Source organism: Aliiroseovarius sp. B-4, from assembly GCF_056857795.1.
Genome location: NZ_JBSXNV010000041.1, coordinates 1 through 113,450, shown reverse-complemented (window position 1 = coordinate 113,450; position 113,450 = coordinate 1). Strand labels below are relative to the sequence as shown.

Here is a 113,450-nt window from a genome sequence, read left to right as displayed (position 1 = left end):
CGTCCGCGCCCTGTTTCAGCGTGACAAGATTTTCGTCGGCAATATGCCCAAGCGCGTGGCCTTGTGCTTGCAGATCGTTCATCACCGCGCCGCGATCTGCGCCTGACAGCTTGGCCAGCGTGTCTTTGTCGATTTCCCAGTTCAGATTGGTCAACCGCCCCGCGCCGTCCTTGACTGGTCCCGCGATGGCAACCGCTGCCCGTTTGCAGGGGGGGGTGCCTTGACCCTCCAGATAGGCGGCCAAAAGCTGCGAAAGCCCGGCATAGTCGGCGTTGCGGTGCTTGACGATGCTGTCGGTCAATAGTTCCGTGCCGCAGGCGAGGGCGACGCGGGTATTGGTGCCGCCAACATCGGCGACAAGCGAAAATGAGGTCATGGGCGCGACAAGGCCTTTCTGAGTGCATGATAGGACGCCTTTGGCGTGCGCTTGAGTGTTTCGAAATCGACATGGACCAGCCCGAAGCGCGGCGCATAGCCCAGGGCCCATTCATAATTGTCCAGAAGCGACCAGGTAAAGTAACCTTTTACCGGAATACCCTCTGTGATGGCGTCCTGCACGACGCCCATGTGAGCGGCCAGATAGGCAGTGCGGTCCGGGTCGTCGGTCGCATCACCCTTACGCTCGACCAGCCCGGCCATGCCGTTCTCGGTAACATAGATCGGCAGGTCGCCGGTGTATTCAGACGCGACCATGTTCAGGAAATGGGTGAGCCCTTCTGGGTAGACCTCCCACCCCATGGCGGTCTTGGGCAGGGGGCCGTCATGTTCGCGCGTTGCAGGCCACGGGGCGGACGGGTCTTCTGCCGGGCCGTAAATCTTGCGGGTGTAGTAGTTGACCCCGATCCAGTCGATGGGCGCGGTGATCGTCTGGAAGTCATGCGGCCATCCATCGGGCAGATGTGGCTCGATCCCTTCCAGCACCGCGTCGGGATAGGTGCCTTTGGTGATGCCCGACAGGAAGAACCGGTTATAGATCGCATCCTGCACCCGGGCGGCCTTTTGCGCGCCGGGGCTGTCATCTACGGGGGCGGCGTATTCCATATTGCAGACCGCCCCAAGGTTCGACATGCCCAAGCCACGCATCACCTCGATTGCGCGGCCATGGGCCAGAAGCACGTGGTGCATGGCGCGCGCCGTGGCGCGGATATCGCGCAGGCCGGGGGCGTGGTGGCCGTCAAAATGGCTGAGCCACGAGACACACCATGGCTCGTTTATCGGCGCGGCGGACCACACACGATCCCCGATACGGGACATGATGACCTCAGTAAAATCGGCAAACCAGTTCGCGATGTCGCGGTTGCGCCAGCCCCCCAGATCAGCCAAGGGCGATGGCAGTTCCCAATGATACAGCGTTGCGGCAGGCTTGATGCCGCGTTCCAGCATCCCATCGACCAGTCGCTCATAGAAATCCAATCCCGCCGCGTTGGGCGTGCCGCGCCCCTCTGGCAGCACCCGCGCCCAAGAGGTTGAGAAGCGGTAAACATCGAACCCGGCGTCTTGCACAAGATCCAGATCCTCGGCCCAGCGATCCAGATGCCCACAGGCCACGGCCCCGTTTTCCGCCCCTGCCACATTGCCGGGCGTGGCGGCAAAATCGTCCCAATGCGTGCGCCCGGCACCGCCTTTGGAATGGCCTTCGATCTGATAGGCGGATGTGGCGGTGCCAAACAGAAAACCATTCGGAAAATCAGTGCGATGTGGCAGCATCTTGATCTCTTTCTAGTGTGGGTTCTACAGGTGTGGGCCGGATCAGCCAGCCTCTGCGTGCATCGGGGCGGCAGGGCCGGTCGACAGGCCCAATGTCAGGTCTGCCTCAAGCAGTATTTCACGGGGTGTATCGCACCGCTGCATGATGTCGATCAACATCTGTGCCGCTTTGCGCCCGGCATCCCGAACCGACGAGCGTGTGGCGGTGTAAACGGGGATGTCAGCGCCGTTTCGGAAATAGCTCAGATCATCATCATGGGTGATCAGCGACACATCGCGCCCCATGCGCAGCCCCAGTTCCTCGATCCCACGCCGAACACCGATGGCGGTGATCATGGAACTGACCAGAATGGCCGTGGGCGGATTGGGCTGGGCCAGAAGGGTGCGGGTCAAATCGTGTCCCTGTGCCTCGGTCATTTCGCCTGCGAACATCAGGTCCGGGTCGGGGGTGATCCCGCGCGCCGTCAACGCCGCCTCGTAACCTGCGCGGCGGCGGATCGCGAAATCCATATGTTCAAGCCCGTTGACCAGGGCGATACGCCGATGCCCCAGATCCAGCAGAAACTCTGTTGCCCGCTGAAAGGCGCGCTTGTTGTTCACATCCACCCAGGCATAGGGCGCGTCCGTGTTGGAGCTGCGCCCATGCACGACATAGGGCAGCCCTAACGCGTTCAAAAGTGGTATGCGCGGGTCGTTCAGGGTGGGGGCGTGCAGGATGATGCCGTCCACATTCCGTTTGGTCAGGAAACTGCGATAGGCATCGTCTTCATCCGCATCCGGGACAACAGACAGCAACATGTCATATCCGTTGCGGGAATAGACCTCGCCCGCGCCGGCGATGAAGTCACCGAAGACGGGGTTTACCATTTCATGCTTCGAACTGATGGGGATCACATGACCAATTGCCATGGCGCGGCCAGTTGCAAGAGATCGGGCCCGCGTATTTGGCGCATAACCATGTTCGCGCGCCGCGGCTGCAACCCTTTTTCGCGTCGCTTCTGATACTTCCGGATACCCGTTCAACGCACGGCTGACGGTGGTGGGGGACAAGCCCAGAATATCCGAGAGTTCTTTCAGTGTCATCGTGGTCGCGCAGTGTTCCAAAGCGGTTTGAATATCGTCTACGTTACGCAGATGCGGCGACAGCGTCAAAGGAAGAATTACATTTAACATTGAAAATAAGGAATATCCGCCAAAATTGGTTTGCGCTAACAGCAATGTTGACAGGTGACGATTTCTGCGCGACTTTGAAGCATTCAAAGCGGTTTGGAGGAATGGCGAATCTGTTATCCAACGGTTTTGGTGAATTCATCAGGCGCAGCAGGCGCCGGGGTCGTTTGGACGGCTTCAAAACCTGGGAGGTCCATCTGGGCCATTGGGAGGAATAATGAAACACGTATTTTACGCAAGCGCGGCAGCGTTGGCGCTGACGGCTGGCATGGCGCATGCCGATGGTCATCTGAAATTCGCACCGGGCGAGGGCGCGTTCAGCTGGGACAGCTTCGAGGCCCTGAAATCCATGGATCTGTCGGGCGAGAAGATCTCGATCCTGGGTCCGTGGCTTGGCCCGGACAAAGAGCTGATTGAAAGCGTCATTTACTATTTCGAGGACGCGACTGGTGCGGATGTCGAATATTCGGGGTCAGACAGCTTCGAACAGCAGATCGTCATTGATACCGAGGCAGGCAGCCCGCCCAACATCGCCATTTTCCCGCAACCGGGTCTGGCGGCCGATCTGGCTTCGAAGGGCTTGTTGGCACCATTGCCTGCGGAAACCGCTGATTGGATACGTGACAACTATGCCGCTGGACAAAGCTGGGTTGATCTTGGCACCTATGCGGGCAGCGATGGGACCGAGGCGCTTTATGGCTTCTTCTACAAGGTCGATGTGAAGTCGCTGGTCTGGTATGTGCCGGAAAACTTCGAGGATGCGGGCTATGACGTGCCGCAGACGATGGAAGAACTGAAGGCGCTGACCGATCAGATCGTGGCCGATGGCGAAGTGCCATGGTGTATCGGTCTGGGGTCCGGCGGGGCGACGGGCTGGCCCGCGACCGACTGGGTCGAGGATATGATGCTGCGCATCAACACGCCCGAAGATTATGACGCCTGGACGACGAACGAGTTGCCCTTCGACGATCCCAAAGTGATCGCCGCGATCGAGGAATTCGGCGCGTTTGCGCGCAATGACGCCTATGTGTCCGGCGGGGCCGGTGCGGTTGCGACGACCGATTTCCGCGACAGCCCGCAGGGCCTGTTCGCCTCGCCGCCGCAATGTTACATGCACCGTCAGGCCAGCTTCATCCCGACCTTCTTCCCGGACGGCACCGAAGTGGGCGTTGATGCGGATTTCTTCTATTTTCCGGCCTATGCCGAAAAAGACCTTGGCAAACCCGTTCTGGGCGCAGGCACGGTCTGGGGTGTGACCAGCGATTCCAAAGGGGCGCAAGCCTTCATGGAATTCCTGAAATCTCCGATCGCGCATGAGATATGGATGGCCCAAAAAGGCTTCCTGACCCCGCATAAGGGCGTCAATACCGACGTCTATACCGATCCGACCGTGGCCAAGATGAACGATATCCTGCTGAATGCCGATACGTTCCGGTTTGATGGGTCGGACCTGATGCCTGGGGCCATCGGGACCGGTGTGTTCTGGACAGGCATGGTGGATTACGCGGGCGGCAAAGACGCCGCCGAAGTTGCTGCGTCCATCCAGGCCACCTGGGATTCGATCAAGTAATCATCTTCGATCGTCGCCCCGGCACCTGAACCGGTGCCGGGGCAACCACTTTACGCACCGCTGGGCGGTGGAAGGAGGGGGCTATGGACCAGTTGCTTTTCGCGGTTTCGACCATCATCGTGGGTGTCTTTGGCTGCGTCGCCTACTTCTATTTCTCGAATATTATTTTGGATCGGGTGTATCCGGCTTCAGGCCCGAACGCAGGGGCCAATATCAACAAGGCCAACGCGATCCGGCCATGGTTGTTCGTTTTTCCCGCACTGTTGGTTCTGGCGCTCTATCTGGTCTATCCGGTGTTCTCGACCTTCTTCCTGTCGATGCGTGACTCGCGCGGCGCATTTGTGGGGGCAGACAACTACACATGGCTGGCGGGGGATGACAAGTTCCGCGAAAGCCTTGGCAACAACCTGCTGTGGCTGGTCATCGTGCCGGCGGCGTCGACCTTTTTCGGATTGGTTGCGGCCGGGCTGACCGACCGCATCAGATGGGGATCAATCGCGCAGAGCCTGATTTTCATGCCGATGGCGATCAGCTTCGTGGGTGCCTCGGTCATCTGGAAATTCATCTATGACTATCGCGGTGACAATCAGGGCGAACAGATCGGTCTGCTGAACGCGATTGTCGAAGCGTTGGGCGGCACAGCGCAGACCTGGATCACGCTGCCGTTCTGGAACAATATCTTCCTGATGATCATCCTGATCTGGATCCAGACGGGTTTTGCCATGGTGATCCTGTCGGCGGCCCTGAAGGGCATCAGCGAAGAGACCATCGAAGCGGCCTATTTGGACGGCGCAACCGCGTTACAGATCTTTTTCAAGATCAAGATCCCGCAAATATGGGGCACGATTGCGGTGGTCTGGACCACGATCACCGTCACCGTCCTGAAAGTGTTCGACATCGTCTTTGCCATGACCAACGGCCAGTGGGGCACGCAGGTTCTGGCCAACCTCATGTATGACTGGATGTTCCGCGGAACCCCGGATTTCGGGCGCGGGTCTGCGATTGTCATGGTGATCATGCTGCTGGTGACGCCGGTCATGGTCTGGAACATATCAAACGCCCATAAGGAGACCCGCTGATGGAAATGGCTGGCACACGATCCCGCCTGACATGGGCGGTCAACCTTTCGGTTGGGTTTCTGGTCCTGCTGTGGATTATCCCGACCTTCGGCCTTCTGGTCAGTTCGTTTCGGGATCGAGATGCAATCTCGACCTCGGGTTGGTGGACGGCTTTGTCTGCTTCGGAGCAGAATGTCATCGTGCGCGCGGATGCGCCGGACAATGCGGTTCAGGAGGGCACCGTCTGGGTCGTGTCGGGCAATGTGTTCGACAGCGGTGCTGGTGATGTCACCGCTTTCGGCATCACCTCGCGCGAGCCCGAGGCCTTTGCCCCCGGCGAGGTCGCGACTCACGCAAGCGGCCAGCAGATAACGGTCGAGTCCAATGGCGACTATCGTATCACCTATGCCGAGCAACCGTCGGGCAATCGCGGACAGCGCCTGTTTGTGCGCGCCGAAAGCCCACCTGGCTTCACGCTGGACAATTACCGGGAGGTGTTGTTTGCCGAAGGCATGGGCAAGGCGCTTCTGAACACGCTGACGGTCACGATCCCCGCGACGATCATCCCGATCCTTGTCGCAGCCTTCGCCGCCTATGCGCTCGCGTGGATGGAAATGCCGGGACGCGCGCTGTTGATCGCAGGCATCGTGGGCTTGCTGGTTGTGCCCTTGCAGGTCGCGTTCATCCCGCTTCTCAAACTCCACAACACCGTCGGGATCGGAAAGGGATATATCGGCATCTGGTTGGCCCATACCGGGTTCGGATTGCCATTGGCGGTGTTCCTGCTTCGAAACTATATGGCCGGGCTGCCGGGCGAGATCATCGAAAGTGCGCGCGTAGATGGCGCCTCTGATTTTGCAATCTTCCGCAAGATCATCCTGCCGCTCAGCTTTCCGGCGTTGGCCTCGTTTGCGATCTTCCAATTCCTGTGGGTCTGGAATGACCTGCTGGTGGCCAAGGTGTTCTTGGGAACCGGCGAGGATCAGGTCGTGATGACCGGGCGCATCGTCGACCTTCTTGGATCGCGCGGCGGGGATTGGGAAATCCTTGCGGCCTCGGCCTTCGTTTCGATTGCGGTGCCAATTGCCGTCTTCTTCTCGCTGCAACGTTATCTTGTGCGCGGCCTGTTGGCCGGCTCGGTCAAAGGGGGCTGAGACATGAATGCTACTGTCGCGAAATGCGATTTGACCTATCTGGACAAACGGGCTGACTGGTGGCGCGGCGCGGTGATCTATCAGATCTATCCGCGCAGCTTTCAGGATGACAGCGGCGATGGGGTCGGGGATCTGCGTGGGATCACGCGCCGCTTGCCCTATATCGCCAGCCTGGGCGTCGATGCGATCTGGATCTCGCCCTTCTTCACCTCGCCGATGAAGGATTTCGGCTATGACGTGTCCGATTATCGCGACGTGGATCCGATGTTCGGCACGCTTTCTGATTTCGATACGCTGGTTCAAACCGCGCATGGGCTGGGTCTGAAAATTATGATCGACCTTGTGTTGAGCCACAGCTCGGACCAGCACCCGTGGTTTGTCGAAAGCCGTGCGGATCGCGACAATGATAAAGCCAACTGGTATGTCTGGTCCGACGCCAATCCGGACGGAACGCCGCCCACCAACTGGTTGTCGATCTTTGGCGGCTCGGCCTGGACGTGGGACGCGCGGCGCTGCCAGTATTACATGCACAACTTCCTTGTGTCACAGCCCGACCTGAATTTCCACGAACCCGCCGTGCAAGAGGCATTGCTGGACGTGGCGCGCTTCTGGCTGGAACGTGGTGTGGATGGCTTTCGGCTGGATACGATCAATTTCTATACCCATGATGCCAAGCTGCGCGACAACCCCCCGCTGCCACCTGAAAAACGCAACGCTTCGATCGCGCCTGCGGTGAACCCCTATAACCATCAGGAACACCTTTACGACAAAAACCGTCCCGAAACGCTGGACTTCCTGCGCAAGCTGCGCGCGGCGATGGACCCCTATGGTGCCGCCGCCGTGGGCGAAGTTGGCGATGCCCAACGCGGGCTGGAAATCATGGGCGAATACACTGCCGGGGACGATCTGGTGCAGATGTGCTACGCGTTCGAGCTGCTGTCGGGCGATCGTCCGGATGCGGCCAGCATTGCCGATCTGATGGATCATGTCGCGCGAGTGGCCAAGGATGGCTGGGCGTGCTGGGCCTATTCCAACCATGACGTGATGCGTCATGCAAGCCGCTGGAACCTGACCGAAGACGCACAAAAACTGTTTGCGACGCTTCTGATGTGCCTGCGCGGTTCGGCCTGTATCTATCAGGGTGAGGAACTGGGGCTGACCGAGGCAGAGCTGTCCTTTGATGATCTGCAAGACCCTTACGGGGTCGAGTTCTGGCCTGAGTTCAAGGGCCGCGATGGGTGCCGCACGCCCATGGTTTGGGAGGCGTCGAACAGTCAGGGCGGCTTTACAACAGCCGTCAAGCCGTGGCTTCCGGTCGCGCCCGAACATCTGCGCCATGCGGTGGCTGTGGCCGAGCAGGATGAGACATCTCTGCTGCATCATTACCGCCATGTCATCGCTTTGAGAAACGCCCATCCCGCGCTGGCACACGGGGTGATGGAGGCACTGCTGATCGACGGCAGTGCCCTGAGCTTTTTGCGCCGGACCGAAGATCAAACGCTGTGGTGTGCGTTCAACCTCAGTGACGAAGATCAGGCCGTCACGATGCCGGACGGCAATTGGTGCGTGGTGGATGGTGCGGAAACCGCCGTGACGGGTGGGGCGTCTTGCGTTCTGGGTGCGTGGCAGTCGTTGGTGATGAAACCCGAGGGGGACAAGTAAATGGCCGATCTGAAACTGACGGATGTCGTGAAGACCTACGGCAATGTAAACGTTCTGGGGGACATCAACCTCGACATCAAGACCGGCGAACTGGTCGTATTCGTCGGCCCCTCGGGCTGCGGCAAGTCCACGCTTCTGCGCATGATTGCAGGGCTTGAAAAGATCACCGATGGCACGCTGACCATCGACGGCCAGGTGGTCAATGACGTGCCGCCCAGCCAGCGGGGGATCGCGATGGTGTTTCAATCCTATGCGCTTTATCCGCACATGACTGTGCGCGATAACATGGCATTTGCCCTGAATATCGCCAAGAAACCGAAGGCCGAGATAAGCGCGGCTGTCGATAAAGCCGCCAAGGCCTTGCAGTTGGAACCCTATCTGGACCGTCTGCCCAAGGCATTGTCGGGTGGGCAACGTCAGCGGGTGGCCATCGGACGGGCGATCGTGCGCGACCCCAAGGTCTATCTGTTCGATGAACCGCTCTCGAACCTCGATGCAGCTTTGCGTGTCGCGACAAGGATCGAGATTTCGCAGCTGAAAGAGGCGATGCCCGACAGCACGATGATCTATGTGACCCATGATCAGGTCGAGGCGATGACGCTGGCCGACCGTATCGTGGTGCTGGCCAATAAAGGCATCGCGCAGGTCGGCAGCCCGCTGGAGCTTTACGAACGTCCCCGCACCGAGTTCGTGGCGCAGTTCATCGGCTCGCCCGCCATGAACCTGCTGCCCGGCAAGATCACCGCAACCGGCGCACAGACCGAGGTGACGCTGGACGCAGGCGGCGTGGCGCGCACCGATATTGCTACGACCGAGGCCGATATGGGCAAGCAGGTCAATCTTGGCATCCGGCCCGAGGATTTCGTGCAGACAGACGGTGACGCGATTTTCACCGGCAGGGTCGAGATTGTCGAGGCATTGGGCGAGGTCACATTGCTTTATATCCCTTCGGAAATGTCGGTGGGCGAGGGGGCGGATAGCGCCAATCAAACCCACCTGATCGCCAAGGTGCCCGGCATCCATGCTGATCTGAAGAACAAGACGGTGAAGCTGACCGCCGACCCGTCGAAGCTGCAAATTTTCCATGACGGCGTGACGATGCGGGGATAACCCTTTCGCCTGTCCGCACGCGGCCACGTCTTGCCCATCCGCGCCCCTGTTGATATTGCGGGGGCAGGTTTTCGGACAAGGGACGCACCGATGCGGGCAGAGGCTCAGAACAACGTTGACGCAATCGAAAAATCCCTGGCGCTGTTGCGTCAGCGGATCGGTTGGGACACGGCGGAACATCGGTTGGAGGAATTCAACGCGATGACCGAAGACCCGGATCTGTGGAACGACCCGGACCGCGCGCAAAAGCTGATGCGTGAGCGGCAGGGGCTTCTGGATTCTGTCAACAGTTACAAAGCTATGGCGCAGGATCTTCAGGACAATATCGACCTGATCGAACTGGGCGAAATGGAGGAGGATGCCGAGGTTGTCGCGGATGCCGAAGCCGCGCTGGCCAAGCTGACCAAGAAAGCCGCCGCCGCCGAGCTTGAGGCGCTGCTGGACGGCGAAGCGGATGCGAACGACACGTTTCTTGAGATCAATGCAGGTGCCGGCGGCACGGAAAGCTGCGACTGGGCGTCAATGCTGGCGCGCATGTATGTCCGCTGGGCGGAAAAGCAGGGCTATAAGGTCGAATTGCAATCCGAAACCTCGGGCGATGAAGCCGGCATTAAATCCGCCGCCTACAAGATTTCCGGGCACAACGCCTATGGTTGGCTGAAATCGGAAAGCGGTGTGCATCGTCTGGTGCGTATTTCGCCCTATGACTCGGCGGCCAAGCGGCACACCTCCTTCAGCTCGGTCTGGGTCTATCCGGTGGTGGACGACAATATCGAGATCGAGGTGAACCCATCCGACATCCGCATCGACACCTATCGGTCGTCCGGTGCGGGTGGGCAGCACGTGAACACGACCGATTCTGCGGTGCGGATCACCCACATCCCGACCGGCATTGTGACCACCAGTTCGGTAAAGTCTCAGCACCAGAACCGCGATATCGCCATGAAAGCCCTGAAGTCGCGATTGTACCAAATGGAGCTGGACAAGCGGAACGAAGCGATCAACGCCGCCCATGAAAACAAGGGCGACGCGGGGTGGGGCAACCAGATCCGGTCTTATGTGCTGCAGCCTTACCAGATGGTGAAGGACCTGCGCACCGGGCACGAAACCTCGGACACCAAGGGCGTGCTTGATGGTGATCTGGATGCGTTCATGGCCGCCGTTCTGGCGCAGGATGTGGCGGGCAAATCGCGGGCCGAGGCCAACGCGGACGAGTGATCAGCCGTCGATCCGCGCGGCCATGATCGCAATCGCCTGCTGATAAACGGTTGCCGCATTCCATTGCCGGATCACTTTGAAATTGGTCTGACCTTCCTGATAGCCTTTGCCCGGTTTCCAGCCCTTTTTGCGCAGGAAATTCGCGGTCGAGGCCAGCGCATCGGCAAGGTTGTAAAGATCGACCCGACCATCGCCGGAGGCATCCACGCCGTAATTATAGGCATTGCCTGGCAAGAACTGCGTGTGGCCCAATTCACCGTGTTTCGCGCCGCGTGTGTTGGCCGTGATCGTTCCCCGATCCACCAGTTTCAGCGCCCCAATGGCATGGGGGGTGAAAAACTGCGGGCGGCGGCAATCATAGGCCAGCGTGGTGATCGCGGACACCACCGGCGTATCACCCATAAAGCCGCCAAACCCGGTCTCCATCCCGTGGATGGCCAACAAGACACCGGCAGGCACGCCATAGGCTTTTTCAAGCGCCTGATAGAAACCCGGATTGCGCGCCTTGCGTTTGCGGCCTTGGGCCACAATCGTGTCGGCTCCACGCACCTGCATGAATTTTGACAGTGAGTATTTGAAAGATTTCTGATTGCGATCAGCGCGGATGGTCGAGCTTGAATATTGCGCGGCGGCCAGCGCCTGTAACCCACGCTGTCCAACCCCTGCCGCCTTGGCGTCCTTGGCAAATGCGGCCTTCCAGCTTTCGAACCCGCTGGCGTTATTGCCGCAGGTGGCACCAATGGCCATGCCAGTGCCCAATGTGAAGATAAATCCGGCTGAGGTAAGCGTTCTGAAAATAGACATGAAGAAAATCCTTCGTTCGGTTCTTTCAATAGTATGATTTTTACCTTGTTGGTAAAGGCTTTGCTTGCGTGATGCTGGTGCTGAACAGTGCGATGTGGGGGGAACCCGACGTTTAACACATTCAGAAACTTGACGGATCGTGCGCTAGTCGCAACACTCATTCCACGCGCGAAAGCAGAATAACCACAGGCGCATGGAGGTGATATGTCTGACTCAACTCATTTGGAGGCCTCTGCGCCGCCGAATATCGAAATCATCGGCTTCAAAGATGTCATTGCGGCGTTGAAAGCGGGGATGCGGGACTTTTCGCGCGCACCAGCCTTTGGACTGTTTTTCGCAGGTTTCTATGTGATCATGGGGATCGTGATATATCTTCAGCTGGACGTTCTGGACCAAAGCTACTGGATCATTCCGGTTGCCCTGGGGTTTCCACTGCTGGCCCCGTTCCTTGCGGTTGGTCTGTACGAGGTCAGCCGGCGCTTGGAGACCGGAGAACCACTGGACTGGGCACAGGTGCTGGGGGTCGTGTTCAATCAGAAAGATCGGCAGTTTCCGTCCATTGCCATGGTGATCATCATGATCTTCATGTTCTGGGTGTTCGTGGCCCATCTGGTGTTCGCGATCTTCATGGGGCTGGAGCCTCTGACCAATATCACCTCGAACTGGCAGGATGCGCTTTTGAACCGAAACGGCATCACGATGATGGTGGTGGGCACGGCGGTCGGAGCGGTGCTGGCGTTCTGTCTGTTTTCGTTGACCGTGACCAGCCTGCCGCTGCTTCTGGACCGCGAGTTGGATTTCATCACCGCGATGATCTTTTCTTTCCAGTCCGTGCTGCAAAATCTGGTGCCGATGGTGGGTTGGGGGCTTATGATTTCGGGTCTCATGCTGCTTGGGATGTTGCCGTTTTTCCTTGGCTTGTTCGTGGTGCTGCCGGTTCTGGGTCATGCCACGTGGCATCTTTATCGTCGCGTCATGAGCTTCGAGGATTAAGCGGATCGTCAAACGCCCTCGTTAGACAATGCGCACAAAATTGAAGGCCGCCCATTGGGCGGCCTTGTCGGGTCCACAGTAGGAACCAGATCAGCTGTTGCCTGATTTCGGCGTTGCCGGAGCTTGCGGTGCGGGTTTTGCGCCACCCAAAGGATCGTCCTGACGTTGCACGGAGCCTTCGAAATGTGCACCGCTTTCGATGGCGATGGTCTTGTGGATGATGTCGCCTTCCACACGGGCCGATGAGGTCAGGCGCACTTTCAAACCGCGCAGACGGCCAATGATGCGACCATTGATCACAACGTCATCGCCGATGACTTCACCCTTGACGGTGGCGGTTTCGCCAATGGTCAATTGATGGGCGCGAATGTCACCTTCGACGGTGCCTTCAACCAGAATGTCACCTGTCGACTTGATATCGCCCTTGATGACAAGGTCCGAGGACAGGGTGGATACCGGCGGCTTGACTTTTGCGGCTGCCGATGATGGTGCGGGTGGAACGGCCGGGGCAGAGGAAGTTGGCTTGTCAGCCTTTGCCTCGGTTTTGGTTTCCTTGTCACCGGTTTTGGGGCCGGGTTCATTGATCCTGCTTTTAGAGAACATCTTTTGCTGCCTTGATATAGACCATCGGGTTGATGGGCTTGCCACCGACGCGCACCTCATAGTGAAGATGCGGTCCGGTTGATCGCCCGGAGTTTCCAATATCACCAATTCTATCCCCGCGCGAGACCCTTTGTCCCTTTTGTACATTTAAGCGCGATTGATGGGCATAACGCGTCTCGATACCAAACTCGTGCTGGATCTTGACAAGCCGCCCGTAGCCTGAACTCCAGCCGGCGCTGATCACGACGCCGTCCGCAGGGGCATAGATCGGGGTGCCTATAGGGGCCGCGAAATCCGTGCCATTGTGCATACGGCCCCAACGCGATCCAAAGCCCGAGGTAAAACGGAACCCATCTTTCACCGGCATCCCAAATGGCATCTTCTGCGCGGCGATGCGATACAGGTTCATCTTGTCCAATTCGCTCAGGATATTGTTGGCGCGTTCTGCATCCGGGTCGGGGCCTTGACCACGTGTCGACAGGATCATCGGCGTCAGCGGACCACCCTGACCGGAATAGCCACGACGGACCTGATCAAGGATACGATCGACCGACATGCCTGACTTGGCGAACATTTTGTCCAGCGGTTCCAGTGAGATCGTCACGGCGTCCTCAAGCTGGCGGAAAATCTGATCGTTACGCTCGTCACGCAAGCGGGCCTCGTACAGCATGTTCTGAGCAAACTGTTCGGCTTCCACGGCATTCTGCGCGACAAGGTCACGCTCGGCGGCGGTGCGCGACAGCTCGGATGTCAGAAAGGCAAGCGTCGTATCGGCTTGAACGGGGGCTGCACCAGGCCGACCTGTGGCCTGATCCTCCTTGGCCTCGGCCAGCATAGTTTCAAGGCTATCTTTGGCGTCATCACGCTCACCCATCGTGCGACGCAATGTGGATTGGATCACCCCGATGCCCGTCTCGAACTCCTTGCGGCGCTCTTCCGATGCCAACAATTCGCTTTGCATCTCGGAAATCTCGCCAAGCGCGAGGTTGAACCGTTCCTGCGCGGCGGCGGCTTCGGCGGCGCGGGCGTCGCGTTCTTCGGACAGGGTTTGCAGACGTTGCTCATACAGTCGTTTATCGCGCTGCGCCTGATCGCGCATGTTGCCGGAACCGATGGAATCCATCAGCAATACAGCGGTGGCAATAATTGACCAGGCAATGAACGCGGCTGAGCCAGTCCAGCCAAGTGCCTGCGTCAACGGAGACAACCGGATAAACCGCGTGCCCGTTTCGGACCGCAGGAACAACCGCTGTTCCGGGAATACGCGTTCTAGTAGGTGGTTAACCTTATACATCAAGCTGATATGCAAGTCTGAAGCCCCGAATTCATCCCTTTGATCCCTTGTCTGCGGGCAGTCCAGCTTCTCGTGGCGACCCCCCTCAGACCCGAGGTGATTAACGCGGGTGATACTTTCACGCAAGGAATTTTGAAATTCCTCAACAATTGTCGTGGTTTCGAGCGAGATTTTGCCGACGGGTGCCGGATCAGCGATGCGGATCAGTCTGGCGTGCCGCGTGATTGGGTTGCGGTTCTTTCGGCCAGAGGCCAGTAAAAATCAGGTGGCAATCCTGCTTCGGCGCGCTTTTCTTCGTTAAAGGGCGGCTTCAGTGCACCGCGGAAATAGGTGCGCACAAGGCCGTGAAATGTCTCTTTCGGGTCCAGCTCGTGACGCCCGCAGAGAAAGTGGAACCATTTCGATCCATAGGCGACATGACCAACCTCTTCGGCATAGATCACCTTGAGGGCGGCCACCATGTCGTCCAGTTTGGCGCTGCGAAAAACCTCGATCATGCCCGGTGTGACATCCAGCCCGCGTGCCTCAAGCACCATGGGGACGACGGCGAGCCGCCCCAGAAGATCGCCCGCTGTATCCTCGGCGGCGCGCCACATGCCAGCATGGGCGGCCAGCGCGCCATAGTGACTTCCCAATGCTTCAAGACAATCGCTTACAAGATTGAAATGTTTTGCTTCTTCGTCCGCTGCGTTCACCCAATCGTCATAGTAACCCAGCGGCATCGGCGTGTCGGTGAACCGCGCGATGATGTCCCAATGCAGATCGACCGCGTTCAGTTCGATATGCGCGACAGCGTGCAAAAGCGCGATCTGACCCTCGCGGCTGCCGGGGCGGCGGCGGGGCACGTCGCGCGGGTCTTTCAACTCGGGCCTGTCAGGGCGGGCGGGGAAATCAGGCGGTGTGGCCGCCCCAATGATCTGATCGCGGTTGGTCAGCGGTGCGATGATCGCACCGGCTTGGCGCGCCGCGAACCATTCGGCTGCGTGTTTGCGCGCCAGCGCGGTCTTTTCGCGTCCGTCTGCCGTACGCAACACCGCATCTGCCATTTCGGCCAATGGGCGGGACAGGCCCGTCATTGATTGACCAATGCCCGCGTGGCCGCCAGAACCTCGTCCGCATGGCCTTTTACCTTTACCTTGTCCCAGACCTGCACAATCTTGCGGTCAGGCCCGATCAAAAACGTGGCGCGGGTGATGCCCATATACGTGCGACCATAGTTCTTTTTCTCACCCCAGGTGCCGTAGCGTTCACAGACATCACTGTCGGCATCCGACAGAAGCGGCACGCTGAGCTCCTGCTTGGTGCGAAAGTTCTCGTGCTTTTTCAGGCTGTCTTTCGAAACACCGAAAACCTTCGTGCCAAGCGCCCGAAATTCGGGCAGAAGGGCCGAGAAATCAAGCGCCTCGGTGGTGCAGCCGGGCGTGTTGTCCTTTGGATAGAAATACAGCACCACCGGCGCCGGGGCGAGTTGTGACAATGCCACGGGCGCTCCGCCATCCTGTGGCAGCGTGAAATCCGGCGCAATATCGCCTGCCTTCAGCATGTTATCCGTCATTCTCTTGGCATTCCCTGTGCTGTGTCACTAGTGTTTCCTGAACTTTCCTTCTATGCCGTTTCGCATCAGGATGAAAGGCACGAGGCCGCGCGGCCAAAGGGCATCTGGGCGATCTGCATGGACAAAGACGACAAGCCAACGGGACAAGAGGACGCCGACGAGGTGCGCCCCGTCCGTGATGGTGACATGTCGTCCAAGCATGTTGACCCGGTCGAACCGGATGCCGAGGATGAATTGTCGGTTGATCGGGCCGGTGAAAGCGTGACAGACGGCGGTGCCTCGAATGACCGCGAGACGGATGAGAGCGACCAGGACGACGCCCCGGAAAATGCCCCCCCGGCGCAGGACGAGTTGGCTGCCCCCGATGAGACAGAGGCGGATTCAGCAGCCTTGGTCGCCACCGCCCGGTTCCCGCGTCGGCGCAAGGCCAAAGGGTTGGAGAAACACGAGGTTCCCCCTGAATTGAGGGCGCGTCGTCGCAAACGGCTGAAATGGCATTTCGGCATCTGGTCTTTCGTGATGATTGCCATGGCGGCGCTGTTTCTGGCGCTCTTGTCAATGTCGGTGACGGGGCATGTCTTTGTCCTGCCGAAATGGGCAACCGAACGGATTGAACAGAAGATCAACAGTCAGACAAATCGTGTGAAACTATCCCTGTCTCAGGTCGAACTGGGCGTGACACGGTTGGGTCTGCCACGATTGCGGCTGGTCGATCTTGGTGTGCGGGATGAAACCGGGTTGGAGATCGGGCGGTTGAACGCGGTCGAAGGGTCGCTGTTGTTGCGGCCTGTCCTGTCTGGCCGGGTCGAGCCTGCCAGCCTGTCCTTGCGCGGCGCACAGATCACCATTCGGCGCAGTCGGGACGGTTCATTTGACCTGAGCCTGGGTCAGGGGATCGGAGCGAGCGGCGATCTGGCATCGGTTCTCGATCGCATCGACACCGTGTTCACAACCGGCATATTGGCCAAGTCCGAACGCATAACAGCTTCGAACCTGACCATCACGCTCGAGGACGCGCGGACGGGGCGTTTGTGGCAAGTGACCGATGGAGCCCTGACCATCAGCCAAACCGCGCAAGAAGTTGATATGACGCTGTCTTTCGACGTGTTCAACCAAACCGAGGAGCTGGCCGAAACGGTGCTTGGCTTCCGCTCGGTCAAGGGCAGTTCCGCGGCGCGTCTGACCGCGACGTTCAAGAATGCGCGTGCGCGTGACATTGCGGCGCAGACCCCGTTGCTGACATTTCTGGGACTGGTCGACGCCCCGATTTCCGGGGCGCTGCGAACCGTGATTGACGAAACCGGGCAGGTGTCAGGGCTGGCGGGCACCCTGGAATTTGGCGCGGGCAGCCTGTCGCCGGATCCAGCGGCCAAGCCCGTGGAGTTCACCGGCGGCAAAGTCTATCTGGATTATGACCCGGAGCGCGAGCGCATGAATTTCGCGCAAGCCTCGCTGCAATCTGACTGGGGCGAGATACAAGCCGACGGGCATTCCTATTTGCGCGGATGGTCCGGGGGCTGGCCGACTGAATTGCTGGGGCAGTTGAATGTCACCCATGCACGGATCAGCCCGCCGGATGTGTTTGAAAGCCCGCTGACGCTCGGGCAGGGGTCGGCTGATTTCCGGCTGAGCCTCAATCCGTTCCGGGTTGATGTGGGGCAGTTTGCGATTACCCATGATGGCGCGCTGGCGACGGGCACTGCGCGGATCGGCATCGGCTCTGAAGGTTGGTCGGTGGCGATCGACGCTGCCGCCGATCAGATCAGCCCCGAACAGGTCACGGCCTTCTGGCCGTTGACCAACGGCCAGCGCACTCGCGTCTGGGCGCGGGACAACGTGACCAAGGGGCGGTTTACCGATGTATCCGTTGCCTGGCGGAAAGAGCAGGGCATCCCGGCGCACACGGCGCTGAGCGCGGCCTTTGACGGCGTGACCGTGCGGGCGGTCAAGGAAATGGTGCCCATCGAGAACGCGTCGGGCCAGTTTACCATTGATGGGCGGCGCCTTGTGGTCACGGCAGATCATGGTGTGCTGCGCCCGCTGGATCGGTCGGGAAAGGTTGTCGGTGTGTTGGATGCTGCTGGCACCAGTTTTGTGATCCCGCAGATGGCGCGGCGACCCGAAGACCCCTCGGCGCCCCGTCCGCCAGTGCCTGCCTGGGTGGATCTGTCTGTCACCGGCCCGCTGAAAGCTGCGCTGCATTTGCTGGATGACAAACCGTTTCGCATTTTCCGTCAGAACCCTGAAGGAGCAATTGGACCGGATATGGCCAGCGGACGCGTTGCGCTTGGCGGGCGGATCGACATTGCGATGCAGCCCAAGGTGCCCCGCAGCGCCATCGACTATCGCCTGGCAGGCACACTGAGCACCGTCAAAAGCGACACCATCGTAAGCGGGCGGCTGCTGGAGTTGCCCCATGCCGATCTGGCCGTCAGCACGGAAGGCGTCAGTATCAGCGGGAAGGGCCGGTTGTCAGGTGTGCCTGTTACCGGAACGTGGGCGCAAACCTTCGAAGCGGGAGCGTCATCGGGCCGTTCGACCGTTACTGGCGAGATGACGTTGGATCAGGCCTTTCTTGATGCGTTCTCGATCGGGCTGCCAAAGGGCAGCGTGACCGGATCGACGACAGGGAATTACGAGATTGTCCTTGCGCGCGGTGAAGCCCCACGCATTTCGCTAGAGGCATCTCTGGGCGGTGTTGGTCTCAGCATTTCGGCACTTGGTTGGTCGAAGTCGCAAGGGAGCAAAGGATCGCTGAGCCTGTCTGGCAAGCTGGGGTCGGCCCCTTTGATCGAAGAGCTCAAGTTGCGCGCGCCGGGACTTGACGCCAATGGCAGCGTCATCATGGCCGAAGGCGGTGGGCTGGTCGCCGCGCAGTTCGACCGGGTGACGTTGGGCGGATGGTTGGATGCACCCGTGACCTTGACCGGGCGTGGCGCGGGGCAGCCGGTGTCAGTCACGGTCAAAGGCGGGACCGTGGACATGCGCAAGGCCACATTGGGGTCCGGCAAAGGCGGCGGTGCCGGCGGGCCGCCTGTGCCCATTTCGCTTCTGCTGGACAGGCTCATCATATCGAAAGGGATTACAATCACCGGGTTCGATGGCGATTTCACCCAGACAGGCGGTGGGTTGAACGGCACGTTTCGCGGCCAGATTGACGGTGGACCAACGATCAGTGGCACCGCCGCACCCCAACCCAAAGGCACGGCGTTTCGGCTGACCAGCAAGAATGCAGGGGGTGTTCTGCGGGCCGCGGGAGTCCTGAAATCTGCCCGAAACGGCGATATGGAGTTGATCCTGGCCCCCGGCGGCAGCAAGGGCGTTTATGACGGCAATCTGAAGATCAAGAACATTGATGTGCATGATGCGCCCGCAATGGCCGAACTGTTGTCGGCGATTTCCGTGGTTGGCCTGTTACAGCAGTTGGGAGGGCAAGGCATTCCCTTCACCGACGTGGATGCGCGGTTCCGGTTGGACCCCGACAAGGTCACGGTTTACGAAGGGTCTGCGACAGGCCATTCCATGGGCATTTCGATGGACGGGTATTACTTCCTTGGGTCGGGGCAAATGGACATGCAGGGCGTGATCTCGCCGTTCTATCTGGTGAACTCGGCCGGGCGCATTTTCGCGCGCAAGGGCGAAGGGCTGGTGGGGTTCAACTATACCCTCAAAGGCACCGCGTCTGACCCCAAGGTGGGGGTCAATCCGCTGTCCTTGTTCACACCGGGCTTTTTCCGCGACATTTTCCGCCGCAACCCGCCACCGCGACCGCAAGCAGAATGATCGGCCGCGATCCGTAGGAACCCGTTGACGCGGACGGACAAGCCGCCTACACGCGCCGCCATGAAGCTGAGTGATTTCGATTTCAATCTTCCAGACGCGTTGATCGCGACGCGCCCTGTGCGGCCGCGCACGGCCAGCCGTTTGCTGGTGGCAACGCCGGATCAGATCACCGATGCCCATGTCAGCGATCTGACCCGTTGGCTGAGCCCCGGCGACCGGCTGGTTCTGAACGACACGAAGGTCATTCCCGGTCGGCTGTTCGGCACCCGCACACGGGCCGGGCAAGCCCCGGGTGAAGGGGTCGCCAAGATCGAGGTGACGTTGTTGTCGCCAGACAGCGCCGGACAATGGCACGTGATGGCGAAACCTCTGCGCAAGCTGCGCGACGGGGATGTCATCATCTTTTCGGATGATCTGTGCGCCCAATTCGTCGGGCGGGACGGCGAACAGGCGGTGATCTGCTTCAACCTTGAAGGCGCGGCGTTCGACGCCGCGCTCGCCGCCGCGGGGAACATGCCGCTGCCGCCCTATATCGCCGCGAAACGCGCGGCGGATGCGCAGGACAACGAAGACTATCAGACGGTGTTTGCCCGCCACTCGGGTGCGGTGGCTGCGCCGACCGCGTCGCTTCATTTCGACGATGGATTGCTTGACCGAATTGCTGCGATGGGCGTCGGGCTGACCCATGTCACGCTGCATGTGGGGGCGGGGACGTTTCTGCCCGTGAAAGTTGATGACATTGCACAGCACAAGATGCACGCGGAATGGGGCCGGGTCAGTACGGTCGCCGCGCATGAGATCGAGGCGACCGTCGCAGCCGGGGGCCGGATCATTCCGGTCGGCACCACCGCGCTGCGCCTGATCGAAAGTGCAGCGACAGCACCGGGCAAGATCCGCCCCTGGCAGGGGGACACGGACATCTTCATCACGCCCGGCTTTCGGTTCAACATCACCGATGGGCTGATGACCAATTTCCACCTGCCGAAATCAACCTTGATGATGCTGGTGTCGGCGCTGATGGGAACAGACAGGATGCGTGCGGTCTATGATCACGCCATCGCGCACCGCTATCGCTTCTTTTCTTACGGCGACAGTTCACTGCTTCTGCCCAGTCAGCCATAAAGGCAAAGTCGGGCCGGTGCCGGACGCTCACATGTCGCGAAATGTCGGTGGTCTGACACAACGGCTTGCTAAACTGACCATAACGCAAACAGGAGATCTCCATGCTACAAGTCTTGTCGAGCTCTTGGGCGCTGCTTCTTGGTATGATGCTGCTTATGGTGGGCAACGGTGTGCAGGGCACGCTGTTGGGGATTCGGGGCGGGCTTGAGGGGTTTTCGACATTCGAGCTATCGCTCGTAATGTCGGGTTACTTCGCGGGCTTCCTGTTTGGGTCGCGCATGGCACCGATCATGATCCGCAGGGTGGGCCATGTGCGCGTCTTTGCGGCGCTTGGTTCGTTTATCTCGGCGGTGTTGATCCTGTATCCCACCTTTACCGACCCATGGGCCTGGACCGCTTTGCGCGTGATCGTCGGCTTCTGTTTCTCGGGCGTGTATGTCACGGCGGAAAGCTGGCTGAACAACGCGGCTGACAATGAAAACCGTGGCAAGGCGCTGTCGCTTTACATGTTCGTGCAGATGGTGGGCATTATCGCCGCGCAGGGCCTTCTGGTGATCGGCGATCCCGGCGGGTTCATCCTGTTCATCCTGCCCTCGGTGCTTGTTTCGATCGCCTTTGCGCCCATTCTTTTGTCGGTGAACCCAACCCCGGCCTTTGAAACGACAAAGGGGCTGAGCCTGCGGGAACTCTTCCATATCTCGCCCATGGGCTGCGTGGGATTCATGCTATTGGGGGGCGTGTTTGCCGCCCAATTCGGCATGGCGTCGGTCTTTGGTCAGCAGGTTGGCCTGACGGTGGGACAAATTTCGGCCTTCGTGTCGGCGCTCTATATCGGCGGGTTGGTGCTGCAATATCCCATCGGCTGGATTTCAGACCGGATGGACCGGCGTGTGCTGATCCTGATTGTCACTGCAATCGCCGCCGCGGCGGCTATGTTGCCGGTTGTGTTTGGCACCCGATACGAGCTTCTTCTGCTGGCTGCGTTCTTCCTTGGTGGGATGACGAACCCGCTTTATGCGCTTCTGCTGGCCTATGTGAATGACTTCCTTGAACCTGACGACATGCCTGCCGCCTCGGCTGGTCTGATCTTTATCAACGGGATGGGTGCGATTGCCGGTCCTGTGGTCACAGGTTGGGTCATGGGGGTGATGGGACCGCTTGGGTTCTTCGGCTATATGGCGCTTTTGTTGGTGGGTTTCCTGATCTATGGCCTGTGGCGCATGACCCAACGGTCCGGTCCGGCACCCAAAGACACGGGTGCCTACATGACCATGTCGCCAGCCGCCTCGCCGGTCGCTGTGGATATGGCACAAGAGGTCTGGGCCGATGAGGCGGAAGAGGACGAGTAGCCTTCCACCTGCGTCCAGCCTTGAACTGCTTCCCACACCCGTTAGGGTAAAGAAAACGGGAGGCGCAACCATGAGTGAACCGCACGAGATCATCACGTTCTGGATCGACGAGGTTGGACCGAAGGGCTGGTATGAAGCGTCGGACAAGCTGGACAACACGATCCGTAAACGGTTCATGGCAGATTACGAGGCTGCGCGGGATGGCACATTGGATGGCTGGCGCGATACCCCGCAGGGGGCATTGGCGTTCCTGATCCTGACGGATCAGTTCCCGCGCAACATGTTTCGTGGCGATGCGCGATCTTTTGCGACCGATCCGGCGGCACGGACCTGCGCGGATCATGCAATCGCTCGCGGGTTGGACATGCAGATACAAATACCCGACCGGCAGTTCTTTTACCTTCCCTTCATGCACAGCGAAGCAATGGAAGACCAGGACCGCTGCATCGCGCTGATGGCCGAACGGATGGCTGACACGCCGGGGCAGGGCGACACGCTGCACGCGCGTGTCCATCGAGCGATCATTGAACGCTTTGGACGCTTTCCTTACCGCAACGACGTGTTGGGGCGCGACACAACGGACGAAGAACGCGTATTTATCGAAGACGGCGGATACACCGCGCTTCGCAAGAAGTTCGAAGCTAGGGAAGGAAAAGCATAAGCGTCGTGGGGGCGTTCATACGACCATCCCCTGAAGGTCCCAACTGTGCTGGGTTTCGCCCAGCGACTAGCGGGTCTTCCCTGGCGTCATTGATCCGTTGAACTAAATAGTTTAGTGCCAAACTATCTTGAAGATGAGGAGGAGTCCCTATGGCGGGAAAGGCTTTTGATACGGTTGTGGTTGGCGCTGGACCCGGTGGTTACGTGGCGGCAATTCGCGCGGCCCAGCTGGGCCAGAATGTTGCCATTGTCGAACGCGAGCATCTGGGCGGCATCTGCCTGAACTGGGGCTGTATCCCGACCAAGGCGCTGTTGCGCTCGGCCGAGGTGTTTCATTTGATGCACCGTGCCAAGGAGTTTGGTCTGTCTGCGGGCAAGATCGACTATGACCTGCCCGCCATTGTAAAGCGTTCGCGCGGTGTGGCCGCGCAACTGTCTGGCGGCATTGGTCATCTGATGAAGAAAAACAAGGTGACGGTCTTCATGGGTGAGGCCTCGATCCCCGCCAAGGGCAAGGTCTCGGTCAAGACCGATAAAGGCACCGAGGAACTGACCGCCAAGAACATCGTTCTGGCCACGGGCGCGCGCGCCCGCGAATTGCCGGGGCTGGAAGCTGACGGCGATCTGGTCTGGACCTATAAGCACGCGTTGAACCCGCCGCGTATGCCGAAAAAGCTGCTGGTGATCGGATCGGGTGCCATTGGCATCGAATTTGCCAGTTTCTTCAACACTCTGGGCGCGGATACGACTGTGGTCGAGGTGATGGACCGCGTGCTGCCCGTCGAAGACGCCGAGATTTCCGCCTTCGCCAAGAAGTCCTTCGTCAAGCAAGGCATGAAGATCATGGAGAAAGCCATGGTCAAACAACTGGACCGCGCGCCTTCCAAATCCGGGGGCGGCAAGGTCACGGCCCATATCGAGGTCGGCGGCAAGGTTGAGAAACATGATTTCGACACCGTCATTTCCGCCGTCGGCATCGTCGGCAACGTGGAAGGGCTGGGGCTGGAAGCGTTGGGCGTCAAGATCGACCGCACCCATGTAGTTACGGACGCGCATTGCCGCACGGGTGTGGACGGCCTCTATGCGATCGGCGATATCGCCGGGGCGCCGTGGCTTGCCCACAAGGCCAGCCACGAAGGTGTGATGGTGGCCGAACTGATCGCGGGCTTGCACGCCCACCCGGTGAAACCAGAAAGCATCCCCGGCTGCACCTATTGCCACCCGCAGGTCGCCAGCGTCGGTCTGTCGGAAGCGAAGGCGAAAGAGCAGGGGTATGAGGTCAAGGTTGGCCGCTTCCCCTTCATCGGCAACGGCAAGGCCATCGCCATGGGCGACCCCGAAGGCATGGTCAAAACCATCTTCGACGCCAAAACCGGCGAGCTTCTGGGCGCTCATATGGTTGGCCCGGAAGTGACCGAGATGATCCAGGGCTACGCGGTCGGCAAAACGCTGGAAACCACTGAAGAAGAGTTGATGCACACGGTCTTCCCGCACCCGACAATCTCGGAAAGCATGCACGAGGCGGTGCTGGACGCCTATGACCGCGTCATTCACATGTAAGGCAGAAAGGCCGGGTCATTGCCCGGCCTTTTTGCATCGTGCTTGGGTGGTCTGGCAGGCCTGACTGCCTGTTAGCCCAGCACCTCATCCAGTTTGGCAAGGATCGCGGACCAACCGCCATTGTGGTTGTCGCGGCTTTCTTCGGACGGGAAACGGATGTGATGCAGGCGCAGGTCGGTGCCTCCGTCTTTCGGTGTAAGATCCAGCGTGACGATCGATTCTTCGGCGGTGCTAGCAGGCGATTCCCAAGTGAATTGCAGCCGCTTGGCGCGATCAATGATCCTGTATTCACCTTCATGTGGCAAATCGCCTGCTTCCGGCACCCGCATGATGATGCTGAAACGCCCCCCGACCGTGGCATTGACGCTTGCGTCAGGCACTGTGACGCCCGCGCCGGGGATCATGAATTTCACAAGCATTTTCGGGTCCAGCCACGCATCGAACACGCGTTCGGGCGGGTAGGGGATGTGGCGGGTGATTTCGAGGGATAGATCAGTCATTGTCGTCCTCCTTCAAGGCAGCTTCGAGGGCATCCAGCCGCAGCGCCCAGATCGAACGCAATTCGGCAAACCAGTGATCGATGGCGGAAAGCGGCCCCATCTGCACTTCGATCAAGTGCTCGCGCCATTCGGTGCGCCGGGTCGCCAGTCCACAGGCTTCAAGCACTTTGATGTGCTTTGAGACCGAGTTCAGGCTGATGTCAAAATGACGCGCGATGTCTGTGACACGCATTGGACCTTCTTGTGCCAGCAAAGTCAGGATCGCACGGCGATTGACGTCCGATGCTGCCTTGAGAACGGCGCTGATGTGGTCCATGTCATTTCGTTCAACCATATGGGTGAATAACATCTGCGACGGTATCAGTCAACCATAAGGGTGAATGACAGGGCGCAACTGGCAAACGATAACCTCGGGCGACAGCATTGCACGGCCCATTTTTCTCGAGCCCATCATGGTTCCAAAATGTCTTGCTGCTATCCCGATGGGCAATTGATCTGGGATATTGATATCGCCGTATTCAGATCAACGGCTGAGTCGAATGATAATTCAATAAACAGAATCTGTGACGACAGCGGATGAGCGGTGATTGCAGATGTTCCGCAAATGTTCTAACTTTCCGATTGTCCCGCCGCGCGGTTTGGCCTAACCGTTAAGCAATTGTGAACTGGGGGTCAGAATGGCCGAGTTGAAAGAAATTCAGGTTCGTGGCGCGCGCGAGCACAACTTGAAATCCATCGACGTGGATATTCCGCGTGATCGGCTCGTGGTGATCACGGGGCTGTCCGGCTCGGGCAAGTCGTCGCTGGCGTTTGACACGATCTATGCGGAGGGGCAGCGGCGCTATGTCGAAAGCCTGTCCGCCTATGCGCGCCAATTCCTTGATATGATGCAGAAACCGGATGTGGATCACATTGCGGGTCTGTCGCCTGCCATCTCGATTGAACAAAAGACGACGTCCAAGAACCCGCGTTCGACCGTCGGCACCGTGACCGAGATTTACGACTATCTGCGCCTTCTGTTTGCCCGCGCGGGCACGCCGTATTCGCCTGCCACCGGCCTGCCCATTGAGGCCCAGCAGGTGCAGGATATGGTTGACCGAGTCATGCAGATGGAGGAGGGCACGCGCGCCTATCTGCTTGCCCCCATCGTGCGCGACCGAAAAGGCGAATATCGCAAGGAATTTCAAGACCTTCAGAAGAAGGGTTTTCAGCGCGTCAAGGTGAACGGAGAGCTGCACGAGCTTGATAATCCCCCCACGTTGGACAAGAAGTTCCGCCACAATATCGACGTGGTCGTGGACCGCGTGGTGGTGCGCGAAGGGATGGAGCAACGGCTGGCCGACAGTTTCCGCACCGCGCTGGATCTGGCCGATGGCATTGCCCTGCTGGAAACGGCGCCGAAAGAGGGCGAGCCGGAGATTTTCACCTTCTCGGAAAACTTCGCCTGTCCGGTGTCGGGGTTTACCATCCCGGAAATTGAACCGCGCCTGTTCTCGTTCAACGCGCCGTTCGGGGCGTGTCCGGTATGTGACGGGTTGGGCAAAGAACTGTTCTTTGACGAACGCCTTGTCGTCCCCGATGCGACACTGCAAATCTATGACGGTGCGCTTGCGCCTTGGCGTAAGGGCAAGTCGCCCTATTTCCTGCAAACCATAGAATCGATTGCCCGCCATTACGAATTTGACAAGAACACGCCGTGGAAAGACCTGCCCAAGCATGTGCAGCAGGTGTTCCTCTATGGTTCGGGCGAGGAAGAGATCAAGTTTCGTTTCGACGAAGGCGGGCGGGTCTATGAGGTCACGCGCCCCTTCGAAGGCGTCATTCCCAACATGGAACGCCGCTATCGCGAGACGGATTCGAACTGGATTCGCGAGGAATTTGAACGCTATCAGAACAACCGGCCTTGTGGTGCATGTGGCGGATATCGCCTCCGCGACGAGGCGCTTGCGGTCAAGATCGGTCCAGCCAAAGGCACGCCCGAGCAGCGCCTGCATGTGGGGCAGGTGGTCCAGATGTCGATCCGCGAGGCATTGGCTTGGGTCGAGGACGCGCCAAATCATCTGAGCGAACAGAAGAAAGAAATCGCCCGCGCCATCCTGAAAGAAATCCGTGAACGTCTGGGTTTTCTGAACAATGTCGGTCTGGAATACCTCACGCTCAGCCGCAACTCCGGCACGTTGTCGGGCGGGGAAAGCCAGCGGATCCGGCTGGCCAGTCAGATTGGCTCCGGCCTGACGGGGGTTCTTTACGTGTTGGACGAGCCATCCATCGGGTTGCATCAGCGCGACAACGGGCGGCTTCTGACCACGCTGAAAAACCTGCGCGATCAGGGCAATACGGTAATTGTTGTCGAACATGATGAAGAAGCCATTCGCGAAGCGGACTATGTCTTCGATATCGGTCCCGGTGCGGGTGTGCATGGGGGTGAAGTGATTGCGCACGGCACACCTGACGATATCGCCGCCTGTGCTGACTCGATCACCGGGGAATACCTGACCGGCGCGCGCGAAATCGCCGTGCCGAGCCAGCGGCGCAAGGGCAATGGCAAGTCGGTGAAGGTGGTGAAGGCCACCGGTAATAACCTGCAAGGTGTCACTGCCGATTTTCCGTTGGGCCAGTTTGTCTGTGTGACCGGCGTGTCGGGCGGGGGTAAATCGACACTGACGATCGAAACGTTATTCAAGACCGCGTCGATGCGGTTGAACGGTGCGCGCCAGACGCCCGCGCCCTGTGAAACCATCAAGGGGCTGGAGCATCTGGACAAGGTCATCGACATCGACCAGCGTCCTATCGGGCGCACGCCACGGTCAAACCCCGCGACCTATACCGGGGCCTTCACGCCCATTCGCGAATGGTTCGCCGGTCTGCCCGAAGCCAAGACCCGCGGCTACAAGCCCGGCCGGTTCAGCTTCAACGTCAAAGGCGGACGATGCGAAGCCTGTCAGGGCGATGGTGTCATCAAGATCGAAATGCACTTCCTGCCCGACGTCTACGTCACTTGCGAAACCTGCAAGGGCAAACGCTACAACCGTGAAACGCTTGAGGTGCAGTTCAAGGGCAAGTCGATTGCCGATATTCTGGACATGACCGTCGAGGACGCGCAGAGTTTCTTTCAGGCGGTGCCGTCGATCCGCGACAAGATGGATGCGTTGATGCGCGTCGGTTTGGGCTATATCAAGGTGGGCCAGCAAGCGACGACCTTGTCCGGGGGCGAGGCACAGCGGGTGAAGCTGTCGAAAGAGCTGTCCAAACGTTCGACCGGGCGCACGCTTTACATTCTGGATGAACCGACAACGGGTCTGCACTTCGAAGATGTGCGCAAGCTCTTGGAAGTGCTTCATGAATTGGTCGATCAGGGCAACACTGTTATCGTGATCGAACACAATCTGGATGTGATCAAGACGGCAGATCACCTGATCGACATTGGCCCGGAAGGTGGCGATGGGGGCGGTCGCATCGTGGCGACCGGCACGCCCGAGGACGTGGCGCAAGTCGCCGAGAGCTATACCGGGCATTATCTGGCGCAGATGCTCCTGCCGATGCGCAAAGCGGGCGAGTGATCCACGAAAAAGCCCGGCGGTGACGCCGGGCTTTGCTGTCTTGATTGGTAAGACCGATCAACCGTCGAAATCGGCTTCCTGCATCAGTTTCAACGCATCGTCACGATAGCCGGCCACTTCCATCAGGTTTACGCCGTCCGGTGTAAAGCTGCCCCAGCCTTTCACCATGTCGTCGGCTTCGACGTCAGGCGAAATCGGGTATTCGAAGTTTTGCGCGGCATAGATTTGTTGCGCTTTGGGCGAGGCAAGGAACTCCATCAGTTTGATGGCCGTTTCCTTGTTCGGGGCGTATTTGGCCAGCGCCATGCCCGACACGTTCACATGGGTGCCTGATCCTTCAAAGACCGGGAAGACAACATTGACACTGTCAGCCCATTCCTTTTGCTCGGGATCGCTGAGCATTTTACCCATGTAATAGGTGTTGCCGATCGCGATGTCGCATTCCCCGGCCCAGATCGCCTTGACCTGCGCGCGGTCGTTGCCTTGCGGTTTGCGGGCCAGGTTGGCCTTCACGCCATCAATCCAGGCCCGGGTGGCTTCTTCGCCGTTGTGGGTCAGGTAGGCAGCGACCAGCCCCAGTGTGTATGGGTGGGTGCCGGAACGGGTGCAGATGCGGCCTTTCCACTTCGGGTCGGCCAGATCTTCATATGTGGTCACTTCGCCCTCGGCCACACGCTCTTTCGAGGCATAGACAATCCGTGCACGAGAGGTAAGGCCGAACCATTCATTGCCGGGATCGCGATAGGCGGCAGGAATATTGGCGGCCAGAACCTCGTTTTCGACCGGTTGGGTCAGATCGGCTTCGACCACGGCGGCCAGCCGGGCGAAATCGACCGTCATGATCAGGTCGGCCGGGCTGCGTTTGTCTTCGGCTTTCAGACGTTCGATCACGCCGTCCTTCAGGAAGGCCACGTTGACCGGAATGCCGGTTTCTTCGGTGAAGGCATCCATCAGCGGCTGGATCAGCTCGGGCTGACGATAGGAATAGACGTTGACTTCTTCCGCGCTGGCGGCAGCCGGGATAAGGGTTGCGGCCAGAATTGAGGCGGTGGCGAAAGTGCGAACTGTGTTCATCACGTGGGTCTCCTTGTTTCGTTGTCGCGCTTAAACCTGAGTCTTTTGCTTTGGTCAATACCCGATTAAAACAATCAGAAATTATTTGCCACCTGATCGTTCCGCTGTCTTCTCTGCTTCCCAATGGGCGTCCATCTCGGCCAGGGACGCGTCAGTGGGTGCGCGCCCTACGGCGGCCAATCGCCGCTCGATGCCCTGAAACCGACGCTCGAATTTGGCGTTGGCATGGCGCAGCGCCTCTTCGGGGTCGACCTTCAGATGGCGCGCCAGATTGGCCACCACAAACAGCAAATCTCCGATTTCCTCGCGCAGTTCGTCCGGACCCAGCGTGTCCCGGGCTTCGGCAACCTCGCGGGCCTCTTCGGTGATCTTATCCAGCACAGGGCCGATATCGGGCCAATCGAACCCCACGCGGGCGGCCCGTTTTTGCAGCTTGACCGCCCGCAGCAGGGCCGGCAAACCGATGGCGACACCATCCAGCACGCCTTGCTGGGCCTTGTCCGCGCGTTCGGCGGCCTTGATGGTCTCCCAGTCACGGGTCTGCTGTTCGGCGGATTTGTCACGTGATTCGTCGCCGAACACATGCGGATGGCGCGCGACCATCTTGTCGGACATGGTGTCGGCCACCTCGTCGAAGCTGAACAGCCCGGCCTCCTCTGCCATCTGGGCGTGAAAGACGGACTGAAACAGCAGATCACCCAATTCGCCCTTCAATTCGTCCCACGCCCGACGCTCGATTGCGTCCGCCACCTCATAGGCTTCCTCGATCGTGTAAGGCGCGATGGTGGAAAAACTTTGTTCGATGTCCCACGGGCACCCGTTTTGCGGATCGCGCAGGCGGCGCATGATCTCGCGCAGGCGATCCATCCCCCCTTGCGGGTCGTGAACCAGATTGTCTGAGGGGGAACGATCGTGGGTTTTGCTCATTGCATCATGGTCCAAATCAGGATTGTTTCGTCTCACCCTTGATAGGAGGAAGTCATGGCAATCATCAACCGCATTGGCGAATTTGCAGGCGACATGAAGACATGGCGGCGCCATTTGCATGCCCACCCTGAACTGGGGTTGGCGTGTCACGACACTGCGGCCTATGTGGTGGATCACTTGCGCGACTTTGGGGTGGACGAGATTCACGAGAAGATCGGCGTGTCAGGTGTTGTGGGCATCATCAACGGTCAGGGCGACGGGCCGACCATCGGCTTGCGCGCCGATATGGATGCGTTGCCGATGCAGGAAATGACAGGACTTGACCATGCCTCGACCGTGCCCGGACGGATGCATGCCTGCGGCCATGACGGGCACACCACCATGTTGCTGGGGGCTGCGCGTTATCTGGCGGAAACGCGGAATTTCCGGGGCCGCGTCGCGCTGATCTTTCAACCGGCCGAAGAAATAGACGGCGGCGCGAAATACATGTGCGACGAGGGCATGATGGACCGGTTTGGTATCGCCGAGGTCTATGCCCTGCACAACATGCCCGGGCACGATGTGGGCACGTTTTATACCACGCCCGGCCCGATCATGGCGGCGGTCGACACCTTGCGCGTCAAAGTGACGGGCCGTGGTGGCCACGCGGCTTATCCACAGGATACGGTCGATCCGATCATGGCCGTGGTGTCGATGGTGCAGGCGGTGCAATCCATCGTCAGCCGAAACCTGTCACCGATGGACAATCTGGTGGTCTCGGTCACGATGATTGGCGGCGGCACGGCGGACAATATCATCCCCGAGGACGCGTGGTTTGCCGCGACTGTCCGATCCTTCACCCCAGAGGTGCGCGAGATGGTGCAACGTCGTCTGCGCGAGGTCATTGAGGGGCAGGCGGCCAGTTTCGGCGTTACGGCCGATATTGATTATGAGCTGGGCTACCCGCCCACCGTGAACGACCCGGACGCCGTCAAGAAAGCCGCCGCAGTAGCGCAAGAGATCAGCGGTGCAAACCGTGTGCTGGCCAATGAAGGGCGTGAGATGGGCGCCGAGGATTTTGCCTACATGCTGGAAGAACGCCCCGGCGCATACTTGTTTCTGGGGCAGGGTAAAGATGGTGCAGGTGTTCATCACGCGGCCTATGATTTCAACGACGAAGTCGCCCCCTATGGAGCAAGTTTCTTCGCACGTCTGATCGAGCGGTTGAACCCGGTTTGAGGTCACGCCTCGAATTTGATCAAATTATCTGGCCAGACCGCGCAACCTGTGCTAACCGATCAGAAACAGGGGAGGCTCCTATGGCACTGGAAGACGCAAAAACACAGGTCGACATCGCATTTACGCGCGATGGGTTCAAGGGCTTGGCCTTTGAAAACACGTTTGGGGGGGCCTTGTCGTTTCTGCGCCGAACCTATTCCAAAGATCTGCGCGGCGTCGATATTGCGGTCACTGGCATCCCTTTCGACCAGGCTGTCACCAACCGCCCCGGCACCCGGCTTGGCCCGCGCGCCATCCGCGAAGCGTCGTGCCTGCAATCGCCCGATCAGGCCTATGGCTGGGATTTCGATGTGATGAGCGAGTTTGCCATCGCCGATTATGGCGATATGCCGTTCGATTACGCCCATATCGATCAGTTCCCCGCCGCGCTTGAGGCGCATATCACCAGCATTCTGGATCAGGGCGCGGCCTGCCTGACGCTGGGCGGCGATCACTATATCACCTTCCCGATCCTGCGTGCGCATGTGAAGAAGCACGGCCCCCTGAGCCTGTTGCAGTTTGATGCCCATACGGACACATGGCCCGACGATGACATGACCCGCGTGGATCACGGCACGATGTTCTACAAGGCGGTGAAAGAGGGTCTGATCGACCCCGCGCGCTCGGTCCAAGTGGGCATCCGCACTCATAACGACGACACGTTGGGCGTGAATATCATCGACGCGCGCGAGGTGCATGAAACCGGCCCCGTCGCGGTGGTTGACAAGATCAAGTCGATCCTGGGCGACCACAAGACCTATCTGACCTTCGATATCGACGCGCTGGACCCGGCATTTGCTCCGGGCACCGGGACGCCGGTCTGGGCTGGCCTGACCTCGGCGCAGGTGTCGATGATCTTGCGCGACCTGGCCGGGATCAACATTGTCGGCGGCGACGTTGTTGAGGTGTCACCGCCCTATGACACAACCGGAGCGACCGCCATTGCAGGAGCGCATGTGGCCATGGAAATCCTGAATCTATGGGCAGTTACGCGGCGCAGTTGATTTTTGAAACGGTTGCACTGTGAAACAACAGCATCGGTTGAACCGTGCTGCACGTCTCTGTGCGATGGCATTCGCGCGTCGCAGACCCTTGCAGGATTAGGCTTGCAGCGTTTGGCCGGCTCATCTATCGCTACCAATAGTTGATGGGTCACGATCCGCGGGGGCGGAGGGTGAGGGGGCGTGTGTGAATTATTTTGTCACTGCATTTCTGGGTATCCTTTTTCTGGCCGTTCTCGCGCTTGGCTGGGTGCGACTGGCCCCCTTGCCGACCGAGAGGTTCTCGGCCCGACCGGGACCGAACAATCCCGGGACGCACCGGCTGCCGGGTGGGGTGAAATACGTGATTCCATTGCGCATTCTGCCTGAGGGTGCGTTGGACCATCTGGCATGGATCGCGTTGGAAGCGCCGCGCACGCATCTGCGCTATCAGGAAGACGATTTGTTCGCGGTGGTCACCCGCTCGCGCCGGATCGGCTTTCCCGACATCACGGTGGCCTGGGTGGCCGATGACGCGCTGCATATCCACGCCCATCTTGTCTATGGCAAGAATGATCTGGGTGTGAACGAACAACGGGTCGACGCCTGGCTCGAGAAGCTCAGACATCTTGATGATGACATGGACGACGAGTTCTGATTAAAGCGCAGGCGGTTCGGCGGGGGCCTCGCTGCTGGGCAGTGTCTTTGGGCTGCCAGCTTGTGCCGAAACGCAGCCTTCGCCCGTGTCACGCCACATCGGCACGTTCAGGCTCATCTCGCAGCGGGCCATGAAGGCGCGCCCCCCCACGAACAGGCAAATGCGTTCGCCTAGTTCGACCCGGCTGCCGGACGTGTCGGTGCAATAGCAGTCAATGACCTTGCCACCCGGCGTGGTGACATCGGCCAGCGTCGGTTCCGCGAACAGTCCGCCCGCGACGAAGAAAAGGGGCAACATCCTGAACATGCCTTAGTTTAGCACAATCGCGCCTCTTGACCAAACCCCTGTGATAAGGGACACCGCCACAATGGTTCCTATGGAAAAACTCTCTGCGATCACGGAACGGTTCGAGTTCCTGGAAGCCCGTATGGGCCAGGGCCTGTCGGGTGATGAAATCGCGCAGGTCGGGCGCGAATACGCCGAACTGAAACCGGTGGTCGAGGAGATTGCCGCCTATCGACGCCTGCTGGATGACATTGCCGAGGCCGAGGCGATGCTGGACGACCCGGACATGCGCGAACTGGCCGAAGAAGAACTGCCCGCGCTGAAAGAACGGCTGCCCGCGGTCGAACAGGCGATACGGCTGGTTCTGCTGCCCAAGGACGCCGCCGACGCCCGCCCCGCGATGATCGAAATCCGCCCTGGCACCGGCGGGGATGAGGCGTCGCTGTTCGCCGCCGATCTTCTGCGCATGTATCAACGCTATGCCGAAGCGCGGGGCTGGAAATTCGAGATCATGGAGCAGAGCCTGACCGAGCTGGGCGGCATCAAGGAAGTCGTGGCTCATGTGAAAGGCGAAGGCGTCTTTGCGCGCCTGAAATATGAAAGCGGTGTGCATCGGGTGCAACGCGTGCCGGAAACCGAAAGCGGCGGGCGCATTCATACCTCGGCGGCGACGGTCGCGGTGTTGCCCGAGGCCGAGGACGTGGATATTCAGATCGACCCCGGTGACATCCGCATCGACACGATGCGCGCCTCCGGGTCGGGCGGGCAGCACGTGAACACCACCGACAGCGCGGTGCGCATCACCCACCTGCCCACGGGCATCATGGTGACGAGTTCCGAGAAAAGCCAGCACCGCAACCGCGAGATTGCGATGCAGGTTCTGAAAACACGGCTTTTCGATCTGGAACGCCAGCGGGTGGACGACGCGCGCGCCGCCGACCGTAAGGCGCAGGTGGGGTCGGGCGATCGGTCTGAACGCATCCGCACGTATAATTTTCCGCAAGGCAGGATGACGGATCACCGGATCAACCTGACGCTTTACAAGCTGGATCAGATCATTGCGGGTGATCTGGACGAGGTGATCGACGCGCTCGTTTCCGAAGATCAAGCCGCACAGCTGGCCGCTTTGGACGGATGACGAGCGGCGCGCAGCTTTTAGGCGCGGCCACGCGGACGCTGCGGGACGCGGGTGTGGATGATCCGGTCCGCGATGCGCGGGTGTTGCTGGCCCATGTTCTGGGTGTTGATCGCAGCCGTTTGACTGTGGTTCTGCCAGACAAGATCGCAGATCACGAAGCCGCCACCTATGAACGGGCCATTGCGGCGCGGGCCAAGCGCCAACCTGTCGCCCAGATCATCGGCACACGCGCGTTTTATGGCCGGGACTTCATCGTGACCGGCGACGTCTTGGACCCGCGCCCGGACACCGAGCTTCTGATCGACACCGCGCTGTCAGCTTCGTTTGATACCATGCTGGACCTCGGAACGGGAACGGGCTGCATCCTGTTGACATTGTTGGCCGAACGGCCCGAGGCGCAGGGGCAGGGGGTGGACCTGTCCGCCGATGCACTGTCGATTGCCCGATCCAATGCGCAAGTTTTGCAGGTCGCGGATCGCGCTGAGTTTACGGAAGGGTCCTGGTTCGAGATGGTCGACGCCGAAAAGCGGTTTGACCTGATTGTCTGCAACCCGCCCTATATATCGGAGGATGAGATGGCGACCTTGGCTCCCGAGGTGCGGGACTGGGAGCCGCATCTGGCGCTGACCCCCGGCGGTGACGGACTTGCAGCTTATCGCCAGATCATTTCCGAAGCGCCGCAACATCTGGTGCCCGGTGGACGCTTGATTGTGGAGATTGGCGCCGGGCAGGGCGCGGCGGTCAGGAACTTGTTTCAAAGGGCCGGATTCGTTGCAATCCAGTTGCTGAAAGACCTGTCCCAGCACGACCGCGTCGTCATCGGCAACTGGACGTCCACGCGGAATTTGTCCAGCTAACTGGTGTAAAACAGCCGTTAAATAGTCCGAAACCCGGCAAATTTCCCCGTTTCCATCAGTTTTTGCCAGATAAGGCTTGTGTTTCGGCAATCCACGTGACAATCAGGCTTTAGCAGTGTCGCAGTCCTTGTGACAGCCGCTGTTGGTAAGCCCTACAATTCGAGCGATGTGGCACAGATTGGTGTCTTGTTCGAAAACACAGCGCGGCAATTAAACCGCGCGTTGGAAGCTAAAAGCTGGAAAAACAAGCTTATGAGATCGCCGAAATCACGTTCGCGGAATAACAAGTCGAACCGAAACCGGAACAATCCCGGTAACATCATAAACCGCGTCTATGACAGCTCGGGCCCCGAAGGCAAAGTGCGCGGGACGCCCCAGCAGATCATCGACAAATATACCCAGTTGGCGCGCGATGCGTTCTTGTCGAATGACCGGGTTGCGGGCGAGAACTTCCAGCAACACGCGGAACATTACACCCGACTTCTCGGTGAAGCCCAGCGTGAGATGGAAGCCAGGCGGTTGCAGTCGGAACAGCAAAACCGCGAACGTCAACAACGCGAAAAAGAAGAGCGTGAGGCGCGAGCCGAGCGCAAATCGCCGCAAGGTGCCGCAGGTGAGGGCGATCAGCCCGACATCACGCCGCAGCCTGACACGATGGATGAGGGCGCGGAAAGCGGTCTGGTCGAAACGCCGGAAAGCAAGCCGAAGAAAGCGCCCGCACGGGCCCGCAAGCCCCGCAAACCGGCGAAATCAGATGCCCCGACCTCTGATGATGATGCGACAAGCGGCGCTCCGGATGCGCCCGAAGCAGCCGAGTAAGCTGCTCGCTCAGGTTATGTTGAACCCGGCCTGCGAAAGCTGTGCCGGGTTTTTTCACGCCGATTGGTCGTCACGGATACGAAAAAGCCCCACCACAAGGGGCAGGGCTTTCAGTTTTGTTTCCGAGGGACTGGCTCAGTCCGTACCGCGATACGGCTCGACATATTGCAAAGCCATGTCCCATGGGAAGAAAATCCACGTGTCCTGACTGACCTCGGTGATGAATGTGTCCACCAGCGGGCGTCCTTTGGGTTTGGCATAAACCGTGGCGAAATGTGCTTTGGGATACATGTTGCGCACCAGTTCCAACGTTTTGCCGGTGTCGACAAGGTCGTCAATGACCAGGATCCCCTCACCATCGCCCATCATGGCCGCATCCGGGGCTTTCAGAAGCTCGGCTTCGCCCTGCGACTGGTGGTGATAGGATTTGACCGAAACGGTATCAACGGTGCGAATGTCCAGCTCGCGCGCGACGATCATGGCCGGTGCCAGCCCGCCACGGGTGATCGCAACCACTGCGCGCCAGCCAGTGTCTTTTGGGCCCTGGCCATCCAGCCGCCACGCCAAAGCACGACTGTCGCGGTGGATCTGATCCCAGCTGATGTGGAAACCTTTTTCGTGGGGCAGACGGTCGCTCATGTGGAATGCTCCTTATTTGCGTCCAGTGGCCACGTCGATGTCGGGGGCGTCAACCGCCTTCATGCCGACAACGTGATAGCCGCTGTCCACATGATGGGTCTCGCCCGTGACGCCCGACCCAAGATCGGACAGCAGATACAGGGCGGAGTTGCCGACATCCTGAATGGTGACATTGCGGCGCAGCGGTGAATTCAGTTCGTTCCATTTCAGAATGTAACGGAAATCACCGATGCCCGAGGCCGCCAGCGTCTTGATCGGCCCGGCAGAGATCGAATTCACGCGAATGCCATCCTTGCCCAGATCCTCGGCCATGTAGCGCACAGATGCTTCAAGCGCCGCCTTGGCCACGCCCATCACGTTGTAATGGGGCATGACTTGCTCGGCACCATAATAGGTCAGCGTCAGAAGCGATCCACCATCCGGCATCATATCCGCAGCGCGTCGTGCGACGGCGGTGAAGGAATAGACCGAGATGTCCATCGTCACCCGGAAGTTTTCCGGGCTGGTGTCAACATAGCGACCCCGAAGTTCGTTTTTATCAGAAAAACCAATGGCATGGACGACGAAGTCCAACTTTCCCCATCTCTGCTGAAGTGTGCTGAACAATGCGTCAATCGACTCTTGATCCGCCACATCGCATTCAATGATGACATCCGAACCCAACTGGGCGGCCAGCGGATCAACGCGTTTTTTCAGCGCTTCGCCCTGATAGGAAAAAGCCAGTTCGGCTCCAGCGTCGGCACAGGCTTTCGCGATCCCCCATGCGATGGACTTGTCATTGGCAAGTCCCATAATCAGGCCGCGTTTGCCCTTCATCAATTCGCTCGACATTCTGGTTCCCCGTCCCGAGATACTCCGTTAAGTCCGTTTAGGCGATTGGCCCTGTCTCTTCAAGTCTGTGGGTCATGTCCTGTTAAGGTATTGTAACAGAGTTGGCACGGAACCGCGCAGGCCATATGTTTGGAAAGTAACGAAAAGGAGGCCGGGATGTCAGAACGTGGCGGGATATTTGCAGGCGACGATCCGTTTGTCATCGCGCGAAACTGGCTGGCCGAGGCCGAGAAAACGGAGCCCAATGATCCCAATGCCATCGCGCTATCGACAGTCGATGCAGACGGGCTTCCAAATGCGCGGATGGTGTTGTTGAAGGACATCGAAGATGATGCCTTCGTGTTCTATACGAATTACGGGTCGGCCAAGGCGCAAGAGCTGGACCAATCCGGCAAGGCGGCATTTGTCATGCATTGGAAAAGCCTGCGCCGCCAGATCCGGGTGCGTGGCATGATCGAGCGCGAGGAGGGACCTCAGGCGGATGCCTATTACGCATCGCGATCGCTGAAAAGCCGACTGGGCGCCTGGGCGTCGCATCAGAGCCAACCCTTGGCGTCACGCGCAGCGTTGATGGCCGAGGTGGCGAAGGTGACGGCAACGCATGGCACCAACCCGTCGCGCCCGCCATTTTGGGGTGGATACCGCATTTGGCCGACTGAAATCGAGTTCTGGGCCGATGGCGCGTTCCGCCTTCATGACCGGTTTCGTTGGAGCAAGGGGGAAAAAAATGACTCGTGGTCAGTTACTCGACTAAACCCTTAAAAAAACTGAATTTTCGTGCTATACCTGCCTAAAAGTATATGTGTTTAAGGCTTGCACCCGGATTTCAAACACCCCAATAGTATGGTGGGGATGCGAATTTTTTGAGGACAGAAATGGCGCAAGAAACAGACGCGCATGAGCCAATCGTGCTGCGTGGCCAGGTCAAATGGTTTGACCCGAGCAAGGGGTTTGGTTTCGTGATCGCAGATGAAGGCGGGGCGGATATTCTGCTTCATGCCAACGTGCTGCGCAATTTCGGCCAAAGCTCAGTTGCCGATGGGTCCATCATCGAAATTTCCGTTCAATCGACCGAACGGGGACGTCAGGCTGTCAACGTCTTGTCGATTCAGCCGCCCGCGGCTGATTCCGAACACCAACTTGAAGAATTCGTTGAAGGTGTCGTTGATCCCGACAGTGTTGGTCCGTTGGAGCCTGCGCGGGTCAAATGGTTCGACAAGGCCAAGGGATTTGGCTTTGCCAATGTGTTTGGACGGTCGGAAGACGTGTTTATCCATGTCGAGGTTCTGCGCCGGTCAGGTCTTGCCGATTTGCAACCGGGCGAAGCGATCGGCCTGCGAACAGCAGCGGGCAAACGCGGCTGCATGGCAGTCAGCGTGTCGTCGTGGGATGCGGCCACCGATCATAAGGATTGATATGCATAGCCAATTCAACAAGGTTCTGAGACTTGGGGCGTCCGTCATCTGCGCCTTTTTACTGTCTGGTCCTGCATTTGCCGGGACATGTGGTCCTGATCATGTTGACCTTCGTGGCGACTGGGGAAAAGCGCGGTTCACGGTCGAGATCGCCGACGATCCCGGCGAACGTGCGCAAGGTTTGATGAACCGCGAAAGCTTGCCGATGTCTCATGGCATGTTGTTTCTGTTTGATAAGCCGCAACCGGTCAGTTTCTGGATGAAAAACACGCTGATCCCATTGGATATGCTGTTTCTGACCGCCGATGGAACGGTGGCGCGGGTGCACGAGAACGCCATACCGCTTGATCTGTCGCCCATCCCCGGAGGGTCGGATATCCTTGCGGTGCTTGAGGTGAACGGCGGCATCGCCGAGCGGTTTGGCATAACCGAAGGCACCGAACTACGCCATCCTTTGCTGGATCAGAGCATCGCGTCATGGCCCTGCGCGGCAGCAGAATAGACAAGGTAGATCATGAAGATCGGGCAGGTCGTCAATTTGCCCTTTTCTTCGTCCATCACCCCCGTTAAGGAGAGGGCGTTCGGGGCGTAGCGCAGCCTGGTAGCGCGACGGTTTTGGGTACCGTAGGTCGCAAGTTCGAATCTTGCCGTCCCGACCACCACCATTCCACCATGAACCAGATCGACGCGGGTCGCCTTATCCCGACGACGCATGACCGCCATATCCGGTGATCCGGCACCCATCGCGACCGGTCAGCGCCAAACCATGTGCGTCCCGGGTCTCTCTCGGTTCCGGCCACTAAGGCAGGGGTGGTGACGAACCACCTAAGAGATATGTTCAACGAGAAATGTGATTCTTTTCCGACGTCATTTTTACGCGATGATGACACTTTGCCTGACGTATCAATGCCACACCTGACCGTCCTAACAGCTTGTTTGTCTGAAGATGGTGAGATTTCTCTGTTTTGCCGAGAGATCTTTTGAATTGCGTTCTCGCCCGAACGATCTGCCGTGGTGCGCCCCATGTGCTTGATGGTTCTGAATTGAGGTATCACTTTCCCTTTTTGGCATAAGTCCGGTGATCAAATAGCAAAATCAGAAACCATCCACAGACACCCTCTGATGAGGAATCAATTGGTTAATTCGGGACTTGCCCAAACCACGATTGAGGTCAACGCAAAAGAGTTGTGGATAGACCAGAAGTTTTTGTTGACCTGCTAGGGGTCGATACGTCACCTTGTGCGTGCTGGTCATCAAGCCACAACATATAGTGGCGGCAGGTTACAGCGGGACAGTGAAATATATATGGCGCGACCTGATGGGTCGAAACCAAACCGGGTCCGCGTAGGGCGTGTTTCGGGGCGGAATTCCTGTGTCAATTTCGGTCCTTGCGATCAGCTAAATTTTGAAGGGTGAAGGCGTGCCCAGACACGCAACACCACAGCGCACGAAGGATCGACGGGGCACTATGAAAATCGAACGCAAATTCACCAAAGCCGGAGCAGACGCTTATTCCGAGCTGGATTTCATCACCACTACATCTGAAATCCGTAACCCGGATGGCACAATTGTCTTCAAATTGGACGCTTGCGAAGTCCCGGCGGATTGGAGCCAGGTTGCCTCGGACGTGATTGCGCAGAAGTATTTTCGCAAAGCGGGCGTGCCGGCGGCCTTGAAGCGCGTGAAAGAAAAAGGTGTTCCTGAGTTTCTCTGGCGCTCGGTCCCGGACGACAAAGCACTGGCAGAGCTGCCGAAAGAAGAGCGTTACGGTGGCGAGACCTCGGCCAAGCAAGTGTTTGACCGTCTGGCAGGGGCGTGGACCTATTGGGGTTGGAAAGGTGGTTACTTCACCACCGAGGCTGACGCGAAAGCCTATTTCGACGAAATGCGCCACATGTTGGCCAGCCAGCGCGCGGCCCCGAACTCGCCGCAGTGGTTTAACACCGGCCTGCATTGGGCCTATGGCATCGACGGTCCGGCGCAAGGCCATTACTACGTCGATCACAAGACCCGCAAGCTGACCAAATCCAAATCGAGCTATGAGCATCCGCAGCCCCATGCCTGTTTCATCCAGTCGATCGGTGACGATCTGGTGGGCGACGGCGGCATCATGGACTTGTGGGTGCGTGAAGCGCGCCTTTTCAAATACGGCTCAGGCACCGGCACCAACTTCTCGTCCCTGCGTGCGGCGAATGAGCCGCTGTCGGGTGGTGGTAAATCATCTGGTTTGATGGGTTTCCTGAAAATCGGCGACCGCGCGGCGGGCGCAATCAAGTCGGGCGGCACCACACGCCGCGCGGCCAAGATGGTGATCGTGGACAGCGACCATCCGGATATCGAGGAATACATCAACTGGAAGGTCAAGGAAGAGCAGAAAGTGGCCTCGCTGGTTGCAGGTTCGAAGATGCACGAAGAGCATCTGAACCACATCTTCGCCGCGATCCGCACTTGGGATGGCGCCGAAGAAGACGCTTACGATCCGAAGGTCAACGAGTCCCTGAAAGACGTCATTCGTGCCGCGAAAAAGGTCGCGATCCCAGAGGTTTATGTAAAACGCGTGCTGGATTATGCCAAGCAGGGTTATGGCGCGATCGAGTTCCCGACCTATGACACCGACTGGGATTCGGAAGCATACGCGACCGTATCGGGCCAGAACTCGAACAACTCGGTGCGTGTGACGGATGCGTATCTGAAAGCCGTTGAAGCAGATGCCGATTGGGAACTGATCCGCCGCACCGATGGCTCGGTCGCCAAGACCATCAAGGCGCGCGATTTGTGGGACCAGATCGGCCACGCCGCCTGGGCCTGCGCCGATCCGGGCATCCAGTATCACGACACGGTCAACGCCTGGCACACCTGCCCGGAAGACGGCGAAATCCGCGGCTCGAACCCGTGTTCGGAGTATATGTTCCTGGATGACACGGCCTGCAACCTGGCCTCGATGAACCTGCTGACCTTCCTGGAAGGCGGTGTGTTCCAGGCCGAAGATTACATGCACGCCACCCGCCTGTGGACGATCACGCTGGAGATTTCAGTGATGATGGCGCAATTCCCGTCGAAAGAGATTGCCGAGCGCAGCTATGTCTTCCGCACGCTGGGGCTGGGTTATGCCAATATCGGCGGGCTGCTGATGAATATGGGCTTTGGCTACGACTCGCCCGAGGGCCGGGCGATGTGCGGCGCGCTGACGGCGATCCTGTCGGGTGTATCTTACGCGACCTCCGCCGAAATGGCGGGCGAGCTTGGGGCGTTCGAAGGGTTCGAGCGTAACAGGAATCACATGCTGCGGGTGATCCGCAACCACCGCACCGCTGCCTATGGCGCGACCGAAGGGTATGAGGGTCTGTCGATCAAGCCACTGGCGCTGGATCACGCAAACTGCCCCGATGCCAAGCTGGTCGATCTGGCCATGGGCGCGTGGGACGAGGCGCTGGCGCTGGGGGAAAAGCACGGCTATCGCAACGCGCAGGTGTCCGTGATTGCACCTACCGGTACCATTGGTCTGGTGATGGATTGTGACACCACCGGGATCGAGCCTGACTTCGCGCTGGTGAAGTTCAAGAAACTGGCCGGCGGCGGATACTTCAAGATCATCAACCGCTCGGTTCCGGCGGCGCTTGAGAAGTTGGGCTATGCGTCGTCAGAAATTGAAGAGATCATCAGCTATGCCGTGGGTCACGGCACAATTGGTAATGCGCCGGGGATCAACCACACGACGCTGATCGGTCACGGTTTTGGGCAAAACGAGATCGACAAGATCGAGGCAGCGCTGCCGTCCGCGTTCGACATCCGCTTCGTGTTCAACCAATGGACGCTGGGTGAAGAGTTCTGCACCAACGTGCTGGGCATCCCGGCCGAGAAGCTGAACAACCCCGATTTCAGCCTGCTCAGCCACTTGGGCTTCACCCGCCGCGACATCGAAGCTGCCAATGACCACGTCTGCGGCACGATGACCCTGGAAGGGGCGCCGCATCTGAAAGAAGAGCATTACAACGTCTTTGACTGCGCCAACCCGTGCGGCAAAAAAGGCAAGCGTTTCCTGAATGTTGACAGCCATATCTATATGATGGCCGCGGCGCAGAGCTTCATTTCCGGCGCGATCTCGAAAACCATCAACATGGCGAATGACGCCACGATCGAGGATTGCCAGAAAGCTTATGAACTGTCGTGGAGCCTCGGGATCAAAGCGAACGCGCTCTACCGCGATGGCTCGAAACTCAGCCAACCGCTGGCCGCGGCACTGGTCGAAGATGACGAGGAAGCCGAAGAAATCCTTGCCGCGGGTTCGCCCCACGACAAAGCGGTGACATTGGCCGAGAAGATCATCGAAAAAATCGTCGTCAAAGAAGTTGCGCGTGGCCGTGAGAAACTGCCTGAGCGTCGCAAAGGCTACACCCAAAAAGCCATCGTTGGCGGACACAAGGTTTACCTGCGCACCGGCGAATACGAAGATGGCAATCTGGGTGAGATCTTCATCGACATGCACAAGGAAGGCGCTGGCTTCCGGGCGATGATGAACAACTTCGCCATTGCCGTGTCCGTGGGCTTGCAATACGGCGTGCCGCTTGAGGAGTTCGTGGACGCTTTCACCTTCACCAAATTCGAACCTGCCGGGATGGTGCAGGGCAACGATTCAATCAAGAACGCAACCTCGATCCTTGACTATATCTTCCGCGAACTGGCTGTCAGCTATCTGGATCGCACTGATCTGGCGCATGTGAAACCAGAAGGGGCCAGTTTCGACGATCTGGGTCGCGGCGAGGAAGAAGGCGTGTCGAACGTTCAGGAAATGACTGAAACTGCGGCCTCCAAGTCATTGGAAGTGTTGAAGCAAATCAGTTCGACCGGATACTTGCGCAAGCGGATGCCGCAAGAGCTGATGGTGCTGCAAGGCGGCGCCGACGCAGGGGGAACGGTTCTGACCGGAACCGATCCGGTGGGCGTGCTTAACGCGTTGGTGCCGGAAACGGCAGGGATGAAAACCACCGTGACGGAAACACTGGTGAGCGAAACCGCGGTATCGACGGGCACGATCAACAAGATCGACGCGCGCACCAAAGCCAAGATGCAGGGCTACGAGGGCGACCCCTGCGGCGAATGCGGCAACTACACGCTGGTCCGCAATGGCACCTGTATGAAATGCAACACCTGTGGGTCGACCACGGGCTGTAGCTAAGAGACCGCCGGGCCCGTCCACGTCCCAAGGGATGTGCCCGGCTGACATGGGAGGGAGCGTGCGCAAGTGCCGCCTTCCATCTTGACACGGGGCGGGTGCGCTCGCCCCCTGACGTGGATAAGGCCGCAGGCAAAAACAACCGGGCGGTATCAAGGATGAGCCTTATCAGCGAAACTGGGGTGCCTTCGGGCGCCCCATTCTTTTTTGCAGGTTTGGCAGGTGCGATTTCATCCTTCTGCTGCAAGTGATTCTGTGCCGCAGAATGTTCTGGTTGACGTCACGGCATCAATACGCTCTGAGGACTGCGATTGAAGCGGAAAAACAACCGGACACCTGTAATAAGTTAAGGCTTTCTTGCCATGGGCGAACATTTGCCCTGTTCCTGCCATATCCAGCCGATAAAATATCCACCAGAAGTGGAGAAAGAACATGTTGGGGATAATCCTATGGTACAACGCCGATAAGAGCGTTGGCTTGGTCTGGTGTGAAGATCAGGGGCCGCTGGCGTTCATCGGTCCCGAGGTCGTCGCGCCGGAAGGTGTGGGCAGATTGCAGCGCGGATCGCAGATTTGGTTTGACTATGACGAGGCCAATGGCTTTCGCACGGTCTGCCGTATCGAAGAGGTTGGCGTGGTCATGGGAGGCGTGGACCCGGCCGAGGTTCTAAGCAACTATGACAAGCCGGACACACGGTCGGTTCTGCGGGTTGTGGCTTGACCCGTGTCAAGATCGGCAGACACGCCTAACCCGTTGCACGTGCAGAAATAAGCGCCCGCAAATGGCATTGACGGGCGCGGCTTTCGTCGTGATGTCGGGCCTATTCTGTCGCGCCCCGCGATAGAGCGGCAACTCCGGTACGCGCCACTTCGATCAAGCCCAGCGGACGCATAAGTTCCGAAAATGCAGAGATTTTTTCTGTGGTGCCGGTGATTTCGAACACGAAACTGTCCAACGTGGAATCGACCACATTGGCCCGGAAAATATCGGCAAGCCTGAGCGCCTCGACCCGTTTGTCGCCAGAGCCTTCCACCTTGAACAGCGCCAGTTCTCGTTCCACGGCGGGCCCTTCGACCGTCAGGTCGTGCACATCATGCACCGGAACGATCCGGCCCAGTTGCGCTTTGATCTGTTCAATCACGGCAGGCGTGCCGGTGGTGACGATGGTGATCCGCGACAGGTGGCCCAGATGGTCCACCTCGGCCACGGTCAGGCTTTCGATGTTATAACCACGGCCCGCGAAAAGCCCGATCACACGGGCCAGAACACCGGCTTCGTTGTCGACGATGATCGCCAGTGTGTGCCGCTCGATCACGTCCGAATTGGGGTCGCGCAGGTCATAGGCCGATTTGCGCGACGAGCCTTTTTTGATCTTCAGTGCAGACATATCCAGACCCTCCTTAAACCAGCGTCGCGCCCGAGGAACCGATAACGCCCTGCGTTTCGGCTTCGCCCAGAAGCATCTTGTTATGTGGCTCGCCCGACGGGATCATCGGGAAGCAGTTGGCGTGTTTTTCGACCAGAACGTCCAGAATAAACGGGCCGTCATAGTCCAGCATTTCCTGAATGGCGTCGTCCAAATCGGCCGGGTCAGACACCTGTCGGCCTTTGCAGCCGAACGCTTCAGCCAATTTCACGAAGTCAGGCAGGCTTTCCGACCAGCTGTGTGAATAGCGTTCACCGTGCAATAGCTCCTGCCACTGGCGCACCATGCCCAGACGTTCATTGTTCAGGATGAACTGCTTGATCGGGGCGCGGAACTGAACGGCAGTGCCCATTTCCTGCATGTTCATCAACCAGCTGGCATCACCGGCCACGTTGATCACACAGGCGTCCGGATGCGCGATCTGCGCGCCAAGCGAGGCGGGCAGGCCATAGCCCATCGTCCCCAACCCGCCCGAGGTAAGCCAGCGGTTGGGATCGTTGAAGCCCAGGAATTGTGCCGCCCACATCTGGTGCTGGCCCACTTCCGTGGCGACATAGCGATCCTTGTCCTTGGTCAACGCTTCCAGCCGTTCCATCGCGTATTGCGGTTGGATGACCTTGTCGTCCGGTTGATAGGACAGGCAGTCGCGCCCGCGCCATTCGTCGATCTTGGCGACCCAGGTGGCCAACGCCGCTCCATTCGTCTTGCGCCCGCGCGCTTTCCAGATTTTCAGCATGTCTTCAAGCACATGGCCCACATCGCCAATGATCGGAATCTCGACATGGATGACCTTGTTGATCGAGCTGGGATCAATGTCGATATGCGCTTTTTTCGATCCGGGGCTGAACGCGTCGATCCGTCCGGTGATGCGGTCGTCAAACCGCGCGCCGACACAGATCATCAGATCGCAATCATGCATCGCCATGTTGGCTTCATACAGCCCGTGCATCCCCAGCATCCCCAGCCAGTGCTCGCCATTGGCCGGGTAGGCTCCCAACCCCATCAGGGTCGATGTGATCGGGAAGCCGGTGGCATCCACCAGCTCGCGCAGCAACTGGCAGGCGTCGGGACCGGAGTTGATTACGCCGCCGCCGGTGTAAAAGATCGGTCGCCTGGCCGTTTCCATCGCCGCGACCAGTTCGGTGATCGCCTCGATATCGCCTCGCACCTGCGGGGTATAGTGGCTGGTTTCCGCCTTTGCGGGCGGGGTATAGTCGCCGGTCGCGAACTGCACATCCTTGGGAATGTCCACCAATGTCGGACCCGGGCGCCCTGCGGTGGCCACGTGAAACGCCTGATGGATCACATCGGACAGTTTGTCGGTCTCTTTCACCAGCCAGTTGTGTTTGGTGCAGGGGCGGGTGATGCCCACTGTGTCGGCTTCCTGAAACCCGTCCGTGCCGATCATGAAGGTCGGCACCTGACCGGTCAGCACCACGATGGGGATCGAATCCAGCAACGCATCGGTCAGACCCGTCACCGCATTGGTCGCGCCGGGGCCGGAGGTGACAAGAACAACGCCGGGTTTGCCGGTCGAGCGGGCATAGCCTTCGGCCGCGTGCACCGCGCCTTGTTCATGGCGTACCAGAATGTGCCGGATGTCATTTTGTTGAAAAATCTCGTCATAGATCGGTAGGACAGCGCCCCCCGGATAGCCGAATACTGTGTCGACACCCTGATCCTTCAGGGCTTGCACCACCATTTTCGCTCCGGTCATTTGACGTGTCATCACTCTCTCCGTTCCACGTGCGTTATTCACAAAAAAGCCCCCGATTTTCGGGGGCGCATGGGGATCCAATATGGTTCCGTTACCGGCCCATGCGCCATTTCCTTACAAGTACGAGGACGCTGCTCATCGCAACATATTCCTTAACCTTGCCCACTTGGTTCGCTGGTGGGGCTTTTGACAATAATGGCGCGACATTATGAGGGGGGCAGAAGGGCGTCAACCGGGAAATGGGCGAATAAAGTGTCGCAGTCGACGTTTTTTTGAAATTTTCAGAATATTATGGGGTGGTGTGGCGCAATTAATGACAAAGCAGAGGTCAGATTTCGGGGTTGCCGCCTGATTTGGCTGTCCCTAGCCGCCACGGGAGCGCACCGTATCGGGCAGCGTTATGCTGGCGACCTGCTCGGCGATCGGGTCAGTGGAAAGCGGGTGAAGCTCGGACGCGTAATCCTCGTCCCCCTTCAACGATGTCCATTCCCCCTGACGATATATCTCCAGCGCCGAGAACTTGGCCTTGTAGTCCATCTTCGGACTGCCCGGCACCCAATAGCCAAGATAGACGTAAGGCAGACCGGCTTCGCGCGCGATCTGGATGTGATCCAGGATCATATGCGTGCCAAGCGAAGTTTTGGTGCGGGCCGGGTCATAGAAGGAATAGACCATCGACAAGCCGTCATCCAACACATCGGTCAGGCACACCGCGCGCAAAGGGCCGGTGGGTTCGTCGCCCGGTTCCTGACCCTTGCCGCGTTCGGAATACTCGATTACGCGGCTTTTGATCGGGGTCTCTTCAATCATCGCGGCAAATTCGAACACATCCATATCGGCCATACCGCCATCAGCGTGGCGGGTGTCAAGATAGCGGCGGAACAGTTCATACTGATCCTCGCTGGCCCACGGGGCGCGGGCGCGGCGTTCCAGATCGTCATTGCGCTTCATCGTGCGGCGCTGGCCTTTGGTCGGCACAAAGTCCGCCACGCGGATGCGGGCGGACAGGCAGGCCGAACATTCGGCGCAGGACGGACGATAGAGCACGTTCTGGGATCGGCGGAACCCTTGCTTTGACAGCGTGTCATTCAGCGTGCTTGCGTGTTCGCCTTGCAGCGCAGTGAACAGTTTGCGTTCCATCCGGCCGTTCAGGTAAGGACACTCCTGCGGCGCGGTCACATAGAACTGGGGTGCAAGCGGTAATGTATGGCGCATGACACTTTCAAGATTGCTCAAGTGATCAAAAGTTAGCCCGGACTGCCAGATCGGGCAAGTCCCCGTCAGTCATAAGGTAAACTTGGCGCGTAGCGGCACCACAAAGCTTGCAAAAGGGATGGCTCAGCGGCCAGCGGCACGGTTTAGCGCAGCAGTGCCCAGCATCATGTCAACCAAACCTTGCCCGCGCGGCGTGGTGAACATCATCACGATCGAGATCAGTTGCACGACAAAGGTCGACATCGACACGAAATACCCCAGCGTGTGCAGGGCGGCGGTGGTGCGGTCGAACCGTTCACCGCGGTGATTGCGAAGCTCGATCGCGGTCAGACGCATCCCCAATGTTGCAGACGCGTTCGACAGGGTGGTCACGCGATAGACAAAGCTGACTGCCAGATAGATCAGTCCCCACAGGAAAAAGCCTATGCCGAAGGTCAAAAGGCTGATCAGTACGCAGATTGCAGCGATCAGCACCACATCAATGAACCAGGCAAACAGGCGCTTCAGGGTGACGTCGGTGTAGAACTCGGCCTGTGTGTCAGGGTCAGGAAGACCCCAATAGGCGCGTCGGCCGTCTTCTTCGCGATGATGCGCATGTGGGAAATCAGACATGGTCGGTCCTGTGTGCTTGTGCAGGTTGGCAGAGAACCCGGCCCAATAATTCGGGCCGGGTGGGGCTGTCACTTATGTATGTGTCAGCGGTCGGATTACGACTTTTTCTTTTTCTTCTCGCGGGCGGGTTCGTCCAGAACCTCGACATCGTCCACATCGTCGTCGGCATAGTCATCTTCATATGCTTCGTCGCGAGTGGACTGGGCGGCATTGGCGCGTTCATCCATGAACTGGTCGAACTCGGACTTGTCCTTGGCGGCGCGCAGGCGTTCAAGAAAGGCTTCGAACGCTTCCTGTTCGCTCATCAACCGGCGCAGGGTTTCCGCCTTATAGGCGTCGAACGCAGTGTTGCCCGAGGTCGAGAAGCCGTGGCGGCGCGCGTAACGTGCATCTTTCCATGCGGTGGTTTCGGTCGAACGGCGATGGCTGCAAGATTTCGAGAACATGCGTTTGCTCCAGATCATATAGGCAAGAAGGGCCAGCCCGATGGGCCAGAAAAAGATGAAGCTGATGACCATGGCGGCGATCCACGCGCCTTTGCCGCGCTCGTCAAGCCATGCTTCGCTTCGCGAAAACCAGCCACGCGGGGTGGCGGGGAAGTCGGTTTGAGCGGCGGTGTTCATGGTAGGTCTCCGTAGTTGGCGTTCAATGTGAATGTCTTTCACATGATTAGGATGTGGGAATTTTTGGTCTGCCATCAAGAGTTAATGTAAAACTTTTTTACATTGTTTGAACAAAGCGTTGATTCTAATTATAAAAAATTGCCGATAATTGATGATTTTTCGGCGCGGTCTCGTGGTGATTCAGGCGCGCGGACCGAACCACATGCGCCGGATCAGACCGTCTTTCAGCACATATTGGTGATACAGCCACCCTGCGATATGTGCGACGATCGTCAGCGCGAGAAGGGTTGCGGTGATCCCGTGCAGCACGCGCGGGGTCAAATCATCGAAAGTTTCGGGCAGGGGGGTGCCAGACCCACCGAATACGATTGCTGGCAGGCCTGCGGTGATCGAAATTCCGATACCGCTGGCCACCATCAACAGCACCAGCACGTAAAGCCCCCAATGTGCGGCGCGCGCGCCGATGTTCAGAAGGCCATTTCCCGCATCGGCTTTGGGCGGGTGCGGGGTCCTGAGCCGTGTGACCAGCCGCAGCAGCATCAAAGTGCCAATCACCAGACCGACCGTCATGTGGGCCCATAGGCTGAACATTTTGTCCGGGCTGTCATTGGGCAGGGGGGCCAAAACCTGGCTTCCCATGACCAGCGCGCCGATGATCAGTCCGGCTAGGATCCAGTGCAGGGCAACCAGAAGGGGGTGATAGCGGGTCATGGCGGTCTCCAGTTCGGGAATGCCTGGTTCATATTAGTTGCATTTGCAAGATTGGCAAGAGAGGGCTTGCAAATGCAAGCTATTGTGGCAGGCTTTGGCAAGACGCGCTGTGTCAGGCTGGGCCTGTCACAAAATCGCCCTCCTCCGCCGATGCCGCCCTGATCAATGCAGATGGTGGGGCAGGAAACACATGACGCGGAGTGCCCGCCGCCGCCCAGACCGTATCGAAGGCCAACAGGCGCGGGTCATAATAGGCGCGCACGGACTGGATCAGACCAACCGGAGAGACGCCCCCGATGGCAAAACCAGTTTCGGCACGGATCAGCTTGGCATCCGCCTTGCCCAACGGTTCGCCCGCCAGCGCCGAGGCTTTTTCCGCGTCCACCTGATTGCCGCCTGCGGTCAGGAACAGCACGACATGTCCGCTGTCCTCGCCGCGAAAGATGATCGACTTGGCGATCTGATCCAACGCACAGCCCACCGCGCAAGCCGCATCTGCGGCGGTGCGGGTGCCATCTGACATCTCACGGATTTCCGTGTCGATCCCAAGGTCCATCAGGGCGGTCCGCACCCGCTTCAGGCTTTTCGACATATGTCCGTCCTTGTCGTGCTCGTATTGCAGCCACGTTATCCCATTCCCTGCACAGCACAAGGCGCGCGACTTAATTGCCGCAGGTGTAACTCGCCAGTTGACCCGCTCAGACCCGCAGCGCAATTTGCCCGCATGATCCAGGAACCCTTTGCTGCCCGCATCACCCGCTGCCCGATCCCCTTTGAGGCCGAACCGGCAGATGAGGTCGTCACGCTGTTTGCCGACCAACCGCCCGAACTGCGCGAGGTGCTGAAAGGCACTGCTGGTTGTGCGCCCTATCTGAAAGGCCTGATGGAGAAGCAGGCAGATTGGTTGCGAGCGGCGTTGGTCGGGGCACCGGAAGATGCGATTGCCACGGTTCTTTCCGATATATCGCCACAAGCGGATAGCGACAGCGCCCTGCGCGCCACGTTGCGCATAGCAAAGCAGCGGGTCGCCTTGTTGGCGGGGCTGGCCGATCTGGCCGGTGTCTATACTCTGGAACAAGTGACCGGCGCGCTGACCGATCTGGCCGATCATGCCACAAACACGGCGATGCAGTTTCAGGTCGCGCAGGAAATCCGGCGGGGCAAATTACCCGGAATGACCGAAGATGACATTGCGACGGCAGGCGGCATGGTGGCCATGGCGATGGGCAAGATGGGCGCGCATGAGCTGAATTTTAGCTCGGACATTGACCTGATCATGCTGTTTGATGACAGCAAGTTCGAAGGGACCGATTTCCATGACGCCCGCGCCAGTCACATCCGTGCCACCCGCAAGATGAGCGCGATGCTGTCCGAGTTGACCGCCGACGGCTATGTGTTCCGCACCGATCTGCGCCTGCGCCCCGATCCGGCGGTGACGCCCGTCTGCGTGTCGATGGAAGCCGCCGAGCGCTATTACGAAAGCCTCGGCCGCACGTGGGAGCGCGCGGCCCATATCAAAGCCCGGCCTTGTGGCGGGGACATCGCGGCAGGCGATGCCTATCTGACCCGGCTGCGCCCGTTCATCTGGCGCAAACATCTGGACTTCGCCGCCATTCAGGACGCTCATGACATGCGCCTGCGTATCCGCGAACACAAAGGCCTGCATGGCGATATTACCTTGCCCAGCCACGACATGAAACTGGGGCGCGGTGGCATTCGCGAGATCGAGTTTTTCACCCAGACCCGCCAGATCATCGCGGGGGGAAGAGACGAATCCCTGCGGTTGCGCGGCACCGTCGACGGGTTGGCGGCGCTGGCGGGCAAGGGGTGGATCCCCGGCGACGTGGCCCGGACGCTGACCGATCATTACCGTTTCCACCGCGAGGTCGAACACCGTGTCCAGATGATGCGCGACGCGCAAACGCATAAACTACCATCGACCGACGAAGGGTTTGACCGTCTGGCGCGGATGATGGGGGAAGGGGACACGGATGGCCTGAAAATGCGTCTCCACGACGCTTTGTCCGAGGTGCATACAGTCACCGAGAGTTTCTTTGCCCCCGATGGCTCGGCCGCCGGCACCCGCGAACTGGATCAGACCGAGGCCGAGATTGTCCACCGCTGGGAAAGCTATCCCTGCCTGCGCTCGACCCGTGCGGTCGAGATTTTCAACCGGTTGAAACCGGACCTGCTGGCGCGTTTGGCCGAAGCCCCGCGCCCGCATCAGGCCTTGATCCATTTCGACGGTTTCCTGTCGCGTCTGCCTGCCGGTGTGCAGCTCTTCTCGCTGTTCGAAGCCAACCCGACGCTTGTTGATCTGATCGTTGACATCGCCGCCACGGCACCGGCACTGGCTGCGTATCTGGGCCACAACGCGCAGGTGCTGGATGCGGTGATCGGCGGTGGGTTTTTCGAAGATTGGCCGGGTGCAAAGGCGCTTCAGTCGCAACTTGAACACCGCTTGCAGATTCTGCCGGATTACGAGGCGCGGCTGGATGGAACGCGCCGCTGGATGAAGGAATGGCATTTCCGTATCGGCGTGCACCTTTTGCGCGGGTTGATCACGGCACGCGAGGCGGGCACGCAATACAGCGACCTTGCCGATGCCGTGATCCGCGCGATCTGGCCGGTGGTGGTCGAGAACTTCTCGGCCAAACACGGCAACCCACCTGGGGCGGGGGCGGCGATCATCGGAATGGGCTCGCTGGGTGCACGCAGCCTGACGGCAACGTCCGATCTTGATCTCATCATGATCTACGACCCCGAGGGCAAAGAAATCTCGGATGGCCGTCGCCCGTTGGCGACCCGCACCTATTACGCCCGGCTCACACAAGCCTTCCTGACCGCTCTATCCGCCCCGATGGCCGAAGGGCGTCTATACGAGGTTGACATGCGTCTGCGTCCCTCAGGTCGCCAGGGGCCGGTGGCAACTTCGATCGACAGTTTCCGTGCTTATCAGAAAGATGAAGCCTGGACGTGGGAGCATCTGGCCCTGACCCGCGCGCGCGTCGTGACCGGTCCAGCGAGTGTGACCACCGCTTATAACGACGCCCGCGCCGAGGTGATGGGGTTTGATCGCGACCCGGCCAAGGTGGTGGCGGACGTGATCGACATGCGTAGCCGGATCGCCGAGGCGAAATCCGGCGGCGGCGCACTGGATGCCAAGCTGGGTGTCGGGCATTTGCAAGACGTGGAACTGGTCGCGCAGGCCGCTGCGCTTCTGTCCCACAACACTGCACGCGATCCGGCTGCGCAGATCGAGCAAGGCGTGGCGCTTGGCTGGTTTTCACCCGCACAGGGGCAGGCGATGGCCGACAGCCACGACCTGATGTGGCGGCTCCAGGCGGTCTCAAAACTTCTGTCAGAAGGGCCGTTGGACCTTGACGCGCTGGGGAAGGGCGGTCAGGACTTGCTCTTGCGTGAAACCGGTGCCGAAAGCGAGGCGGCGCTGGTCAAGGATTTAGAGACCAAGGCAAGGGCCGCCGCCCACGCCATAGACAAGGTGCTGGCGTCACCCCCGGTTTAACCCACCCGGACCGCCACACCGTGGAGGCATCATGACAGACCTCATCAAAGCCATCGACCCGCGCGGCCTGATCCGCGAAAGCTACCGCATCGAAGGGATCCGGATCGAGGAATGCCGATCCATCTTTTTGGACTGGGCGCTGTTTGACGATCACGAGATGGCGCAGGCCGAGCGAATTACGACGTTGCTGGACCACTATGGCGCGGACGCGCCGGACCACCCGATGACACAGGTGATGCGGCTGGCACTGGACGAGGCCGCAACCCCGAAGCGGCGCGGGGGGCGAAAGGGCAGAATGGGGTAAACGGTATGCAAGGTGTGACTTCGGCACCTGGGTTGGCAATGATGAAGTTCATTCTCAATAGTCGACATAGTGGCTTTGAATGACCTGTTTCGGGTCATCATCACGCTTTTTCTTTTGAACGACATAGAAAATAAACTGCGGCTGGTCGTAGCGGTGCACGCCGCCTCGCGGATTTCCGGTCGGATCTTCAATCGGGCGTGGCGGGTGTTGTCCCTTTCTTGAGAACGTCCAGCATCCCAACATATCGTAGCCCAGACTTGCCACCCAATATCGCCAGGGAATATCCGGTCCGATCTGATAGAACCCGTGGCCGAACCAACCATCCGCGCCGACGCATGAAATAAAAATTCCGTTTTCGGAAAGCATGGCGTCCACGTTGCGGAAAGCCTGCGCAATATCGAAGACATGTTCGGTCGTGCCACCGTCATAGATCAGGTCGAACCTGGACCTCAACTCGTCCGTTATCGGTTCGCCCAGGTCATGAACATACTCGGCCCCCTCGATGTCGGAAAAATCAAGACTTTCCAGTGAAGGCCAGCCAATCGTCTTAAGGAAGGTTTCACAAAAATCATCATCCTGGAAGATGTCATCGGGCGTGGCCTCGATGCCCATCTCCTTGAGGGAATTTATCAGGCGGGGCGTCCACCCGGACGGCTTGAAGTGCATTTTCTGCCGCCCCAGCATGATACCATTCCTGCACCCGGTCAGCAGAGGCGCAACGCGTGCAAGATGTGTCGCGATATTGATACTAATTCCCATGCCGCTTCAAACCTCGCCGCGATAAATCTATCCGACTTGTGACCGAAACGCGGACCATATTCAACGTCGGCGCGATCGTTTGTTGTCAACGGGCGTTCGTGATCCGCGGGTGATCTTTCGACCGGATCAACACGGCAATTGCTTGCGGCCAAGGTCTGCCTTAGACCACTTTGTCCTGTGGTCGCAGTATCAGCCAGATCAGCGACGCACCCGCAAGAACCAGGAACGGCACCATCGCGATGTTGACAGCGTTCCAGCCTTCGATCGTCGAACCGCCGGAACAGTTCATCAAGCCGCCCGAGGCAAGCGATGCGATGGTGACACAGCCGAAGACGATCATGTCGTTCATGCCCTGCACGCGGCCGCGCTCTTCCGGGGCGTGGGCACCGGCCAGCATGGTGGTGGCGCCGATGAAGCCGAAGTTCCAGCCAACGCCCAGAAGGACGAGGGCGAGGAAGAAGTTCTCAAGCGCGACACCTTGCAGGGCGACAATGCCTGCCAGCCCAAGGATTGCCAAACCGGTCGCGATCACCTTGCGGGTTCCGAAGCGCGCGATCAGGTGGCCGGTGAAAAAGCTGGGCACGAACATCGCCAGCACGTGCGCGGTGACGACATTGCCGGCCATATCCGTCTCAAACCCGCAGCCAACGACCGCGAGCGGGGTCGAGGTCATCACAAGGTTCATCAGCGCATAGGACACCATGCCGCAAATGATCGCCACCGCTATCACCGGGTCGCGCAAAAGCTCGCGGCGGGTGCGGCCTTTGGGGTCGTCAACCTGTGGCTTCGGTGGCTTGGGAATGTCCAGCCCGAAGAACAGAAACGCGCCCAGCACGTTGATCGCGATGATCGTCAGGTAGGCCCCAAGAAACGGTACGACAAGCGCGTCATTGGTGGCATTGAACAATTGCGGGCCGATAACGGCCGAGGCCAAGCCACCTGCCATAACATAAGAAATCGCCTTGGGCCGAAAGGCCGGTGACGCCGTATCAGCGGCAGCGAAGCGATAGAACCCCTGCGCGGATTGATACAATCCCATCAGGAAAGACCCCATCAGGAAGACCCCGAAATCTGCCTGAGTCAGGGCATAGGCGCTGATCGCGGCGCCCAAAGTGCCGCCCAGCGTGCCCAGCCAGAACCCGACCCGGCGGCCATAGGTTTGCATGATCCATGACACAGGGTTGGCAAAGACCATCGAGCCGCCCACCATCAGCGAGATCGGCAGCGTTGCCCAGCATGGGTTGGACGCAAGCGATTGTCCCGCCAGACCCGCCATCGTGAAGATCATGGGCATCTGCGCACCCAGAAGCGCCTGCGCCAGAACAAGGATGGTCACGTTGCGCTTGGCGCGGCCGTCATCGGCTGGGTGCAGGATCGCATCACTCATGCGCATATGCGTATCTGTAGGGGGCAGATTTGACCAGAAGGAAAAACCGGTCGGGACGCGGGATTCGATAGCCGGACGTCAGGCCCGGTCGATCAGGTGGGCAAAACTGCCCGACACATGCCCGTTCACCAGCCCCATGGGCGGCAGGGCGTTGCCCTCGGCGTCGGTGGCGTCAAAAAGCGCGGTTCCCTCGGTCCGCACGGTGGTGGCATAATGGAACTCATGCGCCGCCCATGTGCCGGGAAAGGGGCCTTGCGTCGCAGTGAGCGACCGGTAGCCCAGATGCAGTTTCCGGGTGGCAAAGCTGGTTTCCAGATCCAGCAGCCCCAGCATTTCATGCCGCGTGCCGTCCTTGTCGGTGATTGCGTGGCCCAGGGTCATATAACCTCCGCACTCTCCATAAATCGGGCAGGTCGAGGCGCGCATTTCGGCTTTGAAGGTCTGCGCGGCGGCGAGTGTTTCGGCGTGCAATTCCGGATAGCCGCCAGGCAGGAAGATGAAATCAGCGTCGCGGGCCGGGGCTTGGTTGGCCAGCGGCGAGAAGGGCAGGACGGTCGCGCCGTCGGCCTGCCAATCGGCCAGAATATGCGGATAGGCAAAGGCAAAGGCGCGGTCCGAGGCGATCGCGATCCGCTTGCCCGGTGCTGCCAGACGCGGACTGCTGGTTATTTGCGTCCTGATCGGTTCCGCCAGTGCCGCCAGCGCCGCAAGATCAAGGGCGGCTTCAACCGCATCGGCGACCCGGCCCAGATAGGTCTGCAAGTCCGGGTGTTCACCCGCCTGAACCAGCCCCAGATGTCGCGAGGGATGCTCCATACCCGGCTGTCGGTGGACGGCCCCCAGCACCGTGACCCGGCTGCCCCGCAAGGCGGCGCGAAGCATCATTTCGTGGCGCGGGCTGCCAACATTGTTCAGGATGACCCCCGCGACGCGAACTCTGGGGTCATGCGATGCAAACCCCTTGACCAATGGGGCTACGGAATGGGCCAGCCGCGCGCAGTCCACCACCAGCACCACGGGCAGACCAAGTTGTCGGGCAAGATCGGCCGTCGCGCCTCGTCCGTCTGGCGGTGCGCCATCGAACAGCCCCATCGCGCCTTCGATCAACAATAGGTCCGCACCCGATGTGGCGAGGGCTTCTATCCGTGCGGGGTGCATCGCCCATGCGTCCAGATTGGGACAGTCCCGCCCACAGGCGGCGGCGTGAAATCGCGGGTCAATATAGTCCGGGCCGGACTTTGCGCCGCTGACATCTGCGCCCCGGCGGGACAACGCGTGCAAAATGCCCAAGGTCAGCGTGGTCTTGCCGCTGCCCGAGGATGGTGCGGAAAGGATCAGACCTCTCTGTCCCGGGCGGGGCATCAACGATCCTCGGCCGGTCGTCCGCGCCCCAGCGGATCGGTGTTTCTTGGCTGCATCCCCGCCGCCAACGCCTGCCAATCCAGCGCCTGCCGCATCAGAACGGCGCGGCCCACGCAGATAATCGCCGGGGCGTCGATGCTGTCGCGGGCGGCGTCCTCGACGCAGGTTCCAAGGGTCGTTTCCAGAACCCGCTGGTCGGGCGTCGTCGCGTTGGATGTGATGGCGACGGGTTCATCCTTTGGGCGACCGGCATCCATCAGGGCGGTTCGAATCCGGTCCAGATGCTTCATGCCCATGTAGATCACGATCACCTGCGACCCGCGCGCAATGGCGTCCCAGTTCAGCGATCCGGGGGTATCACCCGACTGATCATGGCCGGTCACAAATGTCACGGACTGGTTCACGTCGCGGTGGGTGACGGGGATGCCCGCATATGCCAGCCCACCGATCCCCGCCGAGATACCGGGAATGATACGGATCGGCACACCGTGCTGCACCAGCGTCTGGCCTTCTTCGCCCCCGCGCCCGAACACAAAGGGATCGCCACCTTTCAGGCGCAGCACTTTCTTACCCATGCGTGCCAGATCGACGAGCTGCAACGAGATATCGCGCTGCTTGGCCGACGGCTTGCCGCCCCGCTTGCCGGCATAGATCACCTCGGCCTCGGGCCGCGCCCAGGACAGGATGTCCGGCGCAACCAACGCATCATGCACGATCACGTCGGCTTGCGACAGTGCATTGACCGCGTGGATGGTCAACAGGCCCGGATCGCCGGGGCCAGCACCGACCAGCCAGACCCAGCCCGGCAGCATCTGCGGCCAGTCATTGCCCGGCAGTTTGGGGGTGGTAAATGTCTGCGAGTCGCTCATGCGCTCCTTATGCACTGGCACGCGGGCGACGAAAAGCGCCGATACGACCTCACAGGGTGGATTGGCGGCGCGCAATGTGCAGCCTATAGTCAGCGCGATGAACAGTGATTTGCCCCCCAAACTGAGACGCGGATGGACCACAGGCGCCTGCGCCACTGCTGCGGTGAAAGCCGCGCTGGAGGGGTTGTGGGGTGCGGGCGTGCCGTCACAGGTCACGATCACTTTGCCCAAAGGCGAAACGCCAACATTCGAGATTGAAGCGGCGGCGCGGGATGACGGCTGGGCCGAAGCCGCGATCATCAAGGATGCGGGCGACGATCCCGACGTGACCCACGGCGCACTGATCCGCGCGCGTGTTGCAACGGGCCAGACCGGGCAGGGCATCCGCTTTCTTGCAGGTGACGGCGTAGGTATCGTCACCAAACCAGGTCTTCCGATTCCACCGGGCGAACCCGCGATCAACCCCGTGCCGCGCCAGATGATGAAATGGGTCATCCATGAAGCAGCGGATATATTTGGAAAAAGCGCGGATCTGGACGTCACGGTATCGGTTAAAAACGGCGCGGAACTGGCTGAAAAGACGTGGAATCCGCGACTTGGGATCAAGGGAGGCCTGTCGATCCTTGGCACCACTGGCATCGTGCGCCCGTTTTCCTGCGCGGCATGGATTGCATCGATCCACCGGGGCATCGACGTGGCGCGCGCCGAGGGCTTGACCCATGTGGCGGGCTGCACCGGGGCGACCTCGGAACGTGTTGTGCAGGCGCTTTATGGCCTACCGGATGGCGCCATGCTTGATATGGGGGATTTTGTTGGGGGAATGTTGAAATACCTAGCGCGCCACCCGATCCAGCGCGCAACCATTGGTGGAGGCATTGGCAAGTTGACGAAACTGGCCCAAGGCGCGCGCGACTTGCATTCGGGGCGCAGTCAAGTGGATTTTGAACTGCTGGCCGAATGGCTGGACGACAACAATGTAAAAGACATGAATACTGCTTTGGAAGCATATGAAAAACATGGAAAAAAATTGGCTGAGATAATCGTTGAAAAAGCCCGGATAGAGGCCGCGATGATGCTGCGGGGTGCCGACGTGACCCTTGATGTCGTGATGATTGACCGACAAGGCGCAGTGATCGGACGGGCGTCGTGAAGACGCTGTTGATGGCCGGCACGCGGGAGGCGCGTGCAATCGCAGACCAGTTGGCCGCCGACGGGATTGACGCCGTGGCATCACTGGCTGGTGTCACGGACGAGCCGGGATTGTATCCGATCCAGACCCGTAGGGGGGGATTTGGCGGTGAAGAATCGCAAGAACGCTTTGTGAAAATGGGCAAATTTGAAGCCGTGATTGATGCAACCCATCCGTTTGCAACGCAGATCTCCAGTCGGACACTGACCATCGCGCGTCGGCTTGGGCTGCGGCATCTTCGTGTGTTGCGTCCCGCGTGGCAGGCCCAGGACGGCGATCGGTGGCACAACGTTACGACGCAAGACGATGTTGACAAGCTGGTCCCCAAAGGGGCGCGCGTTTTTCTGGCAACGGGCGCACAATCCATCGACGAATGGTCCAAATTTGCCGAAGGCAGAACGCTGTTTTGCAGGCGTGTGGATCGAACCAATGATCCGTTTCCTTATGACGGCAGTTGGATCATCGGCCAGCCGCCCTTCGTGTTCGCATATGAGATGAGGTTGCTGAAAACCTATGCAGTTGATTGGGTTGTGGCGCGAAATTCAGGTGGCCCAACCCGCGCAAAACTTGATGCAGCCCGCGCTTTGGGGCGTCCCGTTGCCTTGCTGGAACGGCCTGCCATGCTGGAGTGCGACCACGTGCAGTCTGCGCAGGAGGCGCTGGCGTGGCTGACCAAGCAGAACGCCTGATCCATGGGTCAGACTGCCTGCGCGAAGGGGCAGACTGGCTATGTGTGGTAGAGCCAGCCTTCCAACATGTGCGAGATCAAATCGACGACATCCCTTTGCGCCTGCGCGACGACGGGTTCGGGGCGTTAATGTTTGCCATTGTGGGCCAGCAGGTTTCAACCGCATCCGCCGCTGCAATCTGGGCGCGGGTCGAGGCGGCTGGGATGGTGCTGCCCAAAACGGTCGCCGCCGCAAGTCACGAGGAGCTGGCCGCTCTGGGCCTGTCGCGACCCAAGATCCGCTATGCCCAGGCGCTGGCCGGGGCAGGGATCGACTATCCAGGTTTGCGCGCCATGCCGTCGGATCAGGTGATCGCCACGCTGACCGCCGTGCCGGGCATCGGGCTGTGGACCGCCGAGATTTACGCCCTGTTTGCCTTGGCGCGCGCAGATGTCTTTCCGGCAGGCGATCTGGCCCTGCAAGAAGCAACAAAGCTGCTCTTTGACCTGCCCGCGCGCCCGAAGGAAAAAGGGATGCGATCGCTTGCGCTGTCGTGGTCTCCGTGGAGAGGCGTTGCGGCGCGGCTGCTCTGGGCCTATTACCGTGTGCAAAAGCAACGCGAAGGGATCCGCTGATGAACCGAATACTGGATGTGAAACGCCGCGCAGCGACTTCGGGCACGACCAAATCGGTTGTCGTGTTTCTGCACGGTTACGGGGCGGATGGGGCGGACCTGCTGGGTCTGGCTGACCCGTTGTCGGAGCACCTGCCCGACACCACATTCATCGCCCCGGACGCGCCGGAAAAATGCGCGGGCAACCCGTTTGGCTTCCAGTGGTTTCCCATTCCATGGCTGGACGGATCCTCGGAAGAGGACAGCATGAATGGTGCCAATCAGGCCGCGCAGGATATCGACGCGTTTCTGGATCGGGTGCTAGAGGATGAGGGAATACGTCCCGAACAACTTATCGTTTTCGGGTTTTCGCAAGGCACGATGATGGCGCTGCGCGTGCTGCCCCGCCGCGACGACCCCATCGCCGGGATCGTCGCGTTTTCGGGCCGAATGTTGGAACCCGACCAGTTCGCGGATCACATCAGGTCGAAACCGCCGCTGCTGTTGGTGCATGGTGATCAGGACGACATGGTGCCGCCGGGCCATTTCTCGGAAAGTGGTGAAATCCTTCAGGCGAACGGGTTTGAAACCTATGGCTTCATCATGAAAGGCACCGGGCATGGCATTGCTATGGACGGGTTATCGGTGGCGCTGAGCTTCATTCAGGACAAGCTGGGGATCACACCTACGGCACAGAAATAGACAATCCTGTCATAAGCCTGACACAGACGACCCTCATACCTGCGTTACCCCAACATCATGGGGCTTGTCAGGTTGATCTGCCTATATATAGTCAACCTATGAGCATGGGGCGGGCGTCCCCGCCCCGATGGCCCGAACAAGGGCGTATACGGTCGAGGTTTGACGCGTGATGGATGGCAATTTCAGGACAGAGTTTGTGCGCGAAGGCGGCGGGGTCAAGACCCATGCCGCGCTTGTGCTCAATGCAGATTATCGGCCTTTGTCATATTACCCCCTTTCCCTGTGGCCATGGCAGGAGGCGGTGAAAGCTGCCGTGCTGGATCGGGTCAACATACTCGCCGAGTATGATGAGGTGGTCCGAAGCCCTTCGCTTGAGATACGGATCCCCTCGGTCGTTGTCCTGAAAGATTATGTGAAACCTCAAAAGCGCGTGGCCTTCACGCGCTTTAATCTTTTCTTAAGGGACGAGTTCTGCTGCCAGTATTGCGGGGCCAAGGGCGATTTGACCTTTGATCACGTGGTGCCGCGTGCCGCAGGCGGCGTGACCAGCTGGGAAAATGTCGTTGCGGCGTGTCAGCGGTGCAATCTGCGCAAAGGGTCCAAACCCTTGCGGTATTCGGGGCTGAACCTGCGCAAACCGCCGCGCCAACCCGCTGCGGAAGAGTTGCGAAATGTTGGGCGAAAGTTCCCTCCGGGCCACCTGCATGAAAGCTGGGTGGACTTTCTGTATTGGGATGCAGAACTGGACGCGTGACGGACACCGCGCAAGGCGATAGCCTGCCCCAACGAAAAGGAAGCTTCGCCATGTCTGATCCGTTCTTCACCCCCATTTCCGGTTTCGACCTGCCGCGCTTTGCGGGGGTTCCGACCTTCATGCGCCTTCCTCATGTGGAATTCGATCACCCCCGATTTTCCGATGTCCAGATCGGCTTGATCGGCGCACCGTGGGACGGGGGCACCACGAACCGTCCGGGGCCACGCCATGGCCCGCGCCAGGTGCGCGACATGTCCACCATGATCCGCGCGCAGAACGGCGCGACCGGTGTGCGGCCCTTCGAGGCCGCGAACTGCGCCGATCTTGGCGATGTGGCCCCGAACCCAGCCGACCTGATGGACAGTTTGCAGCGGATGGAGCGATTCTATGCGCGGGTGAAGGCGGCAGGTATCAGGCCGCTGACCGCAGGTGGCGATCATCTGTGCACCTTGCCGATTTTGCGGGCGCTGGCCAGGGATGCTGCCTTGGGTATGGTTCATTTCGACAGCCATACGGATCTTTATCACTCCTATTTCGGCGGCACGATGTATACCCACGGCACCCCTTTCCGCCGCGCGGTAGAGGAGGGGCTGTTGGACCCCTTGCGCGTGGTGATGATCGGCATTCGCGGCACCGCCTATGACAACGAAGACCGGGATTTTGCCGAAAGCGTCGGGATCCGCGTCATACCGATCGAGGAATTCCATCAGCGCGGTGTGGCCGACGTGATGGCCGAGGCACGCGAAATTGCAGGATCAGGCGACACCTATGTCAGCTATGACATCGACTTTGTTGACCCGGCCTTTGCGCCTGGCACCGGCACCCCAGAAGTTGGCGGTCCGAACTCGTTTCAGGCGATCGACGTGGTGCGCCACCTGAAAGGCGTGAATATTGTCGGCGCGGATCTGGTCGAAGTATCGCCACCATTTGATGCCTCGGGCGCGACGGCCTATCTGGGGGCGTCGATCATGTTCGAGCTTCTGTGCATGATGACCGCCTAATTCCGCATTGGCCCCACTTTAGCTTGAGATAGGGATGATGAATGCTAGACTTTGCATTGCGGGACAGGTAGAAGCCATGTCAAAACCCGTTAGCGCTAACAGAATTTGGAGTAGCCCATGGTCTCGCGCGTCATTCCCGTCGATCCGTTCGATCTTGTGATTTTTGGGGGCACCGGCGACCTTGCCCGCAGGAAAATTTTGCCCGGCTTGTATCGGCGCCATCTGGACGGCCAGATGCCCGACGATGCGCGGATTATTGGGGCTGCGCGTGGAGATATGGATACGGATGGTTATCGCACTTTCGTCGAATCCGCTGTGCGCGAGTTTGTGTCAAAAAAGAAATGCAATCCGAAGGTCCTGAAGAGCTTTCTTGAGCGTCTGAGGTTCGTTCAACTGGATGCGACAGGAAAGCAGGGGTGGACGGATCTGAAAGACGTGGTGCGGCAGGATATTGTTCAAGCCTTTTATTTCTCGGTCGGGCCAAGCCTGTTTGGACCCATTGCCGAACGGTTGCACACGCATGGGATCGCTGGTCCAACTGCGCGCATCGTGGTCGAAAAGCCGTTCGGACATGACGAAGCGAGTGCGCGGGCGCTGAACGCCTCGCTGGCCAAGCATTTCGATGAGTATCAGATTTACCGGATCGACCACTATCTGGGTAAAGAGACGGTGCAAAATCTGATGGCGCTGCGGTTTGGTAATATGCTGTTCGAACCATTGTGGAACGCGCAATACGTGGATCACATCCAGATCACCGTCGCGGAAACTGTTGGCGTCGAAGGGCGTGGCAGCTATTACGACAAATCCGGCGCGATGCGGGATATGGTGCAGAACCACCTGATGCAGCTTTTGTGTCTGACCGCGATGGAGCCACCCTCGAAATTCGAACCCAACGCGGTGCGCGATGAAAAGCTCAAGATCATCCGCGCGCTTGATCCGGTGGCCACCGACGACATCGTGCGCGGTCAGTATCGTGGCAATGATGATGTGGCGTCCTATCTTGAGGATGCGGAAACCGGTGCCAGCACCACCGAAAGCTTTGTGGCAATGAAGCTGCAAATCTCGAACTGGCGCTGGAATGGCACGCCGTTCTATCTGCGCACCGGCAAGCGGATGCGTGGACGGATGTCCGAGATTGTGGTGCGTTTCAAGGAGCCGCCTCACTCCATTTTTGACGAGGATACCGGCCAATCCGCCAACGAATTGTCCATCCGTCTGCAACCGAATGAAGGCATGGATCTGAAGGTCACGATCAAGGAACCGGGTCTGGGTGGGATGCGCCTGATTGACGTGCCGCTGGACATGACCTTTGCCGACGCCTTGGGGGAAGAAGCGGCCGACGCCCCCGATGCCTATGAACGGCTGATCATGGACGTGATCCGGGGCAACCAAACCCTGTTCATGCGCGGCGACGAGGTCGAAGCGGCCTGGGCCTGGACCGATCCGATTATTGCCGGGTGGCAGGATCGTGGCGACAAGCCCAAACTTTATGACCCGTTCTCGACTGGGCCGGAAGAGGCGCTTATGCTCTTGCACAAAGACGGTCGCCGATGGAGGGAGATCCGCGAATGAAACTGGTCGAATATGCCGATCGCGACATGATGATGCTGGACTTGGCCGACAAGATCGCGTCAGAACTGGCGATGGCACTTGATCGCGAAGACCGTGCCGCGCTGGCGGTGCCCGGTGGCACAACGCCAAGCCCGGTCTTTGACGCTTTGTCCGCTGTCGATCTGGACTGGGCGCGGGTGGACGTGATGCTGACCGACGAACGTTGGGTGCCCGAAGACAACCCGCGTTCGAACACCGCATTGTTGAAGAAAAGACTGTTGACTGACAAAGCCGCCGCCGCCCGTCTGATCCCGCTTTATGGCGGAACAGCGGCGCCCGAGGATTGTCTGGACACATTGTCTGAAGGCATTCGGGGCGCGCTGCCGCTCTCGGTGGTGTTGCTGGGCATGGGCGAGGATATGCACACGGCCAGCCTGTTTCCGGGGGCGGACCGCTTGTCGGATGGGCTGTCCCCGAAGGCCCCGGCTCTGCTGCCGATGCGTGCGCCGGGGGCGGATGAACCGCGTGTTACGTTGACCGCGCCGGTTTTGAATGGCGCCATGTCGAAACATCTGCTGATAATGGGGGAAGGTAAACGCGCCGCACTTGCATCCGCAATTGATGCCGCTGACGCGTTCGACGCTCCGGTCAAGGCGGTTTTGACGGATATGACAGTTCATTGGGCCGCGTGACGCAGGCCGGAGATATTTGAGGAAGATCATGAGTTTCAGCGAGTTGAAAGCCTATTGCGCGGCAAATGATGCAAGCCGAATATCAGACCTGTTTGCCGACGACACCCGCGCCGGTTCGTTCTCGACACAGGCGTTGGGGCTGGTGTTTGACTGGTCCAAAGTCGCCCTTGATGACGACGGTGTCGACCTTCTGCTCGCGCTGGCGGACGACGCGCAGGTGGCCGCACGCCGCGCGGATATGTTCGCGGGCAAGAAGATCAACCTGACCGAGGATCGCGCGGTGCTGCACGTGGCCCTGCGCGCCGGTGGCGACACGCGGATCGAGGTGGACGGCACTGACGTCATCCCCCAGGTGCATGAAACATTGGCCCGAATGCGCGACTTTGCCTCGCGACTGCGGTCAGGCCAGATCCGTGCACCGGGCGGTGGGCGGTTCCGCGATGTGGTGAACATAGGGATCGGCGGGTCTGACCTTGGCCCCGCGATGGCGACGCTTGCCTTGTCTCCGTATCATGATGGACCGCGTGTGCATTTCGTCTCGAACGTCGATGGGGCGCAGATTGCGGACGTGCTGGCGGGACTGAATCCGGCGGAAACACTGGTGATCGTGGCGTCCAAGACCTTCACCACCATTGAAACCATGACCAACGCCGCCACGGCCCGCGATTGGCTGGCGCGCGAAGTGGGGCTGGGGTCTGTGGGGCTTCATTTCGCGGCCCTGTCATCAAATCTGAAAAAAACGGCCGAATGGGGCATCGCGGATGAACGCGTCTTCGGGTTCGAGGACTGGGTTGGTGGGCGCTATTCGATGTGGGGTCCGATTGGCCTGTCCCTGATGATCGCCATCGGCCCGGATCGGTTTGACCAGATGCTTGAAGGCGCCCGGTCGATGGACGAACATTTCTGTCATGCCCAAGGTCGGGACAACATGCCCCTGATGTTGGCGCTTGTGGGGATCTGGCACCGCCAGATCTGTGGCTATCCGACCCGCGCGGTCTTGCCCTATGAGCAGCGTCTGGCCCGCCTTCCGGCCTATCTTCAGCAGTTGGAGATGGAGAGCAACGGCAAGCGCGTCGCCTTGGATGGCAGCCTGTTGGACGAGGTGTCCGGCCCGGTGGTCTGGGGCGAACCCGGCACCAATGGGCAGCACGCGTTTTATCAGTTGATCCATCAGGGAACAGATATCATTCCGTGTGAATTCATGGTCGGCGCGTCGGGGCACGAGCCAGAACTCGACCATCAGCACAGATTGTTGATGGCCAATTGTCTGGCGCAATCACAAGCCTTGATGCAGGGCCGGTCGCTCGAGGTGGCGCGCCAGATGATGCAGGCACAGGATTTCGAAGGCGAAGAACTTGAACGCCAGGCCGCGCACCGCGTGTTTCCGGGCAATCGTCCGTCGACCACCTTGCTCTATCCCAAACTGACACCCGAAGTGCTGGGCCAGATCATCGCGCTTTACGAGCACCGCGTGTTTGTGGAAGGCGTGATCCTTGGCATCAACTCGTTTGACCAATGGGGTGTCGAGCTTGGCAAGGAACTGGCCGTGGCGTTGGAGCCGGTGGTATCTGGTGCTGCGGATGGGGCCGGGCTTGACGGATCAACCCGCGCTTTGGTGGCGCATCTGCAAGCGATGAAGAAGAGCCGAACTGTAACTTAGCTCGACTGATCGCCAACAGATTGGCGTCGGGGTCAGGCCGCCGATGTGGTCTTGCGCCCTTGGGCCAGGTCTTTGATCGAGGTGTAAACCCGACTGCGCACTTCTGGCGCTTCCATAATCACTTCGTGCTGAAACCCTTGCAGGATTTCAAGCCGCCCGTTCGGCCAGCGGGCCATCAGCGCGTGGATGGGCGCGGGTTCGACAATGCGCTCATTCGTGCCCAACCATGTCACAGCGGGCACATTTGGTGCAGCCATGCTGGCAAGCTCTCTCATCTCGGTCAGCGCGGCAAAAAGCCAGCCCGCCGTCGGGCCGCCAAGCGTCAATTCAGGGTGGGCTTTCGCCTGATCGCGCATCATGTCCCACATCTGGGCATTTGTCGTCAGCATGTTGTCATCAAACGGTTCCGCCAGCACATAGGTCTGGCGCGCGGTTCCGGGTGACAAGGCCAGCTTCCATGGCGACCGGTGCAAAGCCCAGGAAAAGCCCCAGGCCAGTGGGCGGACGGGTTTGGACAAGATGATGCCCCACATTGGTGCGCTGAAACAGGCTCCGGCAACCTCCAGCCCGTTGTGCAGCGCACGCAATCCGATACAGCCTCCCATTGAATGGGCGAGCATTGTAAAGGGGCGGGGCAGATCAAGCTCGGTTGCCAAGGCCATCATCTGGGCCAGATCGAGCTGGTATTCGTCGAAATGGTCGACATGACCCAGCGCACGTTCGTTGTCCGGCCGGTCGGCCAAACCTTGTCCGCGCCAGTCGATGGTCAGCGTGTCAAATCCACGCTCGGCCAGTTCGGCGGCGATCAGCCCGTATTTCTCGATATACTCCGTGCGGCCGGGAAACAGCAGAACGGTGCCGCGCCTGGGCGATCCGTCCTGCCGTGGCCAATGGGCCAGACGCACCCGCACACCGTCCGACGCCATGCGCCAAAAGGCGCGCCCACCGGGCGGACCATTCGCGATGTCGTTGAACAGGGGTGCGTCTGACATGCCGTGTCCTTCGTATGGCCTTAGCCCAGAGCAGCGCCAAGCTGCATTGCCAACCCCATGTCACCATCCACCGACAGCTTGCCGCTCATGAAGGCCGTGGTTGGGTTCATCTCGCCTGACAGCATGTCCTGAAACACATCGGAATCGGCGGTCAGAGTGACGTCAGCCTCTTCGTCGCCCACCCGTGCGCCATTGCCATCGACCATGATGGACCCGGCTCCGTTCAGCACAAATTTCGCCGTGCCGCCGTCAAAGCCGCCTTCCATTTTTTCATTCAGGGCGGCCACTGCCGCATTGATCACGTCACTCACGTGCTATCCTCCGTTTTCTGCCCATCCAGGCGTCAATATCGCGGGAATGCTAACGCAGTGCTGACGCAGGCGTAAATCGCTTTTCGCGGAAGTGACGCGCGGGAAGGTCGCATTGCTGCGATAATCCGCCGGTTGCACGGGAATGTGTCTGTTGTGACGCCTCGCTTCTGATAAAGTTTCGACATGGTTCGCACAAGTATCTTTGCCGCGTCGATTCTTGCGCTGATGACTGGTCTGCCCATTTCCGGCGCAGCCCAGACCTCCGAGCCGTCATCAAGCGCGCCCGCAACCACCACCGCCCCCGTGCCCATGACGGACAAGCTTGACCAGCTTTTCGTCCAATTGGCCCAGGCTGATGACAGCAATTGGAAAGCGCTTGAGGATGAGATCTGGGAGCTTTGGTCGCGGTCCGGGTCAGACGCGTTCGACCTGCTTCTGGACCGGGGTCGCAACGCGATGGACGCAGGCGATTTCGAAGTCGCGATCGAGCATCTGACCGCGCTGACCGACCATGCCCCTGATTTTGCCGAAGGCTGGAACGCACGCGCCACGGCCTTTTATCTGTCCGGGCGGCTGGGTTTGTCGCTGGATGACATCGCGCGAGTCCTGACGTTGGAGCCGCGCCATTTCGCTGCCTTGTCCGGGCTGGGGATTATTCTCGAGGAGTTGGGCGACAATCGCGGCGCGCTTGAGGCCTATCGCCTGTCGCTTGCTATACATCCCCGAAATCCACGCGTAAAAGAGGCCGTCCAACGGCTTGAATCTGCCGAAGGACGGGATATCTGAACGGAACGGGCGCAGGCAATTGCGCCCACCGACACGGACGGAAGGGCAGAACATGGTCTCGGACAGCGCGCGGGGTGGCCCGCGGATCACCGCCGTGCTGGGTCCGACCAACACAGGCAAAACTCATTATGCTCTGGACCGGATGCTGGGCTATCGCAGCGGCGTCATCGGTCTGCCGCTGCGCCTTTTGGCGCGCGAGGTCTATGACAAGCTGGTCGGTTTGCGTGGCCCCAATGCGGTCGCGCTGGTCACGGGCGAAGAGCGGATCGTGCCCGAACGCGCGCAATACTGGGTCGCCACGGTCGAGGCGATGCCGCTGGGTCTTGGCGCCGATTTTGTCGCCATTGACGAAATCCAGCTTTGCGCCGACCCCGAGCGCGGCCATGTGTTCACCGACCGTCTGCTGCATATGCGCGGCACTCAGGAAACGCTGTTCCTGGGGTCCGACACCATGCGCAGCGCGATTGCGGGATTGGTGCCCGAGGTGCAGTTTCTTTATCGCGAACGATTTTCCGAGCTTGTCCATGCTGGATCCAAGAAACTCAGCCGGATGCCGGGGCGATCTGCGATTGTCGGATTTTCCGTTGATAACCTCTATGCCATCGCCGAACTGATGCGGCGCCAGAAAGGGGGTGCGGCGGTGGTGATGGGCGCGCTGTCCCCGCGCACCCGCAACGCTCAGGTCGAGATGTACCAGAATGGCGAGGTCGAGTATCTGATCGCCACGGATGCCATCGGCATGGGGCTGAACCTTGATATCGACCATGTCGCCTTCTCGGCCCTGTCTAAGTTTGACGGGAACCGGATGCGACAGCTTGCGCCCAATGAGTTGGCACAGATCGCTGGCCGGGCCGGGCGGTATATGAAACATGGCTCGTTCGGTGTGACGGGTGAGGCCGCACCGTTGTCGGACGAGGTGGCGGAGGCGATCACCTCGCATTCCTTCACACCGATCCGAAAATTGTGTTGGCGGAATGCCGACTTGACGTTTGGCAATCTGCAGGCGCTTATCCGCTCACTCGAACTGCCCACCACCAACAACTGGCTGACACGCGCGCGCGATGCCGATGACGTGGTGGCCCTGAAGATGCTGTCCGAGGACGCTGAGGTCGTCGCCCGCGCCACCGACGGGCGCTCTGTCGGGCTTCTGTGGGACATATGCCGTTTGCCTGATTTTCGTGGTATCAGTCATGCAGAGCATGCCAGCCTGATCACCAGCCTGTTCAGTGACATTCACGAGCATGGGCGCGTGCGCGAAGACTGGTTTGCCCGGCAAGTGAAGCGGATCGACCGGGCCGAGGGCGATATAGATACCCTTTCCAAGCGGTTGGCGTATATTCGCACATGGACATATGTGGCACAGCGCCGCGACTGGCTGGACGATGTTGCCCATTGGCGCGGAGAGACTCGTGCTGTAGAAGATCGCCTGTCGGATGCGTTACACAGCGCCCTGACCAAAAGATTTGTAGATCGCCGCACATCGGTATTGCTGCGGCGGTTGAAACAGAAGGAGAGCCTCGTGGCTGACGTGAATGACAAAGGTGAAGTGACGGTCGAGGGACAATTCGTTGGCCGGTTGGACGGGTTTCAGTTCAGCCAGGACTCGTCCCAGAGCCCGGAAGAGGCAAAAACCCTGCGGGCGGCGAGCCTGAAGGCGCTTGCGCCAGAATTTCACCTGCGCGCGGACCGGTTCTATAACGCGCCGGATACCGAGCTGGATTTCACCGAGCAAGGTGGGCTGATGTGGGGCGAGCTGGCCGTTGGCAAGCTGGTCAAGGGTGATGAACTTCTGAAACCGCGTGTGCAGGCATTCGTCGATGAAGAGGCCGGCAGTGATGTGGCCGAAAAGGTCGCGCGTCGGTTGCAGCATTTCATCGATCGCAAGGTGCAGGCGCTGTTCGAGCCGCTGACCACCATCGAGAAGGACGAGACGCTGACCGGCCTGGCGCGTGGCTTCGGCTTCCGCATGATCGAGGCGCTGGGGATTATCCCGCGCGATCAGGTGGCACAGGAAGTGAAGGATCTGGATCAGGATGCCCGGTCTGCCTTGCGCAAACACGGTGTGCGCTTCGGTCAGTTCACCATCTTCATGCCGCTGCTTCTGAAACCTGCGCCGACCCGGTTGCGTCTGGTTTTGGACAGCCTGTTCAAAGACTTGTCAGAGTTTCCTGAATCGCCGCCGCCCGGCCTTGTCACGATCCCGGTGGTCGAGGGCGTGGATCAATCCGCCTATATGCTGGCAGGTTATCGCCCCGCCGGAGCGCGCGCGATCCGCATCGACATGCTGGAACGTCTGGCCGATCAGCTGCGTGCCGAAGACAGCCGCGGCGGGTTCGAAGCCAAGGCCGACATGCTGTCGATCACCGGCATGACGCTGGAGCAGTTCGCGGATTTGATGCAGGGGCTTGGTTATAAGGCCGCGAAGGCCGAGCGTGTGAAGGTCAAAGCGCCCGCAGCAGACGCCGAAAATAAATCCGCCGATGGCGACCCGACCGAGACGCCCACGGAAGCACCAACCGAGACACCGACCGAAGCGCCTGCTCAGACGCCGGATGAGACCCCGTCAGAGGCACCGGCTGAACTGCCTGTCGAGATGCCAAGCGAAACGCCGGGCGAGGTGCCCGCCGAAGTGCCGACCGAAACCTCTGCCGAAAGTGCAGAAGCCCCAGAGGCATCCGAAGCCCCCGAAGCCCCCGAAACCGAAGTGTTCTATACCTTCACATGGGGCGGCTTTGGTCGCGCCCGTGGTGGGAAACCGCGCGGGGACCGTGCGCAAGGTGATCGACCGCGTGGCAAACAAGGTGGCAAGCCCGGTGGTAAAACCGGCGGCAAGCCGGGCCGGGGCGGTCCACGCAAAGGTCCACGCGACACCAAGCCGAAAAGCTATCAGTCCGGGCCACGAAAAGAAAAAGCCATCGACCCGGACAATCCCTTCGCCGCCTTGCTGGCGCTGAAGGAAAAGAACTGATTGACGGGAAGCGACGACATCACCGCATCCGGGGGCAGGGGAACCACCCCGCCCCCCGGTGCACATGGTTCAAAGATGCGTGCCGATAAATGGCTGTGGCACGCCCGGTTCTTCAAAACGCGCAGTCTGGCCACCAAGCTGATTTCTGCGGGGCATTTACGCGTCAACAGCGACAAGATTTCGAAGCCGTCATTCAACGTTGGGGCCGGTGATGTGCTGACCTTTCCGCAAGGTCGACAGGTTCGGGTGATCCGAATCCTTGCCCTGTCAACGCGGCGTGGCCCGGCAGCCGAGGCGCAAACGCTCTATGTTGACCTCGATCCGCCAGACATGGGCAAGAACACTGTCCCTGATCCGTCCAAGCCCATACTCCAGTCTGACCGCAAAGGGCGTCCGACCAAGAAAGATCGTCGCAGCTTGGATCTTTCGCGCAAGCGATACCTTGAATGATCGCGTCGCCTGCCATATTGGGTGCTGTATGCCAAAGTGAGGTGTCATCATGACCTATGTCGTCTTAGACAATTGTATCGCCTGCAAATATACGGATTGTGTGGAAGTCTGCCCTGTAGATTGTTTCTATGAAGGCGAGAATATGCTGGTGATCCACCCAGATGAATGCATCGACTGTGGCGTGTGTGAACCGGAATGCCCCGCCGACGCCATCCGCGCCGATACCGAACCAGGCACAGAAAGCTGGGTCGAGTTCAACCGCAAATATTCCGAACTATGGCCCGTGATTATCGAGCGCAAGGAGCCTCTGCCCAACGCGGAAGAGCGGGACGGAGAAGAAGGCAAGCTGCAAAAATACTTCTCGGAAGCCCCGGCGGAACAGTGATTCGAAATCTGCGCAAAACAACGCCGATTTTGACCGTATTTGACCGTCGGTCAGTAAGGTAACATGCTGAGATAGAAGTGAAAATATCGCCTGCCGCACCGCGGCGCTTTCGCGGTGCCGTTTTTTGTGGTATGATGACCGTGAATTTGTTGGGGCAAGCAACGCCGGATGACGGTGAAACGTACCGAAAAATGAAAGCCAACCGACGGGTATTCAGATGCCCTGCGGTTTTTTGTCGACCGGTCAAGAATATGCCCACCCAGCAGAAAACACAACAATTGCGCGAAGGATGCGTCGTATGAGCAAGAAAAAGCTGGATTTCCGCCCGAACGAATATGTCGTCTATCCGGCCCATGGGGTTGGTCAGATCGTCTCGATTGAAGAGCAGGAAGTCGCTGGGATCTCACTGGAACTTTTCGTCATCTCGTTCGAAAAGGACAAGATGACCTTGCGGGTTCCGACCCATAAGGCCACCGAAGTCGGGATGCGTAATCTTGCCAGCCCGGACGAAGTGTCGGATGCCATGAAAACCCTGAAAGGCAAGGCCCGCGTCAAACGTGCGATGTGGTCGCGCCGTGCCCAGGAATATGAGCAAAAGATTAACTCGGGCGACCTGCTTGCAATTGCCGAGGTCGTGCGCGACCTGCACCGCACCGATGATCAGCGCGAACAAAGTTATTCCGAGCGCCAGCTTTACGAGGCTGCACTTGAACGCCTGACTCGCGAAGTTTCAGCGGTTGGCGGTGGCGATGAATTGGCCGCGCAGAAGAAGATCGGTGACGTGCTGCAATCGCGCGCTGCGGCTGCGTAATTTCACTTCTTGAAAATGAACCGCCGTCTGCATGTGTCAGGCGGCGGTTTTCGTTTGCGATCAGCTCAACAGCGCTGCGAACACCGCCAGCGCCGAGATTTCAGCAACCTGTTGGCTGGCCCCCAGAATGTCTCCGGTCTGGCCGCCGATCTTCTGCCGGGCAATGATGGCAAGGATTACCATGCCCAGCCCGACCCAGAAAAACAGGGCGATCAGGGCGTAAGGGGTAAAGACCAAAGCAGCCAGAAGGGCGCATCCAGCACCAAGCAGCAAGGTGTTCTGTGGCACCCGCCCCACGGATTGTGACAGGCCGGAATCGCGGGCATTTGGCAGGGTAAACATCAGTGCCACCATGGGTGCGCGGCTTACCACTCCAACCACCATCAGCGCCCAGAATGCGCCATCAGTGGGCAGGATCACCGCCAATGACGCGGCGCGCAGTCCGAGCGACAGCACCAAAGCGATCACGCCAAAGGCGCCGATGCGGCTGTCTTTCATGATCTCCAACCGCCGCGCCTGGGTTACGCCACCCCACAGCCCATCGGCAGTATCGGCCAGCCCATCTTCGTGCATCGCGCCCGTGATCATCACCTGGGTCACAAGCGCGGCCAAGGCTGCCCAAAGGGCTGGCAGGTCGAACCCAAGGGCGGCAAACCCGACCAGCGCGCCCAGCCCCGCGGGGATCATCCCGACAAGGGGCCATGCCCAGGCCGACCGCGCGCCGCGTTTGACAGCCGCATCAGTGTCCAACCGGATCGGCAAACGCGTCAGAAGTCCGACCGCCGCAGGGATGTCCGCCAGCGTTGCCAGTGCATCGTCGTCAGTGGGGCGGGTGTCGTCTTTGGTCATAATTGGTCTTTTGCGGTCTGGTTGCGGTCCACGGCCATGGGTAAAGAGAGAGGCATCGGGAATCAATCGGGAACCACGCCATGACCATCACGCCCTTCGCCACCCTTGCCGCGTTCAAAACCCTGCTTGCTGGGGCGTGTGGTCCCGACACGGCGGCCCGCGCGGCGGCAGAGGAGCGCAACGGTCAGCTGACCAAACCCCCCGGTGCGCTGGGGCGGCTGGAAGACCTGGCGATCTGGTATGGCAGCTGGCGCGGTACCGGGCGGCCTGCGATCAAAGCGCCTCAGGTTATTGTTTTTGCAGGTAATCACGGCGTGACCGCACAAGGCGTCTCGGCTTTTCCTGCGGAAGTGACCGAACAGATGGTTCTGAACTTCCAGCATGGCGGCGCTGCGATTAATCAATTGTCCAAGACATTTGGGGCCAAGATGGATGTGTATGCGTTGTCGCTGGATCGGCCCACGGCAGATTTCACCCAAGGCCCGGCGATGAGCGAGGAGGAATTGGTCGAGGCTTTGCTGACGGGCTGGAACGCGGTCGATGCGAATACCGACTTGCTGGTCACAGGCGAGATGGGGATCGGCAACACAACCTCTGCCGCCGCGATCGCCCACGCATTGTTTGGCGGTGAGCCGGGTGATTGGGTCGGGCGCGGCACCGGGGTGGATGACGCGGGTGTGGCGTTGAAGACGCGGGTGGTGGCTGACGGTTTGGCGCAGAACCCCAAAGCCAGGGGCAACGGGGCCGAAGCGCTGCGTTGTCTTGGCGGGCGCGAGTTGGCAGCCATGGCCGGTGCCATCGCGCGCGCGCGTGTTGACCGCATCCCGGTGATCATCGATGGCTTCATCTGTTCGGCGGCTGCGGCCTGTTTGCACCAGATGTCGGACACCGCTCTCGACCACGCCGTGGCGGGTCACAACTCCGCCGAAGCGGCACATGGGCGCGTTCTGTCCGCACTGGGGAAAGAGCCGCTTCTGTCGCTGGGCATGCGTCTGGGCGAGGGGTCGGGAGCGGCCCTGGCCATCGGCATCCTGCAAGGGGCCGTGGCGTGCCATTCCGGAATGGCAACCTTTGCCGAGGCGGGCGTGGCAAACGGATAACGCGATCAGATCCGCCGCATGAACAAATAACCCGATTGGCGGACCTCCACCGCCCAAGCGGTATCGTGTGCGTCTATTGTGCGTTCAAAACCCGTGATGTTCGACGGCTCATCAGCGATCAGCAGCCATCCTTGATCCGCCACGTGATCCAGCAGCCGGGCAAGGACGTCGTGTCGAGCGGATCGCGTCAGCATATGAAGTGTCCGGTCGATCAGGATTACGTCAAAGACCCCGTCTGGCTGGTAGGACGTGATGTCAGCAACCACGCCTTCGACGGGTAGATCTTCCCGCTGCGCCGCCGCTCCAAGATCGCGGATACCATGGGGCGAGAGATCAACACCAACGACGACATGCCCTTGTCGCGCGATGAACAGCGCATCGCGACCCTGTCCGCAACCAACGTCCAGAACGCGAATGGGGCGACCGTCAAGCCGGTCAAAGAATCGGGTGAAGGTCTCGGTGGGTCGGCCAAGCGCGTCAGGCGTCTTGCTGTAGAGTTTGTCGTAATCATAAGCCATGGACCCAGCGATAACGGATGCGGATCAGAATGGCTAAGTGAAATATTTCGTGATCGGCCCGGTCCGGGTCTACCCATGATCGGTGGGCAGTGGTGCGTCCTGCTTGACGTGATCCAACACGATCTGGCTTTGCACCCGCGCGACCGAGGGATGCGGCAACAGCACCTCGTGGATCAGCACGTTCAGCGCCGAAAGGTCGCTGCAATAGACCCGCATCAGGTAATCGGAATTGCCGGTCAGGGTCCAAACCGATGTGACCTCGCTGCGAAAGTTGACCAATCGCAGAAAGGCGCGTGCTGACTCGGGCGACTGGCTTTCCATCTGCACTTGCACAAAAGCCTGCACCTGCAAACCAAGGCGCGTCGGATCAAGCCGGGCGGCATAGGCGCGGATATAGCCCTGTTCCTCAAGCCGCGCGCGTCTGCGCCCGGCCTGACTGGGTGACAGGTTCAGATAGTCACCCAAATCCTGCGCCGTCATCTGGGCGTCTTGCTGCAATGCTTTCAGCAGTTTTCGATCCGTCTCATCCATATGCGTAAAACTCGCGTATATCGCTTTAACGTGCACGTTGTGCGCAAATTTAGCGGTTAACAATGCAAACAATGCGCGGAAATATCAAGCTGAATGCAGGATACTCGTTAGGTAACGTGTTAACGAACAGGAGTGAGCCAATGGGTCCGTTTCCACATGATGCCCCGCGCGCAGAAATCAGTGACAAAAACCCCGCGGGAACCGACGGGTTTGAATTTGTCGAATTTGCCCATCCCGATCCGCAGGAACTGCGCGATCTGTTCACCAAGATGGGGTTTGAGCAGACCGCCAACCACAAGACCCGCAAGATCGAGCTGTGGCAGCAAGGTGATGTCAGCTATCTGATCAACATGGAGCCGGGCAGCCACGCCGCGAAGTTCATCGCGGAACATGGCCCCTGCGCGCCCTCGATGGGCTGGCGCGTCGTCAATGCCCAGCACGCGTTTGACCATGCAGTGAAGATGGGCGCAAAACCCTATGATGGTGACGGCAAGGCGATGGATGTGCCTGCGATCTATGGCATCGGCGAGTCGCTGATCTATTTCATCGACCAGTATTTTGACACCAGCGCTTACAATGAAGAGTTTGACTGGATGTCGAATGCCCATCCGAAAGGCGTCGGCTTTTATTACCTCGATCACCTGACGCACAACGTGTTCAAGGGGAACATGGACGTATGGTTCCGGTTCTATGGTGATCTGTTCAATTTCGAAGAAATCCGGTTCTTCGACATTCAAGGCAAGCACAGCGGGCTGTTCAGCCGCGCGCTGACCTCGCCCTGCGGAAAAATCCGTATCCCGATCAACGAAGACCGCGGCGAGAAAGGGCAGATCGTCGCTTATCTTGAGAAATACAAAGGCGAGGGCATTCAGCATATCGCTGTCGGCACCGAAGATATCTATGCCTCGGTAGACGAGATTGCGGGGCGTGGCCTGAAATTCATGCCCGGCCCGAACGAGGCCTATTACGACATGTCTTATGATCGTGTGAAAGGTCACGAAGAGCCAAAGGACAAGATGATGAAGCACGGTATCCTGATCGACGGCGAAGGAGTCGTTGGCGGGGGCGAGACGCGCATCCTGTTGCAAATCTTCTCGAAAACCGTGATCGGCCCGATCTTCTTCGAATTCATTCAGCGCAAGGGCGACGATGGGTTCGGCGAAGGGAACTTCAAAGCCCTGTTTGAATCGATCGAACGCGAGCAGATCGAAAAAGGCGAGCTGGGCGACGTGGCCTGATACACGAAAGTCCGGGCGCAATGCCTGAGACGAGCGCATGAAACGCCCGGTGGTCCGACCATCGGGCGTTTTGTATAGGTTAGCTGAACGGCAGGATTTCCAACTTGACCGAGCGTGATCCCTTTTTATAGACCAGCTCCGTCGCCGAGATGGACAGAACCTTGCCGCCATCCAGACGGCTGCCGACGCCGACCTTCTGATACCGGCCCGACGGCAGGCGCACCAAGGCCCTGCGCGACGACGCCGATCCATAAATCCCGATCAGGCTGATCTTACGCAGGTTTATGGCGTTTTTGATCGTGGCTTGTTTGGCGACCGAGGCGCGTGTCGGGATGCTGGGGGTCACGCTTTGTTTCGGCGATGCCGCAGCCACCGCGACCGAGCCATCGGATGCGTCAGCACGGGCCGCATTGCTGCGCGCGACGATCTTGTTGAACCCCGATGGCCGCTGGCGAGGCTCAAGCGATGTCGCGATGGCCTGTTTGGTCGGTGATACGATCCCGGCGGTCGACGGGTTTCCGGCCTCGTCATTGGCCGAGGGATCGTCAGCGGCCTGCAACGCGGCGGTGATCGCGGCCGCCTGTGCGGCGGCGCGAGGTGTGGTTGGGCGGACGCGTGGGCGCAGCACGGCCAGTTCGGTCCGCGTCCGACCACCCAATTGCAGACGCTCATTGCCCTCGATCAACCCTTCTGGGCGCGCGCGCGGACGGATGCGCGGCAAGGTTGGCGTGGCATCGACTGTCTCTTCAACGGTCGGCACAACCGCTTCACTGCCGGGGCGCGGGGCGGGAACAAGGGCGGGCTTTCCGGCAAAGACCATGACACCGTCTGGCGAAAGCGCGCCTTCGGGCGTGGCGATGACCAGGCCATTGCTGTCCAGCGCGAAGGTGGTGCCAAGCGGCGGCGGCGGGGCGGTGTTGACCGGGGCGGCGGATCCGCTCAGCAGGCCGGTCGCGGGCAGGGCGACCGCATCCTGCACAGCCGTCTCAGGGTCAATTGATGCGACATAGAGGTCATCCAGATCGGTGGTTTCCGGGCTTCTCATCGGTTCCGGTGCCCGTTGCCAGATACCGGTGGCGGCATAGCGGGCTTGCGCCGCTTCGGGTGTTAGCGGGTCGCGCCCGCCCGTCGCGGCCCGTGCCTGATCCACTTCATTTTCCAGGGCGGCGTTGATGTTGTCCTCTTCGGCTTCTTGCGTGATGGCGTCCGGGTCTGTCGAAATCGCGGCTTCAAACGGGTCCTCGCGTTCGGGAAACGGCCATGCCGTGCTGTCATTCAGGAAGAACATCGACCATAGGGCCACAACCGCCATCAGCAGAAGCAGGCCCAACACCAAGAACAGGCCCAGATATCTCGGTTTCCCACCGACGTCCTGGATTTGACGCGCGCCAAACACCGTCATCGTTTCCGCCTCACGGGCGCGCGGCGACGGTGTTCTGGTTGATTTCGTTGGTCGCGCCGCGTGTCCCGTGCCGCCAAGCTGCGACGGGGGTGGAGCTATTGCAGTGTCGGCCGGATCTGCACTGGTATCCGCCCGACGGTTGCGGAGTTTCGGAAGCGCTACCTTTGGCCGGGTGGCTTTTTGCTGGTCGGATTTTTCGCGGCGCCGGTCTTCGATCTTTTGGGCGGCCTTGCGTCCAAGTTGGCCCGCGGCGTCTGCTGCACTTGCCAAACCAGCCGCGCTTTTGCGCGCGGCGGCAGTCAGTTTTTCGGCGCTTTTCCCATCTCCCTGCGCAGCATGTTTTTTGGGTTCTGCCCGAGGTGCTGCAAAGGCGGGGTCATCGCCGAAGGCGATCGGCGCGGTCACTGGCACATGGACAGGTTTCTGTGCAGGTGGCTCTTGCAGCTCGGATGGTTTCGGCGCAGAGGGCGCTTTGCCGTCCGGGGCGTCACGATCAACGCCGAAGGACAGACGCGGCTTGATCTCGATCTCGACCGGGTCTGTTTTTGGTTCACTGGGTGCCGAATCTTCGACGCGGCGGGAGGAAAAGGTCGGTGCGCCCGATGCCGTGCGGGACGCTGGCACAGCAGCCTCGGGTCCATTGAGCGGTGGAGGTGGTGGCACGATGCCTGACACTTTTGTGCCGCGCGCGGTCGGGTCATCCTTGCCCGATTTGTCAGTTTCGGGCGCCGGAGCAGGTGATTGACCGGCCGGAGGCGGTATATCTTCTGGCGCTGCGCTGTCTTCCGGCTCTTTGACATCGTGCGGCTTGGGAGCTTTGGCGATCCCTGTATCTGGAACGGCATCGGGCGCTGGTTCTGCCGATGTACTGGCAGCGGCATCGTCGGGTTTGGCAGGTCGTGATCCGACGGGTGCAGGTTCATCTGGCGTTGGCGGGAAGGGGGCAAGCTCGGGCAGGGGTGCAGCACCGGTCTGATCCTTATCCGCCCCGTATGTTGCCGACTTCGCCGCCGCCTTTTCAGACGCTTGTGCCTCCTCGCTCAAAACGGCCTGTGCCCGCTTGTTGTCGGAGATGGTTCCGAGCAGTTCAGGCACGGGCGCGCGGTCGGGTTCGACCGACGCACCGGCTGTGACGGCATTGCTTCTCACCGGTCCAAAGAATGCCTCGCCCGAAAAACTGCCGGACGGGCGGGCGACGAAGCAAAGTGGGTTCAGGTTATGTTCGTTGGCAAAGGCTTCGGCTTCATCCAGTGTTTCACGCGCCACGACGGCCACATGGACCATCCCGTCTTCATCGGGGTCTGCGCGCCAATCGAACACCAGATCATCAACGTGATACGGGGTCAGCCCCTCCAGCCCTTCGCGTATCCGGGCATCGCGCGTGACGTTATCGGGGCCGGGGGCCGTCAGGGTGGTGAACAGCAATTGCGACGCAGGAATGATCAACTTGCAGGAAAACCCGCCGCTTTCCAGATCGGCGGCCTTGCGGCGCAACAAATCCAGCCCGCTTGTCAGATCCGGATGGTCCAGCGAAACTTCACCCACCAGCACCCAGCCACCCTTGCCGCGATGAACAAGGCCGATACCGTCATGGTTGAGATCAAGCGCAAAATTGGGCTTCATACTGTCTGTCGTCCTGCTCTGACCCTTCCCGGAGAAATTCCGGAACCCCGAACGTGCGAAAAAAGCCCACTGGCTGGGCGCACCCTTTGGAAACTATAGCAGGTTTTCGCTTATGGAAAGAGCAGGTGGTGTTCCCGCCTTGCACCCGGCAAATATCGGCGCAGAGTGGCGCAAAACAGGAGAGCAAGATGCGGAAAACGATTGCGATTTTTGGGTTGATGATGGCCGTGGCATCACCCGTCTGGGCGGACAGCAACGACGCGCGGCTGACCGTCACCGGGCAGGGCATCGCCGACGTGGAACCTGACATGGCCCGGATCAGCCTTGGTGTGACGAAAGAGGCGACCGAGGCCGGCGCCGCACTGGATCAGGTAGCCGGGGTCGCACAGGACATCTTTGACCGTCTGGCCCAACAGGGGATCGAGCCGCGCGACATGCAAAGCTCGCAAGTCAACCTGTCGCCAAAATATGACTACAACCGCAACTCGGACGGGCCGCCGAAACTGGTCGGGTTCACTGCCAATACGATGGTGTCAGTGCGCGTGCGCGACCTGACCAAGCTGGGGCAGATCATGTCGGCTGTGACCGCGGATGGGGCCAACCAACTCAGCGGGTTGCAGTTCGATCTTCAGGATCGCGGCCCGGCCGAGGATGCGGCGCGTGCAAGTGCTGTGAAAGACGCGATGGCGCGGGCCAAGGTGCTGGCGGATGCGGCTGGTGTGAAGTTGGGGTCTGTCGTTTCGATTCACGAGGGTGGCGGATATGCCCCTGCGCCGGTCTATGGCCGCATGGCGATGGAGGCTGCACAATCTGATATGCCGATTGCAGTGGGCGAGGTTGAGATTGAGGCCAGCGTGACCATGGTGTTCGAACTGGGTGAGGAATAACGCCGAAGCATCAGTATATAAATGAAAAAGCCGCCAGAAGGCGGCCTTTTCTGTCGCTGGATTGACCTAGGCCGTGGCCTTCGCCAGAGCCTGGTCCAGATCGGCGATGATGTCGTCCGGGTCTTCGATGCCGATGGAAATCCGCACCACGTTCGGCGCAGCCCCTGCGGCTTCCTGTTGTTCGGGTGACAACTGTCGGTGCGTGGTTGATGCCGAGTGGATAACCAACGACCGTGTATCGCCAAGGTTGGCCACGTGGCTGAAAAGCTCCAGACTGTCCACCAGCTTCACACAGGCGTCATAGCCGCCCTTGATCGCGACGGTGAACAAAGCGCCGGCGCCTTTGGGGCAGACGGTGGCAACGCGGTGCTTATAGGGCGAACTGTCCAGCCCGGCATATGTGACGGCGTCGACGCGCGGGTCGGCTTCCAGCCAATTGGCGACCTTTTCGGCGTTGGCGACGTGTTTTTCCATCCGCAGCGACAGGGTCTCGATCCCCATCAAGGTATAATGCGCCGCTTGCGGGTTCATGGTCATGCCCAGATCGCGCAGGCCAATGGCGATGGAGTGGAAGGTGAAAGCCATCGGGCCAAGGGCTTCGGCAAAGACCAGACCGTGATAGGCAGGCTCTGGCTGGCTGAGTGACGGAAACTTGTCGGACGCCATCCAGTCGAACTTGCCTGAATCCACCACGCAGCCGCCCATCACCGTGCCGTTGCCGGTCAGGTATTTGGTGGTCGAATGCACGACCAGCGTCGCGCCCAGCGAGATTGGGTTGCACAGGTAAGGCGTGGCCGATGTGTTGTCGACGATCAGCGGCACGCCCGCCTTGTCGGCAATCGCGGCAATTGCCGGAATATCGGTGATATAGCCGCCGGGGTTGGCGATGGATTCGCAGAACACCGCACGGGTGTTGTCGTCGATGGCGGCGGCCACGGCGGCCTCGTCATCGAAATCGACGAACTTGGTTTCCCAACCGAAGCGCCTGATGGTCTGGCTTAGCTGCGTGACCGATCCGCCGTAAAGACGGGTCGAGGCAACGACATTCTTGCCCGGACCCATCAACGGGAACAGGGCCATGATCTGGGCTGCGTGACCGGAGGAACAGCAAACAGCACCTGCGCCGCCTTCAAGCGCTGCGATGCGGTTTTGCAATGCGGCGACCGTCGGGTTGGTCAGGCGCGAATAGATATAGCCCACTTCTTCCAGGTTGAAGAGTCGCGCGGCGTGCTCGGCATCTTTGAAAACATAGGCGGTGGTCTGGTAGATTGGCACCTGACGGGCACCGGTGGCGGGGTCAGGCTCGGTCCCTGCATGGATTTGCAGCGTGTCAAAGCCCAGTTGGCGGTCGTCGGACATGGAATACTCCCTTGTTTGGTTGCGCGCAGGCTAGGCGAAAGGGGCCGGGGCTTCAACGGGTGTTGCATCGGGCACGGGATGGGGATGTGGAGTTTGGAACCACATTCAACCGAATGCTTCGGTCTGGTCCTTTTTCCGCCCTATGATATGGTTTTGAGAACCTTGTTCCGGAGCGCATAATGCCGACGCCATTTCACCTTGCGATAAACGTCACCGACCTGAACGCCGCGCGCGCCTTTTATGGCGATCTTCTGGGCTGTGACGAGGGGCGATCGACTGACACATGGGTCGATTATGACTTCTTTGGCCATCAGCTTAGCCTGCATCTGGGACAGCCGTTCGACACCAGAAACAGCGGCAAGGTCGGTGCCCACATGGTCGCGATGCCGCATTTCGGCGTGGTGCTGGCCTATGACGACTGGCGCGCGCTGGCGGATCGGTTGGAAGCGCATGGAACTGAATGGGTGATCCCGCCCACAGCGCGCTTTGAAGGACAACCGGGCGAGCAATGGACGATGTTTTTCCAGGATCCGTCCGGCAATCCGATTGAAGTAAAGGGATTTCGGGATTTGTCGCGGGTCTTCAGCGCGTGATGACGGCGCACGCGCACATTGGATGCGCAAAAAAATTCCGATAAATATCCGCTGAAGAAAAACACTTGTATTTCTGATGCAAGAGCCCCATGTAGGGCCTGCGACGTTACCACTATCGACTACACTGCTCCTAAAGGCTCAGTCCCTCGATCTTGTACTGACTTTGCCGACCTGCCGCATGACGTGGGCAGACTAACTAGGAGAAAAACGATGGCTAATGGAACCGTCAAATGGTTTAACTCAACTAAAGGTTTTGGCTTTATTGCACCTGAAAGCGGTGGCAAGGACGTGTTTGTACACATCTCTGCTGTCGAACGTGCAGGCCTGACCGGTCTGGCAGACGACCAGAAAGTGACTTTCGACATCGAGCCCGGTCGTGACGGCCGCGAAAGCGCGACGAATATCGCTCTGGCATAAGGGGTCGGCCTTTCGGGGCCAATCCTTTGCAGACAATGAAGGCGTATCGGAAACGATGCGCCTTTTTTAACGCGGGTTCGCCGCGTCACCGCATCCAGAACCCTTCGCGTTTGATCTGATTTCGGATTTTCTGTTCGCGACGGGGCAGGGCGTTCCGGTCGAACATGGCGCGCACTTTCTGGCCGCGCCCCTGATAGATCATACGCTTCATCGGATCGTATTCTTTCAGGATCTTCTTGATCTTGTTGGGTGCAGACGCGGTTTCGATCACCTCGATCACCCGGTCGCATTCGCGCGCATAAGCCAGCGGCAGAATGCGCCAGTGGCAGGTGACATCTCCGTCCATCCCGTCAAGCTCCGGCCCCGGACGTCCACCGCGAAAGCTGGGGATCACCAAGGACAAGGCGATCTGATCGAGCCAGGGGAACAACTCCTGACAGACAAGTGCATCGGGCCGGTCGTCCCGAATAGCCAGAGCATAGTCCAGAAACCGTTGTCCGAACGCGCGCGGGCAGGCGCCGAAAAACCAGCCCGCGTTAAAGTACATATAGCGCTGCCAGTATTCGTCCGGGTGGCTCAGGTCCAGCGATGCCGCGTAATCAAGGCCGAACTTGTCATAAAGCGATTTCCAGGTCGCGCCATAGCCCGGCCCGTACAGCTCGACCTTGGGCCATGTTCCTTCGCGCTTCATCGAGGCGGCTGGACGGGTGAAGTCAAACGGCACCTCGGACAGCTTTCCGGTGATCACGGTGTCCGTATCAAAAAAAACAAACGCTTCGCCTTCGGGCAGCGCCAGAAGCGCCTCGATCTTGTTGCCATTGGGGTAGCTATGACCGAAATGTCGGTTGTCGAATGGAACGATTTCAGCACCAAGTGCGTCCAGCGCCTCGCGAATATGCGGCTTGATGCGTGGATCGTTCGGCCAGTGGTCCGAAGGCTGTGGTTCGGCGACTAACAGTCTGCCACCGAAATCCGGGTCGGATTGCCGTAAAGAGGCTGCAAACAACACCGCCTCGTACGACAGCCTGCCCGCCTGCGCGACGATCACAATGTTGAAATCAGGGCGTATTTTCGCCGATTTCCGGGGGGCTTTGGTCATCTGTGCTTTGCCTGCGCTTTTTATTTCGGGCAGTATAGTCGGGATGGGGGCGAGTCTGAAAGCACTTCAGGCAGGATGTGGGTTCGGCAATTTGAACAGTCGATCAACCTGTCTGCGCATCATATTGTAAATATTTGTTTATCACGTTGATCTTGAAGGAGTTGAGTATGTTGAGAAGATTGATCGCGACGATCATGCTGGCGGGTTTTGCAGCGCCATCTATGGCGCAGAACTTCACGACAGCGGATGAAGTGCGGCCAATTCTTGACGCCACCAAGGGCAGTTGGGTCGCGGTGCGGGAATACGAGGGTAAAGATCTGCTGTATTTCACGCATCTGTTGGCGTGGCGATGCGGGCTGGAGCAGATTCTTTATTCGCTGAATGGCGACAGCGAGGCGCGGTTTGACGCTGAACCCTGCTATGAAGACGAGCCTCAGCCCAATGCCATCAAGGTTGATGACAAGTTGCCCTATGTGGCGTTTGACCTGAAATCGATTGACGTGGTTTCGGTCCGGCTTGTGTATGACGACGGGACCGAAGCGACGACAAGCTATGAGCGTGCCCAGATCATGACCCAGTGACGCGTCAGAATATCGCTTCAGGTCGTGCTGTCAAACCCCCCGAACCGGCCCGCATGGAAAGTCAGTGGGCGACCGTCATGAGCCGTGACCCGGTGGACCCGTCCCAATACGATCGAATGGTCTCCCGCATCGACAATCTGTTCGGTTGTGCAGTCAAAGCGGGCCAGGCAGGGTTCGATCACCGGCACACCATGAAAATCCTGGCGACATTCTAAATTCGAGAAATCCTCGCCCTGACGCGCAAAACTGCGCGCGATGTCGATCTGGTCATCACAGAGCAGGTGAACCGCGAAATGTTTGGCGGCCACAAAGGCATCATGGCGGGCCGAAATTTTGGCTGGACACCACAGGATCAGCGGGGGGTCAAGCGAAACCGAGGTAAAACTGTTCACCGTCATCGCCAACGGACCCCGCATTGATTTGGCGGTCACGATGGTCACGCCAGTGGTGAACAGGCCAAGGGCTGCGCGAAAGGCGGCAGCGTGATCCGGGCTTGGCGTGAAGTTGGTCATGACCCTGCGGTTCCCTGTCTTCCTTAACGTCCGATTGCGGGCAACCGGGTCTTGTCAGGGGCGGACCCTAACTTGCGGACCGATGCGTGAAAAGAGCGAATGAGGTTCTGCCCGATGCCTCCTGTGCGTTTTTCATCCGTTGCGCGTCACTCGGCGACGGCAAAGCCGGAAATCAGCTGCTTCAAACCCAAGGCTGCCCCGGCCACGATGGCCAGAAAGGTTACGGGCGCACCGTAATACAGGATCGCAAAGGCAGACAGGCCTTGCCCGATGGAACACCCAAAGGCGATGACGGCACCCAGTCCCATGATGGCCGCGCCGCCGATCTGACGTTTCAACTCGCGCGGGTCTTCGCAGGCTTCCCAGCGGAAGTGCCCTTTGAACAGGCAACCAGTAAAAGCGCCTATCAAAACACCCGCAACACTGCCGACGCCAAAATTCAACGACGAGCCGGAAGAGGTCATCAGGTAGATCAGCGTATCTCCCAACGGGGCTGAAAAGGTGTGACTTTCCACCGGGGTAGCCGCAAAGCCGTTGGTGAAGACCCAGGCCGTGCCTCCCCAGCCGATCACCACGGCGAGTCCAGCGACCACGGCCCAGAATACGGTCTGGGGGGCGTGCCGCATCTCTTTGCCGGTGAACATGGCCAGGATCAGGAGCACCCCGACCACAATGCCGATGGTAGGAGCAGACAGGCCCGAAAGCGCTTCGAGCTTGACCGAGATTGACGGCAGTGCCGCTGGGTCTGCCAGGGTTTCAGGAAAAGCAAGCACGCGCAGATGGGCCAGCGGCCCCGAGATCGCGACATATGCGGACAGTCCCATCACCACGACAATCACAAAGGCCCGCAGATCGCCACCGCCAAGCCGCGCCAACGCTCCGAAACCGCAATTGCCGGACAGGGCCATGCCATACCCAAACAGCAAACCGCCGATGACCGAGGCGAGCGGGTTCCAACCCAGCCGCATATAGATTGCATCTTCCAGCGGAATGACACCCGTAGCGATCAACAGATGGGTGCCAATCATGGCGACCCCGATCGCGATGCCCCACATGCGTATCCGCAGCGACGATCCAGCATATAACGCGTCTTCGATAGCACCAAGGGTGCAGAACCGTCCCAGCCGGGCCGACAGACCCAACATCACGCCGCCGACGAGGCCGATCAATGCGGCAAGATTGGCGTCGCTGATCCAGTCGAACATGGGTGGATGCTCCTGTATCCCGGACCGGGAATTGAACCGCCAGCTTTTCGGTCAGCGGCGAAAACCGTCTGTCTCTTTGCCTGACATCTTTCCCCGCAGGTGGCGGAACAAGACCTTTATTCGGCGGCCTTCTTCACCTGGTCCGCGTCGTCCGTTGAACAAAACAGCTCGTAAATCACTTCCAGAATGCGCCGCGGGCGTTCATCGGTCAGCGAATAAAAGATCGTCTTGCCCTCGCGGCGCGGGGTCACAAGCCCTTCAAGACGCAAGCGTGCCAGTTGCTGCGACACGGCTGCTTGGCGCGCATGTAAAAGGTGTTCCAACTCGGTCACGGATTTTTCGCCGGTGACTAGATGGCACAGGATCATAAGCCGCCCTTCGTGGCTGATCGCCTTCAGAAGGGTCGAGGCGTCGCAGGCGCTGGCCATCATCTTGTCCAGCTCGTCGCTCGTCATGTCCTCGCGGATGACAGGCAATGCCATGTGGGTGTCCTCTTCGTTGATACCGCTTTCGCTGTCATATAGACGTATCGCGGTTAATGCAATCTGACCGCATGAACCATGTTTGCATCGTGGTTGCGCGGGAACACCGTGCCATTCCGTTGCCGCTGCGGGATCAGTTGGCGATCGGTGCCGGGGCTGGGTAGGTCGTCTTTTCACTCAACATCCGATCCAGCAACCCCCAGAAAAAATCCTCGCCCGGATAGCCCTGTATCCGCGCAAGTTCCTTCCCGTCTTCGATCAGCAGAAAGGTGGGTGTAAACATGACAGGGCGGTCCAGCACGATGCCCAGACTGGCCGGACCGTCCGTTTTTCGAAGATCATGAAGTTGCACCTTACGCAGCGGTGCGAACTGGCCTTCGGGGGTCTTGGGATAGATTGCCCCAAGCTCACGTTCCCATTTTGCACACCATGGGCAGCCGGGTTCTTCGACCATGACCAGTTCTGCCGCAAGGGCAGGCGGCGCAAAGAAGCCCAGTAACATGGCTGTCAGGACAGCACGAAGACGCGACATGATTTGCCCCTGTGTCGGGAAAAGGTTGACCTTGTTTCAATACAACAACTAATTTGAATATGTCCTGATTTCAAGGAATGGTCATGCTCGACATCTCATTTGCTGGTGCAGCGCTTGCCGGGGTGTTGTCTTTCTTCACGCCCTGCATTCTGCCGATGGTGCCGTTTTACCTAAGTTACATGGCCGGTATCTCGATGAACGAGTTGACGGGCGAGGGCAGGATCAGTCAGGGCGCGCAACGACGGCTTGTTGTGTCCGCGATCGCCTTTGCGTTCGGTGTGACGACGATTTTCATCCTATTGGGGCTTGGAGCGACGGCGCTGGGGTCGGCATTTGCACGATATAAAGAACCGCTGAGCTATGTCGGGGCGGCGATCCTGTTGGCGTTTGGCCTGCATTTCCTGGGTGTCGTCAAGATCCCGTTTCTGTATCGCGAGGCGCGACTGGAAAGCACCGCTGCCCCCAGCACCCTGATCGGGGCCTATCTGATGGGTCTGGCCTTTGGCTTTGGCTGGACGCCCTGCGTCGGGCCAGCCCTTGCCTCGATCCTGATGATCGCATCGGGGATGGGCGACATGTGGCGCGGGGCATTGCTGCTGGCGGTTTATGGGCTGGCAATGACCACGCCGTTCGTGATTGCGGCGTTGTTTGCGCGACCGTTTCTGGCGTGGGCCGGACGCAACCGGAAATATATGCCCTGGGTCGAGCGGGCGATGGGGGGCATGCTTGTGGTATTCGCGATTCTGATCGCGACCAACAGCGTGAATGTCATTGGGCAGCTGATGTTGGAATGGATGCCGTGGTTTGGCAATGTGGGTTAGAATGGTCATTAAAGCGATTGTTTTCTTGGAGGGTTCACACGCAACGACAAGGTGCAGCCTGCAAAAAAAGCACCTGAACTGCTGGTAGGATTTATAAGAAATTCAAAAATTAGAATTTGATGTTGCGCAAATTACTTAGCATGTTACCTTAGCACATAGTTGTGCACACAACGGTCATGGGAGGTATCATGAAGCGGACAACGATCACGCTTGTCGCTCTGCTTGCAGGGCTCGGAATGGCAAACGCCGAAACGGTCGCGCCTGCGGATGTCAAGTTTGAAGAAGGGGCGATTGCCCGGTCTTTGACGGGCGTCGCCGGCAATCCGATGGAAGGCGCCAAAGTCGTATCGACAAAATCACTGGGCAACTGTGTTGCCTGCCACGAAATCACTGATCTGGCTGACGTGCCGTTCCATGGTGAGGTTGGTCCGCTGCTTGACGGCGCTGGCGACCGCTGGAGCGAGGCGGAACTGCGCGGCATCGTGGCGAATGCCAAGATGATGTTCGAAGATTCGATGATGCCGTCTTTCTACAAGACAGATGGATTTACACGTCTGGGCAACGCCTATACCGGCAAGGCCCACCAGGGCGAGGTTGAACCGCTGTTGTCAGCGCAGCAGATCGAAGATGTTGTCGCCTATCTGATGACGCTGAAATAAGCGCACAGATCGGCAAACCCTATCTACAGGAGACACAGATGAAATTCACACGACGTGATGCTCTGGTGCTTGGTCTCGGCGCAACCGCCGTCGCCATGTTGCCGATGCGCGCCGCCGCCGCTGCGGAAGACGCGATTGCCGCCTTTACCGGCGGTGCTGAGATGGGCGAGGGTGGTGTCACCCTGACCGCCCCGGAGATCGCCGAGAACGGTAATACTGTACCGGTGTCGGTTGATGCGCCCGGTGCGGAATCCATCATTCTGCTGGCCGCGGGCAATCCGACCCCCAACGTTGCCCAGTTTAACTTCGGCGAAGCGGCTGGCAGTCAGGCGGCTTCGACCCGGATGCGTCTGGCGGGCACGCAGGACGTGATCGCCATCGCCAAAATGCCCGATGGAAGCTTTGTGAAAGCCTCATCGACGGTAAAAGTCACTATCGGCGGCTGCGGCGGCTAATCAGAGGAGCTTGAAGACATGGCAAAAGGTGTAAAACCCCGCGTAAAAGTCCCCAAGTCGGCAAGTGCCGGCGATGTGGTGACATTGAAGACCCTGATCAGCCACAAGATGGAATCGGGTCAGCGCAAAGATGGCGACGGCAATTTGATCCCGCGGTCGATTATCAATCGCTTCACGTGCGAGTTGAACGGCAAGATGGTTATTGACGTGAAGCTTGAACCTGCGATCTCGACCAACCCGTATTTTGAATTCGATGCCAAGGTCGATGAGGCCGGCGAGTTCAAGTTTACTTGGTATGACGATGATGGCTCTGTCTATGAAGAAACAAAGCCAATCGCGGTCGGCTGAGCACGGCGCAAGGGAGGAGTAACAATAATGAAAAAACTTCACGGCATTGCAGCATTGATCGCTGCCGCGTTCACCGGGGCGACGATCGCCACAGCGGATGAAAACGCTGAACTGATCATCAATGGCGATATCGAGATCGTCACCAAAACCACGGCGCCCGCGCATCTGTCGGATGCGCTGGACGAAGTGATGTCTGGTTGGCGGTTCCGGTCAGATCAGACACAAACCATGCAAATGGATGATTTCGACAACCCCGGCATGTTGGGCGTCGAAAACGGGGCCGAGATATGGGCCACCGCAGACGGATCGGAAGGCAAGTCCTGTGCCGATTGTCATGGCGCACCCGAGGAGATGGCGGGCGTAAAGGCCGTGTATCCCAAGTGGAACGAAGAGGCCGGTGAAGTGCGCACACTTCAGATGCAGGTCAATGATTGTCGCGAAAACCGTATGGGGGCTGAGCCTTGGGGCTATGACAACAGCGCTGCCATCGACGTCGAGGCGCTTCTGGCGTCCGTCTCGCGCGGGATGCCTGTCAATGTCGCCATTGATGGCCCAGCGCAGGCCACGTGGGAAAAAGGCAAGGAAATCTATTACACACGCTATGGCCAGTTGGAACTGAGCTGCGCGAACTGCCATGAAAACAACTATGGCAACATGATCCGCGCTGACCACCTGAGCCAAGGCCAGATCAACGGGTTTCCGACCTATCGCTTGAAAAACACCAAGCTGAACGGGTCGCATTCGCGCTTCAAGGGCTGCATTCGTGACACCCGCGCCGAAACGTTCAGCACAGGATCGCCCGAGTTCGTGGCGCTTGAGCTTTATGTCGCGTCGCGTGGCAATGGCCTGTCGGTCGAAGGGCCGTCAGTCCGCAACTAAGTCTTTCGCCCCGTCCGGGTTCATCCGGGCGGGGTTTCTTTATGTCAATATATTCAAAGCACTGCATGGATCGCGCGTGTTCAGGTGCTGACGAACAAAGGGAAACCGCTCATGATCTCTCGCCGCGACTTTCTTCAGGTCTCGATGGCTGCCTCGGCGCTTTATGGCACGTCGGGTTTTGGTAACTGGGCGCGACTGGCTGCGCAGCAGGCGCTGACACAGGATGATCTTCTGAAGTTCGACACGTTTGGCAATGTCAGCCTAATCCATATCACCGACATTCATGCGCAACTGAAACCGATCTATTTCCGCGAGCCCGAGATCAATATTGGCGTGGGTGCTGCCAAAGGGCAGATGCCGCATGTGACCGGCGCGGCGTTCCGTCGCGCTTACGGTATCGAAGATGGATCACCGTCTGCTTACGCCCTGACCTATAACGACTTTGCCGCGTTGGCACAGACTTATGGGCGTGTCGGCGGGATGGATCGTGTGGCCACGGTGGTCAACGCCATTCGCGCCGAACGTCCCGACGCGTTGCTGCTGGATGGGGGCGACACCTGGCACGGGTCTTACACCTGCTATCACACCGAAGGGCAGGACGTGGTCAACGTAATGAACGCGCTGAAACCGGATGCGATGACCTTCCATTGGGAATTCACGCTGGGATCGGACCGCGTGAACGAGATTGTCGACGGGCTGCCCTTTGCTGCCCTCGGCCAGAACATTTTCGATGCTGAGTGGGACGAACCCGCCGAACTGTTCAAACCCTACAAGTTCTTTGAACGTGGCGGGGTCAAAGTTGCCGTGATCGGTCAGGCCTTCCCTTATATGCCCATCGCCAATCCCGGCTGGATGTTCCCCGAATACTCGTTCGGTATTCGCGACGAGAACATGCAGGCGATGGTGGACGAGGTGCGCGCGGCAGGGGCCGAACTGGTTGTGGTGCTCAGCCATAACGGCTTTGACGTTGACAAGAAAATGGCCAGCAAAGTCAAAGGGATCGACGTGATCCTGTCGGGCCACACCCATGACGCGCTACCCGAACCGGTGCAGGTGGAACAAACCTTCATCATCGCGTCAGGGTCGAACTCGAAATTCGTCAGCCGCGTCGATCTGGATGTGCGGGATGGCAAGATGATGGGGATCCGTCACAAGCTGATCCCGATCTTCGCCGACGTGATCACACCGGATGCCACCATCACCCAACTGATTGACGAACAGCGCGCGCCCTTCAAGACCGAGTTGGAAGAGGTGATTGGGACCACCGACACGCTTTTGTATCGTCGCGGCAATTTCAACGGATCGTGGGATGACCTGATCTGCGATGCGCTGATCAACGAACGCGAAGCCGACATCGCCATGTCGCCCGGCGTGCGTTGGGGGCCGTCGATCCTGCCGGGGCAGGAGATCACGCGCGAGGATATCTGGAACGTCACCTCGATGACCTATGGTAAGGCTTATCGCACTGAAATGACGGGCGAGTTCATTCACACGATCCTTGAGGATGTTGCCGACAATCTGTTCAACCCCGATCCCTACTACCAGCAGGGCGGTGACATGGTGCGGATCGGTGGCATGGGCTACCGCATCGATATCACCAAGCCACAGGGTGACCGGATCACCGAAATGACGCTGTTGAAAACCGGCGAGACGATTGATCCGGCCAAAACCTATGTGGTCGCTGGCTGGGCATCGGTGAACGAAGGCACCGAAGGCCCGCAGATATGGGACGTGGTCGAAAGCCACATCAAGAAGCAAGGCACCATCAGGCTGGACCCGAACAATTCAGTTGCAGTGGTCGGCGCCTGATCCATCACGGCTTGGGGCTACACGGTTCCGAGCCATTTTTCTGGCCTATTCATGTGCATAGGCGAATGTCGAGATGTTAGAGGAGAGATGCCAAATGAGTGACAGCTCTACGAAATCGGGCACATCCCGTCGCGCGTTCCTGAAAGGAGCTGCCGCAACCGGGGCGGCGATTGGGGCCGCGGGGACTGCACGCGCCGAGGGTGATCCGCTGATCACCGAAGTGCAGGACTGGGCCACCGGTCTGGGCGACGGAGTGGATGCGACGCCCTATGGTCTGCCGATTGAATTCGAAAACGATGTGATCCGCCGCAATGTAGAGTGGCTGACGGCAGACACGATCTCGTCGATCAACTTCACGCCTATTCACGCGCTGGATGGGACGATCACCCCGCAGGGCTGTGCATTCGAACGTCACCACTCGGGCGCGATCAGCCTTCGCAAAGAAGATTATCGCCTGATGATCAACGGGATGGTCGATACGCCGCTGGTCTTCACCTATGCCGATCTTGAGCGTTTCCCGCGTGTCACGCGCACCTTCTTTCTGGAATGCGCGGCCAACACCGGCATGGAGTGGGCAGGCGCGCAATTGAACGGGGCGCAATACACTCATGGCATGATCCACAACATGGAATATACCGGCGTGACCCTGCGCACCCTGTTGGAAGAAGCCGGGCTGGGTGCGGCTGGCGATCTGGCGGGTAAATGGATCTATGTGGAAGGCGCGGATGCTTCGTCCAACGGTCGCTCGATCCCGATTGAGAAAGCGCTGGACGACTGCATGATTGCTTTCAAAGCCAACGGCGAAGCACTGCGGATGGAGCATGGCTATCCCGTGCGGCTTGTCGTGCCCGGTTGGGAAGGCAACATGTGGGTCAAATGGCTGCGCCGGATCGAGGTGTTGGACAAACCGGTGGAAAGCCGGGAAGAAACCTCAAAATACACTGACACACTGGCTGACGGCACCTCGCGCAAGTGGACCTGGGCAATGGACGCCAAGTCGATCATCACCAGCCCCAGCCCGCAAAAGCCGATCACGCACGGCAAGGGGCCGCTGGTCATCACCGGGCTTGCGTGGTCGGGCAACGGCGCGATCACGGCGGTCGATGTGTCGCTGGATGGCGGCCTCACGTGGCAAGAGGCTCGGTTGGCCGAACCCGGCAAGCCCATGGCACTGAGCCGCTTCTATCTGGAGATCGACTGGGACGGGTCCGAGATGTTCCTGCAATCGAGGGCGATGGACGATACCGGATATGTCCAGCCAACCAAAACGCAACTGCGCGAGGTGCGTGGGTTGAACTCGATCTATCACAACAATGGTATCCAGACCTGGCATGTCAATGCGAACGGGGAGGCGAACAATGTCGAAGTTTCCTGAATTCTTAATGGCGACCGCCATTGTCGCCCTGACCGCCGCGCCCGCGATGGCGGAAAAGCTGGGCTTGGGACGCGCGGCAACCGCCGATGAAGTGGCAGCGTGGGATCTGGATGTGTTCCCGGATGGGTCAAACCTGCCGGAAGGCTCGGGCGACGTCTTGACCGGAGAGACCTTGTTTTCAGAAAACTGCGCGTCTTGCCATGGTGAATTCGCCGAAGGTGTGGGCAACTGGCCGAAATTGGCAGGCGGCGAAGATACCCTGGCGGATGAAGACCCGTTGAAGACGGTGGGGTCTTACTGGCCTTACCTGTCGACCACGTTTGATTATGTGCGCCGCTCCATGCCGTTCGGTTCCGCGCAAACGCTGTCGGATGACGATGTCTATGCGATTGTCGCGTATATTCTTTATTCGAACTACCTGGTGGAAGACGATTTCACCTTGTCGAAAGAAACGTTTACAGACGTGACAATGCCCAATGCGGACGGGTTCATTGTCGATGACCGGCCCGAGACCGAGTATGGCAAATTTACCGAACGCTGCATGAGCGATTGCAAATCCGGCCCGGTTGAAATCACGCGCAACGTGGTCTTCAAGGGCGATCCGAATGCGGGTGCTGACGGCGGCGAGGTGGAAACCACAGCCCCCGCCGTAACGGACGAGGCCGCAGCCCCTGCCGCCGAAGAGGCAGCGCCCGTGGCTGTCGCCTTTGATGCCGATCTTGCCGCCGATGGCGAGAAGGTCTTCAAGAAATGCAAGGCCTGCCACAAGGTGGGCGAGGGCGCGAAAAACGGCGTTGGACCTGTTCTGAACGGAGTCTGGGGTCGGACCGCCGGAACCGTCGAAGGGTTTAAGTACTCCAAACCGATGATGGCAGCCGGCGAAAGCGGGTTGGTCTGGGACACAGAGACGCTTTCGGGCTATCTGGCCAACCCGCGCAATTATCTGAAGGGCAACAAGATGACATTTGCGGGCTTGAAAAAGGACGCGGATATCGAGGCAATCCTCGAATTTTTGAAGTCAAACAGTCAATAGGATGCCCATCCCCAACCTGGGCACCGTCGGACTGCGGCGGTGCCCTTTTTTGGGTGAATGTTGGTAGGGTCAGAGAGCTGTGCTAGGCTGAGCATAGGGCCGTCGGCCTTGTCACGCAGGCGTTTGGCGGCATGAAAGGTGCATGAACCATCAGGAGGGTCCGATGCGCATACGATCAATTTTCCTTGGTGTTGTGAGCCTGTTTTGGGCGACATATGTGACGGCTGCCGAGTTGGGCGATGATGGATTGCACAAACAGCCCTGGTTCACCGACAGCTTCCTTGAAATGGCCGATGATCTGGCCGAAGCCGGTGCGGATGGCAAAGACCTTCTGATCCTGATCGAACAACAGGGTTGTCCCTATTGTCGTGAGCTGCACGAGGTCAATTTTACCCGCCAGCAAATCGTGGACCACCTGAAGGAATACTACATGGTGGTGCAGTTGAATCTGTTCGGGGCGCGTGAAGTTGTCGATTTCGATGGTGAGGCATTGGAGGAACGCGCTCTTGCGGTCAAATGGGGTGTCAATTTCACACCGACCGTTGTGATTTTCCCCTCGGATGCGCCTGACACGAGCACTGCCCGCGCCGCCGAAGCCTTTCGGATGCCCGGTTATTTCAAGCCGTTCCACTTTCTGAAATCGTTGGAGTTTGTGACGACCGATGCCTATCAGGACCAAGTGTTCCAACGCTATCTTCAGGACATTTTTCAACGAATGGAAGAAAAGGGCGAAACGCCTGACGTGTGGTGATCGTCACGCGCGGCCATTGCACGCAAAATGGTATGAAGAAGAATATTCAGAGGGTTGTTCCAGCGCGTTACAGATTTTGCACGCTTTGGAAACGGCGCGTCACGCTCGGCCTTGCCGCCATGATTTTCGCGGCGACCTCTGCTTTTTCAAACGAGATCGGAGACGCCGAAAAAGGCGAGGCGGTGTTCCGCGAATGCTCAGAATGCCATTCGGTCGGACAAGGCGCGAAAAACCGGGTTGGTCCACACTTGAACGGCATTTTCGGGCGACGAGCGGCGGGGGTTGACGGGTTTGACTATTCCAACGGTCTGACCCGCATGGGCAAAGATGGGTTGGTCTGGAACTTTGATCTGCTGGATCGTTATGTTCAAAACCCCAAGGCGTTCGCGTCCGACACGCGCATGGCGTACAAGGGGTTGAAGGACGCCGGTCAACGGTCTGATTTGCTGTCGTTTTTGCGAAGATACTCGGATGATCCCAGCAACATTCCGGAAGCTGCACCCACCGCTGCGGGCACGGATCACTCGGTCGATGCGGCCATCCTCGCCATTCAGGGCGACCCGGATTATGGCGCATACCTGTCGTCGGAATGCACATCTTGCCACCAGCTCAGCGGTAACAACGACGGCATTCCGGGCATCATTGGCTGGCCTGCCGAAGATTTCGTGGTTGCGATGCACGCGTATAAGGACAAGTTTCGCCCTCATCCCGTGATGCAGATGATGGCCGGTCGCCTGTCCAATGAAGAGATCGCCGCCCTGGCTGCCTATTTCGAAGCTGCCCGGCCATGAGCGGGCAGGCCGGAACTGGTCAGCCCAATGCAAACGGTGCGCGCGGACTTCGCACCAAACCCGGAGGAATTCCTATGCAACTGAACAGACGTCTTTTCATGGGCGGCGCGGCGGCGGGGGCCGCTGCGGCCAGCTTGGCGGCTCCGATGGCACATGCCTCGAACCACGGTAAGCCCAAGGTCGTGGTGATCGGTGGCGGCGCTGGCGGTGCGACCGCCGCGCGTTACATCGCCAAGGACAGCAAGGGCGAGATCGATGTGACGCTGGTTGAGCCCACGCGCAGTTATTACACCTGCTTCTTCTCGAACCTGTATCTGGCGGGGTTTCGAAAGCTGAGTTCGATCGCGCACAGCTATGGCAAATTGGCGTCCGATTTCGGGGTCAACGTGGTTCATGACTGGGCGGTCGGGATCGACCGCGCGGCACGCACCGTCACGCTGGCAGGTGGGGCGACGCTGCCTTATGACCGCCTGATCCTGTCGCCCGGCATTGATTTTGTCGATGGCACGGTCGAGGGCTGGGATGTCACCCAGCAAAACAAGATGCCCCATGCCTACAAGGCCGGGTCGCAATCCGAACTTTTGAAAGCGCAGATCGAGGCGATGCCCGAAGGCGGCACCTTCGCCATGGTGGCGCCACCCAACCCGTTCCGCTGCCCTCCGGGGCCGTATGAGCGGATCTCGATGGTGGCGCATATTCTGAAGGCGAAGAACCCGACCGCCAAGATCATCATCGCCGACCCGAAAGACAAATTCTCTAAAATGGCGCTGTTTCAGGAAGGTTGGGGGGATCTTTACAGCGGAATGATCGACTGGATCGGATCGGATTTCGGAGGCGGAAACGTGTCGGTTAATCCCGATGAAATGGCGCTGACCATAGACGGCGAAAAAACCAAGGTCGATGTGTGCAACGTGATCCCCGCCATGAAGGCCGGGCGCATTTGCGAGATTGCAGGTATCACCGATGGCAATTGGGCGCCAGTGAACCCGCACACAATGCAAAGCCGTGTGGATGAAAACATCCATGTGCTGGGGGATGCCAGCCAGCAGGGCGACATGCCCAAGTCCGGCTTCGCTGCCAACAGTCAGGCGAAAGTGGCCGCGATGGCGGTGCGTGCTGCGCTGACCGGGTCCAAGCTGTTCCCGGCCAAGTTCACCAACACTTGCTGGTCGTTGATCGACACAGACAACGGCGTGAAGGTTGGCGCGAGCTACGAGGCGACGGATGAAAAGATCGCCAAGGTGGACGGGTTTATCAGCCAGACCGGCGAGGATTCCGAACTGCGCAAAGCAACCTATGAGGAAAGCATCGGCTGGTATGCCGGGATCACCGCGGACATGTTCGGATGACCTGTTGATAATATTCGCTTGATAGAATATGTTTCAGTCAATGACCGGGGCAGTTGTTTTGCCCCGGCGCAATCTGCGGACGGGGCAGGGACCTTGCCCGCTGATCGTCAAGGAGTGCCTCTTATGAAAAAGCTACTGACTCTTATTCTGTGTGCCGGCCTTTTCGCCGCGCCGGTCATGGCCGACAACCATGCCATGCAGGAAACCGATCATGCGATCACCTATGCGTTCGAAGGCGAGTTCGATGACGCAACGTTCGCAGTGGAAACGGCCATTGTGGGAAAGGGGCTGGTAATCGACTATGTCAGCCGCACAGGCGCGATGCTTGAACGCACGAAGGGCGATGTCGGGTCTGACGTCAAAATCTATGACGCGGCTGACATCTTTCTGTTCTGCTCGGCTCAGATCAGCCGCGAGGTGATGGAACCTGACCCGATGAACATCGCCTTTTGCCCCTATGGCATCTTCGTCACCGATACGGATGGCGAAGTGCGTGTAGGCTATCGCAAGTATCCAGACGGTGACATGCAAAAGGTTCAGGCGCTTCTGGACGAAATCGTGCAAGACGCGGTTTCCGACTGAGCCCTCGCAATTCCCTTGAAAAATCAAGCCCCGCGTGCCCGAATGGCAGGCGGGGTTTTTGTTGACGTGGCGGAAGTCAGAAAAAACATTCAAAAAAACGAATGTAACTCTTGTTCCAGTCACGGACTGAGCTTAACTTAACATGCGAACAGGACAGCTGTGAGGCGAATATGATCGAAACCGAATTTACACCCTGGGCCTCCGCGATCGGTGGGGCGCTGATTGGACTTGCATCCGTATTTCTGATGTGGGTGCGCGGGAACGTTTTTGGCGCGACCGGAATCCTGGCGGGGTTTCTGCAACCCAGCAGTTCGACCGACTGGTCGTGGCGCGCGGTCATCCTTGCGGGGATGCTGACCGGTCCTCTGGTCTTTCTGGCCGCAACGGGCGGCTTTCCGACGATCGAGGTGCCGGTTTCCACCCTGTCGATGATCATCGGCGGGTTGATCGTTGGCGTCGGGGTCACTTATGGCTCGGGTTGCACATCGGGGCACGGAGTCTGCGGTATGGCGCGGTTTTCGACGCGGTCCATCGTCGCCACGCTGACCTTCATGGCAGGCACGGCGGTGATGGTGTTTCTGACCCGTCACGTCGTTGGTCTGTAGCAGGAGCGCAGGATGAAACTTTTACTGACATATCTGGCAGGCGTCGTCTTTGGGCTGGGGATTGCGATCTCGGGCATGGCGAACCCGGCCAAGGTTCTGAACTTCTTTGATGTCTTTGGAACCTGGGATCCAAGCCTTGCCTTTGTGATGGGGGCCGCACTCCTGGTGACGGCACCTGGCTACATGCTCGTCTTCAAACGCCCCAAGCCCGCCTTTGCCGAAGGCTTCAAGCTGCCCGGCACAAAGTTGGTTGACCGAAAACTGGTGCTGGGGTCGTTCACCTTTGGTCTTGGGTGGGGGCTGTCTGGCTTTTGTCCCGGTGCGGCACTGCCCGTGATCTCGACCGGCAACCCTGCGGTTCTGATATTCACCGCCTCCCTGATTGCGGGCATGCTTTTGGCCCGCTGGATGATTGCAAACTCAGCCCGGCGGCAGGACGCCGCGCAGGCCAACTGATAAATGGGTGCCAATCGCACCTGCACAGACAGGAAAGGACATGTCATGAGCGACTATCCCGTCAACACGTCCCTCAAACCCGAGGTGAAAGCCTTTTTCGAGGAGGAGTCGAACACGATCTCCTATGTGGTCAAAGACCCGGCGTCAAAAGCCTGTGCGGTGATCGACAGTGTCATGGACATTGACTATGCCGCCGGTCGGATCACCCATGACCATGCGGACCAGATCATTGCCTTTATCAAAGCCGAAGGGCTAACGCTTGAGTGGTTGATCGAAACCCATGTCCATGCCGATCACTTGTCCGCCGCGCCCTATATTCAGGGCAAGTTGGGCGGCAAGATCGGCATCGGATCCAAGATCACCGTGGTGCAAGAAGTGTTCGGCAAAGTCTTCAACGAGGGCACCGAGTTCCAGCGTGACGGCAGCCAGTTTGACCGGCTGTTCGAGGAAGGCGATACCTACAAGATCGGCACGATGGATGCGTTCGTCATGCACACGCCCGGCCATACACCGGCCTGCATGGTGCATGTGATCGGTGATGCGGCCTTTGTGGGCGACACACTTTTCATGCCCGACGGGGGTTCAGCACGCGCCGACTTCCCTGGCGGCGACGCGGGCGAACTTTACGATTCCATTCAGAAGGTTCTGGCCCTCCCCGATGAAACCCGGCTATTCATGTGCCACGATTACGGGCCGAACGGGCGCGATATTCAGTGGGAAACCAGTGTGGCGGATGAGAAAGCGCACAACATCCATGTGGGTGGCGGCAAAACCAAAGAGGAATTCGTGAAATTCCGCACCGAGCGTGATGCGCAACTTGCCATGCCGCGGCTGATCATCCCGTCGCTTCAGGTCAATATGCGGGCAGGTGACATGCCGCCCGCAGATGAAGATGGGAAGACCTTCCTGAAAGTGCCCGTGAACACGCTTTGAGATGACGCTTGGAAAGGCAGTGACATGCAGATGAAGAAACTCGACGATAAGGTGACGGTCGCGCCGCAGATCACCGCAAATGACATTCCCGCCATCAAGGCTGCCGGGTTCACCGTGGTGATGTGCAACCGCCCCGATGGGGAAGAACCGGGTCAGCCCGCTTGGGCCGAGATCAATGCTGCTGCCGAAGCCGCAGGGCTGGCCACGTCTTTCCTGCCCATGTCGAACCGTGAAGACGCCTTTGCCGTCATGGGCGAGTTTCAACGCGTGGTGGACGAGGCGCCGGGCCCGGTCTTCGCCTATTGCCGCACCGGCACACGCAGCGAGATTTTGTGGATGACCGCGCAAGCCAACGCTTGACCCTTGCAGGGGTAAGTCTCTCGAATACTTAGGAAAAAGCTCATGGATAAAGAGCAAAAAATGGTGGCGCGCGGCGCTGCCCTCAGACGCTATGTGCCCATTCTGGACTGGGGTGCCCGCTATGACAATACGGCGCTGACCTCGGATCTGGTGGCGGCGGTGATTGTCACGATCATGCTGATCCCGCAATCACTGGCCTATGCGCTGTTGGCAGGTTTGCCGGCCGAGATGGGGCTTTACGCCTCGATCCTGCCACTGCTGGCCTATGCGATCTTCGGCACATCGCGCGCCTTGGCGGTGGGTCCGGTGGCAGTGATCAGCCTGATGACCGCAGCGGCCGTGGGCAATCTTGGCTTGGACAACCCGGCGGATTATGCCGCCGCCGCGATCACGCTGGCGTTTTTGTCGGGGCTGATCCTTATGATCATGGGCGTGTTCCGGCTGGGCTTTCTGGCGAATTTTCTAAGCCACCCGGTGATCGCGGGGTTCATCACGGCCTCGGGCCTGTTGATTGCCACCAGCCAGTTGAAACATATTCTTGGGATTGACGCGTATGGTCATTCGCTCTTTGACCTGATCGGCTCGCTTTTCGCCCATATCACGCAGACCAACCTGTTTACATTCGTGATTGGGACCGCCTCGGTTGCCTTTCTGTTTTGGGTGCGCAAGGGATTGAAACCTTTGCTTCTTTTGCTTGGACTTGGCCCGCGAATGGCCGACATACTGGCAAAAGCCGGACCGGTTGGCGCGGTGGCGGTGACGACCCTGATCAGTTGGGGGTTCGATCTGCAATCAAAGGGTGTCGCCATCGTGGGCGACGTGCCGCAGGGTCTGCCGCCATTGACGTTTCCCCGTTTCGATGCCGACCTTTGGACCAGTCTGCTTGGCTCGGCTCTGCTGATCTCGATCATTGGATTTGTGGAAAGCATCTCGGTCGCGCAAACGTTGGCCACCAAGAAGCGCCAGCGCATCGTGCCGGATCAGGAACTTGTCGGATTGGGCGCGTCCAACATTGCGGCGGCCATGTCGGGCGGCTATCCGGTCACGGGTGGGTTTGCGCGGTCGGTGGTGAATTTCGACGCTGGTGCGGAAACCCCCGCCGCAGGTGCGTTCACCGCGGTCGGCATCGCGGGGGCCGCGCTGTTCCTGACGCCGCTTCTGTTCTTCCTTCCCAAGGCCACTTTGGCCGCCACGATCATTGTCGCGGTCCTGAGCCTTGTTGATTTCCACATCCTCAAGGCCACTTGGGATTACCATCGCGCCGATTTTACGGCGGTTCTGGCAACCATCCTGCTGACCCTTGGATTCGGTGTGGAAATCGGTGTGTCGGCCGGGGTGATCCTGTCGATTGTGCTTTACCTCTACAAAACTTCGCGTCCCCATATCGCCGAGGTCGGACTGGTTCCCGGCACGCAGCATTTTCGCAACATCAACCGCCACAAGGTGCTGACCCACCCGGAACTGGTGACGCTTCGACTGGATGAAAACCTCTATTTCGCCAACGCGCGGTATATCGAAGACTATCTGCTGGCCCGTGTCGCGAAAGGCGGCATCAAGCATGTGGTGCTGATGTGTTCGGCGGTGAACGAGATTGACCTGTCCGCGTTGGAGACACTGGAAGACCTGAACCGGCAACTGGGCGACGCTGGTATCACGCTCAGCTTGTCCGAAGTCAAAGGCCCGGTCATGGACCGTCTGATGCGGACCCGTTTTGTTGAGAACCTGACCGGCTGTGTTTATCTGACCCAGTTCGCGGCTATGCAGGCGCTGGCACCGGTCGATGGGGCAGTTCCGATCTGTGCAGGGCCGGGCGACGCTGCGTAACGTTGATCGCCCATCGGGATTTATTGAACGATTGTGCAATTCTTGCTATGCCGCCTCATGCCATGAGCGGAGGACTTGCCATGCAGATCACTGAAAACACAGTTGCCATCGTCACGGGGGGGGCGTCCGGGTTGGGCGGCGCGGTCGCTGAGGCCTTGTCGAACGCAGGTGCAAATGTTGGTATCTTCGACCTGAACGAAGAGGCCGGACAAAGGAAGGCCAAGGATATCGGCGGTGCTTTTGCAAAAGTGGACGTGTCTGATGCGGCATCGGTTGCTGAGGGGTTCAAGACGCTGCGTGCAGCGCTTGGGCAGGAACGAATAATGGTGAATTGCGCCGGCATCGCGCCTGCTTCGAAAACCCAGTCCAAAGGCGAACCCCATGATCCCGGCCTTTTTGCGAAAACCATCGGCGTGAACCTGATCGGCACCTTCAACTGCGCGAGCCAATCGGCGGCAGGCATGGCACTGGCCGACCCCGTCACGGACGATGGTGAACGCGGCGTGATCGTCAACACGGCGTCCATCGCCGCATTTGACGGGCAGATTGGACAACTGGCCTATGCTGCGTCGAAAGGCGGCGTTGTGGGCATGACCCTGCCCATGGCACGCGATCTGATGCGCGATGGCATCCGCGTGATGACCATCGCACCGGGCATCTTCAAGACCCCCATGGTCGCCGGTCTGCCACAAGAGGTGCAGGACAGCCTCGGCGCGCAAGTTCCGTTCCCTTCGCGCCTTGGCGACCCGGCTGAATACGCCGCCATGGTGCGACACATCGTTGAAAACGGCATGTTGAACGGCGAGGTGATCCGGCTGGATGGTGCGATCCGCATGGCGCCACGGTAGGTCACATGAGGTTCGAAGCTCGCATTTGACCGTCTCGCCGATGCCGCAGGCCGCACCACCAGCGCATGTGATTGCACCAAAGGCGACACCCGATACAGGATTTGCGGTTGAGCGAACACCAGCGGGATGGATTCTTAACACCGATTTTTCAGGCAAAGCGTGATTTGCCCATCATTTGTCCGCGTTTTCATGGGGCGGTTTTGTGCTGAAATGTGCGAAGGTCGGTCTGATGCCGCTCGCACAAAGCATGAATTCAACTGAAAACGCACTTCGCACGACAAGCATTTGCCTGGCCCCACCACTCGACCGGACCCTAAATCTGCCTTCTGTCAGGGAAGCAGAATACCCGCCAGCACGCCAAGGCCCAGTGTCGCCGCTGCCGTGGCCGCAAGTACCATCGCAAGCAGGGGCATGATCGGCCCCGCCACGGCGTCATCGGAAGCGCGATACAAGGGCACCACCATGCGCAGGTAAACCCCGAGCGCGAGGACGGAGTTCAGGATCCCGACGATGGCGAGCCACAGGTAGCCTGCCTCGACCGCCGCCATGAACAGATAGACCTTGCCGACAAAGCCGAAAAGCGGCGGAATCCCGGTGAGCGACAACAGAAACACGACCATCGCCACCCCGAGCCAGGGGCGGGATCGCCCGACGCCTCGCAGATCGTCAAGCGTCCGCCCTGTCGCCATCACGACGGCGAATGCGCCGAGGTTCATCGCCACATAGGCCGCCGCGAATACCAGGATGGCGGGAACCGCGATGGGGCTGACGCCGAGCGCCACGACGCCCATCAGGATGTATCCCGACTGCGCCACAGAGGAATAGGCGATCAGCCGCACCAGGTTGGTCTGCACCAATGCCGCAAGATAGCCGTAGGTCATCGTCGCCGCCGAGATCAGCGCCAGCGCGAACGGCCAGACGGACTCGCGCGGGAGGTCGCGCAGCACCTGGGCGAAGGCGAAGAAGGCCGCCATTTTGGTGACGACCGACAGATAGGCCGCGACCGAGACCGGCGCGCCGTCATAGGCGTCCGGCGCCCAGAAATGGAACGGCACCAGCGATGCCTTGTAGCCAAGGCCCACGATCACCGCGATCAGTCCCGCAATGGTCACGAGTGTCTGGCCGCGCAACTGGTCGAGTTCGGAGAACAGCGTCGATCCGGCACCGCCAAACCAGAAGGTCAGCCCGTAGATCATCACCGATCCGGTGACTGCGCCAAAGACGAGGTATTTCATCCCCGCCTCGGTGGCCGCGTCGTCGCGCGGATAGCTCACCAGAGCGAAAGACCCCAGCCCGGTCAGCACCACGCCGATGACGACCACCATCATGTCGCCCGCCCCCGACAGCATCAGCGCGCCCAGCGTGACCAGCACGATAAGGGAATAGACGCTGCCCTCGCGGTCGCGCCCGGCGATCTCGGACCGTGCCATCAGCAGCGCCAGCGCCGTGCCGGGAAGCAGGATCAACTTGGCCCATCCGGCGATTGTGTCGATCCGGTATGTGCCGCCGAACACGGTGGTGTCGGCATCGAGCACCGCAAATGTCAGCGTCGTGGACGCGGCCAGCGCCAGAAGCCCGATCGCCAGCACCAACCGCGCCGCCCGGGCCATTTCGGCCACGATCATCAGCATGGCGGCACCGGCCAGCAGCAGCTCGGGGGCGAGAAAGGACAGGTCGCGCAGCATCAGTTGGCCAAGCTCGTCATGGTGGTGTGGATGATGTCAATCAGCCAGCCGGGTGCCACGCCAACCAGAATCGTCAGGATCAGAAGCGGCACCACAACCAGTTTCTCGCGCCGGTCCAGATCGGGCATGTCGGCCCACTTGTCGTTGGCCTCTCCCAGAAACACCGCCGCGATGGCGCGCAGATAAAGCGCCGCCGTCACCACGATGGCCAGAACCGCGACAATGGCCCAGGGTGCTGCGTTGAGCGTGGCCAGGAAGATCTGGAACTCGGCCGGGAAATGCGCCAGACCCGGCAGGCCAAGCGAGGCGAAGGCCGACAGGATGAACGCCCAGCCCAACCATGGCACGCGGCCCAGAAGCCCACCGAAATCGGTTATCTCGCGGCTATGCGCCCGGTCCTGCAACATGCCGACCAGAAAGAACAGCGCGCCTGTCACCAGCCCGTGACTGACCATCTGCAAAGTCGCGCCGTCGAGCCCGATGGTTCGGATGCGCGGATCGGTTGCCAGTGCCGCCACCGCGACGCCGATCACGACGTAACCCATGTGGTTGACCGAGGTGTAGGCGATCATCTTTTTCAGGTCCGTCTGCGCCAGCGCCGCGAAGGCGCCGTAAAGCGCACCGACGACACCGAAGGCTAGGATCACCTGTCCGGCCTGCACAAAGGCCTCGGGCGTCATCTGCCGTGCAAAGCGCACCAGCCCGTAGGTGCCGAATTTCAGCATCACGCCCGCCAGGATCACACTGCCCGCTGTGGGGGCCTGCACATGCGCCGCCGGCAGCCATGTGTGCACCGGAAAGGCCGGAATTTTGACTGCGAAGGTAAACAACATCGCAATAAGGGCCAGCATCGCCGCCAGCCCGGTCAGCGGCGGTGCGTCGATCCAGACCCGCATGTCAAACGAGCCACTGCCCAGATACAGCCCGATGATCGCCAGCAGCAACGGCAGAGACCCCAGCAGCGTATAGAGGAAGAACATCAGCGCGGCGCGCTGGCGGTCCTCATAGCCCCAGCCGGCGATCATGAAATACATGCCGACCAGTGAAACCTCGAAGAAGACGTAGAACAACAGCCCGTCCAGTGCCATGAAAGTGCCGAGCGCGGCGGTCTCCAGCATCAGCATCAGCACGACATAGCTGGCCGCACGTTGGCCGATCCGCGCCGAATAGATCGCCGACAGCAGGAACAGCAGCGAAGTGAGCAGCACAAGCGGCAGGCTCAGCCCATCCAACCCAAGCCGATAGGCTGCGCCGATGGCGGGGATCCAGGCGATTTCCTCGATTTGCGCGAATCCGCTGGGGACAATACCGCGCGACCAGATCGCCAGCGTGATCAGAAAAACGGTCCCGGTTGCCGCGATGGACACCCCATGCGCGGTTCTTGCGGACCGGTCTGGCAAGGCCATAAGGACAAGACCCGACAGGATCGGCAAGAAGGTGGCGATGGTCAGAAGCGGCATAAATTCGATCCTTAGAGAAAGAGCGGAGCGGCGAGAAGAACGCCAACGACAACGGCAATACCGGCGAAGGTCAACGCCATTTCGCGGTGGATGAAGCCGCTTTGCAGGCGGCGCGCGCGGGCAGCCAGCGCGATCGTGCGGTCCACAAAACCGAAAATTGTACCGTTGATAATGTCGTGGTCGGTGCGAAGGGCATTGCGACCGACAGACAGACTGTACCGGCCTATCGCGAGAACGCCAGCAAAGAGCCACCGCTCCAAACGTTCGCATGCGGCGGCCAGCGCCAGTGCGGGGCGGGCCACCAGCGCGTCCATGCCGCCCCCGACCGCAAAGCCGTTTTGCGCCGGGGCCAGCAGTGGGCCGAGCAGTCGGGCGGGAGGCAGCGCCCAGCCAAGCGCCAGCCCGCCAAGGCCCACGGCCAATCCCATCGCCGGGATGATCCATGAGGGCTCGGGCAGTTCCGCGCCCAACATCGTCTCAAGCGGTTTGAACCCGAAGCCGAGCGTCACGGCGAGCGTGACCAGAACCCCCATGCCGACTGCCATGTAAGGCACCGCGTCTTGGGCCTTGCCGGCCGCGCCGGACCACAGAATCTTCAGCGCACGGGCCATATAGGTGCCCGTCAGCACCGAACCCAGCAGCGCCAGCGGCAGCAGCCAGACCGCAGACGGGCTGTCGAGCGCGGCAGCGAGGATAGCATCCTTCGAGACATAAGCGGCCATCGGCGGCAGCCCTGCCAGCGCCAGTGCCGCCAGCGCGAAGCCCGCGAAGATACCGGGGCGGGCGCGTCCGGCACCGGCCAGCGCGTCTAGATCGGTGCGCTCGCGGTCATGCTGGAACACGCCCGCGCCAAGAAACAGCGAGGATTTGATCGCGGCATGGGCGATCAGGTGCAAAAGGGCTGCCACCGGTGCGCCGGCGCCGAGCGCCACGAGCATCAGCCCGTACTGGCTGGCGGTGGAGGCCGCGAGCAGGCGCTTGAGGTCACGCGCGGCCAGCGCCATCAGCCCAGCCACGAGGGCGGTGATCCCGCCGACGACACCCACCGCCAGCAACGCGCCACCCGGCAGCATCGGTGCCGCGCGGATCAGAAGGATCGCACCTGCCGCCACCAGCGTCGCCGAATGCAAGAGCGCCGAGACCGGCGTCGGCCCGGCCATGGCCCGCATCAGCCAGTCCTGCATCGGCACCTGCGCCGATTTCCCCATCGCGGCGAACAGCAGCAGAAGTCCGGCGATCAGCGCCGGTGTGCCGGTGGTGGCAAGGGTGGCGGAAATCTCGGAGGTTCCGGCCACGCCGATCAGCAGGAAGGCGGCGAGATACAGCCCCAGATCGGCGGTGCGGGTGTATAGAAACGCCCGCATGGCCGCAGCCGGAACGCCCGCGCGACCATACCAGAAGCCGATCAGCAGGTAGGAGGCAAAGCCGATCATCTCCCACGCCGCCAGAAGCGTGATCCAGTCGCCCGACAGCACCAGAAGCTGCATCGCGGCGACGAACATCAGCAGGGTGCCGAAAAAGCGGATCTTTTCGGGATCGCGGGCCATGTAGCCAGCGGCATAGGTCAGCACCATCGCGGCGACCGTGGCCACAACCAGCGACAGCGTTGCCGTCAACGGGCTGGCCAACAGCCGGATCGGAAGGTCTGGCAGGAAGGGCAGCGAGGCCATGACGTCTGTGCCATCCATGGCTCCGGCGAACAGCCCGAGCGCCCCGGCAAGCCCCAACCCTGCGCCCGCCAGCGCGATTGCGGCTGGCAGCCGCCCGAGCACGAAGACCGCAAGCCCGGCACCCAGCGGGGCCAGAAGCGTGAGCGCCAGCCAGTTCATCCCTTGAGCTCCCGCGCTTCTTCCATCTCGACCGATCCGCGCGACCGGAACCGGGCGATGGCGATGCCAAAGCCCACCGCCATTTCGACGGCCATCACCGCCATGACGATCAGCACGAACATCTTGGCCGCCGTCACATCGGGGTGCAGATAGCGCCAGAAGGCGACCATGTTCACCAAGGCGGCGGCAAGCACCAGTTCGACCCCCATTATGATCATCACCAGATTGGTCTGGCTCAGTGCGCCATAAAGGCCGACGCCAAACAGCGCCGCACCGACGCTGAGTGCAATCATGAGTTCGGGGATCATCTCTTATCCTCTTGTCGCGGGGCGATGGCCACCATTGTCGCGGCGATCATCGCCGTCAGGATCATCAGCGCCGCGCTTTCAAAGATGAACATCGAGCGGCCCAGCAGTTCGCGCCCCAGCATCCGCGCCTGTTCGTCGGCCCCCGGCACGTCGGGTACCGGCCCCTGCCAGCCCGCGGTCCAGATTACTGCCAGGGCCGCAACCAATGCGATGCCGCCAGCCCAGAGCGACAGGCGTTTCTGGTGGGTCATCTCCATTTTTCCCATGCCGCCGGGGTCCATCATGAACATCACCATGAAGATCGCCATGACGCTCATCTCGGTGGCCATCATCATGATCTGGAGCACGCCCAGGAACTCGGCCTGCATGACAAGGAACATCGCGCCGATGGCGGTCTGGCTGAATAGCAACGCAATGGCCGAGCGCACCATGGAATGTGTGCGGAATACGACGACGCCGAACCAGATCGCGGCAATACCGAAGAAGGCGAGGAAAAAGGCGGCGGCAAGGCTCATATCGGCACCACCAGGGCGATGACGCCAACCAGGAAGATATTGGCCAGCGCCAGCGAAATGCCGAGTTTCCAACTGACGGCCAGATACCGTGCCTCGCGCAGGCGCGGCAGGTGGCGGCCTCCCAGCAGCATCGCCGCAATCACCACCAGCGTCTTGAGCGCCGTCCAGGCCCAGCCCGGCAGCCACGGACCAAGCCAGCCGCCGAGATAGAAGGTGACGGTGGCGCTGGCAAGCGCCACGACGATCACCAGCCGCGCCAGCCTGAAAATCGCCAGCCGCGCGCCGGTGTATTCGGCCTCGACCCCGCTGGCCAGATCGCCGCCGCCCGTGGGCAGGTCGATCGGTGGCAGCCACGCCACGCCCATTGCCGCGATCACGAACAGGACGAAGCCAATGGGCTGATAGGCGACGTTCCACAACGCCGCCTGCGACAACACGATCTGGGTGGTGGACAGCGACTCGGCGCGCATCGCGACCGCCGTGATCGGCATCACGATCAGCATCGCATAGGCAACGAACTGACCCAGGAACCGCCAGCCCGCGATCATGCCATAGGCCCCGTTCGGCCCCCAGCCGGCCATGATCAGTGCCACCAGCACATAGGCCAACGCGGCGTTGAGGAACAGCGCGCCGATGGCCAGATCGGTGATGATCAGCCCTGGTGCCATCGGGATCACCGCCACCGACAAAAGTCCCGCAATCAGCAGCAGCACCGGCCCGGCCTCGTAAAACAGCCGGTCGGGCGTGCGCGGCAGGATCTGTTCGCGGCCAAGCAGCGCCAGCGCCGAGATGGCAGGGCGCGTCAGACTGAACCGCCCGTGGACCGCCCAGCCCTCAAGCACCGCAACCGCGTAACAACCGATGGCAAGCGCCAGAAGGATGGCGGCGATGGTCATGCGCCGGTCCCCCAGGGATCGAGGTCGAGAGAACCGACAGCGGTCAGTGCCTCGGCCAATTCCATCTGGTCCGTCATCGCCCCGACAAGCCCGGCAAGCGCCGCGAAAGGCGTCGTCAGATACAGCGTTTCGACCGCACCGCCCTTCAGCTTCAGATGCAGCGTGGCGGGGCCGCGCGGGGTTTCGACCGTTGCCATGCCGTGCCCGTCCGGCATCAGTGGCGTGGGTGGGACGGGCAGGGCGATGGCCCCGATGCGCGCAATCAAATCGAGGCTTTGCCCGATTTCGTCCCCGCGCTGCGACAGCCGCGCCCAGGCGTCGCCCTCGGATTGGGTTATCGGCTGAAAGCCGAGCGCGGCATAGGCCTCGTCCTTTTCCCGTGCATCCGTGACGATACCCGAGGCGCGCGCGACGGGACCGCCGATGCCCTCGGCTCCGGATCGACTGATCCGTCCGATATTGGCCAGCCTCTCGCGGAGGAGCGGCGTGCGGCGCAGCCGGTCTGCAAACGCGCGGATCGCCGGGGCACGGCGTGCGACTTCGCCCGGATCGGCCATGCGCAACCCTTGATGAAGAGCGCCAGCACGGCGTTCCAGCCACACGAGCCCGGTCTGTCGGGCAAGCCCGGCGAGCCAGCACAAATGGCTGGCGACACGTTCGCGTTCAACAGCGGCGACGCGGGCTGCGGTATCGCTTGGCGAGGGCGTGCGCCCCCCAGCGGTTTCAAGCGCCCGACAGGCAAGTTCGCGCAAGACCACAGGAGAGAGCGGTGAAAGTGCGGCGAGCCGGTCGGGCAACTCTGCCGCCAAAAAGCCCGGTGCGAGTGCGACCGCGCCGAGGCTTGCCGCCTCGGCTCGCGCCACACTGTCGCCGTCAAGCGTGAGCATCAGCCCAAGACCACTCGGAAGTCCCGGAAAGAACGGGCCGTATGGCGCGTCGATCCATTCCATGACCAATCCGTCCGGGCTGACGGGCTTGCCTTCGGTCAGAGCGGCCATGGACATGAAATGCGGCTCGATCCCGGGAATGTCGGGTGCGGGCCCGTGACCGCCGTGACCGCCGTGACCCTGCTCTCCACCCTGTTCGTCGGCACCGGTATGTCCCGTGTGATCCCCGGTGCCGGCCTGCGGCACCAGGTTCATGCCGCATTTCGGGCAGGAACCGGGGGTGTCCGAGATCACTTCGGGATGCATCGGGCAGGTGTAGGTCGCAAGACCTGCGGAGGTATGGGTGGCGTGTGTGGAATGGTTGGATTTTTCGGCTTGCGCTGGATGCTCAGGCGATTTTTCATGGCCTTCATGGCCTTCATGGCCTTCATGGCCTTCATGGCCTTCATGGCCTTCATGGCCTTCATGGCCTTCATGGCCTTCATGGCCTTCATGGCCTTCATGGCCTTCATGGCCTTCATGGCCTTCATGGCCT

The 113,450-nt window shown here is 59.7% G+C and carries 109 protein-coding genes and 1 tRNA gene (1 of these 110 running past the window's edge); 65 read left to right on the top strand and 45 right to left on the bottom strand.

Features of this window, described 5'->3' with window-relative positions; all coding sequences use genetic code 11:
• The 3 genes in view from AC13C8_RS16000 to AC13C8_RS15990 are tightly spaced (at most 42 nt apart) and all read right to left on the bottom strand, a layout consistent with a single transcriptional unit that may run on beyond the window.
• Window positions 1-376 carry the beginning of a glucokinase gene (locus tag AC13C8_RS16000; RefSeq protein ID WP_482848286.1) on the bottom strand. It extends 584 nt beyond the left edge of the window, so 376 of the gene's 960 nt are visible here — the first part of the coding sequence; it begins with the start codon at window positions 374-376; its stop codon lies beyond the left edge, outside the window.
• On the bottom strand, window positions 373-1,707 hold the full coding sequence (locus AC13C8_RS15995) for a GH1 family beta-glucosidase (RefSeq protein WP_482848284.1): 1,335 nt from the start codon (window positions 1,705-1,707) through the stop codon (window positions 373-375). Before AC13C8_RS15995 ends, AC13C8_RS16000 begins: the two co-directional genes overlap by 4 nt.
• 42 nt (window positions 1,708-1,749) lie before the next feature.
• A complete protein-coding gene (locus tag AC13C8_RS15990) occupies window positions 1,750-2,790 on the bottom strand; it encodes a LacI family DNA-binding transcriptional regulator (protein WP_482848282.1) in 1,041 nt (346 codons plus the stop codon).
• Between the two features lie 304 nt (window positions 2,791-3,094).
• Between AC13C8_RS15990 and AC13C8_RS15985 the strand changes: the two genes are divergently transcribed.
• The 6 genes from AC13C8_RS15985 to prfB all read left to right on the top strand — a co-directional run bounded on the left by AC13C8_RS15985 (window position 3,095) and on the right by prfB (window position 10,649).
• The gene (locus AC13C8_RS15985) at window positions 3,095-4,447 is read left to right on the top strand and encodes an ABC transporter substrate-binding protein (RefSeq protein WP_482848281.1); all 1,353 of its coding nucleotides are present in this window, start codon (window positions 3,095-3,097) and stop codon (window positions 4,445-4,447) included.
• An 83-nt stretch (window positions 4,448-4,530) separates the two neighbouring features.
• Window positions 4,531-5,526: a carbohydrate ABC transporter permease gene (locus AC13C8_RS15980; RefSeq protein ID WP_091429706.1), complete on the top strand. Its 996-nt coding sequence runs from the start codon at window positions 4,531-4,533 to the stop codon at window positions 5,524-5,526.
• Window positions 5,523-6,659 (top strand): carbohydrate ABC transporter permease, encoded by a 1,137-nt coding sequence (locus tag AC13C8_RS15975; protein WP_091429708.1) that lies wholly within the window; start codon window positions 5,523-5,525, stop codon window positions 6,657-6,659. Before AC13C8_RS15980 ends, AC13C8_RS15975 begins: the two co-directional genes overlap by 4 nt.
• Window positions 6,660-6,662: 3 nt before the next feature.
• Window positions 6,663-8,321 carry an alpha-amylase family glycosyl hydrolase gene (locus tag AC13C8_RS15970; protein ID WP_091429710.1) on the top strand — a complete coding sequence of 553 codons (1,659 nt, stop codon included), beginning with the start codon at window positions 6,663-6,665 and terminating at the stop codon, window positions 8,319-8,321.
• Window positions 8,322-9,431: an ABC transporter ATP-binding protein gene (locus tag AC13C8_RS15965; RefSeq protein WP_482848280.1), complete on the top strand. Its 1,110-nt coding sequence runs from the start codon at window positions 8,322-8,324 to the stop codon at window positions 9,429-9,431.
• A gap of 90 nt (window positions 9,432-9,521) precedes the next feature.
• Window positions 9,522-10,649 (top strand): peptide chain release factor 2, encoded by a 1,128-nt coding sequence (prfB, locus tag AC13C8_RS15960; protein ID WP_091429714.1) that lies wholly within the window; start codon window positions 9,522-9,524, stop codon window positions 10,647-10,649.
• Here prfB and AC13C8_RS15955 read toward each other — a convergent pair whose 3' ends face one another.
• Window positions 10,650-11,396, bottom strand: a complete 747-nt coding sequence (locus tag AC13C8_RS15955) for a lytic murein transglycosylase (protein ID WP_177179379.1) — start codon at window positions 11,394-11,396, stop codon at window positions 10,650-10,652.
• Between the two features lie 261 nt (window positions 11,397-11,657).
• Between AC13C8_RS15955 and AC13C8_RS15950 the strand changes: the two genes are divergently transcribed.
• Window positions 11,658-12,446, top strand: a complete 789-nt coding sequence (locus tag AC13C8_RS15950; RefSeq protein WP_091429718.1) for a DUF2189 domain-containing protein — start codon at window positions 11,658-11,660, stop codon at window positions 12,444-12,446.
• Between the two features lie 90 nt (window positions 12,447-12,536).
• Here AC13C8_RS15950 and AC13C8_RS15945 read toward each other — a convergent pair whose 3' ends face one another.
• From AC13C8_RS15945 to bcp, 4 genes are all read right to left on the bottom strand, one after another.
• Entirely contained in the window at window positions 12,537-13,049 is a 513-nt protein-coding gene (locus AC13C8_RS15945; protein WP_091429720.1) for a bactofilin family protein, read from the bottom strand.
• Window positions 13,039-14,343 (bottom strand): DUF5930 domain-containing protein, encoded by a 1,305-nt coding sequence (locus AC13C8_RS15940; RefSeq protein ID WP_091429721.1) that lies wholly within the window; start codon window positions 14,341-14,343, stop codon window positions 13,039-13,041. The genes AC13C8_RS15945 and AC13C8_RS15940 overlap by 11 nt, the downstream gene beginning before the upstream one ends.
• 203 nt (window positions 14,344-14,546) lie before the next feature.
• A complete protein-coding gene (locus tag AC13C8_RS15935; protein WP_482848278.1) occupies window positions 14,547-15,419 on the bottom strand; it encodes a ferritin-like domain-containing protein in 873 nt (290 codons plus the stop codon).
• Complete coding sequence (gene bcp, locus AC13C8_RS15930; RefSeq protein ID WP_245744683.1) at window positions 15,416-15,898, bottom strand: thioredoxin-dependent thiol peroxidase; 483 nt, start codon at window positions 15,896-15,898, stop codon at window positions 15,416-15,418. The genes AC13C8_RS15935 and bcp overlap by 4 nt, the downstream gene beginning before the upstream one ends.
• A gap of 117 nt (window positions 15,899-16,015) precedes the next feature.
• Between bcp and AC13C8_RS15925 the strand changes: the two genes are divergently transcribed.
• The 5 genes from AC13C8_RS15925 to lpdA all read left to right on the top strand — a co-directional run bounded on the left by AC13C8_RS15925 (window position 16,016) and on the right by lpdA (window position 24,372).
• Entirely contained in the window at window positions 16,016-19,681 is a 3,666-nt protein-coding gene (locus tag AC13C8_RS15925; RefSeq protein ID WP_482848277.1) for a hypothetical protein, read from the top strand.
• 60 nt (window positions 19,682-19,741) lie between these two features.
• Window positions 19,742-20,803, top strand: a complete 1,062-nt coding sequence (gene queA, locus AC13C8_RS15920; RefSeq protein ID WP_482848275.1) for a tRNA preQ1(34) S-adenosylmethionine ribosyltransferase-isomerase QueA — start codon at window positions 19,742-19,744, stop codon at window positions 20,801-20,803.
• Window positions 20,804-20,904: 101 nt separating this feature from the next.
• On the top strand, window positions 20,905-22,152 hold the full coding sequence (locus tag AC13C8_RS15915) for an MFS transporter (protein ID WP_091429730.1): 1,248 nt from the start codon (window positions 20,905-20,907) through the stop codon (window positions 22,150-22,152).
• A gap of 70 nt (window positions 22,153-22,222) precedes the next feature.
• Window positions 22,223-22,813: a DUF924 family protein gene (locus tag AC13C8_RS15910; protein ID WP_482848274.1), complete on the top strand. Its 591-nt coding sequence runs from the start codon at window positions 22,223-22,225 to the stop codon at window positions 22,811-22,813.
• Between the two features lie 149 nt (window positions 22,814-22,962).
• Complete coding sequence (gene lpdA / locus AC13C8_RS15905; RefSeq protein ID WP_482848272.1) at window positions 22,963-24,372, top strand: dihydrolipoyl dehydrogenase; 1,410 nt, start codon at window positions 22,963-22,965, stop codon at window positions 24,370-24,372.
• 71 nt (window positions 24,373-24,443) lie between these two features.
• Here the strand turns inward: lpdA and AC13C8_RS15900 are convergent, their stop codons facing one another.
• Together AC13C8_RS15900 and AC13C8_RS15895 are read right to left on the bottom strand one after the other, a co-directional pair.
• Complete coding sequence (locus AC13C8_RS15900) at window positions 24,444-24,872, bottom strand: SRPBCC family protein (protein ID WP_091429736.1); 429 nt, start codon at window positions 24,870-24,872, stop codon at window positions 24,444-24,446.
• Entirely contained in the window at window positions 24,865-25,188 is a 324-nt protein-coding gene (locus AC13C8_RS15895; RefSeq protein WP_482848270.1) for an ArsR/SmtB family transcription factor, read from the bottom strand. The genes AC13C8_RS15900 and AC13C8_RS15895 overlap by 8 nt, the downstream gene beginning before the upstream one ends.
• A gap of 361 nt (window positions 25,189-25,549) precedes the next feature.
• Between AC13C8_RS15895 and uvrA the strand changes: the two genes are divergently transcribed.
• Entirely contained in the window at window positions 25,550-28,432 is a 2,883-nt protein-coding gene (gene uvrA, locus AC13C8_RS15890) for an excinuclease ABC subunit UvrA (protein WP_482848269.1), read from the top strand.
• 57 nt (window positions 28,433-28,489) lie between these two features.
• Here uvrA and AC13C8_RS15885 read toward each other — a convergent pair whose 3' ends face one another.
• Together AC13C8_RS15885 and mazG are read right to left on the bottom strand one after the other, a co-directional pair.
• The gene (locus tag AC13C8_RS15885) at window positions 28,490-29,506 is read right to left on the bottom strand and encodes a Fe(3+) ABC transporter substrate-binding protein (protein ID WP_091429742.1); all 1,017 of its coding nucleotides are present in this window, start codon (window positions 29,504-29,506) and stop codon (window positions 28,490-28,492) included.
• 81 nt (window positions 29,507-29,587) lie between these two features.
• Window positions 29,588-30,433: a nucleoside triphosphate pyrophosphohydrolase gene (gene mazG, locus AC13C8_RS15880; RefSeq protein ID WP_245744685.1), complete on the bottom strand. Its 846-nt coding sequence runs from the start codon at window positions 30,431-30,433 to the stop codon at window positions 29,588-29,590.
• A gap of 54 nt (window positions 30,434-30,487) precedes the next feature.
• On the opposite strand from mazG, the gene AC13C8_RS15875 reads away from it, so the two are divergent.
• From AC13C8_RS15875 to AC13C8_RS15865, 3 genes are all read left to right on the top strand, one after another.
• Window positions 30,488-31,651 (top strand): M20 aminoacylase family protein, encoded by a 1,164-nt coding sequence (locus tag AC13C8_RS15875; RefSeq protein ID WP_482848267.1) that lies wholly within the window; start codon window positions 30,488-30,490, stop codon window positions 31,649-31,651.
• Window positions 31,652-31,731: 80 nt separating this feature from the next.
• Window positions 31,732-32,694: an agmatinase gene (gene speB / locus AC13C8_RS15870; protein ID WP_482848266.1), complete on the top strand. Its 963-nt coding sequence runs from the start codon at window positions 31,732-31,734 to the stop codon at window positions 32,692-32,694.
• Between the two features lie 184 nt (window positions 32,695-32,878).
• Entirely contained in the window at window positions 32,879-33,328 is a 450-nt protein-coding gene (locus AC13C8_RS15865; protein ID WP_482848265.1) for a DUF1499 domain-containing protein, read from the top strand.
• Here the strand turns inward: AC13C8_RS15865 and AC13C8_RS15860 are convergent, their stop codons facing one another.
• Window positions 33,329-33,625, bottom strand: coding sequence for a hypothetical protein (locus tag AC13C8_RS15860; protein ID WP_245744686.1), 297 nt, complete (start codon window positions 33,623-33,625; stop codon window positions 33,329-33,331).
• A gap of 70 nt (window positions 33,626-33,695) precedes the next feature.
• On the opposite strand from AC13C8_RS15860, the gene prfA reads away from it, so the two are divergent.
• The 3 genes from prfA to AC13C8_RS15845 all read left to right on the top strand — a co-directional run bounded on the left by prfA (window position 33,696) and on the right by AC13C8_RS15845 (window position 36,427).
• Complete coding sequence (prfA, locus tag AC13C8_RS15855; RefSeq protein ID WP_091429752.1) at window positions 33,696-34,751, top strand: peptide chain release factor 1; 1,056 nt, start codon at window positions 33,696-33,698, stop codon at window positions 34,749-34,751.
• Window positions 34,748-35,608: a peptide chain release factor N(5)-glutamine methyltransferase gene (gene prmC, locus AC13C8_RS15850; RefSeq protein ID WP_482848264.1), complete on the top strand. Its 861-nt coding sequence runs from the start codon at window positions 34,748-34,750 to the stop codon at window positions 35,606-35,608. The genes prfA and prmC overlap by 4 nt, the downstream gene beginning before the upstream one ends.
• A 252-nt stretch (window positions 35,609-35,860) precedes the next feature.
• Complete coding sequence (locus AC13C8_RS15845) at window positions 35,861-36,427, top strand: DUF4167 domain-containing protein (protein WP_091432189.1); 567 nt, start codon at window positions 35,861-35,863, stop codon at window positions 36,425-36,427.
• Between the two features lie 135 nt (window positions 36,428-36,562).
• On the opposite strand, the gene gpt is transcribed toward AC13C8_RS15845, so the two are convergent.
• Window positions 36,563-37,066, bottom strand: coding sequence for a xanthine phosphoribosyltransferase (gene gpt / locus AC13C8_RS15840; RefSeq protein ID WP_091429756.1), 504 nt, complete (start codon window positions 37,064-37,066; stop codon window positions 36,563-36,565).
• A gap of 12 nt (window positions 37,067-37,078) precedes the next feature.
• Window positions 37,079-37,897, bottom strand: coding sequence for an enoyl-ACP reductase FabI (fabI, locus tag AC13C8_RS15835; protein ID WP_091429758.1), 819 nt, complete (start codon window positions 37,895-37,897; stop codon window positions 37,079-37,081).
• Between the two features lie 156 nt (window positions 37,898-38,053).
• Here fabI and pdxH point away from each other — a divergent pair, with 156 nt between their 5' ends.
• From pdxH to AC13C8_RS15805, 6 genes are all read left to right on the top strand, one after another.
• A complete protein-coding gene (gene pdxH, locus AC13C8_RS15830; protein ID WP_091429761.1) occupies window positions 38,054-38,659 on the top strand; it encodes a pyridoxamine 5'-phosphate oxidase in 606 nt (201 codons plus the stop codon).
• 113 nt (window positions 38,660-38,772) lie between these two features.
• Entirely contained in the window at window positions 38,773-39,312 is a 540-nt protein-coding gene (locus tag AC13C8_RS15825; RefSeq protein ID WP_091432190.1) for a cold-shock protein, read from the top strand.
• 1 nt (window position 39,313) lies between these two features.
• On the top strand, window positions 39,314-39,814 hold the full coding sequence (locus AC13C8_RS15820; protein ID WP_091429763.1) for a DUF192 domain-containing protein: 501 nt from the start codon (window positions 39,314-39,316) through the stop codon (window positions 39,812-39,814).
• A gap of 80 nt (window positions 39,815-39,894) precedes the next feature.
• A tRNA-Pro gene (locus AC13C8_RS15815) sits at window positions 39,895-39,971 on the top strand.
• An 809-nt stretch (window positions 39,972-40,780) separates the two neighbouring features.
• Window positions 40,781-44,488, top strand: coding sequence for a vitamin B12-dependent ribonucleotide reductase (locus AC13C8_RS15810; RefSeq protein WP_482848260.1), 3,708 nt, complete (start codon window positions 40,781-40,783; stop codon window positions 44,486-44,488).
• 429 nt (window positions 44,489-44,917) lie between these two features.
• The gene (locus AC13C8_RS15805; protein ID WP_143064308.1) at window positions 44,918-45,205 is read left to right on the top strand and encodes a hypothetical protein; all 288 of its coding nucleotides are present in this window, start codon (window positions 44,918-44,920) and stop codon (window positions 45,203-45,205) included.
• Between the two features lie 100 nt (window positions 45,206-45,305).
• Here the strand turns inward: AC13C8_RS15805 and ilvN are convergent, their stop codons facing one another.
• From ilvN to AC13C8_RS15770, 7 genes are all read right to left on the bottom strand, one after another.
• Window positions 45,306-45,872 (bottom strand): acetolactate synthase small subunit, encoded by a 567-nt coding sequence (gene ilvN, locus AC13C8_RS15800; RefSeq protein WP_091429766.1) that lies wholly within the window; start codon window positions 45,870-45,872, stop codon window positions 45,306-45,308.
• A 13-nt stretch (window positions 45,873-45,885) separates the two neighbouring features.
• A complete protein-coding gene (locus tag AC13C8_RS15795; RefSeq protein ID WP_482848257.1) occupies window positions 45,886-47,640 on the bottom strand; it encodes an acetolactate synthase 3 large subunit in 1,755 nt (584 codons plus the stop codon).
• Between the two features lie 351 nt (window positions 47,641-47,991).
• Window positions 47,992-48,843: an arginyltransferase gene (locus AC13C8_RS15790; RefSeq protein ID WP_091429770.1), complete on the bottom strand. Its 852-nt coding sequence runs from the start codon at window positions 48,841-48,843 to the stop codon at window positions 47,992-47,994.
• A gap of 123 nt (window positions 48,844-48,966) precedes the next feature.
• Window positions 48,967-49,455 carry an RDD family protein gene (locus AC13C8_RS15785; RefSeq protein ID WP_091429771.1) on the bottom strand — a complete coding sequence of 163 codons (489 nt, stop codon included), beginning with the start codon at window positions 49,453-49,455 and terminating at the stop codon, window positions 48,967-48,969.
• Between the two features lie 95 nt (window positions 49,456-49,550).
• A complete protein-coding gene (locus AC13C8_RS15780; RefSeq protein ID WP_482848256.1) occupies window positions 49,551-50,078 on the bottom strand; it encodes a DUF2852 domain-containing protein in 528 nt (175 codons plus the stop codon).
• A 180-nt stretch (window positions 50,079-50,258) separates the two neighbouring features.
• Complete coding sequence (locus AC13C8_RS15775; protein ID WP_482848254.1) at window positions 50,259-50,789, bottom strand: cytochrome b; 531 nt, start codon at window positions 50,787-50,789, stop codon at window positions 50,259-50,261.
• A gap of 112 nt (window positions 50,790-50,901) precedes the next feature.
• The gene (locus AC13C8_RS15770) at window positions 50,902-51,381 is read right to left on the bottom strand and encodes a YbaK/EbsC family protein (RefSeq protein ID WP_091429776.1); all 480 of its coding nucleotides are present in this window, start codon (window positions 51,379-51,381) and stop codon (window positions 50,902-50,904) included.
• A gap of 132 nt (window positions 51,382-51,513) precedes the next feature.
• Between AC13C8_RS15770 and AC13C8_RS15765 the strand changes: the two genes are divergently transcribed.
• Together AC13C8_RS15765 and AC13C8_RS15760 are read left to right on the top strand one after the other, a co-directional pair.
• A complete protein-coding gene (locus AC13C8_RS15765; protein ID WP_482848253.1) occupies window positions 51,514-54,315 on the top strand; it encodes a [protein-PII] uridylyltransferase family protein in 2,802 nt (933 codons plus the stop codon).
• Window positions 54,316-54,346: 31 nt separating this feature from the next.
• Window positions 54,347-54,619 (top strand): hypothetical protein, encoded by a 273-nt coding sequence (locus AC13C8_RS15760; protein ID WP_482848252.1) that lies wholly within the window; start codon window positions 54,347-54,349, stop codon window positions 54,617-54,619.
• Window positions 54,620-54,673: 54 nt separating this feature from the next.
• Here the strand turns inward: AC13C8_RS15760 and AC13C8_RS15755 are convergent, their stop codons facing one another.
• From AC13C8_RS15755 to cobA, 4 genes are all read right to left on the bottom strand, one after another.
• Window positions 54,674-55,378: a class I SAM-dependent methyltransferase gene (locus tag AC13C8_RS15755; protein WP_091429781.1), complete on the bottom strand. Its 705-nt coding sequence runs from the start codon at window positions 55,376-55,378 to the stop codon at window positions 54,674-54,676.
• A 160-nt stretch (window positions 55,379-55,538) separates the two neighbouring features.
• Window positions 55,539-56,765: an MFS transporter gene (locus AC13C8_RS15750; RefSeq protein WP_091432192.1), complete on the bottom strand. Its 1,227-nt coding sequence runs from the start codon at window positions 56,763-56,765 to the stop codon at window positions 55,539-55,541.
• Between the two features lie 78 nt (window positions 56,766-56,843).
• Window positions 56,844-58,127 carry a cobyrinic acid a,c-diamide synthase CobB gene (locus tag AC13C8_RS15745; RefSeq protein ID WP_482848250.1) on the bottom strand — a complete coding sequence of 428 codons (1,284 nt, stop codon included), beginning with the start codon at window positions 58,125-58,127 and terminating at the stop codon, window positions 56,844-56,846.
• Window positions 58,127-58,996: a uroporphyrinogen-III C-methyltransferase gene (gene cobA, locus AC13C8_RS15740; protein ID WP_482848248.1), complete on the bottom strand. Its 870-nt coding sequence runs from the start codon at window positions 58,994-58,996 to the stop codon at window positions 58,127-58,129. Before cobA ends, AC13C8_RS15745 begins: the two co-directional genes overlap by 1 nt.
• A 97-nt stretch (window positions 58,997-59,093) precedes the next feature.
• Between cobA and AC13C8_RS15735 the strand changes: the two genes are divergently transcribed.
• The 9 genes from AC13C8_RS15735 to pgi all read left to right on the top strand — a co-directional run bounded on the left by AC13C8_RS15735 (window position 59,094) and on the right by pgi (window position 67,826).
• The gene (locus AC13C8_RS15735) at window positions 59,094-60,146 is read left to right on the top strand and encodes a cobalt-precorrin-5B (C(1))-methyltransferase (protein ID WP_482848636.1); all 1,053 of its coding nucleotides are present in this window, start codon (window positions 59,094-59,096) and stop codon (window positions 60,144-60,146) included.
• Window positions 60,143-60,874, top strand: a complete 732-nt coding sequence (locus AC13C8_RS15730; protein ID WP_482848247.1) for a precorrin-6A/cobalt-precorrin-6A reductase — start codon at window positions 60,143-60,145, stop codon at window positions 60,872-60,874. The genes AC13C8_RS15735 and AC13C8_RS15730 overlap by 4 nt, the downstream gene beginning before the upstream one ends.
• Window positions 60,850-61,488 carry a DNA-3-methyladenine glycosylase family protein gene (locus AC13C8_RS15725; RefSeq protein ID WP_482848245.1) on the top strand — a complete coding sequence of 213 codons (639 nt, stop codon included), beginning with the start codon at window positions 60,850-60,852 and terminating at the stop codon, window positions 61,486-61,488. Before AC13C8_RS15730 ends, AC13C8_RS15725 begins: the two co-directional genes overlap by 25 nt.
• Window positions 61,488-62,168 (top strand): alpha/beta hydrolase, encoded by a 681-nt coding sequence (locus AC13C8_RS15720; RefSeq protein ID WP_482848243.1) that lies wholly within the window; start codon window positions 61,488-61,490, stop codon window positions 62,166-62,168. The genes AC13C8_RS15725 and AC13C8_RS15720 overlap by 1 nt, the downstream gene beginning before the upstream one ends.
• Window positions 62,169-62,337: 169 nt before the next feature.
• Window positions 62,338-62,922 carry an HNH endonuclease gene (locus AC13C8_RS15715; protein WP_091429792.1) on the top strand — a complete coding sequence of 195 codons (585 nt, stop codon included), beginning with the start codon at window positions 62,338-62,340 and terminating at the stop codon, window positions 62,920-62,922.
• A gap of 50 nt (window positions 62,923-62,972) precedes the next feature.
• Window positions 62,973-63,923 (top strand): agmatinase, encoded by a 951-nt coding sequence (gene speB / locus AC13C8_RS15710; RefSeq protein WP_482848241.1) that lies wholly within the window; start codon window positions 62,973-62,975, stop codon window positions 63,921-63,923.
• 117 nt (window positions 63,924-64,040) lie between these two features.
• Window positions 64,041-65,495: a glucose-6-phosphate dehydrogenase gene (zwf, locus tag AC13C8_RS15705; protein WP_091429793.1), complete on the top strand. Its 1,455-nt coding sequence runs from the start codon at window positions 64,041-64,043 to the stop codon at window positions 65,493-65,495.
• On the top strand, window positions 65,492-66,166 hold the full coding sequence (pgl, locus tag AC13C8_RS15700) for a 6-phosphogluconolactonase (RefSeq protein ID WP_482848239.1): 675 nt from the start codon (window positions 65,492-65,494) through the stop codon (window positions 66,164-66,166). Before zwf ends, pgl begins: the two co-directional genes overlap by 4 nt.
• A gap of 28 nt (window positions 66,167-66,194) precedes the next feature.
• The gene (gene pgi / locus AC13C8_RS15695; RefSeq protein ID WP_091429797.1) at window positions 66,195-67,826 is read left to right on the top strand and encodes a glucose-6-phosphate isomerase; all 1,632 of its coding nucleotides are present in this window, start codon (window positions 66,195-66,197) and stop codon (window positions 67,824-67,826) included.
• Between the two features lie 32 nt (window positions 67,827-67,858).
• On the opposite strand, the gene AC13C8_RS15690 is transcribed toward pgi, so the two are convergent.
• Both AC13C8_RS15690 and AC13C8_RS15685 read right to left on the bottom strand, forming a co-directional pair.
• Window positions 67,859-68,818, bottom strand: a complete 960-nt coding sequence (locus AC13C8_RS15690) for an alpha/beta fold hydrolase (RefSeq protein ID WP_482848237.1) — start codon at window positions 68,816-68,818, stop codon at window positions 67,859-67,861.
• A gap of 20 nt (window positions 68,819-68,838) precedes the next feature.
• Window positions 68,839-69,129 (bottom strand): SCP2 sterol-binding domain-containing protein, encoded by a 291-nt coding sequence (locus AC13C8_RS15685; protein WP_091429801.1) that lies wholly within the window; start codon window positions 69,127-69,129, stop codon window positions 68,839-68,841.
• 183 nt (window positions 69,130-69,312) lie between these two features.
• On the opposite strand from AC13C8_RS15685, the gene AC13C8_RS15680 reads away from it, so the two are divergent.
• The 5 genes from AC13C8_RS15680 to AC13C8_RS15660 all read left to right on the top strand — a co-directional run bounded on the left by AC13C8_RS15680 (window position 69,313) and on the right by AC13C8_RS15660 (window position 74,529).
• Window positions 69,313-69,915 (top strand): tetratricopeptide repeat protein, encoded by a 603-nt coding sequence (locus tag AC13C8_RS15680; protein WP_482848235.1) that lies wholly within the window; start codon window positions 69,313-69,315, stop codon window positions 69,913-69,915.
• A 52-nt stretch (window positions 69,916-69,967) separates the two neighbouring features.
• Window positions 69,968-72,883, top strand: coding sequence for a helicase-related protein (locus AC13C8_RS15675; RefSeq protein ID WP_482848233.1), 2,916 nt, complete (start codon window positions 69,968-69,970; stop codon window positions 72,881-72,883).
• Between the two features lie 75 nt (window positions 72,884-72,958).
• Complete coding sequence (locus AC13C8_RS15670) at window positions 72,959-73,333, top strand: RNA-binding S4 domain-containing protein (protein WP_482848231.1); 375 nt, start codon at window positions 72,959-72,961, stop codon at window positions 73,331-73,333.
• Window positions 73,334-73,382: 49 nt separating this feature from the next.
• A complete protein-coding gene (gene fdxA, locus AC13C8_RS15665; protein ID WP_091429805.1) occupies window positions 73,383-73,718 on the top strand; it encodes a ferredoxin FdxA in 336 nt (111 codons plus the stop codon).
• Between the two features lie 298 nt (window positions 73,719-74,016).
• Window positions 74,017-74,529 (top strand): CarD family transcriptional regulator, encoded by a 513-nt coding sequence (locus tag AC13C8_RS15660; protein WP_091429809.1) that lies wholly within the window; start codon window positions 74,017-74,019, stop codon window positions 74,527-74,529.
• A 60-nt stretch (window positions 74,530-74,589) separates the two neighbouring features.
• Here the strand turns inward: AC13C8_RS15660 and cobS are convergent, their stop codons facing one another.
• Window positions 74,590-75,378, bottom strand: coding sequence for an adenosylcobinamide-GDP ribazoletransferase (gene cobS / locus AC13C8_RS15655; RefSeq protein WP_482848230.1), 789 nt, complete (start codon window positions 75,376-75,378; stop codon window positions 74,590-74,592).
• A gap of 80 nt (window positions 75,379-75,458) precedes the next feature.
• On the opposite strand from cobS, the gene cobT reads away from it, so the two are divergent.
• On the top strand, window positions 75,459-76,478 hold the full coding sequence (gene cobT, locus AC13C8_RS15650) for a nicotinate-nucleotide--dimethylbenzimidazole phosphoribosyltransferase (protein ID WP_482848229.1): 1,020 nt from the start codon (window positions 75,459-75,461) through the stop codon (window positions 76,476-76,478).
• A 5-nt stretch (window positions 76,479-76,483) separates the two neighbouring features.
• On the opposite strand, the gene AC13C8_RS15645 is transcribed toward cobT, so the two are convergent.
• Entirely contained in the window at window positions 76,484-76,996 is a 513-nt protein-coding gene (locus tag AC13C8_RS15645; protein ID WP_482848228.1) for a class I SAM-dependent methyltransferase, read from the bottom strand.
• Window positions 76,997-77,065: 69 nt separating this feature from the next.
• Complete coding sequence (locus tag AC13C8_RS15640) at window positions 77,066-77,527, bottom strand: Lrp/AsnC family transcriptional regulator (protein WP_091429815.1); 462 nt, start codon at window positions 77,525-77,527, stop codon at window positions 77,066-77,068.
• Between the two features lie 140 nt (window positions 77,528-77,667).
• Between AC13C8_RS15640 and hppD the strand changes: the two genes are divergently transcribed.
• Entirely contained in the window at window positions 77,668-78,765 is a 1,098-nt protein-coding gene (hppD, locus tag AC13C8_RS15635; protein ID WP_482848227.1) for a 4-hydroxyphenylpyruvate dioxygenase, read from the top strand.
• Window positions 78,766-78,844: 79 nt separating this feature from the next.
• Here hppD and AC13C8_RS15630 read toward each other — a convergent pair whose 3' ends face one another.
• Window positions 78,845-81,790, bottom strand: a complete 2,946-nt coding sequence (locus AC13C8_RS15630) for a hypothetical protein (RefSeq protein WP_482848226.1) — start codon at window positions 81,788-81,790, stop codon at window positions 78,845-78,847.
• 188 nt (window positions 81,791-81,978) lie between these two features.
• On the opposite strand from AC13C8_RS15630, the gene AC13C8_RS15625 reads away from it, so the two are divergent.
• Window positions 81,979-82,677, top strand: a complete 699-nt coding sequence (locus AC13C8_RS15625) for an SIMPL domain-containing protein (protein ID WP_482848224.1) — start codon at window positions 81,979-81,981, stop codon at window positions 82,675-82,677.
• Window positions 82,678-82,743: 66 nt separating this feature from the next.
• On the opposite strand, the gene AC13C8_RS15620 is transcribed toward AC13C8_RS15625, so the two are convergent.
• Window positions 82,744-84,036: an O-acetylhomoserine aminocarboxypropyltransferase/cysteine synthase family protein gene (locus tag AC13C8_RS15620; protein ID WP_091429820.1), complete on the bottom strand. Its 1,293-nt coding sequence runs from the start codon at window positions 84,034-84,036 to the stop codon at window positions 82,744-82,746.
• Between the two features lie 179 nt (window positions 84,037-84,215).
• On the opposite strand from AC13C8_RS15620, the gene AC13C8_RS15615 reads away from it, so the two are divergent.
• Window positions 84,216-84,629, top strand: coding sequence for a VOC family protein (locus tag AC13C8_RS15615; RefSeq protein WP_091429822.1), 414 nt, complete (start codon window positions 84,216-84,218; stop codon window positions 84,627-84,629).
• A gap of 210 nt (window positions 84,630-84,839) precedes the next feature.
• Window positions 84,840-85,046, top strand: coding sequence for a cold-shock protein (locus AC13C8_RS15610; RefSeq protein ID WP_091429823.1), 207 nt, complete (start codon window positions 84,840-84,842; stop codon window positions 85,044-85,046).
• An 85-nt stretch (window positions 85,047-85,131) separates the two neighbouring features.
• Here AC13C8_RS15610 and AC13C8_RS15605 read toward each other — a convergent pair whose 3' ends face one another.
• Window positions 85,132-86,145, bottom strand: a complete 1,014-nt coding sequence (locus tag AC13C8_RS15605; RefSeq protein WP_091429825.1) for a hypothetical protein — start codon at window positions 86,143-86,145, stop codon at window positions 85,132-85,134.
• 167 nt (window positions 86,146-86,312) lie between these two features.
• Here AC13C8_RS15605 and AC13C8_RS15600 point away from each other — a divergent pair, with 167 nt between their 5' ends.
• Entirely contained in the window at window positions 86,313-86,726 is a 414-nt protein-coding gene (locus tag AC13C8_RS15600) for a hypothetical protein (protein ID WP_091429827.1), read from the top strand.
• A gap of 17 nt (window positions 86,727-86,743) precedes the next feature.
• Here the strand turns inward: AC13C8_RS15600 and AC13C8_RS15595 are convergent, their stop codons facing one another.
• The 4 genes from AC13C8_RS15595 to AC13C8_RS15580 all read right to left on the bottom strand — a co-directional run bounded on the left by AC13C8_RS15595 (window position 86,744) and on the right by AC13C8_RS15580 (window position 89,457).
• Window positions 86,744-87,238, bottom strand: coding sequence for a flavin reductase family protein (locus AC13C8_RS15595; protein ID WP_482848221.1), 495 nt, complete (start codon window positions 87,236-87,238; stop codon window positions 86,744-86,746).
• A gap of 146 nt (window positions 87,239-87,384) precedes the next feature.
• Window positions 87,385-88,443 carry a YeeE/YedE family protein gene (locus tag AC13C8_RS15590; protein WP_482848220.1) on the bottom strand — a complete coding sequence of 353 codons (1,059 nt, stop codon included), beginning with the start codon at window positions 88,441-88,443 and terminating at the stop codon, window positions 87,385-87,387.
• 116 nt (window positions 88,444-88,559) lie between these two features.
• A complete protein-coding gene (locus AC13C8_RS15585) occupies window positions 88,560-88,925 on the bottom strand; it encodes an ArsR/SmtB family transcription factor (protein ID WP_091429831.1) in 366 nt (121 codons plus the stop codon).
• A gap of 133 nt (window positions 88,926-89,058) precedes the next feature.
• Window positions 89,059-89,457 (bottom strand): thioredoxin domain-containing protein, encoded by a 399-nt coding sequence (locus AC13C8_RS15580; protein WP_091429833.1) that lies wholly within the window; start codon window positions 89,455-89,457, stop codon window positions 89,059-89,061.
• Between the two features lie 83 nt (window positions 89,458-89,540).
• Here AC13C8_RS15580 and AC13C8_RS15575 point away from each other — a divergent pair, with 83 nt between their 5' ends.
• From AC13C8_RS15575 to AC13C8_RS15490, 18 genes are all read left to right on the top strand, one after another.
• Complete coding sequence (locus AC13C8_RS15575; protein WP_482848218.1) at window positions 89,541-90,278, top strand: cytochrome c biogenesis CcdA family protein; 738 nt, start codon at window positions 89,541-89,543, stop codon at window positions 90,276-90,278.
• 188 nt (window positions 90,279-90,466) lie between these two features.
• Window positions 90,467-90,937: a sulfur oxidation c-type cytochrome SoxX gene (gene soxX / locus AC13C8_RS15570; RefSeq protein WP_482848217.1), complete on the top strand. Its 471-nt coding sequence runs from the start codon at window positions 90,467-90,469 to the stop codon at window positions 90,935-90,937.
• A 38-nt stretch (window positions 90,938-90,975) separates the two neighbouring features.
• Window positions 90,976-91,392: a thiosulfate oxidation carrier protein SoxY gene (gene soxY / locus AC13C8_RS15565; RefSeq protein WP_091429835.1), complete on the top strand. Its 417-nt coding sequence runs from the start codon at window positions 90,976-90,978 to the stop codon at window positions 91,390-91,392.
• Window positions 91,393-91,410: 18 nt separating this feature from the next.
• On the top strand, window positions 91,411-91,740 hold the full coding sequence (gene soxZ / locus AC13C8_RS15560) for a thiosulfate oxidation carrier complex protein SoxZ (protein WP_482848214.1): 330 nt from the start codon (window positions 91,411-91,413) through the stop codon (window positions 91,738-91,740).
• Window positions 91,741-91,767: 27 nt separating this feature from the next.
• Window positions 91,768-92,619 (top strand): sulfur oxidation c-type cytochrome SoxA, encoded by an 852-nt coding sequence (gene soxA / locus AC13C8_RS15555; protein WP_091429839.1) that lies wholly within the window; start codon window positions 91,768-91,770, stop codon window positions 92,617-92,619.
• A 111-nt stretch (window positions 92,620-92,730) separates the two neighbouring features.
• Window positions 92,731-94,428: a thiosulfohydrolase SoxB gene (soxB, locus tag AC13C8_RS15550; protein WP_091432203.1), complete on the top strand. Its 1,698-nt coding sequence runs from the start codon at window positions 92,731-92,733 to the stop codon at window positions 94,426-94,428.
• A gap of 94 nt (window positions 94,429-94,522) precedes the next feature.
• Window positions 94,523-95,803, top strand: a complete 1,281-nt coding sequence (gene soxC, locus AC13C8_RS15545) for a sulfite dehydrogenase (protein WP_482848213.1) — start codon at window positions 94,523-94,525, stop codon at window positions 95,801-95,803.
• On the top strand, window positions 95,787-96,836 hold the full coding sequence (locus AC13C8_RS15540) for a c-type cytochrome (protein ID WP_482848212.1): 1,050 nt from the start codon (window positions 95,787-95,789) through the stop codon (window positions 96,834-96,836). Before soxC ends, AC13C8_RS15540 begins: the two co-directional genes overlap by 17 nt.
• Window positions 96,837-96,999: 163 nt before the next feature.
• On the top strand, window positions 97,000-97,587 hold the full coding sequence (locus AC13C8_RS15535; protein WP_482848211.1) for a thioredoxin family protein: 588 nt from the start codon (window positions 97,000-97,002) through the stop codon (window positions 97,585-97,587).
• A gap of 119 nt (window positions 97,588-97,706) precedes the next feature.
• Window positions 97,707-98,378, top strand: coding sequence for a c-type cytochrome (locus AC13C8_RS15530; protein ID WP_091432204.1), 672 nt, complete (start codon window positions 97,707-97,709; stop codon window positions 98,376-98,378).
• Window positions 98,379-98,452: 74 nt separating this feature from the next.
• Window positions 98,453-99,727, top strand: coding sequence for an NAD(P)/FAD-dependent oxidoreductase (locus AC13C8_RS15525; protein WP_091432206.1), 1,275 nt, complete (start codon window positions 98,453-98,455; stop codon window positions 99,725-99,727).
• A gap of 195 nt (window positions 99,728-99,922) precedes the next feature.
• Window positions 99,923-100,309: a DUF302 domain-containing protein gene (locus tag AC13C8_RS15520; protein WP_407639076.1), complete on the top strand. Its 387-nt coding sequence runs from the start codon at window positions 99,923-99,925 to the stop codon at window positions 100,307-100,309.
• Window positions 100,310-100,479: 170 nt separating this feature from the next.
• Window positions 100,480-100,914, top strand: coding sequence for a YeeE/YedE family protein (locus AC13C8_RS15515; RefSeq protein ID WP_091429845.1), 435 nt, complete (start codon window positions 100,480-100,482; stop codon window positions 100,912-100,914).
• A 12-nt stretch (window positions 100,915-100,926) separates the two neighbouring features.
• Entirely contained in the window at window positions 100,927-101,370 is a 444-nt protein-coding gene (locus tag AC13C8_RS15510; protein ID WP_091429846.1) for a DUF6691 family protein, read from the top strand.
• Window positions 101,371-101,415: 45 nt separating this feature from the next.
• Complete coding sequence (locus tag AC13C8_RS15505) at window positions 101,416-102,303, top strand: MBL fold metallo-hydrolase (RefSeq protein ID WP_091429848.1); 888 nt, start codon at window positions 101,416-101,418, stop codon at window positions 102,301-102,303.
• A 24-nt stretch (window positions 102,304-102,327) separates the two neighbouring features.
• Entirely contained in the window at window positions 102,328-102,663 is a 336-nt protein-coding gene (locus tag AC13C8_RS15500) for a protein tyrosine phosphatase family protein (protein ID WP_482848209.1), read from the top strand.
• A gap of 42 nt (window positions 102,664-102,705) precedes the next feature.
• Window positions 102,706-104,487, top strand: a complete 1,782-nt coding sequence (locus AC13C8_RS15495; protein ID WP_482848207.1) for a SulP family inorganic anion transporter — start codon at window positions 102,706-102,708, stop codon at window positions 104,485-104,487.
• 80 nt (window positions 104,488-104,567) lie between these two features.
• Window positions 104,568-105,335 (top strand): SDR family NAD(P)-dependent oxidoreductase, encoded by a 768-nt coding sequence (locus AC13C8_RS15490; RefSeq protein WP_091429851.1) that lies wholly within the window; start codon window positions 104,568-104,570, stop codon window positions 105,333-105,335.
• Window positions 105,336-105,664: 329 nt separating this feature from the next.
• Here AC13C8_RS15490 and AC13C8_RS15485 read toward each other — a convergent pair whose 3' ends face one another.
• The 7 genes from AC13C8_RS15485 to AC13C8_RS15455 are packed head-to-tail and all read right to left on the bottom strand — an operon-like array spanning window position 105,665 to window position 113,221.
• The gene (locus tag AC13C8_RS15485; protein WP_091429852.1) at window positions 105,665-107,020 is read right to left on the bottom strand and encodes an NADH-quinone oxidoreductase subunit N; all 1,356 of its coding nucleotides are present in this window, start codon (window positions 107,018-107,020) and stop codon (window positions 105,665-105,667) included.
• Window positions 107,020-108,480 carry a complex I subunit 4 family protein gene (locus AC13C8_RS15480; RefSeq protein ID WP_482848202.1) on the bottom strand — a complete coding sequence of 487 codons (1,461 nt, stop codon included), beginning with the start codon at window positions 108,478-108,480 and terminating at the stop codon, window positions 107,020-107,022. The genes AC13C8_RS15485 and AC13C8_RS15480 overlap by 1 nt, the downstream gene beginning before the upstream one ends.
• An 11-nt stretch (window positions 108,481-108,491) precedes the next feature.
• Window positions 108,492-110,309, bottom strand: coding sequence for an NADH-quinone oxidoreductase subunit 5 family protein (locus tag AC13C8_RS15475; protein WP_482848200.1), 1,818 nt, complete (start codon window positions 110,307-110,309; stop codon window positions 108,492-108,494).
• Entirely contained in the window at window positions 110,306-110,617 is a 312-nt protein-coding gene (gene nuoK, locus AC13C8_RS15470) for an NADH-quinone oxidoreductase subunit NuoK (RefSeq protein WP_091429856.1), read from the bottom strand. Before nuoK ends, AC13C8_RS15475 begins: the two co-directional genes overlap by 4 nt.
• Complete coding sequence (locus tag AC13C8_RS15465) at window positions 110,614-111,132, bottom strand: NADH-quinone oxidoreductase subunit J family protein (RefSeq protein ID WP_482848198.1); 519 nt, start codon at window positions 111,130-111,132, stop codon at window positions 110,614-110,616. The genes nuoK and AC13C8_RS15465 overlap by 4 nt, the downstream gene beginning before the upstream one ends.
• A complete protein-coding gene (locus tag AC13C8_RS15460; protein ID WP_482848197.1) occupies window positions 111,129-112,028 on the bottom strand; it encodes a complex I subunit 1/NuoH family protein in 900 nt (299 codons plus the stop codon). Before AC13C8_RS15460 ends, AC13C8_RS15465 begins: the two co-directional genes overlap by 4 nt.
• Window positions 112,025-113,221, bottom strand: coding sequence for an NADH-quinone oxidoreductase subunit D-related protein (locus AC13C8_RS15455; protein ID WP_482848196.1), 1,197 nt, complete (start codon window positions 113,219-113,221; stop codon window positions 112,025-112,027). The genes AC13C8_RS15460 and AC13C8_RS15455 overlap by 4 nt, the downstream gene beginning before the upstream one ends.
• Window positions 113,222-113,450: the final 229 nt, after the last annotated feature.

Bases quoted from the DNA above. Each gene is read 5' to 3' on its own strand.
- AC13C8_RS15995 (WP_482848284.1), bottom strand. From the start codon at position 1,707: ATGCTGCCACATCGCACTGATTTTCCGAATGGTTTTCTGTTTGGCACC.
- AC13C8_RS15990 (WP_482848282.1), bottom strand. From the start codon at position 2,790: ATGACACTGAAAGAACTCTCGGATATTCTGGGCTTGTCCCCCACCACC.
- AC13C8_RS15985 (WP_482848281.1), top strand. From the start codon at position 3,095: ATGAAACACGTATTTTACGCAAGCGCGGCAGCGTTGGCGCTGACGGCT.
- AC13C8_RS15980 (WP_091429706.1), top strand. From the start codon at position 4,531: ATGGACCAGTTGCTTTTCGCGGTTTCGACCATCATCGTGGGTGTCTTT.
- AC13C8_RS15970 (WP_091429710.1), top strand. From the start codon at position 6,663: ATGAATGCTACTGTCGCGAAATGCGATTTGACCTATCTGGACAAACGG.
- AC13C8_RS15965 (WP_482848280.1), top strand. From the start codon at position 8,322: ATGGCCGATCTGAAACTGACGGATGTCGTGAAGACCTACGGCAATGTA.
- prfB (WP_091429714.1), top strand. From the start codon at position 9,522: ATGCGGGCAGAGGCTCAGAACAACGTTGACGCAATCGAAAAATCCCTG.
- AC13C8_RS15955 (WP_177179379.1), bottom strand. From the start codon at position 11,396: ATGGCCATTGGTGCCACCTGCGGCAATAACGCCAGCGGGTTCGAAAGC.
- AC13C8_RS15950 (WP_091429718.1), top strand. From the start codon at position 11,658: ATGTCTGACTCAACTCATTTGGAGGCCTCTGCGCCGCCGAATATCGAA.
- AC13C8_RS15945 (WP_091429720.1), bottom strand. From the start codon at position 13,049: ATGTTCTCTAAAAGCAGGATCAATGAACCCGGCCCCAAAACCGGTGAC.
- AC13C8_RS15940 (WP_091429721.1), bottom strand. From the start codon at position 14,343: ATGTATAAGGTTAACCACCTACTAGAACGCGTATTCCCGGAACAGCGG.
- AC13C8_RS15935 (WP_482848278.1), bottom strand. From the start codon at position 15,419: ATGACGGGCCTGTCCCGCCCATTGGCCGAAATGGCAGATGCGGTGTTG.
- bcp (WP_245744683.1), bottom strand. From the start codon at position 15,898: ATGACGGATAACATGCTGAAGGCAGGCGATATTGCGCCGGATTTCACG.
- AC13C8_RS15925 (WP_482848277.1), top strand. From the start codon at position 16,016: ATGGACAAAGACGACAAGCCAACGGGACAAGAGGACGCCGACGAGGTG.
- queA (WP_482848275.1), top strand. From the start codon at position 19,742: ATGAAGCTGAGTGATTTCGATTTCAATCTTCCAGACGCGTTGATCGCG.
- AC13C8_RS15915 (WP_091429730.1), top strand. From the start codon at position 20,905: ATGCTACAAGTCTTGTCGAGCTCTTGGGCGCTGCTTCTTGGTATGATG.
- AC13C8_RS15910 (WP_482848274.1), top strand. From the start codon at position 22,223: ATGAGTGAACCGCACGAGATCATCACGTTCTGGATCGACGAGGTTGGA.
- lpdA (WP_482848272.1), top strand. From the start codon at position 22,963: ATGGCGGGAAAGGCTTTTGATACGGTTGTGGTTGGCGCTGGACCCGGT.
- AC13C8_RS15900 (WP_091429736.1), bottom strand. From the start codon at position 24,872: ATGACTGATCTATCCCTCGAAATCACCCGCCACATCCCCTACCCGCCC.
- AC13C8_RS15895 (WP_482848270.1), bottom strand. From the start codon at position 25,188: ATGGACCACATCAGCGCCGTTCTCAAGGCAGCATCGGACGTCAATCGC.
- uvrA (WP_482848269.1), top strand. From the start codon at position 25,550: ATGGCCGAGTTGAAAGAAATTCAGGTTCGTGGCGCGCGCGAGCACAAC.
- AC13C8_RS15885 (WP_091429742.1), bottom strand. From the start codon at position 29,506: ATGAACACAGTTCGCACTTTCGCCACCGCCTCAATTCTGGCCGCAACC.
- mazG (WP_245744685.1), bottom strand. From the start codon at position 30,433: ATGAGCAAAACCCACGATCGTTCCCCCTCAGACAATCTGGTTCACGAC.
- AC13C8_RS15875 (WP_482848267.1), top strand. From the start codon at position 30,488: ATGGCAATCATCAACCGCATTGGCGAATTTGCAGGCGACATGAAGACA.
- speB (WP_482848266.1), top strand. From the start codon at position 31,732: ATGGCACTGGAAGACGCAAAAACACAGGTCGACATCGCATTTACGCGC.
- AC13C8_RS15860 (WP_245744686.1), bottom strand. From the start codon at position 33,625: ATGTTGCCCCTTTTCTTCGTCGCGGGCGGACTGTTCGCGGAACCGACG.
- prfA (WP_091429752.1), top strand. From the start codon at position 33,696: ATGGTTCCTATGGAAAAACTCTCTGCGATCACGGAACGGTTCGAGTTC.
- prmC (WP_482848264.1), top strand. From the start codon at position 34,748: ATGACGAGCGGCGCGCAGCTTTTAGGCGCGGCCACGCGGACGCTGCGG.
- AC13C8_RS15845 (WP_091432189.1), top strand. From the start codon at position 35,861: ATGAGATCGCCGAAATCACGTTCGCGGAATAACAAGTCGAACCGAAAC.
- gpt (WP_091429756.1), bottom strand. From the start codon at position 37,066: ATGAGCGACCGTCTGCCCCACGAAAAAGGTTTCCACATCAGCTGGGAT.
- fabI (WP_091429758.1), bottom strand. From the start codon at position 37,897: ATGTCGAGCGAATTGATGAAGGGCAAACGCGGCCTGATTATGGGACTT.
- pdxH (WP_091429761.1), top strand. From the start codon at position 38,054: ATGTCAGAACGTGGCGGGATATTTGCAGGCGACGATCCGTTTGTCATC.
- AC13C8_RS15825 (WP_091432190.1), top strand. From the start codon at position 38,773: ATGGCGCAAGAAACAGACGCGCATGAGCCAATCGTGCTGCGTGGCCAG.
- AC13C8_RS15820 (WP_091429763.1), top strand. From the start codon at position 39,314: ATGCATAGCCAATTCAACAAGGTTCTGAGACTTGGGGCGTCCGTCATC.
- AC13C8_RS15810 (WP_482848260.1), top strand. From the start codon at position 40,781: ATGAAAATCGAACGCAAATTCACCAAAGCCGGAGCAGACGCTTATTCC.
- AC13C8_RS15805 (WP_143064308.1), top strand. From the start codon at position 44,918: ATGTTGGGGATAATCCTATGGTACAACGCCGATAAGAGCGTTGGCTTG.
- ilvN (WP_091429766.1), bottom strand. From the start codon at position 45,872: ATGTCTGCACTGAAGATCAAAAAAGGCTCGTCGCGCAAATCGGCCTAT.
- AC13C8_RS15795 (WP_482848257.1), bottom strand. From the start codon at position 47,640: ATGACACGTCAAATGACCGGAGCGAAAATGGTGGTGCAAGCCCTGAAG.
- AC13C8_RS15790 (WP_091429770.1), bottom strand. From the start codon at position 48,843: ATGCGCCATACATTACCGCTTGCACCCCAGTTCTATGTGACCGCGCCG.
- AC13C8_RS15785 (WP_091429771.1), bottom strand. From the start codon at position 49,455: ATGTCTGATTTCCCACATGCGCATCATCGCGAAGAAGACGGCCGACGC.
- AC13C8_RS15780 (WP_482848256.1), bottom strand. From the start codon at position 50,078: ATGAACACCGCCGCTCAAACCGACTTCCCCGCCACCCCGCGTGGCTGG.
- AC13C8_RS15775 (WP_482848254.1), bottom strand. From the start codon at position 50,789: ATGACCCGCTATCACCCCCTTCTGGTTGCCCTGCACTGGATCCTAGCC.
- AC13C8_RS15770 (WP_091429776.1), bottom strand. From the start codon at position 51,381: ATGTCGAAAAGCCTGAAGCGGGTGCGGACCGCCCTGATGGACCTTGGG.
- AC13C8_RS15765 (WP_482848253.1), top strand. From the start codon at position 51,514: ATGATCCAGGAACCCTTTGCTGCCCGCATCACCCGCTGCCCGATCCCC.
- AC13C8_RS15760 (WP_482848252.1), top strand. From the start codon at position 54,347: ATGACAGACCTCATCAAAGCCATCGACCCGCGCGGCCTGATCCGCGAA.
- AC13C8_RS15755 (WP_091429781.1), bottom strand. From the start codon at position 55,378: ATGGGAATTAGTATCAATATCGCGACACATCTTGCACGCGTTGCGCCT.
- AC13C8_RS15750 (WP_091432192.1), bottom strand. From the start codon at position 56,765: ATGAGTGATGCGATCCTGCACCCAGCCGATGACGGCCGCGCCAAGCGC.
- AC13C8_RS15745 (WP_482848250.1), bottom strand. From the start codon at position 58,127: ATGCCCCGCCCGGGACAGAGAGGTCTGATCCTTTCCGCACCATCCTCG.
- cobA (WP_482848248.1), bottom strand. From the start codon at position 58,996: ATGAGCGACTCGCAGACATTTACCACCCCCAAACTGCCGGGCAATGAC.
- AC13C8_RS15735 (WP_482848636.1), top strand. From the start codon at position 59,094: ATGAACAGTGATTTGCCCCCCAAACTGAGACGCGGATGGACCACAGGC.
- AC13C8_RS15720 (WP_482848243.1), top strand. From the start codon at position 61,488: ATGAACCGAATACTGGATGTGAAACGCCGCGCAGCGACTTCGGGCACG.
- AC13C8_RS15715 (WP_091429792.1), top strand. From the start codon at position 62,338: ATGGATGGCAATTTCAGGACAGAGTTTGTGCGCGAAGGCGGCGGGGTC.
- speB (WP_482848241.1), top strand. From the start codon at position 62,973: ATGTCTGATCCGTTCTTCACCCCCATTTCCGGTTTCGACCTGCCGCGC.
- zwf (WP_091429793.1), top strand. From the start codon at position 64,041: ATGGTCTCGCGCGTCATTCCCGTCGATCCGTTCGATCTTGTGATTTTT.
- pgl (WP_482848239.1), top strand. From the start codon at position 65,492: ATGAAACTGGTCGAATATGCCGATCGCGACATGATGATGCTGGACTTG.
- pgi (WP_091429797.1), top strand. From the start codon at position 66,195: ATGAGTTTCAGCGAGTTGAAAGCCTATTGCGCGGCAAATGATGCAAGC.
- AC13C8_RS15690 (WP_482848237.1), bottom strand. From the start codon at position 68,818: ATGTCAGACGCACCCCTGTTCAACGACATCGCGAATGGTCCGCCCGGT.
- AC13C8_RS15680 (WP_482848235.1), top strand. From the start codon at position 69,313: ATGGTTCGCACAAGTATCTTTGCCGCGTCGATTCTTGCGCTGATGACT.
- AC13C8_RS15675 (WP_482848233.1), top strand. From the start codon at position 69,968: ATGGTCTCGGACAGCGCGCGGGGTGGCCCGCGGATCACCGCCGTGCTG.
- AC13C8_RS15670 (WP_482848231.1), top strand. From the start codon at position 72,959: ATGCGTGCCGATAAATGGCTGTGGCACGCCCGGTTCTTCAAAACGCGC.
- fdxA (WP_091429805.1), top strand. From the start codon at position 73,383: ATGACCTATGTCGTCTTAGACAATTGTATCGCCTGCAAATATACGGAT.
- AC13C8_RS15660 (WP_091429809.1), top strand. From the start codon at position 74,017: ATGAGCAAGAAAAAGCTGGATTTCCGCCCGAACGAATATGTCGTCTAT.
- cobS (WP_482848230.1), bottom strand. From the start codon at position 75,378: ATGACCAAAGACGACACCCGCCCCACTGACGACGATGCACTGGCAACG.
- cobT (WP_482848229.1), top strand. From the start codon at position 75,459: ATGACCATCACGCCCTTCGCCACCCTTGCCGCGTTCAAAACCCTGCTT.
- AC13C8_RS15645 (WP_482848228.1), bottom strand. From the start codon at position 76,996: ATGGCTTATGATTACGACAAACTCTACAGCAAGACGCCTGACGCGCTT.
- AC13C8_RS15640 (WP_091429815.1), bottom strand. From the start codon at position 77,527: ATGGATGAGACGGATCGAAAACTGCTGAAAGCATTGCAGCAAGACGCC.
- hppD (WP_482848227.1), top strand. From the start codon at position 77,668: ATGGGTCCGTTTCCACATGATGCCCCGCGCGCAGAAATCAGTGACAAA.
- AC13C8_RS15630 (WP_482848226.1), bottom strand. From the start codon at position 81,790: ATGAAGCCCAATTTTGCGCTTGATCTCAACCATGACGGTATCGGCCTT.
- AC13C8_RS15625 (WP_482848224.1), top strand. From the start codon at position 81,979: ATGCGGAAAACGATTGCGATTTTTGGGTTGATGATGGCCGTGGCATCA.
- AC13C8_RS15620 (WP_091429820.1), bottom strand. From the start codon at position 84,036: ATGTCCGACGACCGCCAACTGGGCTTTGACACGCTGCAAATCCATGCA.
- AC13C8_RS15615 (WP_091429822.1), top strand. From the start codon at position 84,216: ATGCCGACGCCATTTCACCTTGCGATAAACGTCACCGACCTGAACGCC.
- AC13C8_RS15610 (WP_091429823.1), top strand. From the start codon at position 84,840: ATGGCTAATGGAACCGTCAAATGGTTTAACTCAACTAAAGGTTTTGGC.
- AC13C8_RS15605 (WP_091429825.1), bottom strand. From the start codon at position 86,145: ATGACCAAAGCCCCCCGGAAATCGGCGAAAATACGCCCTGATTTCAAC.
- AC13C8_RS15600 (WP_091429827.1), top strand. From the start codon at position 86,313: ATGTTGAGAAGATTGATCGCGACGATCATGCTGGCGGGTTTTGCAGCG.
- AC13C8_RS15595 (WP_482848221.1), bottom strand. From the start codon at position 87,238: ATGACCAACTTCACGCCAAGCCCGGATCACGCTGCCGCCTTTCGCGCA.
- AC13C8_RS15590 (WP_482848220.1), bottom strand. From the start codon at position 88,443: ATGTTCGACTGGATCAGCGACGCCAATCTTGCCGCATTGATCGGCCTC.
- AC13C8_RS15585 (WP_091429831.1), bottom strand. From the start codon at position 88,925: ATGGCATTGCCTGTCATCCGCGAGGACATGACGAGCGACGAGCTGGAC.
- AC13C8_RS15580 (WP_091429833.1), bottom strand. From the start codon at position 89,457: ATGTCGCGTCTTCGTGCTGTCCTGACAGCCATGTTACTGGGCTTCTTT.
- AC13C8_RS15575 (WP_482848218.1), top strand. From the start codon at position 89,541: ATGCTCGACATCTCATTTGCTGGTGCAGCGCTTGCCGGGGTGTTGTCT.
- soxX (WP_482848217.1), top strand. From the start codon at position 90,467: ATGAAGCGGACAACGATCACGCTTGTCGCTCTGCTTGCAGGGCTCGGA.
- soxY (WP_091429835.1), top strand. From the start codon at position 90,976: ATGAAATTCACACGACGTGATGCTCTGGTGCTTGGTCTCGGCGCAACC.
- soxZ (WP_482848214.1), top strand. From the start codon at position 91,411: ATGGCAAAAGGTGTAAAACCCCGCGTAAAAGTCCCCAAGTCGGCAAGT.
- soxA (WP_091429839.1), top strand. From the start codon at position 91,768: ATGAAAAAACTTCACGGCATTGCAGCATTGATCGCTGCCGCGTTCACC.
- soxB (WP_091432203.1), top strand. From the start codon at position 92,731: ATGATCTCTCGCCGCGACTTTCTTCAGGTCTCGATGGCTGCCTCGGCG.
- soxC (WP_482848213.1), top strand. From the start codon at position 94,523: ATGAGTGACAGCTCTACGAAATCGGGCACATCCCGTCGCGCGTTCCTG.
- AC13C8_RS15540 (WP_482848212.1), top strand. From the start codon at position 95,787: ATGTCGAAGTTTCCTGAATTCTTAATGGCGACCGCCATTGTCGCCCTG.
- AC13C8_RS15535 (WP_482848211.1), top strand. From the start codon at position 97,000: ATGCGCATACGATCAATTTTCCTTGGTGTTGTGAGCCTGTTTTGGGCG.
- AC13C8_RS15530 (WP_091432204.1), top strand. From the start codon at position 97,707: ATGATTTTCGCGGCGACCTCTGCTTTTTCAAACGAGATCGGAGACGCC.
- AC13C8_RS15525 (WP_091432206.1), top strand. From the start codon at position 98,453: ATGCAACTGAACAGACGTCTTTTCATGGGCGGCGCGGCGGCGGGGGCC.
- AC13C8_RS15520 (WP_407639076.1), top strand. From the start codon at position 99,923: ATGCAGGAAACCGATCATGCGATCACCTATGCGTTCGAAGGCGAGTTC.
- AC13C8_RS15515 (WP_091429845.1), top strand. From the start codon at position 100,480: ATGATCGAAACCGAATTTACACCCTGGGCCTCCGCGATCGGTGGGGCG.
- AC13C8_RS15510 (WP_091429846.1), top strand. From the start codon at position 100,927: ATGAAACTTTTACTGACATATCTGGCAGGCGTCGTCTTTGGGCTGGGG.
- AC13C8_RS15505 (WP_091429848.1), top strand. From the start codon at position 101,416: ATGAGCGACTATCCCGTCAACACGTCCCTCAAACCCGAGGTGAAAGCC.
- AC13C8_RS15500 (WP_482848209.1), top strand. From the start codon at position 102,328: ATGCAGATGAAGAAACTCGACGATAAGGTGACGGTCGCGCCGCAGATC.
- AC13C8_RS15495 (WP_482848207.1), top strand. From the start codon at position 102,706: ATGGATAAAGAGCAAAAAATGGTGGCGCGCGGCGCTGCCCTCAGACGC.
- AC13C8_RS15490 (WP_091429851.1), top strand. From the start codon at position 104,568: ATGCAGATCACTGAAAACACAGTTGCCATCGTCACGGGGGGGGCGTCC.
- AC13C8_RS15485 (WP_091429852.1), bottom strand. From the start codon at position 107,020: ATGCTGCGCGACCTGTCCTTTCTCGCCCCCGAGCTGCTGCTGGCCGGT.
- AC13C8_RS15480 (WP_482848202.1), bottom strand. From the start codon at position 108,480: ATGCCGCTTCTGACCATCGCCACCTTCTTGCCGATCCTGTCGGGTCTT.
- AC13C8_RS15475 (WP_482848200.1), bottom strand. From the start codon at position 110,309: ATGAACTGGCTGGCGCTCACGCTTCTGGCCCCGCTGGGTGCCGGGCTT.
- nuoK (WP_091429856.1), bottom strand. From the start codon at position 110,617: ATGATCCCCGAACTCATGATTGCACTCAGCGTCGGTGCGGCGCTGTTT.
- AC13C8_RS15465 (WP_482848198.1), bottom strand. From the start codon at position 111,132: ATGAGCCTTGCCGCCGCCTTTTTCCTCGCCTTCTTCGGTATTGCCGCG.
- AC13C8_RS15460 (WP_482848197.1), bottom strand. From the start codon at position 112,028: ATGACCATCGCCGCCATCCTTCTGGCGCTTGCCATCGGTTGTTACGCG.
- AC13C8_RS15455 (WP_482848196.1), bottom strand. From the start codon at position 113,221: ATGCATCCCGAAGTGATCTCGGACACCCCCGGTTCCTGCCCGAAATGC.